94 protein-coding genes are annotated in these 94,308 nt (G+C 59.1%); 45 read left to right on the top strand and 49 right to left on the bottom strand.

Annotation, left to right across the window (positions count from 1 at the left end):
* Positions 1-423: 423 nt before the first annotated feature.
* Positions 424-747: an ArsR/SmtB family transcription factor gene (locus GH784_RS20155; protein WP_003513586.1), complete on the top strand. Its 324-nt coding sequence runs from the start codon at positions 424-426 to the stop codon at positions 745-747.
* 119 nt (positions 748-866) lie between these two features.
* On the opposite strand, the gene GH784_RS20160 is transcribed toward GH784_RS20155, so the two are convergent.
* Positions 867-2,042 carry a DUF3095 domain-containing protein gene (locus GH784_RS20160; RefSeq protein WP_065702294.1) on the bottom strand — a complete coding sequence of 392 codons (1,176 nt, stop codon included), beginning with the start codon at positions 2,040-2,042 and terminating at the stop codon, positions 867-869.
* A gap of 287 nt (positions 2,043-2,329) precedes the next feature.
* On the opposite strand from GH784_RS20160, the gene GH784_RS20165 reads away from it, so the two are divergent.
* The 4 genes from GH784_RS20165 (at position 2,330) to queF (ending at position 5,475) form a co-directional block, all read left to right on the top strand.
* Positions 2,330-3,436 carry a branched-chain amino acid ABC transporter substrate-binding protein gene (locus tag GH784_RS20165; RefSeq protein WP_003513582.1) on the top strand — a complete coding sequence of 369 codons (1,107 nt, stop codon included), beginning with the start codon at positions 2,330-2,332 and terminating at the stop codon, positions 3,434-3,436.
* 69 nt (positions 3,437-3,505) lie between these two features.
* On the top strand, positions 3,506-3,934 hold the full coding sequence (locus GH784_RS20170) for a glyoxalase superfamily protein (RefSeq protein WP_065659137.1): 429 nt from the start codon (positions 3,506-3,508) through the stop codon (positions 3,932-3,934).
* 156 nt (positions 3,935-4,090) lie between these two features.
* Positions 4,091-4,993 (top strand): cation diffusion facilitator family transporter, encoded by a 903-nt coding sequence (locus tag GH784_RS20175; protein WP_065702295.1) that lies wholly within the window; start codon positions 4,091-4,093, stop codon positions 4,991-4,993.
* Positions 4,994-5,010: 17 nt separating this feature from the next.
* The gene (queF, locus tag GH784_RS20180) at positions 5,011-5,475 is read left to right on the top strand and encodes a preQ(1) synthase (protein WP_013636627.1); all 465 of its coding nucleotides are present in this window, start codon (positions 5,011-5,013) and stop codon (positions 5,473-5,475) included.
* A gap of 25 nt (positions 5,476-5,500) precedes the next feature.
* Here queF and GH784_RS20185 read toward each other — a convergent pair whose 3' ends face one another.
* Both GH784_RS20185 and GH784_RS20190 read right to left on the bottom strand, forming a co-directional pair.
* Complete coding sequence (locus GH784_RS20185) at positions 5,501-6,256, bottom strand: DUF2076 domain-containing protein (protein ID WP_038491837.1); 756 nt, start codon at positions 6,254-6,256, stop codon at positions 5,501-5,503.
* 100 nt (positions 6,257-6,356) lie between these two features.
* Positions 6,357-6,947 (bottom strand): HupE/UreJ family protein, encoded by a 591-nt coding sequence (locus GH784_RS20190; protein WP_003513569.1) that lies wholly within the window; start codon positions 6,945-6,947, stop codon positions 6,357-6,359.
* Positions 6,948-7,180: 233 nt separating this feature from the next.
* Between GH784_RS20190 and GH784_RS20195 the strand changes: the two genes are divergently transcribed.
* Entirely contained in the window at positions 7,181-7,762 is a 582-nt protein-coding gene (locus GH784_RS20195; RefSeq protein ID WP_003513567.1) for an ATP-dependent Clp protease proteolytic subunit, read from the top strand.
* A gap of 116 nt (positions 7,763-7,878) precedes the next feature.
* Here the strand turns inward: GH784_RS20195 and GH784_RS20200 are convergent, their stop codons facing one another.
* Entirely contained in the window at positions 7,879-8,127 is a 249-nt protein-coding gene (locus GH784_RS20200; RefSeq protein WP_003513561.1) for a pentapeptide MXKDX repeat protein, read from the bottom strand.
* Positions 8,128-8,345: 218 nt separating this feature from the next.
* Here GH784_RS20200 and GH784_RS20205 point away from each other — a divergent pair, with 218 nt between their 5' ends.
* The 4 genes from GH784_RS20205 (at position 8,346) to leuA (ending at position 12,787) form a co-directional block, all read left to right on the top strand.
* The gene (locus GH784_RS20205; RefSeq protein ID WP_065702529.1) at positions 8,346-8,861 is read left to right on the top strand and encodes a sigma-70 family RNA polymerase sigma factor; all 516 of its coding nucleotides are present in this window, start codon (positions 8,346-8,348) and stop codon (positions 8,859-8,861) included.
* A complete protein-coding gene (locus GH784_RS20210) occupies positions 8,858-9,502 on the top strand; it encodes an NrsF family protein (protein ID WP_019565192.1) in 645 nt (214 codons plus the stop codon). The genes GH784_RS20205 and GH784_RS20210 overlap by 4 nt, the downstream gene beginning before the upstream one ends.
* Positions 9,503-9,590: 88 nt before the next feature.
* A complete protein-coding gene (locus GH784_RS20215) occupies positions 9,591-10,778 on the top strand; it encodes a benzoate/H(+) symporter BenE family transporter (protein ID WP_025594186.1) in 1,188 nt (395 codons plus the stop codon).
* 299 nt (positions 10,779-11,077) lie between these two features.
* Positions 11,078-12,787: a 2-isopropylmalate synthase gene (leuA, locus tag GH784_RS20220; RefSeq protein ID WP_065702296.1), complete on the top strand. Its 1,710-nt coding sequence runs from the start codon at positions 11,078-11,080 to the stop codon at positions 12,785-12,787.
* A 209-nt stretch (positions 12,788-12,996) separates the two neighbouring features.
* Here the strand turns inward: leuA and GH784_RS20225 are convergent, their stop codons facing one another.
* Entirely contained in the window at positions 12,997-13,947 is a 951-nt protein-coding gene (locus GH784_RS20225; RefSeq protein WP_013636620.1) for a metallophosphoesterase family protein, read from the bottom strand.
* Between the two features lie 66 nt (positions 13,948-14,013).
* Here GH784_RS20225 and GH784_RS20230 point away from each other — a divergent pair, with 66 nt between their 5' ends.
* Positions 14,014-14,505 carry an NUDIX domain-containing protein gene (locus GH784_RS20230; RefSeq protein WP_013636619.1) on the top strand — a complete coding sequence of 164 codons (492 nt, stop codon included), beginning with the start codon at positions 14,014-14,016 and terminating at the stop codon, positions 14,503-14,505.
* Between the two features lie 17 nt (positions 14,506-14,522).
* Here GH784_RS20230 and GH784_RS20235 read toward each other — a convergent pair whose 3' ends face one another.
* On the bottom strand, positions 14,523-15,515 hold the full coding sequence (locus GH784_RS20235; RefSeq protein WP_065702297.1) for a glutathione S-transferase family protein: 993 nt from the start codon (positions 15,513-15,515) through the stop codon (positions 14,523-14,525).
* Between the two features lie 296 nt (positions 15,516-15,811).
* Between GH784_RS20235 and GH784_RS20240 the strand changes: the two genes are divergently transcribed.
* Both GH784_RS20240 and GH784_RS20245 read left to right on the top strand, forming a co-directional pair.
* Positions 15,812-16,381 (top strand): GNAT family N-acetyltransferase, encoded by a 570-nt coding sequence (locus GH784_RS20240; protein ID WP_013636617.1) that lies wholly within the window; start codon positions 15,812-15,814, stop codon positions 16,379-16,381.
* 242 nt (positions 16,382-16,623) lie between these two features.
* Entirely contained in the window at positions 16,624-17,937 is a 1,314-nt protein-coding gene (locus GH784_RS20245) for an MFS transporter (RefSeq protein ID WP_065659143.1), read from the top strand.
* 33 nt (positions 17,938-17,970) lie between these two features.
* Here GH784_RS20245 and GH784_RS20250 read toward each other — a convergent pair whose 3' ends face one another.
* The 5 genes from GH784_RS20250 to GH784_RS20270 all read right to left on the bottom strand — a co-directional run bounded on the left by GH784_RS20250 (position 17,971) and on the right by GH784_RS20270 (position 25,404).
* Entirely contained in the window at positions 17,971-18,384 is a 414-nt protein-coding gene (locus tag GH784_RS20250; RefSeq protein WP_065702298.1) for a GNAT family N-acetyltransferase, read from the bottom strand.
* A gap of 87 nt (positions 18,385-18,471) precedes the next feature.
* Positions 18,472-20,559, bottom strand: coding sequence for a hypothetical protein (locus tag GH784_RS20255; RefSeq protein WP_065702299.1), 2,088 nt, complete (start codon positions 20,557-20,559; stop codon positions 18,472-18,474).
* A gap of 1 nt (position 20,560) precedes the next feature.
* The gene (locus GH784_RS20260) at positions 20,561-23,371 is read right to left on the bottom strand and encodes a DUF4159 domain-containing protein (protein ID WP_065702300.1); all 2,811 of its coding nucleotides are present in this window, start codon (positions 23,369-23,371) and stop codon (positions 20,561-20,563) included.
* Positions 23,368-24,282 carry a DUF58 domain-containing protein gene (locus tag GH784_RS20265; RefSeq protein ID WP_003513542.1) on the bottom strand — a complete coding sequence of 305 codons (915 nt, stop codon included), beginning with the start codon at positions 24,280-24,282 and terminating at the stop codon, positions 23,368-23,370. Before GH784_RS20265 ends, GH784_RS20260 begins: the two co-directional genes overlap by 4 nt.
* Before the next feature lie 111 nt (positions 24,283-24,393).
* Positions 24,394-25,404 carry an AAA family ATPase gene (locus GH784_RS20270; RefSeq protein WP_003513541.1) on the bottom strand — a complete coding sequence of 337 codons (1,011 nt, stop codon included), beginning with the start codon at positions 25,402-25,404 and terminating at the stop codon, positions 24,394-24,396.
* A gap of 175 nt (positions 25,405-25,579) precedes the next feature.
* Here GH784_RS20270 and GH784_RS20275 point away from each other — a divergent pair, with 175 nt between their 5' ends.
* The 3 genes from GH784_RS20275 to GH784_RS20285 are packed head-to-tail and all read left to right on the top strand — an operon-like array spanning position 25,580 to position 28,097.
* Positions 25,580-26,209 carry a DUF1285 domain-containing protein gene (locus GH784_RS20275; RefSeq protein WP_065702301.1) on the top strand — a complete coding sequence of 210 codons (630 nt, stop codon included), beginning with the start codon at positions 25,580-25,582 and terminating at the stop codon, positions 26,207-26,209.
* Positions 26,206-26,844, top strand: coding sequence for an NUDIX hydrolase (locus GH784_RS20280; RefSeq protein WP_065702302.1), 639 nt, complete (start codon positions 26,206-26,208; stop codon positions 26,842-26,844). The genes GH784_RS20275 and GH784_RS20280 overlap by 4 nt, the downstream gene beginning before the upstream one ends.
* Positions 26,841-28,097 (top strand): CCA tRNA nucleotidyltransferase, encoded by a 1,257-nt coding sequence (locus GH784_RS20285; protein ID WP_065702303.1) that lies wholly within the window; start codon positions 26,841-26,843, stop codon positions 28,095-28,097. Before GH784_RS20280 ends, GH784_RS20285 begins: the two co-directional genes overlap by 4 nt.
* 26 nt (positions 28,098-28,123) lie before the next feature.
* Here GH784_RS20285 and GH784_RS20290 read toward each other — a convergent pair whose 3' ends face one another.
* The 3 genes from GH784_RS20290 to hemF all read right to left on the bottom strand — a co-directional run bounded on the left by GH784_RS20290 (position 28,124) and on the right by hemF (position 29,730).
* On the bottom strand, positions 28,124-28,309 hold the full coding sequence (locus GH784_RS20290; protein WP_003513537.1) for a DUF1059 domain-containing protein: 186 nt from the start codon (positions 28,307-28,309) through the stop codon (positions 28,124-28,126).
* 120 nt (positions 28,310-28,429) lie between these two features.
* Positions 28,430-28,696 carry a hypothetical protein gene (locus tag GH784_RS20295; protein ID WP_003513532.1) on the bottom strand — a complete coding sequence of 89 codons (267 nt, stop codon included), beginning with the start codon at positions 28,694-28,696 and terminating at the stop codon, positions 28,430-28,432.
* A gap of 122 nt (positions 28,697-28,818) precedes the next feature.
* Complete coding sequence (hemF, locus tag GH784_RS20300; RefSeq protein ID WP_111803779.1) at positions 28,819-29,730, bottom strand: oxygen-dependent coproporphyrinogen oxidase; 912 nt, start codon at positions 29,728-29,730, stop codon at positions 28,819-28,821.
* Between the two features lie 129 nt (positions 29,731-29,859).
* On the opposite strand from hemF, the gene GH784_RS20305 reads away from it, so the two are divergent.
* Positions 29,860-30,135 carry a hypothetical protein gene (locus GH784_RS20305; protein WP_013636608.1) on the top strand — a complete coding sequence of 92 codons (276 nt, stop codon included), beginning with the start codon at positions 29,860-29,862 and terminating at the stop codon, positions 30,133-30,135.
* Positions 30,136-30,138: 3 nt separating this feature from the next.
* Here the strand turns inward: GH784_RS20305 and GH784_RS20310 are convergent, their stop codons facing one another.
* Positions 30,139-31,791: a Na/Pi cotransporter family protein gene (locus tag GH784_RS20310; protein WP_065662220.1), complete on the bottom strand. Its 1,653-nt coding sequence runs from the start codon at positions 31,789-31,791 to the stop codon at positions 30,139-30,141.
* A gap of 172 nt (positions 31,792-31,963) precedes the next feature.
* On the bottom strand, positions 31,964-32,437 hold the full coding sequence (locus GH784_RS20315) for a tRNA (cytidine(34)-2'-O)-methyltransferase (protein WP_003513525.1): 474 nt from the start codon (positions 32,435-32,437) through the stop codon (positions 31,964-31,966).
* A gap of 225 nt (positions 32,438-32,662) precedes the next feature.
* On the opposite strand from GH784_RS20315, the gene GH784_RS27205 reads away from it, so the two are divergent.
* From GH784_RS27205 to GH784_RS20325, 3 genes are all read left to right on the top strand, one after another.
* Positions 32,663-32,818, top strand: coding sequence for a hypothetical protein (locus GH784_RS27205; protein ID WP_162995199.1), 156 nt, complete (start codon positions 32,663-32,665; stop codon positions 32,816-32,818).
* 383 nt (positions 32,819-33,201) lie between these two features.
* Complete coding sequence (locus GH784_RS20320; protein WP_065702305.1) at positions 33,202-35,052, top strand: ABC transporter ATP-binding protein; 1,851 nt, start codon at positions 33,202-33,204, stop codon at positions 35,050-35,052.
* A gap of 253 nt (positions 35,053-35,305) precedes the next feature.
* Positions 35,306-37,282, top strand: coding sequence for an ABC transporter ATP-binding protein (locus GH784_RS20325; RefSeq protein WP_003513518.1), 1,977 nt, complete (start codon positions 35,306-35,308; stop codon positions 37,280-37,282).
* Between the two features lie 13 nt (positions 37,283-37,295).
* Here the strand turns inward: GH784_RS20325 and GH784_RS20330 are convergent, their stop codons facing one another.
* A complete protein-coding gene (locus tag GH784_RS20330) occupies positions 37,296-38,228 on the bottom strand; it encodes an endonuclease/exonuclease/phosphatase family protein (RefSeq protein ID WP_065702306.1) in 933 nt (310 codons plus the stop codon).
* Between the two features lie 310 nt (positions 38,229-38,538).
* Between GH784_RS20330 and petA the strand changes: the two genes are divergently transcribed.
* The 5 genes from petA to GH784_RS20355 all read left to right on the top strand — a co-directional run bounded on the left by petA (position 38,539) and on the right by GH784_RS20355 (position 42,427).
* Complete coding sequence (gene petA / locus GH784_RS20335) at positions 38,539-39,117, top strand: ubiquinol-cytochrome c reductase iron-sulfur subunit (RefSeq protein ID WP_323131484.1); 579 nt, start codon at positions 38,539-38,541, stop codon at positions 39,115-39,117.
* A gap of 14 nt (positions 39,118-39,131) precedes the next feature.
* Positions 39,132-40,415 carry a cytochrome b gene (locus GH784_RS20340; protein ID WP_019565206.1) on the top strand — a complete coding sequence of 428 codons (1,284 nt, stop codon included), beginning with the start codon at positions 39,132-39,134 and terminating at the stop codon, positions 40,413-40,415.
* Positions 40,416-40,437: 22 nt separating this feature from the next.
* A complete protein-coding gene (locus GH784_RS20345; RefSeq protein WP_153793698.1) occupies positions 40,438-41,322 on the top strand; it encodes a cytochrome c1 in 885 nt (294 codons plus the stop codon).
* Between the two features lie 79 nt (positions 41,323-41,401).
* The gene (locus GH784_RS20350) at positions 41,402-41,794 is read left to right on the top strand and encodes a GFA family protein (RefSeq protein WP_065702308.1); all 393 of its coding nucleotides are present in this window, start codon (positions 41,402-41,404) and stop codon (positions 41,792-41,794) included.
* Positions 41,795-41,884: 90 nt separating this feature from the next.
* On the top strand, positions 41,885-42,427 hold the full coding sequence (locus GH784_RS20355; RefSeq protein WP_019565208.1) for an adenine phosphoribosyltransferase: 543 nt from the start codon (positions 41,885-41,887) through the stop codon (positions 42,425-42,427).
* A gap of 13 nt (positions 42,428-42,440) precedes the next feature.
* Here GH784_RS20355 and GH784_RS20360 read toward each other — a convergent pair whose 3' ends face one another.
* The 4 genes from GH784_RS20360 to ychF all read right to left on the bottom strand — a co-directional run bounded on the left by GH784_RS20360 (position 42,441) and on the right by ychF (position 45,503).
* Positions 42,441-43,076, bottom strand: a complete 636-nt coding sequence (locus GH784_RS20360; protein ID WP_065702309.1) for a class I SAM-dependent methyltransferase — start codon at positions 43,074-43,076, stop codon at positions 42,441-42,443.
* A 63-nt stretch (positions 43,077-43,139) separates the two neighbouring features.
* Positions 43,140-43,607 (bottom strand): MaoC family dehydratase, encoded by a 468-nt coding sequence (locus tag GH784_RS20365; protein ID WP_003513502.1) that lies wholly within the window; start codon positions 43,605-43,607, stop codon positions 43,140-43,142.
* Positions 43,604-44,077, bottom strand: a complete 474-nt coding sequence (locus GH784_RS20370; protein WP_003513500.1) for a MaoC family dehydratase — start codon at positions 44,075-44,077, stop codon at positions 43,604-43,606. The genes GH784_RS20365 and GH784_RS20370 overlap by 4 nt, the downstream gene beginning before the upstream one ends.
* Before the next feature lie 322 nt (positions 44,078-44,399).
* Positions 44,400-45,503 (bottom strand): redox-regulated ATPase YchF, encoded by a 1,104-nt coding sequence (ychF, locus tag GH784_RS20375; RefSeq protein ID WP_003513497.1) that lies wholly within the window; start codon positions 45,501-45,503, stop codon positions 44,400-44,402.
* Positions 45,504-45,756: 253 nt separating this feature from the next.
* Between ychF and clpS the strand changes: the two genes are divergently transcribed.
* Positions 45,757-46,068 carry an ATP-dependent Clp protease adapter ClpS gene (clpS, locus tag GH784_RS20380; protein WP_003513495.1) on the top strand — a complete coding sequence of 104 codons (312 nt, stop codon included), beginning with the start codon at positions 45,757-45,759 and terminating at the stop codon, positions 46,066-46,068.
* An 11-nt stretch (positions 46,069-46,079) separates the two neighbouring features.
* Here the strand turns inward: clpS and GH784_RS20385 are convergent, their stop codons facing one another.
* The 5 genes from GH784_RS20385 to GH784_RS20405 all read right to left on the bottom strand — a co-directional run bounded on the left by GH784_RS20385 (position 46,080) and on the right by GH784_RS20405 (position 51,389).
* Positions 46,080-46,532: a GNAT family N-acetyltransferase gene (locus GH784_RS20385; RefSeq protein WP_065702310.1), complete on the bottom strand. Its 453-nt coding sequence runs from the start codon at positions 46,530-46,532 to the stop codon at positions 46,080-46,082.
* A 6-nt stretch (positions 46,533-46,538) separates the two neighbouring features.
* Entirely contained in the window at positions 46,539-47,255 is a 717-nt protein-coding gene (gene pth, locus GH784_RS20390; protein WP_003513491.1) for an aminoacyl-tRNA hydrolase, read from the bottom strand.
* A gap of 101 nt (positions 47,256-47,356) precedes the next feature.
* A complete protein-coding gene (locus GH784_RS20395) occupies positions 47,357-48,070 on the bottom strand; it encodes a substrate-binding periplasmic protein (RefSeq protein ID WP_065702311.1) in 714 nt (237 codons plus the stop codon).
* Between the two features lie 16 nt (positions 48,071-48,086).
* On the bottom strand, positions 48,087-50,471 hold the full coding sequence (locus tag GH784_RS20400; RefSeq protein WP_003513486.1) for a bifunctional diguanylate cyclase/phosphodiesterase: 2,385 nt from the start codon (positions 50,469-50,471) through the stop codon (positions 48,087-48,089).
* A 306-nt stretch (positions 50,472-50,777) separates the two neighbouring features.
* Complete coding sequence (locus GH784_RS20405) at positions 50,778-51,389, bottom strand: 50S ribosomal protein L25/general stress protein Ctc (protein ID WP_013636594.1); 612 nt, start codon at positions 51,387-51,389, stop codon at positions 50,778-50,780.
* A gap of 300 nt (positions 51,390-51,689) precedes the next feature.
* On the opposite strand from GH784_RS20405, the gene GH784_RS20410 reads away from it, so the two are divergent.
* From GH784_RS20410 to adh, 3 genes are all read left to right on the top strand, one after another.
* A complete protein-coding gene (locus GH784_RS20410; protein WP_026330768.1) occupies positions 51,690-53,774 on the top strand; it encodes a putative bifunctional diguanylate cyclase/phosphodiesterase in 2,085 nt (694 codons plus the stop codon).
* A gap of 107 nt (positions 53,775-53,881) precedes the next feature.
* On the top strand, positions 53,882-54,841 hold the full coding sequence (locus tag GH784_RS20415; RefSeq protein WP_013636592.1) for a helix-turn-helix domain-containing protein: 960 nt from the start codon (positions 53,882-53,884) through the stop codon (positions 54,839-54,841).
* 173 nt (positions 54,842-55,014) lie between these two features.
* The gene (gene adh, locus GH784_RS20420) at positions 55,015-56,532 is read left to right on the top strand and encodes an aldehyde dehydrogenase (RefSeq protein ID WP_003513477.1); all 1,518 of its coding nucleotides are present in this window, start codon (positions 55,015-55,017) and stop codon (positions 56,530-56,532) included.
* Positions 56,533-56,675: 143 nt separating this feature from the next.
* Here adh and GH784_RS20425 read toward each other — a convergent pair whose 3' ends face one another.
* Positions 56,676-58,943 (bottom strand): methyl-accepting chemotaxis protein, encoded by a 2,268-nt coding sequence (locus tag GH784_RS20425; RefSeq protein ID WP_065702312.1) that lies wholly within the window; start codon positions 58,941-58,943, stop codon positions 56,676-56,678.
* 190 nt (positions 58,944-59,133) lie between these two features.
* On the opposite strand from GH784_RS20425, the gene GH784_RS20430 reads away from it, so the two are divergent.
* From GH784_RS20430 to GH784_RS20445, 4 genes are read left to right on the top strand one after another with little or no spacing between them, the layout of a single operon-like run.
* Positions 59,134-59,973, top strand: coding sequence for a glycosyltransferase family 2 protein (locus tag GH784_RS20430; RefSeq protein WP_035251843.1), 840 nt, complete (start codon positions 59,134-59,136; stop codon positions 59,971-59,973).
* 20 nt (positions 59,974-59,993) lie between these two features.
* Entirely contained in the window at positions 59,994-60,281 is a 288-nt protein-coding gene (locus tag GH784_RS20435) for a lipid-A-disaccharide synthase N-terminal domain-containing protein (RefSeq protein WP_019565216.1), read from the top strand.
* On the top strand, positions 60,256-61,764 hold the full coding sequence (locus GH784_RS20440) for an ArnT family glycosyltransferase (protein ID WP_065702313.1): 1,509 nt from the start codon (positions 60,256-60,258) through the stop codon (positions 61,762-61,764). Before GH784_RS20435 ends, GH784_RS20440 begins: the two co-directional genes overlap by 26 nt.
* A complete protein-coding gene (locus tag GH784_RS20445) occupies positions 61,754-62,602 on the top strand; it encodes a phosphatase PAP2 family protein (RefSeq protein ID WP_065702314.1) in 849 nt (282 codons plus the stop codon). Before GH784_RS20440 ends, GH784_RS20445 begins: the two co-directional genes overlap by 11 nt.
* Positions 62,603-62,831: 229 nt before the next feature.
* Here GH784_RS20445 and GH784_RS20450 read toward each other — a convergent pair whose 3' ends face one another.
* From GH784_RS20450 to lgt, 6 genes are all read right to left on the bottom strand, one after another.
* Positions 62,832-63,764, bottom strand: coding sequence for a ribose-phosphate pyrophosphokinase (locus GH784_RS20450; protein ID WP_003513466.1), 933 nt, complete (start codon positions 63,762-63,764; stop codon positions 62,832-62,834).
* Positions 63,765-63,984: 220 nt separating this feature from the next.
* Positions 63,985-64,761, bottom strand: a complete 777-nt coding sequence (locus tag GH784_RS20455) for a hypothetical protein (protein ID WP_038491763.1) — start codon at positions 64,759-64,761, stop codon at positions 63,985-63,987.
* A gap of 90 nt (positions 64,762-64,851) precedes the next feature.
* Positions 64,852-66,003, bottom strand: a complete 1,152-nt coding sequence (locus GH784_RS20460; protein WP_065702315.1) for a M24 family metallopeptidase — start codon at positions 66,001-66,003, stop codon at positions 64,852-64,854.
* A complete protein-coding gene (pgeF, locus tag GH784_RS20465; protein WP_003513461.1) occupies positions 66,004-66,798 on the bottom strand; it encodes a peptidoglycan editing factor PgeF in 795 nt (264 codons plus the stop codon).
* A 160-nt stretch (positions 66,799-66,958) separates the two neighbouring features.
* On the bottom strand, positions 66,959-68,059 hold the full coding sequence (locus tag GH784_RS20470) for a class I SAM-dependent methyltransferase (protein ID WP_019565221.1): 1,101 nt from the start codon (positions 68,057-68,059) through the stop codon (positions 66,959-66,961).
* Between the two features lie 15 nt (positions 68,060-68,074).
* The gene (lgt, locus tag GH784_RS20475; protein ID WP_029658791.1) at positions 68,075-68,887 is read right to left on the bottom strand and encodes a prolipoprotein diacylglyceryl transferase; all 813 of its coding nucleotides are present in this window, start codon (positions 68,885-68,887) and stop codon (positions 68,075-68,077) included.
* 308 nt (positions 68,888-69,195) lie between these two features.
* Here lgt and GH784_RS20485 point away from each other — a divergent pair, with 308 nt between their 5' ends.
* From GH784_RS20485 to GH784_RS20500, 4 genes are all read left to right on the top strand, one after another.
* Entirely contained in the window at positions 69,196-69,459 is a 264-nt protein-coding gene (locus GH784_RS20485) for an accessory factor UbiK family protein (protein WP_013636582.1), read from the top strand.
* A 432-nt stretch (positions 69,460-69,891) separates the two neighbouring features.
* Positions 69,892-70,392, top strand: a complete 501-nt coding sequence (locus GH784_RS20490; protein WP_006311131.1) for a type III secretion system chaperone family protein — start codon at positions 69,892-69,894, stop codon at positions 70,390-70,392.
* Between the two features lie 2 nt (positions 70,393-70,394).
* Positions 70,395-71,213, top strand: coding sequence for a pyrroline-5-carboxylate reductase (gene proC, locus GH784_RS20495; RefSeq protein ID WP_013636581.1), 819 nt, complete (start codon positions 70,395-70,397; stop codon positions 71,211-71,213).
* A gap of 27 nt (positions 71,214-71,240) precedes the next feature.
* Positions 71,241-71,582, top strand: a complete 342-nt coding sequence (locus GH784_RS20500) for a tRNA-binding protein (RefSeq protein ID WP_013636580.1) — start codon at positions 71,241-71,243, stop codon at positions 71,580-71,582.
* A 121-nt stretch (positions 71,583-71,703) separates the two neighbouring features.
* Here GH784_RS20500 and GH784_RS20505 read toward each other — a convergent pair whose 3' ends face one another.
* From GH784_RS20505 to GH784_RS20525, 4 genes are all read right to left on the bottom strand, one after another.
* Positions 71,704-73,083, bottom strand: coding sequence for an ATP-binding protein (locus tag GH784_RS20505; protein WP_003513442.1), 1,380 nt, complete (start codon positions 73,081-73,083; stop codon positions 71,704-71,706).
* Between the two features lie 30 nt (positions 73,084-73,113).
* Positions 73,114-73,827, bottom strand: a complete 714-nt coding sequence (locus GH784_RS20510) for a response regulator (protein WP_003513441.1) — start codon at positions 73,825-73,827, stop codon at positions 73,114-73,116.
* 2 nt (positions 73,828-73,829) lie between these two features.
* Complete coding sequence (locus GH784_RS20515; RefSeq protein ID WP_003513440.1) at positions 73,830-74,357, bottom strand: MarR family winged helix-turn-helix transcriptional regulator; 528 nt, start codon at positions 74,355-74,357, stop codon at positions 73,830-73,832.
* Positions 74,358-74,559: 202 nt separating this feature from the next.
* Positions 74,560-75,159, bottom strand: a complete 600-nt coding sequence (locus GH784_RS20525) for a DUF1236 domain-containing protein (protein ID WP_003513439.1) — start codon at positions 75,157-75,159, stop codon at positions 74,560-74,562.
* Positions 75,160-75,393: 234 nt separating this feature from the next.
* Between GH784_RS20525 and GH784_RS20530 the strand changes: the two genes are divergently transcribed.
* Positions 75,394-76,038, top strand: coding sequence for an MBL fold metallo-hydrolase (locus tag GH784_RS20530; protein WP_041694481.1), 645 nt, complete (start codon positions 75,394-75,396; stop codon positions 76,036-76,038).
* A gap of 92 nt (positions 76,039-76,130) precedes the next feature.
* On the opposite strand, the gene GH784_RS20535 is transcribed toward GH784_RS20530, so the two are convergent.
* From GH784_RS20535 to GH784_RS20550, 4 genes are all read right to left on the bottom strand, one after another.
* The gene (locus GH784_RS20535) at positions 76,131-76,346 is read right to left on the bottom strand and encodes a cold-shock protein (RefSeq protein ID WP_003494703.1); all 216 of its coding nucleotides are present in this window, start codon (positions 76,344-76,346) and stop codon (positions 76,131-76,133) included.
* 443 nt (positions 76,347-76,789) lie between these two features.
* Positions 76,790-77,692, bottom strand: a complete 903-nt coding sequence (locus tag GH784_RS20540; RefSeq protein ID WP_065702316.1) for a DMT family transporter — start codon at positions 77,690-77,692, stop codon at positions 76,790-76,792.
* A gap of 141 nt (positions 77,693-77,833) precedes the next feature.
* Positions 77,834-78,145 carry a hypothetical protein gene (locus GH784_RS20545; RefSeq protein WP_083211489.1) on the bottom strand — a complete coding sequence of 104 codons (312 nt, stop codon included), beginning with the start codon at positions 78,143-78,145 and terminating at the stop codon, positions 77,834-77,836.
* A 145-nt stretch (positions 78,146-78,290) separates the two neighbouring features.
* Positions 78,291-79,220, bottom strand: coding sequence for an EAL domain-containing protein (locus GH784_RS20550; RefSeq protein ID WP_035198647.1), 930 nt, complete (start codon positions 79,218-79,220; stop codon positions 78,291-78,293).
* A gap of 209 nt (positions 79,221-79,429) precedes the next feature.
* Between GH784_RS20550 and GH784_RS20555 the strand changes: the two genes are divergently transcribed.
* Positions 79,430-80,632 (top strand): pyridoxal phosphate-dependent aminotransferase, encoded by a 1,203-nt coding sequence (locus GH784_RS20555; protein ID WP_003513431.1) that lies wholly within the window; start codon positions 79,430-79,432, stop codon positions 80,630-80,632.
* A gap of 59 nt (positions 80,633-80,691) precedes the next feature.
* Here GH784_RS20555 and GH784_RS20560 read toward each other — a convergent pair whose 3' ends face one another.
* Entirely contained in the window at positions 80,692-81,798 is a 1,107-nt protein-coding gene (locus GH784_RS20560; protein WP_065702318.1) for a calcium:cation antiporter, read from the bottom strand.
* Between the two features lie 197 nt (positions 81,799-81,995).
* Here GH784_RS20560 and GH784_RS20570 point away from each other — a divergent pair, with 197 nt between their 5' ends.
* Positions 81,996-82,262 (top strand): DUF2188 domain-containing protein, encoded by a 267-nt coding sequence (locus tag GH784_RS20570; protein WP_003513427.1) that lies wholly within the window; start codon positions 81,996-81,998, stop codon positions 82,260-82,262.
* Positions 82,263-82,371: 109 nt separating this feature from the next.
* Here GH784_RS20570 and GH784_RS20575 read toward each other — a convergent pair whose 3' ends face one another.
* Positions 82,372-83,343: a LysR family transcriptional regulator gene (locus GH784_RS20575; protein WP_003513416.1), complete on the bottom strand. Its 972-nt coding sequence runs from the start codon at positions 83,341-83,343 to the stop codon at positions 82,372-82,374.
* A gap of 63 nt (positions 83,344-83,406) precedes the next feature.
* On the opposite strand from GH784_RS20575, the gene GH784_RS20580 reads away from it, so the two are divergent.
* Together GH784_RS20580 and GH784_RS20585 are read left to right on the top strand one after the other, a co-directional pair.
* On the top strand, positions 83,407-84,444 hold the full coding sequence (locus tag GH784_RS20580) for an NAD-dependent epimerase/dehydratase family protein (protein WP_065702319.1): 1,038 nt from the start codon (positions 83,407-83,409) through the stop codon (positions 84,442-84,444).
* Positions 84,444-84,833, top strand: a complete 390-nt coding sequence (locus GH784_RS20585; RefSeq protein WP_025594112.1) for a DUF6220 domain-containing protein — start codon at positions 84,444-84,446, stop codon at positions 84,831-84,833. Before GH784_RS20580 ends, GH784_RS20585 begins: the two co-directional genes overlap by 1 nt.
* A gap of 56 nt (positions 84,834-84,889) precedes the next feature.
* Here GH784_RS20585 and GH784_RS20590 read toward each other — a convergent pair whose 3' ends face one another.
* The 4 genes from GH784_RS20590 to trxB form a co-directional block, all read right to left on the bottom strand.
* Positions 84,890-86,002 carry an alkene reductase gene (locus GH784_RS20590; RefSeq protein ID WP_065702320.1) on the bottom strand — a complete coding sequence of 371 codons (1,113 nt, stop codon included), beginning with the start codon at positions 86,000-86,002 and terminating at the stop codon, positions 84,890-84,892.
* A 127-nt stretch (positions 86,003-86,129) separates the two neighbouring features.
* Positions 86,130-86,420, bottom strand: coding sequence for an ArsR/SmtB family transcription factor (locus GH784_RS20595; protein ID WP_003513408.1), 291 nt, complete (start codon positions 86,418-86,420; stop codon positions 86,130-86,132).
* Positions 86,421-87,018: 598 nt separating this feature from the next.
* Entirely contained in the window at positions 87,019-87,915 is an 897-nt protein-coding gene (locus GH784_RS20600) for a LysR family transcriptional regulator VtlR (protein ID WP_003513405.1), read from the bottom strand.
* Positions 87,916-87,939: 24 nt separating this feature from the next.
* Positions 87,940-88,914 (bottom strand): thioredoxin-disulfide reductase, encoded by a 975-nt coding sequence (gene trxB / locus GH784_RS20605; RefSeq protein WP_003513403.1) that lies wholly within the window; start codon positions 88,912-88,914, stop codon positions 87,940-87,942.
* A 254-nt stretch (positions 88,915-89,168) separates the two neighbouring features.
* Between trxB and GH784_RS20610 the strand changes: the two genes are divergently transcribed.
* Positions 89,169-89,636 carry an Lrp/AsnC family transcriptional regulator gene (locus GH784_RS20610; protein WP_003513401.1) on the top strand — a complete coding sequence of 156 codons (468 nt, stop codon included), beginning with the start codon at positions 89,169-89,171 and terminating at the stop codon, positions 89,634-89,636.
* Between the two features lie 31 nt (positions 89,637-89,667).
* Here the strand turns inward: GH784_RS20610 and GH784_RS20615 are convergent, their stop codons facing one another.
* Complete coding sequence (locus GH784_RS20615) at positions 89,668-90,723, bottom strand: glycosyltransferase family 4 protein (RefSeq protein ID WP_065702321.1); 1,056 nt, start codon at positions 90,721-90,723, stop codon at positions 89,668-89,670.
* A gap of 91 nt (positions 90,724-90,814) precedes the next feature.
* On the bottom strand, positions 90,815-91,291 hold the full coding sequence (gene greA / locus GH784_RS20620; RefSeq protein WP_003513396.1) for a transcription elongation factor GreA: 477 nt from the start codon (positions 91,289-91,291) through the stop codon (positions 90,815-90,817).
* Positions 91,292-91,512: 221 nt separating this feature from the next.
* On the opposite strand from greA, the gene GH784_RS20625 reads away from it, so the two are divergent.
* Together GH784_RS20625 and GH784_RS20630 are read left to right on the top strand one after the other, a co-directional pair.
* A complete protein-coding gene (locus GH784_RS20625) occupies positions 91,513-92,745 on the top strand; it encodes a putative DNA modification/repair radical SAM protein (protein ID WP_065702322.1) in 1,233 nt (410 codons plus the stop codon).
* The gene (locus GH784_RS20630) at positions 92,745-94,190 is read left to right on the top strand and encodes a UdgX family uracil-DNA binding protein (RefSeq protein ID WP_065702323.1); all 1,446 of its coding nucleotides are present in this window, start codon (positions 92,745-92,747) and stop codon (positions 94,188-94,190) included. Before GH784_RS20625 ends, GH784_RS20630 begins: the two co-directional genes overlap by 1 nt.
* The last annotated feature ends 118 nt before the right edge of the window (positions 94,191-94,308 follow it).

Consider the following 94,308-nt stretch of genomic DNA (forward strand, 5'->3'; position numbering starts at 1 on the left):
ATTATAAGTTATGCATTAAAATAATTACGAATAAAAAGCATATTGCAAACTTTGAGAAAATTGCGCAAAGTAAAACTAGATTCTGTACCTCCTTGCTAAATTTAAGGTGGTGTAAGGTAGTGGTCACGAAGCCAGACATTGGAAGACAAGATTTGTGTGCTCAATTTTTGATTGTTTTTTGCTCCAAATACTACTGAGAATGTAGCAGTTTGTTGCTAAAATGACGAAAAACAGGCGAAAGTCTGAAAATTTGATCAAGATGTCCAGGTAAATGATCAATGAAGAATAGTCTTGGAGGGGGACACGATATAAGCAAGATTTAGGTATATACAACGTATCGACTGAATTATAAAAAACACCTTTTGGACCACCTATAATAGCCACCATGACGGTCTTCCGACTGTCATCAGGAGACTTGAGCGTATGGATAACCAATCTCTGTCGGAACATAGCATCGCCGCTGCAGACTTGCTCTCAGCGATGGCAAATCCCAAGCGCCTGATGATCTTGTGCACGCTGGTGGATACGGAAGTGCCGGTCGGTGTTCTCGCCTCCCAAGTTGGTCTCAGCCAGTCCGCGCTCTCGCAACATCTTTCGAAATTGCGTGCCCAGCGGCTGGTGAAAACAAGACGGGATGCTCAGACCATCTATTATTCCAGCAATTCCGAATCCGTCAAAAAAATCCTCGCTTCCCTCGAGGAGATTTATTGCCAGGTGCAGAAGAGCAGCAAGACTGCTGCCGCTTGATCTAACGGCCATCCCACGGCCCGGCGGTGCCATTCCGTTGAAACCGGCGCATGACGCCGGTTTTTTCTTTTTTTGGCGTCTGGCTCGCATGTAATGCGGTGAAAAGTCGCCCGCCCCACTCACGGCGAAGACGCAGCCTGTATCTGTTGCTTTAGCCGGCTTGCCGCAGCCGCATATCCACCGTCGGCACCATCGACGAAATGCATATGGTCCTTCGAAAGCGGGGAGGGCACGATACAGGTCATCAATGCGGCGTCCTGCTCGTGCAGGCCGAAATAGCAGGTGCCGGAGAGGCGCCCCAGCTCCAGCCGCGCACGGATCTTTTCGAGCCTCTCGGCGTCGATATCAACCGTCATTTTCAGGCCATCGTCGAATTTCCTGAAATCGGTGTTGCTGGCAACCGAGCGCCGATAGCGATCCGCATTAAACCGTCCGAGCGACAATCCCGTCATGCCTAGGAAATTCACGAGGAAGCTCTCGCCGAGAATGCGCAGCGAACGGCGCACCTTGCCCCAGCTATCGTGATAGGCCGCACCTGCCCTGGCTTCCAGACCGAGGCCTTCCCGCACGAAGCCCAGTTTCGGCCCATCCTCCGGCACGGGGTGGCCTTGTCTTGCGTCCTGCGTGGCCAGATCGACGAGATCGATGACCAGCTGGCGGAATGCCGGCATATCCAGTGAGGGTCCCGGCATGGCGATGATCGACACTACCTTGCCATGGGTCGCCGGAATGGGGTTCCAGCGGCATGAAAGGCCGGTCAGGTCCGGCCGACCGCCTGTCGCAACCGTAGGCAGGGCATATTGCCCCTCCTTCATCCGCGCCTCGGCCCAGCTGTTGCCGCCGCCCGAAAACATGGCGTAGGAAACATCCTCGCTTGCCTGAAAGCGCGCGACGCGCACATCGAAACCGTTGTTGCGTATGTCCTCCACCGGAACAAGCGCCACACGCATCGAAAGGTCGAGATCGTCCTTCACCCAGCGCTGCACGTTCGAAAGGGCGGTGCGCGCAAGGGGTATCCCGTTCGGTGGCACCGCAACGGCGGCTCCATCGCCACCGAACACGAAGGGCAGGTCGTGACGCCCGAGGCTGTTCGATATGCCTGAGATGACCGCAGCGCCCGCCATGTTGACGGACTTATATCTGCCGGTGCCGATCGCCCCTGTCGAATCGATGATATCGGCAATGGCCAGCGCCCATCCCGGCGGCAGGGCGCGATAAAGCGCCGGGTCGGCCACGTCCTCGAAATGTCGGAAGACGGGCAGACCCGTCAGAAATTCGTCATCTGCTGTTATCATGCCGCCATTATCCTCCTGCGGCGACCAAACGCCAAGCGTTTACGCCGTTGCGCTCGCCCGTTTCGATGACACGATCGAGGCTGGCCTGACGATAGATTTACCGCGAATAGACCTTATCCAGCAAAGGTGACTTGCATAAGCCATCAAACCTTCCGTATGAGTTGAAATGAAGGCTCGGAATTCAAAAATGGAACGGGTTTTCGCCGGGAGGCGTCCGCGAAGTTTCATTCGGTCGGCGCCCAAGGCGCTCATCGGGGCTGAGACCCCATTTCCAAGGAGACACCAGGATGAAACTGAAGACATTGACCAGCGTGACGCTTGCAGCGTCCTTCGCATTCGCACCGCTTGCCCATGCCGAAATCGTCATCGGCCTGATTGCGCCGCTTACCGGTCCCGTCGCCGCCTATGGCGACCAGGTCAAGAACGGCGCCCAGACGGCAGTCAATGAAATCAACAAGAAGGGCGGCATTCTCGGAGAGCAGGTCGTTCTGAAGCTTGCAGACGATGGCGGCGAGCCGAAGCAGGGTGTGTCGGCCGCAAACCAGCTGGTTGCCGAAGGCATCCATTTCGTCGTCGGTCCGGTCACGTCAGGCGTTGCCATTCCGGCATCGGACGTGTTTGCTGAAAACGGTGTCCTGATGATCACCCCCACGGCGACCTCGCCGGGCCTGACGAACCGTGGCCTTACCAATGTTTTCCGCACTTGCGGTCGGGACGACCAGCAGGCAGAAGTTGCGGCGAAATACGTTCTTGCCAAGCTTAAGGACAAGAAGGTCGCCATCATTCACGACAAGGGCGCTTACGGTAAGGGTCTGGCGGATGCCTTCAAGACCACGCTGAATGCCGGTGGCGTTACCGAAGTTCTCTATGACGCGCTGACACCAGGCGAAAAGGATCTCGGCGCGCTGACGGCCCGCCTGAAGTCTGAAAATGTCGATATCGTCTATTTCGGCGGTTACCATCCTGAAGCCGGTCTTCTGGTGCGCCAGTTGAACGATATCGGCGCCAAGGCTGCCGTTATCGGCGGTGACGGCCTGTCGAACAGCGAGTTCTGGAACATCGGTGCCAAGGCTGGTGAAGGCACGATCTTCACCAACGCCTCCGACGCCCTGAAGAACGAAGATTCCAAGGCTGCTGCCGAAGCTCTAAAGGCCGCCAACATTCCTGCGGAAGCCTTCACCCTTAACGCTTACGCTGCCGTCGAAGTGCTGAAGGCCGGCATCGAGAAGGCTGGAAGCGCAAAGGATTCCGAAGCGGTCATCACGGCTCTGAAGAGCGGTGACGCTTTTGCCACGGCGATCGGCAAGGTCACCTATGGCGAGAGTGGCGACCTGTCGTCGCAGGCTTTCTCGCTCTACAAGTGGCAGGACGGCAAGATCGTCGCAGCCGAATAAGGATAAGGCGTACCGGCCGCATCCGTTGCGGCCGGTACCATCTCCGTCGCCTGACAAGGGGCAAGCAGAATGGGCAGTGACGTGGACGCCCGGGATGCAAGCGCGGCGGGTGGGGAAAACCTTCCTCACATTGGCTTTGCGCGGATATTCCCGATTCTCAGAATTTTCGATGAGGCCAAGGCGCGGGAATTCTATGTTGATTTTCTCGGTTTCAAGGTCGACTGGGAACACCGCTTCGGCGAAAACTTCCCGCTCTACATGCAGGTTTCGCGGGCCGGAATGGGGCTTCACCTCAGCGGCCATCATGGCGACGCGACGCCGGGCTCCAATATCTTCGCCACCATGCACGGCGTGCATGCCTTCCAAAAAGAGCTGGTCGGCAAAGACTACCGCTTCCTGAAGCCTGGTGTCGAAGAATTGCCCTGGGGCGATGTCATGGAAGTCATCGATCCATTCGGCAACCGTATCCGTTTCTGTGAGCAGAAAAGCGAGGGGTGACGTCTTCGACGTGACCTCATGGGTCTTGACCTCGGCTGCGGTTTGAACGATAGGAAGCGCAAATAGCGAGCCGCGTGCACGGAGACCCCGTGCGCGCGGTTCGTGCGTTTTGGCGGTCAGTTCTGCAATTCGTTCGCATCCGCACGGGGGCAAAAAATGAACACTGAAGGCAATGCACTGGTAAGGAAGCTCGCATTCTGGGGCATTCCACTTTCTTTCGGCGTGCTTGGCCTCAAGCTCGTGGCGTGGTGGGTCACAGGGTCGGTAGCGCTGCTGTCGGACGGTCTGGAATCGACCGTCAACGTTGTTGCGGCCTTCATTGCCTATTTCGTCATCCGTTATGCGCAGAAGCCCGCAGATGACGATCACCAGTTCGGCCATCACAAGGCGGAATATATCTCGGCTGTCGTCGAGGGCGTGCTGATCGTCGTCGCCGCACTTCTGATCGTGCAGGAAGCCTGGGGTGGTCTCTTCAACCCGAAGCTGCCGGAAGCGCCGGTTCTCGGTCTTGCCATCAACGCGTCAGCGGGCGTCATCAACGCCGTCTGGGCGACAATCCTCATCCGCGTCGGCCGGAAATACGCTTCACCAGCCCTCAAGGCGGATGGTCATCATATCATGTCGGATGTCATAACGTCCGCAGGGGTTCTGGTCGGTCTGGTTCTGGCGCTTCTGACGGGTTACGCCATTCTCGATCCGCTGCTCGCCATTCTGGTGGCCATCAACATCCTGTTCCAGGGATCGAAGGTCATTTTGCATTCGCTCGGCGGGTTGATGGACCGGGCGGTGGAACCGGAAGAAGACGAGGCGATCAAGAAGGCGATCGCCGAAAATTCCGTCGGCATCATCGGCGTGCATGATCTTAGAACCCGCCGCGCCGGTTCGGCCGCCTTCATCGATTTCCACGTCGTTGTTCCCGCCCCGATGACGGTGCGGGAGGCGCATGATATTTGCGACCGCCTTGAAGATGCCATAAGGGAAGTCATACCGGGTGCCAGCCTTGCCATTCACGTCGAGCCGGAAGGCGAAAAGGCGCATGGCGTCAAAGTGATTGTTTGAATAAGCAGGAGTTTTCCATGTCCGTGACGGATGTTTCCAGCCTGTCGCAGCTGGGCGCGAAGGTCGATACGCCCGAGAGCCCGGAAAAGGCAATTCTCGAAAAGGTGCCGAACGGCAATGCCGGTACCGATTATGTGGTGCGGTTCACAGCACCCGAATTCACCTCGCTTTGCCCTATGACCGGACAGCCAGATTTCGCCCATATCGTCATCGACTATATTGCCGGTGATTTTCTGGTGGAATCGAAGTCGCTGAAGCTGTTCCTGCAATCCTTCCGCAACCACGGCGCATTTCACGAGGATTGCTCGGTCTATATCGCCAGGCGGCTGGTGGAGCTGTTGCAGCCGAAATGGCTGCGCATCGGCGCTTACTGGTATCCGCGCGGCGGTATTCCGATTGACGTTTTCTGGCAGACCGGACCGGTGCCTGAGGGCGTGTGGTTGCCGGATCAGGGTGTGCCGACCTATCGCGGCCGCGGCTGATCCGGCTTTTCACTGTTGAAAACGTTCAGGCGAACGACCCGTCGTCGCCTTGATCGAAATCGTCATCGGCGCTGTCGTCGTAGTCGGCCTGCTGGACATCGTTACTATTGTCCGGCTGGGAGGAACTGTCGCCGTAGTAGTTGTTGATGACGGTTTCTTCGACCGGTGCATTGTTGCCCAGCGGATTGCCGCCGCCGAATGGCGAGCCAATGCCGAGCGACGATGCGTGGTTGCCGAAAATACCGCTCAGCGAATTGGCGAGCAGCATGCCGCCGGCAACACCTGCAGCAGCGCCGAGCGCGCCTTGCAGGAAACCGCCGCCGGAGCGTCCGGCTGCTGCGGGTTGCTGGCTCCAGAGACCACCGGGCTGCTGATCAGGTGCGCGGCCGGCTGGTGAGCCCCAGGGACCGGCTGTCTGGCCTGCGGTATCGTTGCGCCATGATGTCTGGGGCGGTGGCGAGACGGGCGCCGGAGCAGTTGATTGCTGTTGGCCGGTGCCGAAGATCGAACTCAGAAAACCACCCTGTGCGGCTGCTTGCGGGGCCGCATTACCGCTTTCCAGCGCATGGATGCGGTCTTCGAGCTGTTGGATGTGTGCTGCTGCCGCTTCCAGACCCTTTTCCTGAACGATCACAGCCTGGGCGAGATAATAGGGGGCTGCGGGCTGATCGCGCACGGCATCTGCGATCAATATTTCCGCCTCGCGGTCGCGCGGGGTGGCGGATGCGGCTTTTGTCCTGTCGAACAGGGCCTTGAGAAGTTGGCTTTCTTCCGGTGACATATGATGCCTCCTTACCGTGAAGCGGAAATCAACGATAAGGAGGTAGGTCCAAATTCAGGCTTTTCAAAGCGGCCGAAACTTTAAATTTCGGTAATGATCGTCACCCGCCGAAGGCAAGCGAAAGGCCCGCTATTGCCGTCAGCGCGCCGGCGGTACGGCTTGCGGCCGAGCCGAAACGGGCAATGCGCAGGCCAAGCACGATGCCTGCGAGATGCAGGATCGCGGTTGCTATCATGAAACCGATGCCGAATTGCAGGGCGCCGGCGCTGCCGAGTTCACCGCCATGGGCATGGCCGTGGAAAAGGGCAAAAGCGCCGACCACGGCCGCAGCGGCTGCCGTCGGCAGCTTTGCCGCAATCGTGACCAGCAGGCCGAGGCCGATGACGGAGGCCAGGATGGCCGGTTCGACAAACGGAAGGCCGATGCCATAAACGGCCATCAGGAAACCAATGGCCATGGTGCCGACGAAGGCGGCAGGCACGATCCACAGGGCCTTGCGGTCATTCTGCGCCATGGCGATCTGCGATGCCCAGAGACCGACGGCAACCATTGCCAGAATATGATCCGCACCGAAGAAGGGGTGGGAGACGCCAGCCATGAAGGAGCCGTGTTCTTCCGGGTTCAAATGGGCGAAAGCGGGCAGGGCGGTGGCGCCGAGCGCTGCGGCAGCAAGGCTTAGTCTTTTCAGCATGATTCCCTCTTTTGATTATCGCCGCCAGCAAGGGGATCTTGGGGTTCCCGCAATCGGCGGCACTGCAATGAGGACCTGACGATACCGCGAACCCTGAGAGGCTGTCCATGCGTCATCTGCCGGGGGCGATGTTTATTGTTGGGGCGCAAACCTTGCCTTTTTTGCTCATTGCCTTACGTAACAAGTCGCACTATGTCCGAAGGGCATGCATGAATTACGCTGGAGAGCCGCTGATGAACGAAGACGAAGACGACAAGAGCAAGGAACTGCCGATCGGCAAGGAAACGGAAGCGAATCTTTTCAAGTCGCGTTCGATCTTCATCTATGGTGGCATCACGCAGGAACTGGCGCAGAAGGTCTGCACGCAGCTCGTGGCACTTGCCGCCGCCAGCGACGACGACATTCGCGTTTACGTCAATTCGCCGGGCGGCCATGTCGAATCGGGTGATTCGATCCATGACATGATCAAGTTCATCAAGCCGAAGGTTTATATCATCGGTACGGGCTGGGTCGCTTCCGCTGGCGCGCTGATCTATGTTTCGGTGCCGAAGGAACGTCGTCTTTGCCTGCCGAACACCCGCTTCCTGCTGCACCAGCCCTCCGGCGGCACGCGCGGCATGGCATCCGACATCGAAATCCAGGCCCGCGAAATCATCAAGATGAACCAGCGCCTGATCAAGATCTTCGCCAAGGCCACCGGCCAGAGCGAAGAAAAGATCGCCAAGGACATCGATCGCGATTACTGGCTCGGCGCTGAAGAAGCCAAGGGCTACGGCCTCGTCGGCAAGATCGTCGAGAGCCAGTCGGAAGTCTAAGGTTTTGATTTTTAGTTGAGAGAGCCCGTGCCGGTGGAAACCGGCACGGGCTTTTTTCATTCAGGCAAGATGATACGTGCCGCTCCCGGTCATGTGCATTGAATGTTCGGCCGGCATCACTTCATCGTGTTGCAGGCCTTCATCATGTCGGCTTTTTTCATCTTGTTCATTTCCATGTCAGCCTTGTGCATGCAGTCCTTTTTGGATGCCATGGACATGTCGCCTTTTTTCATCGTCTGCGTCTTCATGGTGTCGTTGTGCATTTTCGTCATATCGGTCTTCATGCCGTCGGCATGGGCGATGCCTGCGAAAGAAAGAACAGACAGCATGGAAGCGGTGGCGATGGTGGTAAAAATGCGGGTCATGAAAGATCTCCTCTGGACGTCATTAAATGTCCGCCGGCGTTGCACCGGGGCTCACGATTGTCCATTCGGTGGGGATCCGTGTGTCGTTACACGCTCACGCGTTTGTGACATCATATTCGGGCGAGATTCTTTTCACGCCATTATGTAACAATATCCCGCCGATTGCGAATAACCCGATAGTGACGATGACAGGCAGCCTTTCGGAAGAGACATTAAAAATGCTGATGCTGCGTTCCCTCGATGGGGACGAGGGCGCTTACAGGCATTTGCTCCATGCCCTACGCAGGCTGCTGACAGCCTATTTCGACCGGCGCATGAGGACCGCTTCACGGGGGGATGTGGAAGATCTCGTTCAGGAAACCCTGTTGTCGCTTCACGCCAAACGCGAGACCTATGATCGAGCAAGGCCGTTTACCGCCTGGTTCTTTTCGATAGCGCGCTACAAACTCATCGATCACTACAGGGGCAGGGGTGCGCGCCAGCTTTCGGAAGTGGAACTTGATGAGACGCTGGAAGCGGGATCGTCCGTCGATCAGGTCACGGCACGTATGGATGTGGAACGGTTGCTCGACGAGTTGCCGAAGCGGCAACGCGACCTCATTCGCAGGGTAAAACTCGAGGGTCAGTCAATCGCCGAAGCGGCCCAAAAATCCGGCCAGACCGAGCTTGCGGCGAGGGTCGGCATTCACAGGACGCTTAAAATGCTGGCGGCAAAGTTGCGAGGCGAAACGTGAGGAAGACGGAAGACATCATTGAACAACTGGCAAGCGGACTCAAGCCCGTGCCTGCCTTGTCACTGGAGCGTCGGCTGGCGCTGGCCGTCCTGCCTGGCCTTGGCGTTTCGCTGTTGCTGATGCTTGCCATTCTCGGGCCGCGGGTCGACATGCACGACGCTTTGACCGAGCTGGGTTTCTGGATCAAGTCCGCCTATAACGCCCTGCTGGCCCTGACTGCGTTTTTCGCGGTCGGCCGCCTTACCCGCCCCGAGGGGAACAGCGGCTGCCTTTTCGTTTGGCTTGCGCTAATTTTCGTTGTGATGGCGGCGATAGCGCTAGTTCAGCTGGGGTTTGCCTTTCCGGACAATTACAGGACGCTTGTTCTGGGGTCGTCCGCGCTGCATTGCCCGTTTTTGATCGTCGCTTTCGCGCTTCCGGTATTCCTGGCGAATTTTTCAGTTCTCAAACGCTCAGCCCCGGCTGATCCAGCCCTGGCAGGTTTTGTGGCGGGCATTGCGGCGGGTGCAGCCGGAGCCTGGGTTTATTCCTGGTTCTGCACCGAAAACGGCATGGCTTTCGTGCTGATCTGGTATTCGCTTGGCATTTTCATCACCGGCCTGATCGGCGCTTTTGCCGGTTCGCGTTTTCTGCGCTGGTAAAAGGCGTACCTGTTCAGCCTGCGGGCATCTTGCCAGCGGTTGGGTTTTTTGATCTTCAAGGGAAACAGAAGATCCGGGAACCGCCATGTTGATGAAAGACCTTTCCGTACAGAGCCTGTTCATGGGGTGCCTGACCGCCTTTGTCGGCTTTGCCAGTTCTTTCGCCGTGGTGTTGCAGGGCCTGAAGGCTGTCGGTGCGACGGATTTCGAGGCGGCGTCTGGGCTGATGGCGCTTTCGGTGGCGATGGGGGTTTGCGCTATAGCGCTTTCAGTCGCGACGCGGATGCCTGTCAGCATCGCATGGTCGACACCTGGTGCAGCCTTGCTGGCGACCACGGGCGTGATCGAGGGCGGTTTTCCGGCCGCCGTGGGCGGGTTCATCATCTGCGCCATATTGATCATCATTGCCGGCCTGTTCCGGCCGCTCGGAAAGGCGGTGGCCTCCATTCCAGCGCCACTTGCCAACGCCATGCTTTCCGGGGTCATCATCGGCCTGTGTTTTGCGCCGATCAAGGCGATCGGCTTTAACCCGGCGCTCGGATTGCCGATCATTCTTGCCTGGATCGTGGTGGGAGCCTTTAAACGACTTTTCGCCGTGCCTGCGGCACTTGCCGCTTTCGTACTGGTGATGATCTTCGGTGTCGATATTCCGGCGGGGGCGCTTGACCGTGTGGCGCAATCGCTGACGCCTCCGATGGAGTGGGTGACGCCCGTCTTCAGCCTGCACGCCGTCATTTCCATCGCGCTGCCGCTCTTCATAGTCACCATGGCGTCGCAGAATATTCCCGGTATCGCAGTGCTGAAGGTCAATCACTACGATCCGCAGCCCGGACCGCTTTTCGCGGCGACCGGCTTCTTCTCACTGCTTTCCGCACCCTTCGGCGGCCATGCGGTCAATCTTGCCGCGATTACGGCGGCGATGTGCGCTGGCGAGGACGCCCATCCCGATCCGAAACGGCGCTATTGGGCGGCGATCATCGGCGGTGTCGGCTACATCGTCTTCGGCCTGCTGGCGGGCGCGGTCACGGCTTTCGTGGCACTGGCGCCGCCTGTCCTCATTCAGGCGGTGGCGGGGCTTGCACTGGTGGGCGCCTTTTCCGGCTCTGCCGTTGCGGCTTTCAAGGATCCGGAAACACGCGAGGCAGCGGCGATCACCTTCCTCATCACCGCCTCCGGCCTTTCCTTCGCCGGTGTCTCCGGTGCCTTCTGGGGGCTGATCGGTGGCGGGTTGATGATGGCTTTGACTGGTTTCGTAAAAGGATTGAAGAGACAATAGCCCTTGCATCCAAATATTTCGCCGATTATAAGCTTGCCCATGAGCAACAGCATCGCAACCATTTCCGGCATGAGCGCGCAGATTTCTGCGATTGCCTCTCCGTGCGGTGCACTCTCGCTTCTTAGCCTCGACCTTACACGCGGTTGCCGGGTCCAGTGAGGAGCGCCCGGCGGCCGAAAGCCCGCTGGCGCAAACGCTCCTCATCTCGAAATCTCATTTTATACTGGATTTAGGCCCTTGAGGGCCGCGCATCCGCCGATGGCTCGAGAAGCCCGCGGAATGCGCAAGGAGGAAGCGAAATGGACGGCAAGATCACCAATATTTCCAAAGGCATGTCGGACGCGAACGTCAAGTATCGCCCTTACCCGACCATCAATATTCCTGACCGCACGTGGCCGGGCAAGACCATCACCAAGGCGCCGATCTGGTGTTCGGTGGACCTGCGTGACGGCAACCAGTCGCTGGTCAACCCCATGGGCCACGACCGCAAGGCCCGCATGTTCAAGCTGCTGCTCGAAATGGGCTTCAAGGAAATCGAGATCGGTTTCCCCTCCGCTTCGCAGACGGACTTCGATTTTGCCCGCTGGTGCGTGGAGCAGGGCAATGTGCCTGAGGATGTTTCCCTGCAGGTGCTGGTGCAGTGCCGTCCAGAACTGATCACCCGTACCTTCGAAGCGCTGGAAGGCGCCAACAAGCCGATCATCCACTTCTACAACTCCACCTCGGAATTGCAGCGCCGCGTGGTATTCGGCAAGGATGTACACGGCATCAAGCAGATTGCCGTCGATGCCGCCAAGATGATCACCGACATGGCGGCCAAGGCCGGCGGCGGTTTCCGCTTCGAATATTCTCCGGAAAGCTTTACCGGCACCGAGCTGGAAGTGGCGCTGGAAATCTGCAATGCCGTGGTCGAGGTGGTGAAGCCGACGGCGGATAACAAGCTGATCCTGAACCTGCCTTCCACAGTCGAAATGGCCACGCCGAACATCTATGCCGACCAGATCGAATGGATGTGCCGCAATATCGACAATCGCGAAAACGTCATCATTTCGCTGCATCCGCACAACGACCGCGGCACTGGCATCGCTGCGACGGAGCTGGCTCTGATGGCCGGTGCGGACCGTGTCGAGGGCACGCTGTTCGGCAATGGCGAGCGCACCGGCAATGTCGACGTCGTGACGCTGGCGCTGAACATGTATACGCAGGGCGTCGATCCTGAGCTGGATTGCCGCGATATTGAGCGCATCAAGGCGGTCTACGAATATTCGAACGAGATGACGATCCCCGAGCGCCACCCTTATGTCGGCGAACTGGTCTATACGGCGTTTTCCGGCTCGCATCAGGATGCGATCAACAAGGGTATGAAGGCGATCAAGGTTGCCAATCACCCGGTATGGGAAGTGCCCTATCTGCCGATCGATCCGAAGGATGTCGGCCGCTCCTACGAAGCGATCATCCGCATCAATTCGCAGTCCGGCAAGGGCGGAATCGCCTATATTCTCCAGCAGGATTACGGCATCAACCTGCCGCGCAACCTGCAGGTGGAGTTCCGCGAAGACATCCAGCGCATCACCGATGAAGAGGGCGTGGAACTGCCGGCCAAGCGCATCTACGAGCGCTTCTTGGAGCGTTACGTGACGCAGCCGAATGCGCGCATCAAGTTCGTCGATCACCACACCTATCCGGCGGGCGATTTCAAGGGCGTGCGCATTGTCGCCGCCGAAATCACCGATAACGGTGAGGTGAAGCGCATCGAGGGCAAGGGCACCGGTCCTATCGACGGGTTCATCAATGCGCTGTCGGTCTATCTCGGCATCGATCTGTCGGTGAATGACTATTCCGAGCATTCGCTGCAACATGGGTCCAATGCTTCCGCCATTGCCTATGTCGAGATGGAGCATCCGGGCGGAAAATTGTTCGGCGCCGGGGTGAATACGAATATTGTTGGCGCTTCGCTGGAAGCGATTGTTTCGGCGGCCAATCGGGTGCTGGAAGAGCGGGTTAAGTAAAATTGGCGTTTGGGGGTGGGGCTACCCCCTCTGTCCTGCCGGACATCTCCCCCACAAGGGGGGAGATCGACCTGAGGTACGGTCTCGCCCATCTCAACGTTCAGAATGAATTGACGAAAGAGCGTCTTGCCGATCTCCCCCTTGTGGGGGAGATGCCCGGCAGGGCAGAGGGGGGTGAGCCACAGACTCTAACCTCAACACTCCGGAGTTTATCGCCCCAGCCGCGAGAACCCCAACGGCCTACCATTCTCATAAAATACCCTGATATCTTCAAGCCCGATACCCGTTCCGGTATCGTTGAGGCTGTGGCGTTCACAGGCGACATTCCAGGTGCCGGGGCCACCGGAAATATGGAAGAGATTATAGGCCGCGCGCGGTTTTTCACCGCCCGGTCCCTGGCTGGCGGAGGCGATGCCGACGACCGGGATGTGCTCTTGCCCGTGGTGAGTATTCAGCCAGTATACGGTGTTCAAATGGGTGTGGCCATGCAGCACGAGCTCGGCGCCGCCAACGCCAAGCGCTGCCGCGAAACGGCGAATGCCGAACATGCGCTTGTGCGCAGCCGCCGCACCGCGGATCGGTGGGTGATGGATCATCACCACGCGGAACAGCCCCTGTTCACCGGCTTTTTTTAAGAGTTCCGCGGTTGCGCGTGCTTGACGGTTGCCGAAATAGCCGGTGGCCGAGAAGGGCGGCGTTGCAATCGAGGTGGAGCAGCCGATCAGTGCGACGGGACCGCGCACGCGCATATAGGGGAAAATCTTGCGGTCATCGTCCCATTCCGCCGGGTCGCCATCGCCCCGCACATAAGGATACCAGGCGCGCATGGCCTTGTCGTGCGCGCCGGAAACATAGGCGTCATGATTGCCGGGAACGACCGAGATCTTTTCAGGGTCGCCGACTTCTTCCAGCCAGTCGGCGGCGGCGCGAATTTCAATGCCTGTCGCAAGATTGACGAGATCGCCGGTAATAGCCAGATGATCCGGCGATTTGGCTTCGAGATCATCGAGCAGCTTTTCCAGCGTGTCGGTGAAAAGGTGCTTGCGGCGGTTGCGGTGCCAGTTGACGAAACCGGTGATACGCTTGGATGCAAGTTCCCGGAAAGTGAGTTTTGGCAATGGCCCGAGATGGACGTCTGAAATATGCGCAAGTTTGAACATGGCGGCAGAGATAACCTATGATATGCGGCACGTCCAATAAAAGCCTGCCGGCAAGGAGAAACCAGGGTGAATGACGAGAGAACCGAGCGGCAGGCCCGTCCGTTCCACACGCGTATCCTTATCCGCCTGCTTCATTTCGTTTTTCTGTTCACACGCGGTGCCACCCTCGGTGTGCGTGCGCTCTGCTTCGATGATGCGGGACGGATTTTTCTGGTGCGGCACACCTATCTGCCCGGCTGGTATCTGCCCGGCGGCGGGGTGGAACGCGGCGAAACGCTGCTGATGGCGCTCAACAAGGAAATCCGCGAGGAAGGCAATCTCGAGGCTACGTCGACCCCCGAGCTTGTCCATGTCTACCTTAATCTGGAAGGCAGCAACCGCGATCATGTGGCGCTCTACCGGCTTCAGGTTACCCAGACCACGCCGAAAAAACCGGATCATGAAATCACCGAAAGCGGTTTTTTCGATCTCTCGGACCTGCCGGAAAATGTGACGCCCGCCACCCGCCGCCGCCTTGCCGAACTTTCCGGCAAAGCGGCGATTGCCGACTACTGGTAGCGGCGGCGTCTCTGCCGTCAGGAAAGCGTCTCACGGCCATGGGCCATGGTAAGGTCCAGTTCCGGGCCAACGGGCACGATACCTGTCGGGTTGATGGTGAGGTGGCTGCGGTAATAATGTTCCTTGATGTGGCGGATATCGACTGTGTCCGGCACGCCTGGTGTCTGGTAGAGGTCGCGGAGGTAACCCGTGAGATGCGGGTAATCGTGAATGCGGCGGATGTTGCACTTGAAGTGGCCGACATAAACAGGGTCGAATCGCACCAGCGTGGTGAAGAGACGCCAGTCTGCTTCCGTCTGTTCTGCACCGAACAGGAAACGGCGGTCCTCCAGCCGGTCTTCCAGCATATCAAGCGTTTCAAACACCTTCACGGCATTTTGCTGATAAGCATCCTGGGTGGTGGCGAAACCGGCCTTGTAGACGCCGTTGTTGACGGTGTCGTAGATAACGTCGTTTAGCGCATCGATGTCGGCGCGCAGTGCTTCGGGATAATAATCCGCCGCCGATCCGGTGAGGTCGTTGAAGGCCACGTTGAACATGCGGGTGATTTCGGCCGATTCATTGGAGACGATGGTGCCGCGTTCTTTGTCCCACAGTACCGGCACGGTCACCCGTCCCGAATAGTTGGCATCCGCTTTGGTATAGACCTGCCACAGCGTGGAGAAGCCGAAGAGGTGGTCCTCGGTTGCACCCGGAGTGCGTTCGCCTTCCGGTCTGAACTCCCAGCCGTTTTCCAGCATCAGCGGATCGACGACAGAGACGGAAATCAGGTCTTCCAGCTTTTTTAGTTTACGGAAAATCAGGGTGCGATGCGCCCAAGGGCAGGCGAGCGACACATAGAGGTGGTAGCGATCCTTCTCGGCCTTGAAGCCACCTTCGCCGGAAGGCCCGGGCGCGCCATCCACCGTTACCCAGTTGCGAAATTGCGAGGCGCTGCGCTTGAAGTGCCCCTTGGTTTCCTTGGTGTCGTACCAGACGTCTTTCCATACGCCTTCCACCAGCATGCCCATGATGATCTCCTTGATTGTTTCCTTGACCGCAATCCTAACCGTTTAGCGCGGTGCCGCGAACCCGTGGCGCATTGAACAATGCGTTTCCGGTCTCGCATGGGCTGAATGGGATAGTGCCGAGATTTGTTCTGGACGGGTGGGAATTTTCCTGATAATTGCGATTTTCACAAATCTGAGGAAATCGTAGATTATGATCGAAACACGGATGCTCCGACGACGCTGACGCTCCTGAACGCCTTTACCGGCGCAGCCGTCATCTATTGTCGCATCCGCATTTTGGAAGTTTCGGTCTCTTCATGTCCAAGCACGATCTTGTCTACCTCACCGAGGACGCGTCGCACGACGCCATCATCGAAATCATCAACGAAGAAGCATTCGGTCCCGGTCGGCACACCCGTGCCGCCGCGCGCATTCGCGAGCAGGGTCCGCATGACCGGTCGCTGTCCTTCGTCTGCGCCGATGATGGCGAGACGATCGCTTCGGTGCGCATGACACCGGTTCTGGCCGGTGGGGTGAAAGGCCATATGCTCGGCCCGCTTGCCGTGCGGCCGTCGCACAAGAACATGGGCATCGGCCGTGAACTCGTCCGGATTGCCATCGCTGCCGCCCGGCGGAAGGGTTCGGAGGCCGTCATTCTGATCGGCGATCCGCCCTATTACATGCCGCTTGGTTTCGAAAAGGTCGCCTACGCCGCGCTTGATTTTCCGGGCCCGGTGGATCCGAACCGGGTGCTGGTCGTGCCTGTTGGTGACGACGTGCACCAGCGGCTGAAGGGCAAGATCGGCTGGCGCAAATGCGAGGCCGCCATGCCTGCAGCCCAGGCGGAAGACGACGGCTTCGAAGAGCCTCTTCGGGTTTACGGCTGACGGATTTTGTTACGTCGGATTTTCCGCCCCTCACCAGTGCGTCCTTTTCCCTCATTCCTGTGACAGGCACAGAAATGAGGGACGGAGCGTTGAGTCGCCCATACACTGGCCGGTTATTTCGCTAAAGATGACGGGATGGTGTTCTGCCTTGAAACCATGCATCGTACTTCGCAAAATTCAATTCCGTTTCTTTCCCCTATGCGATAGCACTCGATAGTCGATTTCGGCACGGGGGCGAGCATATGACGGCAATCACCATGAACGATGCGCTGGAACGCGCAGGTGCGGGCGCCTATCAGCGGCGGTTGATGGGTATTTTCGGCCTCGTCTGGGCAGCGGATGCCATGCAGGTGCTGGCGGTCGGCTTCACTGCCGCCTCGATTGCCCTAACGTTTGGCCTGACTGTTCCGCAGGCCCTTCAAACCGGGACGGCCTTCTTCTTTGGCATGCTTTTAGGCGCTGCCGGTTTCGGGCGTCTGGCGGACCGTTACGGTCGCCGCCGAGTGTTGATCGTCACCGTGGCCTGCGATGCCGTGTTCGGTGTGCTTTCCGTCTTTGCGCCGAACTTTGCCATTCTTCTTGTCCTGCGTTTTCTAACGGGTGCGGCTGTCGGCGGCACCCTGCCGGTGGATTATGCGATGATGGCGGAATTCCTGCCCGCAAAGAACCGGGGCCGCTGGCTGGTCATGCTGGAAGGCTTCTGGGCCATCGGAACCCTGATCGTGGCGCTTGCAGCGTGGGGCGCCAGCCTTGCCGGTGTTGCCGATGCCTGGCGTTATATTTTCGCGGTTACGGCTTTCCCAGCCGTTGTGGGTCTGGGTTTACGGTTCATGGTGCCCGAATCGCCGCTTTACCTCGTGCGGAGAGGCCGATCGGACGAAGCCAAGGTCATCGTCAACCGTATGCTGGTGGTAAACGGCCGCGCGCCACTTGATGCCGGGACAGGGCTTTTTCAGCCGGAGGTTTCAAAAGGGCAGGGGATATTTTCGCCGGCGCTCAGACAGCGCAGCATCATGATCCTTGCCATCTGGTTCCTTGTCTCCGTTTCCTATTATGGCGTCTTCACCTGGATGCCGGCAAAACTGGCGGGAGACGGTTTCGGCTTCGTGCGCGGTTATGGTTTCCTCGTGCTGGTGGCACTGGCGCAGATCCCCGGTTATGCGCTTGCGGCCTATGGCGTTGAAAAATGGGGCCGCAAGCCGACGCTTATCGGTTTCTGCCTGCTGTCCGCCCTCGGTTGCCTGCTCTTCACGCTCGCTACAGGCGGCGCAATGATCGCCACGTCGCTTCTGATCATGAGCTTTGCGCTGCTTGGCACCTGGGGTGCGCTTTATGCCTTCACGCCCGAATTGTACCCGACGGAATCGCGTGCGACCGGCATGGGGGCTGCGGGCGCCATGGCAAGGCTGGGCGGCCTTCTGGCGCCGTCGTTGCTGGGTTATGCCATCGCGCAGGGCTTCGGTTTCGCCATCGGCATTTTCGCCGGGCTGCTGGTGCTGGCTGCGATTGCCGCAACGATGATCAATGCGGAAACGCGGCGGGTGGCGCTCTCATGACACTGCTGCGCCAACCGCTTTCTTTCGAACGGATTAGAACCGCTTTTCAAGCCATGTGATCGCCTGGCCGCTGGAGAGCGGGGCAAGCGAGCCGATCTTGGTGAAACCGCAGCGCTCATAAAGCCTCAGCGCATCCGGGTTCATCGTGTCGATGTAAGCGCCGATGCAGCCGCGCTTTTTCGCTTCCTCTTCCGCCATGCCGAGAAGCTTCGCGCCTGTGCCCTGACCGCGTAAGGCCTCGGGGATGAAGAGAAGCTGCACATAAAGCCAGCCGCGGCCGGTATAGCCGACAAGACCGCCGGTGACGGTGTTCTCATCGTCGCGGATGGTGATGATGAGTTCGCGTTTGTCGCTTTCGCCAAAACGGGCGAGATTATAGGCCACCAGGGGATCGCGGATGGCCTTTTCAGCTTCTGCATCCGCGATGTCGCTCAAAACGAAATTCATGATTATCTTTCCCAGGTCGCCGAGCGGCGGCCGTTTCTCGTTTCCACTGCGAGACGTGAAAGCGCCTGAGCTTCCACCGGAAAGTTCCTACCGGCCCTCACGCCACCAGAGCGCGGAGAAAGCAAGGAGCAGGGCGGCAAGCCCGGCAAAACCGGCAAACAGCGGTAGGGTATTGACACCTTTCAGCACCGTCTCGTCGGTCATGCGTATCAGCATGCGATCCTCATCGGCAACCCTGATATCGCCTCTGACAGGCAGGATATCGGGCAGTGCCACGCGACCCGAATTGTCGGCGACACGGTGCACGCTGCCCTTGGTGGCGTCGGCAAGCGGCTTCAGCGTTTCGGTTGTCGAAATCATTGCCTTGAATTCCGGCGCATCCACCGCGCCGACATGGACGAGCGTAGTGAAATCGCCGTTCTTAATTTCGAACAGGCCGGTCTCGTCCATGCGACGCTCGATCTTGTAGAGACCGGGCTCGGTATTGTTGAAGGCCATGTTTTCGGTTTTGCCCGAGGGGAAATGCACGCTTGCCTGACCGGGGTCGTCGCCGATGGTCTGGCGGGTAATTTGCAATGTGCGGCCGTTGGCGCGCGCCGTCAGCGCCTCTTCCTCAAGCTCCGGTTCCTTCATCAGCCAGTGGGCGATGCGCCGGTAAAGTGCCACATGCGGGCCGCCGCCTTCGTAGCCACGCGCCCAAAGCCAGCCCTGATCGGAAAGCAGCATGGCGACACGGCCTTCACCCTGGCGGTTCAGCACCAGCAGCGGATCCTGCCCGTCACCCAGCATCACGGTCTGGCCCTGCGGCGGCTCGACGCTGACGGTGCGGAACCAGCGGCCCCAATGCGGCGGCTCATCGGCTGACCCTTCCAGCCCGCGGGTAACGGGGTGTTTCTTGCCCGCTTCCGAGAGGCGAGGATAAAAGGCGGACTGATGCACCTGGCCTGTCGGCTGGGCCGGCAGCACGGATGCAAGCGGCGTCATGGCGATCGAATCTTGACCGGCATGTTCCGGGCCGGCTGCGATCAAGAGCGCGCCGCCCTTTTCGACATATTGCGCGATGTAATCGTAATAGAGGATCGGCAGCACGCCGCGATGCTGATAGCGGTCGAAGATGATGAGGTCGAAATCCTCGATCTTTTCCACGAACAATTCGCGTGTGGGGAAGGCGATCAGCGACAGCTCGTTGATCGGCGTACCGTCCTGTTTTTCCGGCGGGCGCAGAATGGTGAAATGCACCAGATCAACCGAGGCGTCGGATTTCAGGAGGTTGCGCCAGGCGCGCTCGCCCGCATGCGGCTCGCCGGAGACCAGCAGCACGCGAAGGTTCTGGCGGATGCCTTCTATCAGGTGAACCGCACGGTTGTTCGCGGCCGTCACTTCGCCGGGAAGCTCGGCGACGGAAAATTCCATGACATTGTTGCCGCCGCGCGGAACCTTGAAAGTAAAGGGTGTCGGCTGGCCGGGTGTGGCCTGCAAGGTGGCGATTTCTTCGCCGTTCATCTTCACGGTTACTTCCGCCGAACCACCGCCTGCGGCTGCACGGCCATCATCGAAGACGCGCAGCGTCAGTTGCTGTTCCTCGTTGACGATGCCAAAGCGGGGCGCGCGGACAATCTCGATACGGCGGTCGAATTCATCGGCCTTGCCGGTGATCAGCCCGTGGAGCGGAGCGCGGAAACCAAGCGCCTGTTCGGCATTGGGCAGAGCATTCGGAATATCGTGGATCTGGCCATCGCTGAGGAAAATCGCACCGCCGACGCGGGAGGGTGAAACATCCGAGACGGCGGAGGAGAGGGCCGAGAAAAGCTGCGTCGAAGGTGAATCGCTCTCACCATCATCACGCACTTCCACGATGCGCGGTTCGATGCGCGGGAAGCGCGACAGCCGGTCTTTCAGCGCGGCAAGCGCCGTATCCGTCATCTGCGGTCGGTCCTGCACGTCCTGGCTCTGCGATCGATCGACGATAACGGGGACGATTGTGGAGAGAGGCTCGCGTTCTTCCTGGGTCAAAAGCGGATTGGCGATGGCGGCAAGCAGGGCGACAAGCGCCAGCCCGCGTAGCCATGCGCCGCGCACGCCGCGCCACAGGCCGATGAAGGAGAGAAGAAGGGCGGCGACGGCCAGAACGGCAATCACGATCCACGGCAGGAAGGGGGCGAATGTCAATGTCATGTCACTGCCCCAACCGTTCGAGAAGTGCGGGAACGTGTACCTGATCGGCCTTGTAGTTGCCGGTCAGCATATACATCATGATGTTGACGCCAGAGCGAAACGCATGTTCGCGCTGCAACTCGTCAGGCGGCACAGTGGGTAGCACCGGTGCGCCCTGCGCATCGACGGCCCATGCGCCGGCAAAGTCATTGCCTGTTATCATGATCGGCGTCACGCCATCGCCGGAGGAAGAGAGGCCGGATGTCGTCTTTGCCGCCCCCTGGCGCGATTCCACCCAGAGCGGAGAGCCGTTGTAACGGCCGGGGAAATTGGTGAGCAGGTAGAAAGACCGCGTCAGGACGTGGTCTTCCGGCACGGGCTCCAGCGGCGGAATATCGATATTGGCGAGGATCGCCTGCAAACGTTCGCCATTGGGGCTGGTCGCGCCAGTGTCGAGTGACGAAAACTGATCGCGCGTGTCGAACAAAACGGTGCCACCGGCGCGCATATAGGCATCGATGCGCGATATGGCAGCGCTCGACGGCATGGGGGCGGAGGCCGACACCGGCCAGTAGATGATCGGGTAAAAGGATAATTCATCCTTGGATATATCGAGGCCGACCGGCTGGCCGGGCTCCAGCGTCGTGCGCCATGTCAGGAATTCGCTCAATCCCTGCAAACCCTGTTCGGAAATGCGGTCGACATCGTCCTCGCCGGTGCGGACATAAGCGAGATGCGTCGTGTCCAGCCGCTCGAAAATCTGCTCGTCACCGGGTTTGGGGTCGTCGGCGCGCGCATCGCTCGGGGACATGGCTGCAAAAGCGCCAATGGCCAGCAGCACGGTGGCAGCCGTAGCGCTGCGGGCTTTCGGCAGGCGTGCGAAGGCGCCGTTCATGAAGAGCACGATGAGACTGTCGGCAATCAACATCAGGAAGGCGGCGATGAACAAGGCCGGGCGCAGCGATTTCGCTGTTTCGCCGATCAGTGCCTCGCTGGTGGTGTTGACACCGGCGAGCGAGGTATCGAGCGGGCGAAGCGTGGCGCCAGCCGGTAGAAGATTGAGAGCCACGAAACCATCCTCTGTGCCATAAAGGCCGGGGGGATTGTCGAAACCGTTGCGGGGAGCCTGACCGGGGCGCATTTCCAACGGCCGGGCGGAGCCGACATCGGCTGACAAAGCACCTTCGGCCGTCAGTAGCCGGAAGGGCGGTAATGCTGCGGCCGGGGCATTCGCGGAGGTGGAAGCACCGCCTGCCTTGGACAATTGCACGATACGGCGCAACATATCGACGAAGTGGCCTGATATCGGCAGGTCGGACCAGCTTGCCTCGGCGCTGACATGGAACAGCACGATGCGGCCCGCTTCGACATTGCGGGTGGTGACGAGTGGCGTGCCGTCGGCAAGGCTCGCCCAGGTGCGCTCGGCAAGGTCGGGTGTCGGTTCGGCAAGAACCTGCCGTTTTACGAGCACGCCATCAGCCTTCGGCATTCCGGCAAAGGCGCCGAAATTCGGGAAATCGGCAAGCGGCTGTGGCTCGGCCCATGAGAGCGCGCCGCCAAGTGCGCGTTCACCCTGCCGCAACGTCACCGGCACCAGCGGATCATTGGTGGGGGCTGCGGCAAGGCGCGGTCCGGCAAAACGGATCAGCGTGCCGCCGGCGGCAAGCCAGCGCTGCATCGGCTCATAGGTCTCCTGCGGCAGACGTCCGATATCGGCCATGACGATGACGGAAGGATTGGATTGCAGGATTTCCGGGATTGCCTGCGCAAGATCTGCCTGTCGTTGCGGGATGAGATCGACAAAAGGCTGAAGGGCGCGGCTGATGTAATAAAGCGGCTGCAGAAGCGGCTGGAAATCATTGCCGGTTTCACCGGCCAGCAGCGCCACGCGGCGGCGGCGGAAACCGTCATCCAGGAGATGCACCGCGCCCGCCGTCGAAACTGCCTCGATGGAGAGGCGGGCGAAGTCGTTGCGCAATTCGAAAGGCGCTTCCACCGTCGCCGTCGTTTCCGCTTCGCCGGGGGCGAAACTGGCGGTGCCAGTGGCAAGGATGCGGCCCTGGCTGTCCTGCGCATTGACGGTCAACCGGCTGGGGGAGGCCGTGTCGAGCCGCGATAGCGTGACGCTCATCGCATCGGCATTGTTGGCGGCGCCGGTAATGGCGGCGATGGATTTCCCATCACCCGTGACGATGCGGAACTCGGCAGCTGAGAGGCTGGCCAGCGTTTTGAGTGCGCTTTCATCCTGCGCGGTCGCAACGCCGTCGGCAATATAGGCGAGCGTGCCGGGGGAGGTGCCGTTGAGAGCCTCGGTAATGGCTTCCGCCGTGCGCACGCGGTCGGGCGCAAGCGGCTTCGGCTTGGCGGCGGCGAGCTTGTCCAGCGCCACCGCCGTGGTGGCAGGCACGGCATCGTGTTCGGCATCTGCGGTGAAGCTGATGGAAACGGGGCGATCAGCCCTTTCCGCATCGCCGATCAGGGCCTGAGCGGTTTCGACGCGTCTCTGCCAATCAGTTGCGGAGGCCCAGCTATTATCGACCACAAGCACCAGGGGACCAGTGCCGGCAATGCTGTTGTTGCGGGGGTTCACCACCGGATCGGCCAGCGCGAAAATCACGGCGGCGGCGAGCGCGATGCGCAGCAATGTCAGCCACCACGGGCTTTTCGAGGGCGTTTCCTCGCGCTTCAGCACGGTGGCCAGAATTTTCAGCGGCGGAAAAACCTCCGCCTTGGGGCGCGGCGGGGTGAGGCGCAGCAGCCACCAGATGGCTGGAAGCGCCAGAAGGCCGAAGAGAATATAGGGGCTGGTGAAGACGAAGGGCAATGCGCTCATCGGTTGCCACCGCCTTGCGCGGGCGCACCGGACAAATACATGTGAACAGCCACAAGCGCCTCGGAGGCGAGATGATCGGTGCGGTGAAACACGAAATTCCAGCCTAGACGGCGCAGCGAAGAAGACAGCGCTTCGCGGCGGGCGAGATAGGCGCGGGTATAATCCTCGCGAATGGTTTCCGCGCGGCCGGAGACGAGTTTTTCACCGGTTTCCGGGTCAGTAAATTCGGTGCGGCCCGAATAGGGGAAGGTTTCCTCGGCCGGATCGGCGATTTCCACCACATGGCCGCGCAAGCCGCGCCGCGCGAGTGGCGAAATCCGCTCCATGACGTTTTTCGCATCGTCGAGAAAATCGCCTATGAGGACGATGTCGCTTGCACCGCGGATCATGCCCGTTTCCGGCATGCCTGTGGTGAGCGGCGCGTGCATGATGGCGGCAGCCAGACGTTCGGCGGCGTTTCTGGCCGAGATGGGCTCCATGATACCGGGACAACCTATGCGCTCGCCCGAGCGCGCAAGGATTTCCGCCAGCGCCAGCATCAGCACCAAAGCGCGGCTTTCCTTGGAAACAGAGCCGAGGGTGGATTTGAACATCATCGACGGCGACATGTCGGCCCACAGCCAGATGGTGTGAGCGGCTTCCCATTCCCGATCGCGCACATAGGTGTGGTCGTCGCGGGCCGAGCGTCGCCAGTCGATGCGCGACAGGCTCTCGCCTTCGGCATAGGGGCGGAACTGCCAGAAATTCTCGCCGATGCCGCGCTTGCGGCGGCCGTGCCAGCCGGCGGTGACGGTGTTGGCGATGCGCTTGGCTTCGACCATGCAGTCCGGCACCAGTGCGGCACGCTGGCGCGCGCGCGCCAGGACTTCGCTACCCGGTGTCTTATCTACGATCTGGCCGATGGATGCCACAGGCACTCCTTTCGAGAAAGCTTAGGCAGATGTCAGAGCGGCGGGCCGCTCCGAGTTTTTGTCGAGCATCGGATTTTCCGAAAACAGCGTCACACTTTTCGGTCCGATGCCTTAGTTCTTCGCCTGCTCCACAAGGGCTGCGATGACATCGCGCACCGACATGCCTTCGGCGCGGGCGGCGAATGTCAGCGCCATGCGGTGCTCCAGCACCGGTTCGGCCAGCGCATAGACATCGTCCAGCGACGGCGCGAGCCTGCCTTCGTAAAGCGCACGGGCGCGTGCCGTCAGCATCAGGGACTGGCCGGCGCGGGGACCCGGACCCCAGACAACGTGTTTGTCGGTCAATTTGTTGCCGTGGCCGGGGCGGGCAGAGCGGACAAGCGAAAGGATCGCGTCCACAACCTTGTCGCTGACCGGCATCTGGCGGATGAGCGCCTGGATTTCCATCATGCGTTCGGCGTCGATTACCTTGCGTGCCTCGCCCGATGCGGTGCCTGTCGTGTCGAGCAATATCTGGCGTTCGGCGGCAAGCTCGGGATAGCCGACATCCACCTGCAGCAGGAAGCGGTCGAGCTGCGCTTCAGGCAGTGGATAGGTGCCTTCCTGTTCCAGCGGGTTCTGGGTTGCGAGAACGTGGAAGGGTTTCGGCAGGTCGTAACGCTGGCCGGCCATGGTGATGTGATATTCCTGCATGGCCTGCAGCAGTGCGGACTGCGTGCGCGGGCTGGCGCGGTTGATTTCATCCGCCATCAGCAATTGCGCAAACACCGGACCTTTTATGAAGCGGAAGGAGCGCCGCCCGTTTTCATCCTGATCCATGACTTCGGAGCCGAGAATATCCGACGGCATGAGGTCCGGTGTGAACTGGATGCGGTTGGCATCGAGCCCGAGAACCGTTCCGAGCGTGGTGACGAGCTTGGTCTTGGCAAGCCCGGGAACGCCGACGAGCAACGCGTGGCCACCCGAGAGTATGGCGAGAAGCGTGTTCTGCACCACTTTTTCCTGGCCGAAGATGACCTTGGATACCTCCGCGCGGATCGCGGCAATATCCGAAAGCGCCTTTTCGGCCGAGGCGACGATGGCTTTTTCGTCGAGGGTTTCGCCGGTATTCATCACGCCCATGTCGCTCTCCTCATACCTTTGCCGCCGACCCATTCCTGCCCCGATCTTGATGGCCATTGGCCGGAGCGGATTTCGCGCTGCAACTAGCTTATTGCTCTCTTGGCCGCTGACAAGCGTCATTCGAATGACTATGTCGTGACTTAGTATTTCCTTATCGGCAAAGCGAGACTCGAATATGGCAGCGGAGACGATAAATTCGGCAAGCGATGCAGCAGGGCTGGCGGCGATGATTTCACGCGCCGCCGAGCAGACCGGCGACGCCAAACGTGGACCTGCGCCGGTGGAGCGCTGGAATCCCCCCTTTTGCGGCGATCTCGACATGGAAATCCGCGCAGACGGCACCTGGTTCTATATGGGTACGCCCATTGGCCGGGCGCCGCTGGTGCGGCTGTTTTCCACGGTCCTGCGCAAGGATGACGACGGCAAGACCTATCTTGTAACTCCTGTGGAAAAAGTCGGCATCCGCGTGGTGGATGCTCCTTTCGTGGCCGTCGAGATGAAGGTGACGGCGGGCGAGAAAGATGGCGGGCCGCTGCTGACCTTCCGCACCAATGTCGGCGATGTGGTGGAGGCCGGGCCGGAGCATCCGCTACGCTTTACGATTTTCGGAGAAAACCGCGAATTGAAACCCTATATTCTGGTGCGCGGCAGGCTGGAGGCGCTCGTCTCGCGGGCGGTGATGTATGATCTCGTGGCACTCGGCGAGGTGATCGATGTGGACGATGTCGAGATGTTTGCCGTGCGCTCGGGCGGGGTTGTCTTTCCCGTGATGCCCGCCAAAGAACTGGAACGGCTTTCGCAATGACAATAACGACAACCCGCCTTGAAACTTTTACCGCCGCCGATTTCCGCCGCCGGGTGCTGGAGGAAGGCGAGGGCGTGGCGGAACGCGAGAATGGCGATCATCTGCTCAATCCGGGCGTGGTGCTTTCGGGAAACGGCATAAGGCTGAAGGACGCCGCCGTGCTGGTGCCTGTCATCGACGACGGCAACGAAGCGCGGGTGATCTTCACCCAGCGCACCGCAACCCTGCGCAAACATTCCGGCCAGATTTCCTTTCCGGGCGGTGGCATCGATGCCGGGGACCGCACACCGGAAGAGGCGGCCCTGCGCGAGACGGAAGAGGAGATCGGCCTCTCGCGATCTTTCGTGGAAACGGTCGGGCGTCTGCCGGATTATATTTCCGGTACCGGTTTTCGCATCAAGCCGGTGCTGTCGGTCGTTCGTCCCGGCTTTGACCTGACGCTCAATCCCACGGAAGTGGATGAGGTTTTCGAGGTGCCGCTGTCTTTCCTGATGGACCCAGCCAATCACGGGCGCGGCAGCCGCATCTTTCAGGGGAAGGAGCGGTTTTTCTACGAAATGCCCTATGGCGAGCGCTACATTTGGGGCATTACGGCGGGCATCGTGCGGACGATTTACGAGAGGTTTTATTCATGAGCAGCCTTGCCGGGCGGGACTGGTTTGAAAAGCCGGCGCTGAAGCGCATCTTCGCGCTGTTGAACGCCGATGGCGGCGAGGTGCGGATCGTCGGCGGCGCCGTGCGCAATGCGCTGATGGAACAACCGGTCGTCGATGTCGATATGGCGACGACGCTTACCCCCGATGTGGTGGTTGAGCGCGCCAAGGCGGTGGGCATCAAGGCGGTACCGACCGGCATAGAACACGGTACGGTGACGCTGGTGATCGACGGCGAAGGTTTCGAGGTGACGACGCTGCGCCGCGATGTCGAGACCAATGGCCGCCATGCGCAGGTCGCTTTTGGCACAGACTGGCAAACCGACGCCGAGCGGCGCGATCTCACCATCAACGCACTTTACGCTGACGAGAAGGGCGAGATCATCGACCTCATCGATGGCCTTCTCGACATTGAAACCGGCACGGTGCGTTTCATCGGCGATGCGGCAATGCGGATTTCGGAAGATTATCTGCGGATTCTTAGGTTCTTCCGCTTTTTTGCCCATTATGGTTCCGGTCGTCCTGATGCCGATGGCTTGCGCGCCAGTGCGCGGGCCAAGGACAAGCTTGGGACGCTCTCGGCCGAGCGGGTGTGGAGCGAGCTGAAAAAGCTGCTTTCCGCGCGCGATCCCTCCCGCGCCTTGCTGTGGATGCGGCAATCCGGCGTGTTGGCGGAAATTCTTCCCGAAACGGAAAAATGGGGTATCGACGCCATTCACGGGCTGGTGGCAACCGAACAGGCGCTTGGCTGGACAGTTGACCCGATGCTGCGGCTTGCTGCCATAGTGCCGCCCGACAGGGAGAGGCTAACGGCGCTTGCTGCGCGGCTGCGGCTGTCGAAGGCTGAAGCTGCATATCTCGCCCACTGGGCTTCCGCGCCGGTGATCGATCCGGAGATGAAGGAGACGGCGCTAGACCGGCTGCTTTACCGGCAGGGCGTTGACGGTGTGAAGACGCGCCTGAAACTGGCGCTTGCCTCGGCCCGCGCCGACCTTTCGGGCGGTGAGGCGGCGATGCAGAAAGTCGCGCGACTTTCGACGCTGCTGACGAGAGCGAACAAGTTCCACAAGCCCGGCTTTCCGCTGAGCGGCGCTGATGTGATGGCCGCGGGCGTGGAGTCCGGTCCGAAGGTAGGCGAGGTGCTGAAAAGCCTCGAAGAAAAGTGGATCGACGTCAATTTCTCGCTAGACCGGGCAGCGCTGACCGCCCGGCTGAAGGATATGCTGGAGAATTGAGATCGCAGTGCCGGAGGCGTTGCGGCTCAGGCCGCATTTGCCTCGTCGCGGATGCGGGATTTGATGTTTTCGATCATGTTTTCGCGGATGATGGTTTCGCCGTGGGCCGATCGCATATGTTCCACGGTGCGGCGCACGACTTCCGCGTCGTCATCCGCGCGGGTGTGCCAGGCACAGCCGGGCACGAGCGTTCCACATTCAAACAGTCTCATGGTCTTGCCTCCCTGTTTTAGACAGAGGGACAGCCTGCAAATGCCTGCTGTCCCTCTGACAAGAAACGAACGGTCGCCGCTAATGTTCCAGAGCGGCGTTCCGCTGACCCTGTTCAGGCCCTATTCGGGCATCGCCCAGCACTGGAAAACAGAGGATGTGCCGGCTGCCGGGATTTTTGTACGAGGCATTTCGTCATTGTCGGCCCGCGTCACCGCTTTTCCGGCAAGCGTGCGTTTTACCTGTTCGACATAAAAGGAATGCGGCAGTTCGCGATCGCCGGTGGCACGCATTTCCGCTGCCATGCGGTCGATCAAATCAGGGGTATCGATGGAATGCGAGGCTCCCTCAGCGGAAGCAGATATAGGCATGCTGTTCGAAGTAATCATGACGATAGCTCCTCCAGTACGTCTGCACGCAGGAGATTATCATTGCCTTTATTTTTCCATAAGTCCTAATTTGCGCGATTTGCGCCCAAATTCATGACGGGCGTCAAATTTACGTGAGTATTTCAGGGCCAGCGGACCACGGGCGGCAGGGAAGACAGAATCGATTCGACATTGCCGCCGGTCTTGAGGCCGAAGATCGTGCCGCGGTCGTAAAGCAGGTTGAATTCCACATAGCGGCCACGGCGAATGAGCTGCTCGTCGCGGTCCTCTTCCGTCCAGGGCTGGTTGAAATTGGATCGCACGATTTTTGGGTAGACCAGGTTGAAGGCGCGGCCAACATCCTGCACGAAGGCGAAATTGGCGTCCCAGCCGCCCTTTTCCTCTTCCGGGTGCAGCCAGTCGAAAAAGATGCCGCCGGTGCCGCGCGGCTCGTTGCGGTGCTTGAGGAAGAAGTACTCGTCGCACCACGACTTGTAGCGCGGATAGTCGGCCACGGGATGGCGGTTACAGGTGATCTCGAAGCCGCGGTGGAAAAGCTGGGTGTCCGGATCCTGTTCCGTCCGCCGGCGTCCAAGCACGGGCGTCAGGTCCGCGCCGCCGCCGAACCAGTGGCTGGTGGTGACGACCATGCGGGTATTCATATGAACAGCCGGCACATTGGGATTGACCGGATGGGCGATCAGCGAAATGCCCGAGGCCCAGAAGCTGGGGTCTTCTTCCGCACCCGGTATCTGCTGGCGGAATTCCGGCGAAAACTCACCATAGACGGTGGAGGTGTGGACGCCGACCTTTTCGAAGACGCGGCCCTCCATCATCGACATCTTGCCGCCGCCGCCCGCGCCATTGTCGCGCAGCCAGTCCTTCTGCACGAAGCGTCCCGGTTCCTGATCGGCGAGCGGGCCGCTCAGCTCGTCTTCAAGGGTTTCGAAGGAGGCAACGATGGTGTCGCGCAGATGCTGGAACCAGGCCTGGGCGGCGGCCTTCTTGTCTTCTATGTCCTCGGGCAAGCCCTTCGGCAAAGATGGCCGTTCCATGCATGTTCTCCTTTGGTGAAGTCGATTCCCTGTCGCATCTAGCAGGTGCTGGCCTTGCGCACAAATTCGACTCGCCAAGTTCACATGCGGGCACTATCTTTAGCGATGTAGGTGCCAGAGGTGAATATCATGACGAAATTTGCCGGACCGCCGCCCCTGGACGGGCTGAAGCGCAGGATCGCCAATCACCGCAAGGCGCGTGAAAGTGACGGCGGCGATCCGATGCGCAACGGCATGTTCGTGCGGCAGACCTTTTGTCTCGACCGTGAAGAAGCCCGTGCCAAGGCGCGCGAGTGGTTCGACAGTTTTCCGAAGGCCGCCTATTGGACCGAAGTGGAAAGCTGGCGGCAGCTGGAAGGCGACCGCATCGAATTCACCATGCGGCGGCTTCCTTCGGCAGACTAAGCTTTAAGCACGCGGTTCGGCGTAACGCAGGCGGCTTTCGATCAAAACGCCGCTTTCATCCAGAATGGGATGGGCAACAGAGACGATATGGGCGTTTATGCGCTTCAGATCGCGCAGCATGTCGAGATGCAGTGAACTCGTCTGCATGCTTTCCGTCAGCCCATCGCGCAGCCGCTCCAGATGGCGGTTGGACGACTGTTTTTCGAGGCGGCGTATATCCACCTTGCTTTCCATCAGCCGGCGGGCGAGATCGAAATCGCCGGTCACCAGAATGCTCTGGGCGGCCCGCAGATTTTCGATTGTCATGTCGAACAGCGTCTTCAGCTCCTCATAACCGTCGTCGGAAAATTTGAAGCTGTTCAGCACCTTCTTGCGGATCTGCTCGCAAATGCCTTTTTCGATGATGTCGCCGATATGTTCGAGATTGATCGCGTAATCGATGATGGCGATCGAACGGCGCGCTTCGTCGTCTGCAAGCCCTTTGCGCCCCAGTTGGGAAAGATAGACCTTCACCTCCTGCTGACGGCGATCGACCTTCTTTTCGAGCAGGGACACTTCCTGAAGGGGTGCCAGATCATTATGCTTGAAGGCGTTTTCGGCGCGGATCAGCATGCGCTCGATAGCATCGCCGACGCTCAAGACCTCACGCGTGGCATTGGCGAGCGCCACAACAGGCGTATCCAGCGCCTGCTGATCGAGGAAATTCGGGCCATCTTCGGCTTTCGGATCGCCCGGCACCAGCTTTGCCATCAGGTCGGATATGAGGGCTGAGAACGGCCAGGCAACCGCTGCCAGAATGACATTGAAGATGAGATGCGCATCAACAGGCAATTTGGCGGGCGAAAGCGGCAATTGCTGCAAAAGCGTTGCGCCATAGGATGCGAGTGGCATGGCGATGAGGCAGCCGATGGTGCGCACCACAAGGTTGCCGATAGTGATGCGCCGCGCCGAGGCCGGGCCGGAGAGCGTGGCGATGACCGGCGGAATGGCGCCGCCGAGATTGGCGCCGAGAATGAGAACGATGATGAGACCGGCGGACAGCGTGCCAGTAGCAGCAAGCGACAGGATAAGCACCACGACAGCGAGGCTGGAGGAGGAGACGAAGGCCAGCACGGCGGAGAAGATCAGCGCGACGGGCCATGCGCCATCAAGCAGACCGATGAAGACGCCAAGGGCTGGCGAGGCACGCATCGGTTCGGTCGCGCCGCTCAACAGATGCAATGACAGAAGCATCAGGCCGATGCCGATGACCGCGGTTCCGCCACCTTGTCGGGCGTTTGAGCTACCCTTTTTGAGAACGATACCGGAGAGGATCAGCAGCGGCGACAGCCACTCCACACCGGCCGCGACAATCCAGGCGGTGACGGCGGTGCCGACATTGGCGCCGAGCAGCACGACCTGCGCCATGCGCGGCTTGATGAGATCGCGTTCTGCGAAGGAGGCGACGGTAAGCGCGGTTGCCGTCGAGCTTTGCAGCGCGACAGTGGCGAAAAAGCCGGAAAAGAAGGAACGCGGGCCGCTCTGGGTGCCCGTCGCCAATACACTTCGCAGTTTCATGCCGAAGGCACGGGTAACCCCATCCTTGACCTGGGCAAGACCAAAGAGCAGCAGCGCGACTGCGCCGAGAAGGTTGACGATGACAATGGTGGATTGCATGCGACGTCTCCTCACACCCGCCGGCGGATGGCTGCGGCGAGGGCGATTTTTGTTGTCCGGCTAATAAGTATAGGAGCCTGAACGCCTTCGGTACAGGCCGGGTTGCGACAGTTTTGAAGCAAAAACGGTCAATTTTTGTATTTGCACGAAAAAATGGCGCTAAAAAAGGCGCTTAAGACCATGCAGTCTGGCGCAAAGCCTCGCCGGTGATCATCGCGGCGGACATTGCGACGTTGATGGAGCGCTGCCCCTCGACCATCGGGATGATGATTCGCTCCTGCGCCTTCTCATGCACGTGGTCCGGCACACCAGCACTTTCACGGCCGAAAAGCAGGATATCGTCGTGGCGATAGGCGATTTTCGTATAGGGCAGGGCGGCCTTGGTGGAGGCGAGAACGAGGCGGCGGCCGGTGGTTGCGCGCCACTCCTCAAACCGGTCCCAGCTGACGTGGCGCGTCAGCGCCGCCGCTGCGATATAATCCATGCCTGCCCTTTTCAGGTTGCGGTCGGAAATATCGAAACCGGCCGGCTCGATGATATCGACGCCGAGGCCGAGACAGGCCGCCAGCCGCAGGATCGTGCCGGTATTGCCGGGAATATCCGGCTGGTAGAGGGCAATCCTGATTTCGGGTCTGATATCGCTCATGGTCTTCTCACCGCGTTTGGAATGCCGGAGCGCTTATCACGGGCGGCGGGTTTGTGACAGATGCAGCCCGAGAGGACCGTTTCGAAGAGTGCCGTATTCATTCGCGTGACACACAGTCGGGCTACCCATTAACCATCGTGCCGTCAGGCCGATCCGGCATATCCGGTTGCGTCGGATCGGCGTTGTTTCGATCCGGGTTCCGCGCAGCAAAAACAGGAAGATATCATGTCCGAACGGGCGAATTTCGTCCATTTGACCGACCTGCATGTCGGCAATCTGCAGGTGCAGGACGATGATCTTTATTCCGACACCTCGGCCACGCTTGCCGATACTCTGGCGCAGATCAAGGCGCTCGGGCAGGCGCAGGACGCCGCCGAGTAAGCTGCGTATCCAGGCCTTACAACGGGCGGAGACCTTTGCCGGGTCTTCTCCGCCCGTTCGGCAGAATCGGTCGCAATCGAGAGCTTTTCTGACGCGTTCGGCATCTTTGCGGCTGGTCAACGATTAATTTTTGCGCTACAAGGCGACATCTTCAACACCAGCTAGGGAGGTTCTGATGCAAAATGACATTCGTATTCGCCTCCCGGCCCCAGTAGTGCTGCTGCTGGCCTAGGTGTTACCCCCGCGGTTCGACCGCGTTTCCCATAGTTTGACTCGTCATGTGGCTGTTGCGGCCATATCCAATACTTTTCTGTTCCGTCGTGAGCCATATTTGCGTTTGCTCACGTTTCACGATGGGGCGATTGCTTGCCGGAGCTTGGCCTATGTTTGGCTGGTTTGAAAAACGCCTTGACCCTTTTCCCTCTTCGGCGCCGTCTGTGCCGCCGAAGAAGCTTTTGCCGTTCGTGTGGCATTATGTGCAGCCCGCATGGCCGTGGCTCCTGCTGCTCGGCCTGATGTCCATGGGCATCGCCGTTGCGGAAGCCATGCTCTACAAATTCCTCGGCAGCATCGTTGACTGGCTTTCCACGGCCAATCGCGAGACGTTTTTTGCCGATGAGGGCTGGCATCTGATGGTCATGGCTGGGCTGGTGCTCTTCCTGCTGCCACTGATGGGCGCTATCCACACCATGACGATGCACCAGACGCTTGCCGGCAATTTCGGCATGATCGCGCGCTGGAAGATGCATCGTTTCCTGCTGCGCCACTCCATGAACTTTTTCGCCAACGAATTTGCAGGCCGGGTTTCGACCAAGGTGATGCAGACGGCACTGGCGATCCGCGAAGTGGCGCTGAAGGTGATCGACGTGTTCGTCTACGCTATCAGCTTCGTCGTCTCGATGCTGTTCATGGTTGCGGCCGCAGACTGGCGGCTGGTCATTCCGCTGCTGGTGTGGCTCGGCATCTATATGGGTATCCTCACCTATTTTGTGCCGAAACTCGGCCGGCTCGCGCAGGAGCAGGCAGATGCGCGCTCGATGATGACGGGGCGTATTGTCGACAGCTATACAAACATCTCGACGATCAAGCTGTTTTCGCATGCGGGCCGCGAGGAAAGATATGCGCGTGAGGGGATGAACGTGTTTCTCGGAACCGTTCACCGCCAGATGCGCAAGATTTCCGGCTTCAACATCCTGATCGACCTCAACAATGCGGTCGTGCTGTTTTCCACGGCCTCGCTCGGTCTTTATTTCTGGATGCAGGGTTCGGTCACGGCCGGCTCGGTTGCCATTGCCATAAGCCTTGCCATGCGCGTCAACGGCATGTCGCAATGGATCATGTGGGAAGTCACCTCGCTGTTCGAAAACATCGGCACCGTCTATGACGGCATGTCGATGATGACGAAGCCGCACGATATCGTCGATGCTCCGAAGGCGCCGCAGCTTGCGGCACCGCAGGGCGCGATCCGTTATGATAACGTCCGCTTCCACTACGGCAAGAACAAGGGCGTGATCGACGGGCTGACGCTGGATATCAAGTCGGGCGAGAAGGTCGGTTTGGTCGGGCGTTCCGGTGCGGGCAAGACAACGCTGATGAACCTGCTTCTGCGTTTCTACGATCTGGAAGCGGGCAAGATCACCATCGACGGGCAGGACATCTCCAAGGTGTCGCAGGACAGCCTGCGCGAGTTGATTGGTGTGGTGACGCAGGATACTTCGCTGCTGCACCGTTCGATCCGCGACAACATCGCCTATGGCCATCCCGAGGCCACCGACGAGCAGGTGATCGCGGCGGCAAAGCGGGCGAATGCCTGGGACTTTGTGGAAACGCTTGTCGATATGCATGGCCGCCAGGGCCTTGATGCCCAGGTGGGCGAACGCGGTGTAAAGCTGTCCGGTGGCCAGCGTCAGCGTATCGCCATTGCTCGCGTGTTCCTCAAGAACGCGCCGATCCTGGTGCTTGATGAAGCGACCTCGGCGCTCGACTCGGAAGTCGAGGCGGCGATTCAGGAAAACCTGTTCTCGCTGATGGAAGGCAAGACGGTTATCGCGATCGCCCACCGTCTGTCGACGCTGACCGAAATGGACCGGCTCATCATCCTCGACAAGGGCCAGATCGTGGAATCGGGCAGCCATGCGGAACTGGCGGCGATGGGAGGTATCTATGCCGATCTATGGCGGCGCCAGTCCGGCGGCTTCATCGCCGACCACGAGGCGGAAGCGGCTGCCGAGTAAGGAGAGCTCGAAGGGCGGGAAGCATGGTTTCCCGCCCTTTCGTTTGCGGTTCGCGTTTATCTATGTAGGCGAGTTAAACCTCTCCTCCGTCATGCCGGCCTTGAGCCGGTTTCCAGCCACGGCGCGTCTGCGCCGTGAAAGGGGTATCCCGCGATCAAAGACTTGAATCGCGCTTTACCCTTGATCTAGTCCTTGGTGACGGAGTGAGGATGCTGCGAGTGCGCGAAATCCAGGTGGATCTATCCAGAGCCCGGTGGAACATTCTTCGCCCTTTTTCATTTCCCGAACGTTACCGAAATATAATCTCTTCCCGAACGCTCTGCGGCTGTTCCCGCTCCGGGAATCCGCCTATATCCGGATCATGGTCATTACCCGCATCTTCGAGTTTTTCGAGAACTGGATAAAGCCCTTCGCCCGAAAGGACGATTTGCGGCCGCCGGAAAAGACGTCCGGTTTCATCTGGTTCTATATCTCGCAGGCCAAGGCGCCGTTTCTTGCCATGCTGGTGCTGGGCGGGTTGACGGCTGCCATTGAGGCTGCGCTTTTCTGGTTCGTCGGGCGGCTGGTCGACATTCTCTCGACCGTCAAGCCGGAAGAGGGCTGGGCTGGACTGCTGGCAGCCCATGGCGGCGAACTCGTCGGCATGCTGGTGTTGATCGGCATCGTGCGTTTTATCGTCACCATGGTGACCGCGCTGGTGGACCAACAGATCATCACGCCCGGCTTTTACAATTTGGTGCGCTGGCAATCCTATATGCATGTGGCGCGGCAATCGCTGACTTTTTTCCAGAACGATTTTTCCGGCCGCATCGTTACCAAGGTCTGGTCGGGCGGGCAGGCGGCAGGCGATCTTGTCACCTCGCTGATGGAAAGCGTCTGGTTCGTCGGCATCTACTCCGTCTCGATGCTGCTGCTGATCGGCGGACTGGACTGGCGGCTTGCCGTCGTCGTCCTCGTCTGGGTGCTGATCTTCTCGCTGCTGGCGCGTTATTTCGTGCCGCGCATCCGCTCCCATTCGAAAGAAACGGCGGAGGCAGCCTCCATGCTTTCCGGCCGGATGGTGGATGCATACAGCAATATCCAGACGCTCAGGCTGTTCGGGCGCGACGATGCCAACGACCGCTACATGCGGCAGGGCTTCGATATCTTCCAGAACGCCACGATGACGTTCACGCGGTTCATCACCGGTGTGCGCGCCTCGATGGCGCTGCTGTCGGGTGTGATGATCACGTCGATGGCGGCGCTGTGTATCGACCTTTGGCTGTCCGGCAAGATCAGTTCCGGCGCTGTCGCCTTCACGCTGGCACTGGTTCTGCGCCTCAACTTCCTGCTCGGGCGATTGATGACGCAGTTCAACGGCATCATGCGCAATTTCGGCACGGTGCAGAATGCGGCGGAGCTGATTTCGCAGCCGATCGGCCTTGTGGACGCGCCGGATGCGACAGTGCTGGACGTGAAAAGTCCAAGTATCCGCTTCGAAAACGTCAGCTTCCATTATGGGCGGGCGAACGGGGTCATCGACAATCTCAATCTCGATATCAAGGCGGGGGAGAAGGTCGGCATCGTCGGACGCTCCGGCGCGGGCAAATCCACCCTCGTCAATCTGCTGCTGCGGTTTTACGATGTTGAGAAAGGCCGCATCCTCATTGACGGGCAGGATATCGCCAAGGTCACCCAGGAATCACTGCGCGCCCATATCGGCATGGTCACGCAGGATACGTCGCTGCTGCACCGTTCTATCAGAGACAACATCATGTTCGGGCGCACGGATGCCACCGAAGCGCAATTGCTGGAGGCGACGCGCCGGGCCAAGGCGGATGAGTTCATTGCACGGCTGGAAGACCAGCGCGGCCGCACGGGTTTCGACGCGCATGTCGGCGAACGTGGCGTGAAATTGTCCGGAGGCCAGCGCCAGCGCATCGCCATTGCCCGCGTGATGCTGAAGGATGCGCCGATCCTCGTCCTCGACGAGGCGACGTCTGCGCTTGATTCGGAAGTAGAAGCGGCGATCCAGAGCAATCTCGATGAGTTGATGCAGGGCAAGACAGTGCTGGCCATCGCCCACCGTCTTTCAACAATTGCTGCTCTCGACCGGCTGATCGTGATGGATCAGGGCCGTATCGTCGAGCAGGGCAGCCATTCAGATCTCGTCTCGCAGGGCAGACTTTATTCGGAACTCTGGGCGCGACAGTCGGGCGGTTTCCTTGCTGTGGACGAGGCGGCCCAATAGGGTCTTTTGGCAGCTATTTCCCGATCATGAAATCCGCCATCAGGCCGAAATGATTGGAACCGAGGCTGTCGGGGAGACGGGTGGTTTTCAAGAGCGTGGCCGGTTCGCGGGCGAAGATATGGTCAATCGCGATGCCGAAGCGACCTGCCTTCGTCGGCCATGTGGCGGGTTCCCATGGCGCTTTCTTCAGGTCGTTGGCGGCGAGGAAGTCGCGCATGTCGGGAGCGATGCTGGCCGAATTGAAATCTCCGGCCAGAATGAGCGGCCCGGTGACACGAAAGAGAATTTCGCTGACTTCGTCCAGCTCGTCCCGGTGATAGTCGTCGAAATAGGGTTTGGTGATGTGACCTGCAGCGAGCGTCAGCTTCGTGCCGTCGAAATCGATGCTGGCGATGGCGAAACGGTCGCGGCGCAGATCGCTGAGGCTATGGAAACGGCCCTCCAGCAGCGGCCGCTTCGATAGGATCAAGAGATCACAGGTCGGTGTTCCCGCATAGCAGCCAAGCCTGTGGGGGTAGGTTTGCTGCAGACGCGGCAGAACCGATTCCAGCGCAGCCGCCTCAAACAGATAGACCGCATCCGCGTCTGATTCGAGAATCCTGTCGGCAACCGCATCCGCATTGGCGGCGTTATCCATCAATACGTTGAAGGACAACAGCCGGAAGGGTCTGGCGCCAGGTGCCGCATTGGCGCTTGTCGAGAATTCCATGAGCATGGCGACGGCGTGGATGGCGAGTGCAAGCGACCAGATGATGAGGAAAGCGGAAATCGCGTCACGCGTCAGCCAAAATACCAGGCATGACAGCAGGATACAGACGAAGGCGATGTGAAGCTGGAAACTGGTGACGAAGGCTAAAAGCCAGAAATCCGTCACATAACGCAGGCTGGCGATGAAAAGTACGGCAGCCACGACCGTGGAGACCATGCACGAGAGCTTCGCCGTCATCCGAATCCCTGCTTTCCAAGCTCTCCCTTGATGTCTCGTAACATGCCGCAAGGGTGGGCACAATGTTGCCCGCTTGCCGGGGCTTAGGAAAAAAACAGAAACAAATCCGCCCCTTCTGGCAGAATTACGGCAGCTTTGTGTGCTTTGCTCTTGCCAAGTCAGTCAATATTTTGCGATCAAACAGAATGACGCGGTTTCTCAAACGCCGCGAGGATGACCGAGACGGTGGGACGGAGATTGTCTTGGATCAAATCATAGCGGGAGGACTCATGCGATTTACGGCAAAAACAGCGCAGAGGATGGTGTAGCGGTGAGCGAGCACGTAACCAATCACGACGCCTCGGGTGAACCGACCCGTCGCGATTTTCTTTATCTAGTAACCGGAATGACGGGCGCCGTTGGTGCCGCCGCAGTGGCATGGCCCTTTATCGACCAGATGCGTCCAGACGCATCGACGCTGGCGCTTGCCTCCATCGAGGTGAATGTCGCGGCGGTCGAGCCGGGCATGTCGCTGACCGTGAAGTGGCGCGGCAAGCCGATTTTCATCCGTAACCGCACGGAAAAGGAAATTGGCGAAGCCAATGCTGTCGCTCTTGCCGATCTCAAGGATCCGGTGGCGCGCAACGCCAACATTGCCCCCGACGCGCAGGCGACGGGCATTGACCGTTCCGCCGGTCAGGGCAAGGAGAACTGGATCGTCATGATCGGTTCCTGCACCCATCTCGGTTGCGTTCCGCTCGGCCAGGCCGGCGATTTCGGCGGTTGGTTCTGTCCCTGCCATGGCTCGCATTACGATACGGCGGGCCGCATACGTAAGGGTCCGGCGCCGCAGAACCTCGCCATCCCGACATTTGCATTCACATCCGATACCGTGATCAAGATCGGATAAGGGGACAGATATTTATGAGTGGTCATTCCAGTTATCAGCCGTCCACCGGCATCGAGAGGTGGATCGATTCGCGGCTTCCCTTGCCGCGCATGATCTATGACAGCTTCGTTGCCTATCCTGTCCCGCGTAATCTGAACTACGCCTACACATTCGGCGCGATGCTGGCTGTCATGCTGATCGTGCAGATCCTCACTGGCGTCGTGCTTGCCATGCATTACGCCGCTGAAACGACGGTTGCCTTCAATTCCGTCGAAAAGATCATGCGCGACGTCAACCACGGCTGGCTGTTGCGCTACATGCACGCCAACGGTGCATCGTTCTTCTTCATCGCGGTTTACCTGCACATCGCCCGTGGACTTTATTACGGCTCCTATAAGGCGCCACGCGAAATCCTCTGGATTCTCGGCTGCGTGATCTACCTCCTGATGATGGCGACGGGCTTCATGGGCTACGTGCTGCCGTGGGGCCAGATGTCCTTCTGGGGCGCCACGGTCATCACCGGCTTCTTCTCGGCTTTCCCGGGCATAGGTGAGTGGATTCAGCAGTTCCTGCTCGGCGGCTTTGCGGTGGACAATCCGACGCTCAACCGCTTCTTCGCGCTCCACTACCTGCTGCCCTTCATGATCGCGGGTGTCGTCATCCTGCATATCTGGGCGCTGCATGTGACCGGCCAGACCAATCCGACCGGTGTGGAAGTGAAGAGCAAGACCGATACGGTACCCTTCACGCCCTATGCGACGTTGAAGGATGCACTCGGCGTTTCGGTGTTCCTCATCGCTTATGCGTGGTTCGTCTTCTACATGCCGAACTTCCTCGGACACCCTGATAACTACATCATGGCGGATCCGTTGAAGACACCGGCGCATATCGTGCCCGAATGGTATTATCTGCCGTTCTACGCGATGCTGCGCGCCATCACTTTCAATATCGGGCCGATCGATTCCAAGCTCGGTGGCGTTCTCGTCATGTTCGGCGCAATCATCGTGCTGTTCTTCCTGCCCTGGCTCGATACCTCGAAGGTTCGCTCCGCGGTATATCGTCCCTGGTACAAGCTGTTCTTCTGGCTGTTCGTGGTCAACGCCATCCTGCTTGGCTGGCTGGGTTCGCGTCCGGCGGAAGGCCTTTATGTCATCATGTCGCAGATCGGCACGCTTTATTACTTCGGTTTCTTCCTCGTCATCATGCCGATCCTCGGTCTGGTCGAAACGCCGCGGCGTATTCCGAATTCGATTACCGAGGCCGTTCTGGAAAAGAACGCCGCCAAGAAGACTGCCGCGCCAGCGGCCGCCCAAGTCTGAGCGCGAAGGAAGGATGACGACAATGAAGAAGCTTGTAACGAGCATCGCGCTTATCGCTGCCATCGGCTGTTCCGCCGCCGCTTTTGCGGCCGAGGAGAGCCACGATCTCGCCACCAAGACCGAGCATGCGATCGCCGGCGGTCACTTCCCGGTCATCAAGCCCGAGGAGCAGAGCTGGTCTTTTGCCGGACCTTTCGGCAAATACGACAAGGGCCAGCTGCAGCGCGGCCTGAAGGTCTACAAGGAAGTCTGCTCTGCCTGCCATTCGATGAGCCTCGTTTCCTTCCGCACGCTGGGCGATCTCGGTTATTCGGAAGAGCAGGTGAAGGCCTTTGCTGCGGAATATGAAGTGCAGGACGGGCCGAACGCCGACGGCGAAATGTATAATCGCAAGGCTGTGCCTTCCGACCATTTCCCCTCGCCATTCCCGAACCACGAAGCGGCTGCTGCTGCCAATGGCGGAGCTGCACCACCGGACATGTCGCTGCTTGCCAAGGCGCGCGGCGTGGAGCGTGGCTTTCCGCAGTTCGTCGTCGACATGATTCCGATCATCGGCGGTTATCAGGAAGGCGGCCCGGACTACATCCATGCGCTGCTGACCGGATACCAGGACGCGCCTGCCGGCGTTGAAGTGTCGGAAGGCACGCATTTCAACCCGTATTTCGCCAGCGCCGTGGCGCTGAAGATGGCGCCGCCGATCAGTGCCGATCAGGTGACCTATGACGATGGTGCGCCGCAGACGGTGGATCAATATTCCAAGGACGTGTCCGCTTTCCTGATGTGGGCCGCAGAACCGCATCTGGAAGCGCGCAAGCGCACCGGCTTCATGGTCATGGTGTTCCTGTTCATCTTCACGGCGCTGATCTATCTCACCAAGAAATCGGTCTACGCCAACAAAGAACATTGAGCGGCTTCAAATGCCTGCAATCATTGGCCCCCATGGTCTTGCCCTGGGGGCCTTTTCATGTGTCGAAGGAGGATGAGAAATGGCGAAAGTCCGGAGCGGTGGCTGCCTGTGCGGTTCCGTCCGTTTCGAGGCCACGGGTGAACCCGGCAATCCGCACAGCTGCTCCTGCGATATCTGCCAGCGGCACTCCGGCGCTTCCAGCCTTGCCTGGGTGGAGTTTGCGAGCGATGCAGTGGTCTGGACGGGAGAGCGCGGTGCGCCCATGGTTTTCCGGTCTTCAGATTATTCCAGCCGTGCGTTTTGCGCGGTCTGCGGCAGCACGCTTGGCGCCATCGACGATGCACCGACTGTCGACCTCGTTTCCGGCTCTTTTGACGACAGAAATGACGAGGCGCTACGGCCTCTGTCGCATTCCTTCGCGGATGTATGCCCAGTCTGGGCGCGGATCGAGGGAATGTCGGGGCAGGAATGAGCGGCGGTCCTTTTTAGTTGGTCCGCAGCCACCAAGTTGATAGGGTGGCCCGAACCTTCTGATCCATTTCCCAATCTAACTGGAAATACCATGACCGTTATCGCTTCGGAGCTTTCCGCTGCCATCCGCTCCATTCCCGACTATCCGAAGCCGGGCATCATCTTCAGGGACATCACGACTCTGCTTGGCAATCCGCGCGCTTTCCGCCGTGCCGTGGACGAGCTTGTGCAGCCCTATGCGGGAACGAAGATCGACAAGATCGCGGGGATGGAAGCGCGTGGCTTCATTCTGGGCGGAGCGGTGGCGCACCAGCTTTCCGCCGGTTTCGTGCCTATCCGCAAGAAAGGCAAGTTGCCGCACACCACCGTGCGCGTGGCCTACAGCCTTGAATACGGCGTTGACGAGATGGAAATGCATGTGGACGCCGTGCAGCCGGGCGAAAAGGTCATTCTGGTCGACGACCTGATCGCGACTGGCGGCACCGCCGAAGGTGCGGTGAAACTCTTGCGGCAGATGGGCGCGGAAATCGTTTCGGCCTGCTTCGTCATCGATCTGCCCGATCTCGGCGGCCGCAGGAAGCTGGAAGACCTCGGTGTGGAAGTGCGGACACTGGTGGAGTTTTCAGGCCATTGAGGCCGGTTTCCGGCTAGGAATGTTGCGACAGGCCGGTGTTTTGTCCGTTCTTTCGTAGTGCGATCCATGTCCAGTGGACGCCCATGGCGCGATTACCCGCCTGAATGGAAGCAACTTCTACCTGTCGTATCAACGTGAACCCCAGACGGGCTGCATTGCCCGTCGTTTCCGCTGGTGAAATGGGAAAAGCACGGCGGCCTTTGGGTGCGGGGCCGTGACGCAGGGACATGATCAGCAATCCGCCTTCTGCCGTCATCTCCGAGAGGCTTTCCATGGCGGTCTGCCGTGCCTCGTCATCGATATGGTGCCAGACGCCGCACAGCGTAACCAGATCGAACGGGCCGTGGCGGCGCGCTTTCATCAGATCGGGCAAACAGTCGTCAAGCCAGGTTATCTTGTGCGAGAGGTGCAATCTCTTTCCGGGTTCACGCAGTTCCTTGACCGGCTCTATCGCCAGAACATCATGGCCGCATTCGGCAAACCAGGCGGCATCGCGACCGGTGCCGCTGCCAATATCCGCCACGCGGGCCGGTGAGACCGGCAACAGATCGATGACCGGTGCGTAGATTTCCCGGCAATCCAGTCCATCGAACCTGGCAATTAGGTCCGGCGTTGCCGCTTCAGCATAACCCTGTAGGATATCGTTCATTCTTGCCTTCCCGCCGCGACGCCGATTCCGAGGGTATCGCGCGCGGGCTATCTCGGCCAGCCGCTATTCGAACTCCAGAACCCCGCTCTGGAAGGTCATCACGGTTTCTCCGGACTGGTTCACGCCCTCGTTGAAGGTGGTGTTCAGCCAAACCCCGGCTCTTGATTCCAGTGGTCGGGCATCGAGCAAGGTGACGAAATAGGTCACGTCGTCTCCGGCGAAAACCGGCTTTTTCCATTTGAGTTCACGAAAGCCGGGGGAGGGGCCGAGTTTCGGCGGTTCAAGGCCAAGTTGTTTCAGCCTCTTCACTTCCTTGCCCCAATGGGAAAGGAAACATTTCATCCAGCCAGCGCCGGTGTGCCAACCGGAAGCGCAGAGCGCTCCGAAGACGCTGTTTTTCGCCGCTTCGGCATCGAGATGAAAGGGCTGCGGATCGAAATCGCGGGCGAAACGGACAATGTCTTCGGCGGAAAAATGCAATGTGTCGAGGGTGACGCGTTCGCCGATCGGGGAAAGTTCTGCCAGTCTCATGCCGCAAGGCCTCCGTCCGCACGCATCAGGAACATCACGGTGTTTTCGCCGTGCGATACCAGAACGCCGCGCTGGTTATAAAGCTCATGGCGAAACTTCACGAGGCCGATGCCGGGGCGTGAGCTGGAGGTGCGCTGTTCCAGAACAATGGATTTTCCCGAAAGCGTATCGCCAGCCAGAACCGGCTTTTTCCAGTCGACATAATCGATGCCGGGGCTGCCTTGCGATGTCGAATCGCTGATATAGCTCTCCGCCATCATTCGCATCAGCAGGGCGCAGGTGTGCCAGCCGGATGCCGCCAGCCCGCCGAGAATGCTCTGGCGGCCAGCCTCTTCGGACAGGTGCATGGGCTGGGGGTCGAACTCGCTGGCGAATTCGATGATTTGTGCTGCAGAAATCGATTGCGGTCCCAGGGGAAATTCCCGTCCAACGGAAAAATCCTCATAGGCATATGTCGCGACCGGCGCCATGGCTTCCTCCCTTGCCTAGTCGATGTCACCGGCATCTAAAATGATTTTTCCCTTTACGTAAAGGTCAAATCGAGAGTGCGTTTGCGGTGTACGTAGATGCTATTGAGAGAGCCAGTGCGGCATGCTGCCTTCTCCCAGAGGAGGAGAAGGTCGCGATAGCGGAATGAGGGGCAAGGGTCGTGTAATTCGCCAGCCTTGCCTCCTCATCCGATCCTCCGGGCTATCTTCCCCCGCCGGGGAGAAGAAACAAGCCACGGATGTGTGTCACTTCGGTCAACGAGTCAAAAGACGCGATGTGACCGCCGCCGCGCTCAAGACCAGATCAGGTATTAAAGCGGAAGTGGATGACGTCACCGTCCTGGACGACATATTCCTTGCCTTCGTCGCGTCCCTTGCCGGCTTCCTTGGCACCAACTTCGCCCTTGTAGGCGATGTAGTCGTCATAGGCGATGGTAAAGGCGCGGATGAAGCCGCGTTCGAAATCGGTATGGATGACGCCGGCGGCAGCGGGCGCTTTGGTGCCGCGCACGATCGTCCAGGCGCGCGTTTCCTTGGGGCCGACGGTGAAATAGGTGATGAGGTCGAGCAGGTGATAGCCGGCGCGGATCAACCGGTCGAGACCGGCTTCGGTGAGCCCGAGGGCCGAGAGGAATTCTTCGGCTTCATCGGCCGGAAGCTGCGCGACTTCGGCCTCGATCGCCGCCGAGATGATCACGCATTCGGCGCCCTGTTGCTTTGCCATCTCCGCGACAGCCGCGGTGTGCTCGTTGCCGGTGGATGCGTCGGCTTCAGAGACGTTGCAGACATAAAGCACCGGGTGCGACGTCAGGAGATTGAGGCCCTTGAGGATTTCGATTTCCTCGTCCGCCAGTGTCTTCAAAAGCAGACGTGCCGGTTTTCCGTCGTTTAGCAGAGCAATTACGGCTTCCATCACCGGCAGTTGGGCCAAGGATTCCTTGTCCTTGCTGGTGGCGCGCTTGCGCGTCTGCTCGACACGGCGTTCCAGGCTTTCGAGGTCGGCGAGCATCAATTCCGTCTCGATCGTGTCGGCATCGCCAACCGGATTGATGCGGCCTTCCACATGGGTGATGTCGTCGTCCTCGAAGCAGCGAAGCACATGCACGACGGCATCGACTTCGCGGATATTAGCGAGGAACTTGTTGCCGAGACCTTCACCCTTCGATGCGCCGCGCACCAGGCCGGCAATGTCCACGAAGGAAATGCGGGTCGGAATGATTTCCTTCGATCCGGCAATGGCCGCGAGCTGCTGCATGCGGGGGTCCGGCACGGCAACTTCGCCGGTGTTGGGCTCGATGGTGCAGAAGGGATAGTTGGCGGCCTGCGCGGCCGCCGTTTTCGTCAGCGCGTTGAAGAGGGTGGACTTGCCGACATTCGGCAGCCCGACGATACCGCATTTGAAGCCCATGGCTTGAAACCTGTCCGTTTGAAAGAATTCGTTGAGGAGCCTTTTGCGGAAAGGGCAGGGCAAGGTCAAGCCCGGGGGCCGATTTGGGCGGGCAAAGCCCCGCGAATGGAGCGGAATTTTGCGCGAGTGCGGGGCCGGGGTTGTCGATGCTGCGGTTGCGGCGCAATATGCGCCGGTCGAGCAACCGATCTTTCGTCATCAACGGGGATTTTCCCCATGGGCTACAATTGAGTGACAATCACGGGCGACAATGATGAGTGACAGTCCTGTTGATCTCAAACCGAAACCGAAAGTCAAACCGAAGCTGGAGCGGCCTAAGCTCTACAAGGTCATTCTGCTGAATGACGACTATACGCCGCGCGACTTCGTCACCCTGGTATTGAAGGTCGTCTTCCACATGGGCGAGGACACCGGCCACCGGGTGATGATGACGGCGCATCGCTTCGGGAGCGCGGTCGTCGTTGTCTGCGAGCGCGACATTGCCGAGACCAAGGCCAAGGAGGCGAACGATCTTGGCAAGGAGGCCGGGTTTCCGCTGATGTTCACCACCGAGCCGGAGGAGTGACGGTTTTATGCTCAATCCCGCCGGATCTGAAAACCCGTCTTGTTCTGAATGAAACCGCAGTTTTCGTAGAAGGCATGCACCTCAGGACGCTGCCGGCCGGTCAGCAGCATCACCTTGTAGCAATTTGCGGCAAAGGCGGTCTCGATGGCTTGGCGCACGACTGCGCGGCCATATCCCCGGCCGCGACGGCTTTCCAGCGTCACCACATTTTCGATGAAGGCATAGGGACGGGCAGCGCGCGTCAGGTTCGGGATGACGAGAAGCGTGGCGGTTGCAACGGGTTCCTGGTCTTCCATGGCAAAGAACACGGTGAGGCCGGGTTGGCCGAGCATGGCGGCGAAAACCGTGCTTGCCTCTTGCGTCGTCAGTTGCGGGTCCGAAGGGTTCAGCGCCTGGTAAAGTTCGAGCAGTTTCGGCAGATCGTCCGGGCCAGCTTTGCGAAGGCTCATGGTCTCTGAAGACATCTGCGCTCAATCCTTCTTGCCGAACATCCGCTTCAGCATCTCCGCCATCGGCCCGGTTTCCGGCAGTTTTTTCGGTTGGGCGTTGTTGCGCGCCTGATGGATGTGGGATTGCGCGGCGGGCTTGGCCGCCTTGGCCGGTTTTTCCGTTTCCGGCTTGCTGCCGGTGGCAAGCGCCAGCTTGTTCATCAGCTGCGAATCCTCTGATTTCACCAGCATCGCGGCATTGTCGGCAATGGCGTCCAGCAGCGGATCGAGCCAGACCCGGTCGGTCTTGGCGAAATCACCGAGAACGTGGCCATGCACCCGCTCCTTGTCGCCGGGATGGCCGATGCCGAGACGCAGGCGGCGGTATTCCTTACCGCAATGGGCGTCGATCGATTTCAGACCATTATGGCCGCCATGGCCGCCGCCGGTCTTGATGCGCGCCCGGCCTGCAAGCAAATCGAGTTCATCATGGATGACGATAATGTCTGCCGGTGCAAGCTTGAAGAAACGCATGGCCTCGCCGACGGATTCTCCCGACAGGTTCATGTAGGTAAGGGGCTTCATCAGCAGAACTTTCTCACCGCCTATTTCGCCTTCGGAAATCTCCGCCTTGAATTTCCGCGCCCAGGGCGAGAAGGAAGGCAGGCGCTGCAGCGCATCCACGGCCATGAAGCCGATGTTGTGACGGTTTCCCGCATATTGGGCGCCGGGGTTACCAAGGCCTGCGATGATCTTCATGGGGCATGTCCGCTTTTTTGCCTGACGATGCTGTTGTCACCACCCCGAAATGTTCCGGCTGTCAATCTTTTTATGGATTTTTTGATGTCGCGAGCGGGCGCTCAAGGGCTGACGAGTTTGTAGCGGTCGAATATGCTCTGTTGCGTTCCATCGGCGATCAGTCTGTCCAGGCGCGCTTGCAATTTTGCAATGACCTCGTCTGGAACGCTTTTGTTGCAGGCAAGACCCAGCTGTTGCCGCGCCAGCGTTATCACTTCCCTGAATTTGCCTGGGGGTTGGCTTTTGAAAGTGCTTTCCGACATGGGCATCAGGTCGATGCGGCCTGCGTTCAGCTTGTGAAGCGTGATCTGGAAATCAGCACCGACATCCACATGCTCGAAACCGAGGTTGCCAAGAAGGACCTCGGTGTAGTCGCCACGCTGGGTGCCGACCCGGTATTTCCTCGCGTCTTCCAGACTGGAGACGTTGATATCCGCATTCTGGCGCGCCACGAGGATGTTGCGGTCGCTATGGATCGGTGAGACCCATTTGAAAAGCTTTTCCCGTTCGGGCGTTCTCGCCGTGGCAAAGACGCAATGCATGGCCTTCGTTGTGGCCAATGCGATTGCCCGCGCCCAGGGCATGACGGCAACCTCGTAATCGGTGCCGGTATCCTCAAGTACGATCTTGAGCTGGTCGATATAAACGCCCGCCACGCTGCCGTCGTCGTTTTGCAGATTATAAGGTGGGTAAACCTCGGTGGTCAGGAAAAGCTTGGCTGCGCTGGCCGGGCCGGCAAGAGCAAGAAAGATCAGACAAAAGCGGATCAATCCCATGGCTGCTCCCACCCGTTTACGCCTGTCGCGCCGCGGCGCGGTCTGCGCCGTTATCCGCATTCAATGCAGCGATCAGCCGTTCGATGGGCTGCGGTCGCGCGAAATAATAGCCCTGTCCGTAATCCGCGCCTATCACTGTCAGAAGCTCCTTCTGCTCTTCCGTCTCGACGCCTTCGGCGATGACGGAGCAATTCATCTTGTGTGAGATTGCGGCGATACCCTCGACCAGCATGCGGCTGCGCTGCCTTATCTCCACCGTGTCGTCGCAGATCGAGCGCGTGAAGGACTGATCGATCTTGACGATGTCGACCGGAAAACGGCTGAGATAGCTTAGCGACGAATAACCGGTGCCGAAATCGTCCAGCGCGATGCGGCAGCCCAGCTGGTGAATGGCATTGAGGATCGCCCGGATTTGCGGATCGTCCTTCATGATGACCGCCTCGGTTATCTCGATAATCAGCCGTTTAGGAAGAATGCCGTAGCGGTGAAGGACGCCGGCGATACGGGTCGGCAATCCCGGTTCGAACTGCAGCGGCGAAAAATTCACCGCCACATAGGATTGCTCCATGCCGGGCAGGTGCGACAGTCTGGCCAGATTGGCGATTGACTGGTCGAGGATGACATTGCCGATGCGATGGATGGTGCCGTTTTCTTCCGCAAGGCTGATGATCGTGGCGGGAGAAAGCAATCCCTTGTCCGGATGGTTGAGACGCAACAGTGCCTCGAAACCCGCCGTCTGGCCCGTTGCAAGATCTTGAATCGGCTGGAAATAAGCCTCGAACCAATTGTCGGAAAGCGCCTGCGCGATATCCCTTTCCAGTTCCGCATGTTCGCGCGCCCGGTCCATGATCGAGCTGTCGAAGATCTGCGAGCCGTTCTTGCCCGTTCTCTTGCGGGTATACATGGCCATGTCGGCATTCTGCAAAAGTTCGGATGCGCTTGCGGCATGCAGCGGGTAGATCGCCATGCCGATGCTGGCGCTGAGACGGATGCTGTTGCCTTCGATCTCGAAGGGCGTGTCCAGCATGGTGCAAATCCGCTCGCAGAACAGCTGGGCGCGCTCCTCCACCTTGTCGCCAGCAAGCAGGATGGCGAATTCGTCGCCGCCCAGACGCGACGCGCTGTCCAGCGGTGTCAGCAGTGGTTCGATTTTCAGCGTGAATTCCCGCAGAACCGCATCGCCCGCCGCATGGCCGAGATTGTCGTTGATGGCCTTGAACCGGTCGAGGTCTATGAAAAGGCATGCCAGTTCGCTGCCGTTCCTGTCGGCGTCACGGATCTGCACGTCGAGAATGGCCTCGAAACCCTGGCGATTGAAGAGACCGGTCAAATGGTCGGAAATAGCCTGCTGGCGGTTGCGCTTTTCCGACTGGCGCAACTCCGTCACGTCAGTCATGACGCAGAGATATGTGCCCTGATGTGCGTTGCCGGAATCAAGGGCTTTTTCAAGGATGAGGGCGTCCATAACGCTGCCATCCATGCAATGAAAACGCACCGTGATACCCGCATGTGCGGCGTCGGGCGAATGTTGCGCCGCCTTGCGCTGCAGGAAAAGGGACCGGTCATCCGGGTGGATGAGGTCGGCGAAATTCAGGCCGAGTATTCTGGCCCGATCATAACCGGTCGCCTGCACCCAATAGTCGCTGACCGCGGCAATCCGGTCGTATCTGTCAAGCGAGAACAGCATGGCGGGTGTGCGATTGTAGATTTCCGTCTTCCGCTCATGGGCATGCTTGATTTCCAGCTCTTCCTTTTCAAGCTGGGTCTGCATTTCGTTGAAGCTTTTTGCCAGCCTGCCGATCTCGTCCTTCGAGCGCCAGTCGACATGGTGGCGCGAGCCGACGCGGCGTGTCGCTTCTATCGCTGCCGCCAGCCGCATCAGCGGGCGGATGACCATGAAGCGGTTGCCGGCGATGGCCGCAAGAACGGTGGTGAGAATGGCGAGAATGAAAATTGTGATGAAGGCCAGTTCGGTGCGGCTGAGAGAGGTCAGAAGACCGATATCGTCGTAATAGACTGTCAGTTGCCCGACGGTGACGACACCGTTTGTGGTTTTGTAGGTCACTTCGCGGGTCGTGGAGGCTGCATCCTGAATGATGTCGCTGCCGGCCGTCTGGATGATGTCCAGCTGGCCAGAGGTATCCTTGACCTCGACCATGCGGATCACGGGGTCGGAAACGAGGGTGCCGGTAATCTGATTTATGGTGTCGTCGTCGAGATCCCATAGCGGGCGGGCAAGCGCCTGCGCATTGGTTGACAGCAGGATCTCGAGGTGATTGCGCTGGCTACGGATAGCCTCGTGATAGGAGAGGGTCAGCAAAAGGGTGAAAAGCGGGGCGACCACTGTGAGAAGTGCACCGGAAACAATCGCGATAAAGCGACTTTCGACGGAATGAGCCATGTTCTATTGCAGTACCCTCTACCCCAGATAACTGCGCCCCGTTTCCGCCCCGTCCGGAGAGACATCCTTGAGGTTTTCGGCAACGGCCTTGTATCCTCACTGTATTTCTTCAACCCGTCCGGTGTTTTCACGATAACGCAATGGGCATCGTTTCATGGAATTGTTAATTCACGCTGAAACGGGACCGGCATCCTGGACGCGGCGAGAGGTTTTTGCTTTTAAAGTTCATAAAAACTAAAAGGCCCGTTCCGAAAAACGGAACGGGCCTTTTAGCTCAAATCTATCTGGCCTTATGGCCGCAGATTATTATTCAGAAGCTTCGCCGGCTTCTTCTTCTTCTTCAGCAACGCCGCCAGCCGGAGCAACGATCGTTGCGATCGTGAAGTCACGGTCGGCGATTACAGGCGAGATGTTCTTCGGCAGCTTCACATTCGAAATGTGAACGCTGTCGCCGATCTTCAGACCGGAGAGATCAACCGTGATGAATTCCGGAATGTCGTTGGCCGGGCAGTGGAATTCCACCGTGTGGCGAACGATGTTCAGAACGCCGCCGATCTTGATTTCCGACTTTTCTTCGTTTTCGAAGTGAACCGGAACTTCAACGTTGACGAGCGTGTTGCCCGAAACGCGCAGGAAGTCGACGTGCATGGTGAAGTCGCGGACCGGATCAAGCTGGTAGTCCTTCGGCAGGACCTTGATCTTCTTGCCGTCGACGTCGATTACCGCCACAGTCGTCATGAAGCCGCCAGCGTGGATACGCTTGGTTACTTCGTTGGTCGACAGAGCGATGGAAATGGGGGCCTGCTTGTCACCATAGATGACAGCGGGAATCAAACCGTTGCGGCGAAGTTCACGAGAGGACCCCTTACCAACTCGTTCGCGCGCCTCGGCCTTGAGCTCATACGATTCTTTGCTCATGGCAATTCCTTTCGAGGTTATATGGAGAGTTCATGCCCGCGGGCGCTGAACTGGAGAGGCTAAAAGCCATCTCGCCCGCGTTGCCTCCAAGGGTGTCTACACGGGTGCGGGCGCTATAATACAAACGGAAGACAAAGACAAGAGCGGCCGTTTTCCACGGATGCTATGCTGTGATTTTATTAGACTTGTCTAATTCACTCGTGCATTGCAACTTTTAATATATGCTTATCCATTCATATAAACCGGCTGCAAACTTGGCAAGTGATAAGGCTGCCTGGAATTCCAATTGCGTAGATGACAATGCTTAAAGTTCTCCAGTGCCTTACCGTCGATCATGACTTCCGATACACCACAGCAGCGGTCCTCGTCTGCATGCTGGGAAGCTTCGTCACGATGCGTCTTTTCTCGAGGGCGCGTCAGGCGAGGGGTTGGCAAAAGGTCAACTGGCTGTTTCTGGCTGGTGTCAATGGTGGGTCGGCGATATGGACCACCCATTTCGTGGCGATGCTGGGTTATGTCGCTGCCGGGGAGGTGGGGTACGATCCCTATCTGACCGGGCTTTCGCTTCTTATCGCCATTGCTACAACGACAACCGGCTTTGCCATTTCCGCCTATGGCGGACGCACAGCCCTGGTGGAAGCGGGTGGTGCGACAGTCGGTCTCGGTATTGCGGCCATGCATTATACCGGCATGGCTGCCTATCAGATACAGGGCATGATTTTCTGGAACCAGACCTACGTCATCGCTTCGCTGGTGCTCGGGGCTGTATTCGGTGCGCTCGCGGTCAATCGCATCGCGCGCCCAGTCAACCGGTTTTGCCAATATAGCTCGGTTGCGTTCCTGATCCTGGCCATCGCCTCCATGCATTACACCGGCATGGCCTCGATGTTGTTCGAGTTCGATCCGCGCATCGTCATTTCGGAAAGTCTGCTGCCGCCCGCCATCATGGGTGGGGGCGCCATCGCCGTGACGCTTCTCCTGCTGGCGCTCGGGCTTTCCACCTATGTCATCGACGCCCAGTCCACCCAGCAGGCGGTCGCCCGCTATCGTCATCTTTCGTTGCACGATCCGCTGACGGGCATTCCGAACCGCGCGGCATTTATCGAACATCTCAACCGCCGCACGCGCCATCTCTCCATGGGCGCGCACACGGCGCTTTTGTCCATCGATCTCAACCGCTTCAAGGAAATCAACGACGTTCACGGCCATGCGGCGGGCGATGCCGTGCTGCGCGCCATTGCCGACCGCGCAAGTTCCGTTCTGAAAGCCGGGGAGTTTCTGGCGCGTATGGGCGGGGATGAATTCGTGGCGATGACCCATTCCTATTATACCCGCGCCGATGGTGCGGAATTCGCCCAGCGGCTGATCGAGCAGATCAGCAGGCCGGTCGAATGGAATGGGCAGACATTTTCGGTCGGCGCGAGTGTGGGCATATCGGTGCGCAATACCGGCGCCATTGACGCCGACACGCTGATGGCGCAGGCCGATGTCGCCATGTATCGGGCAAAAGGCGGGAATTCCGACACGATCTGCTTTTACGACAAGTCCATGGATGAAGCCGCACGCGAACGCAACGCGCTTGCCGTGGCCATGCGCAGCGGTCTCGCCAACAGCGAGTTCGAGCTTTATTACCAGCAGCAGAATGATACCAAGAGCGGCAGCATCGTCGGTTTCGAGGCGCTGTTGCGCTGGAAACATCCGGAACGCGGTATGATCTCGCCCGTCGAATTCATTCCGATCGCGGAGCAGACCGGCTTTATCGTCGAATTGGGCGAATGGGTTCTGCGCGAAGCCTGCGCGCAGGCGGCTCTCTGGAAAAAATCGCTTTCCATCGCCGTCAATGTCGCCCCGCAGCAGCTTGCGGACAATGATTTCCCCGAGAAGGTCGAGAAGATTCTTAGGGAGACGGCGCTTGCGCCTGAGAGGCTTGAGCTTGAAATCACCGAAGGCAGCATCATCGCCGACCACCGCCACGCGCTGATCACGATCCGCAAACTCAAGGCGCTCGGCGTCAAGATCGCCATGGACGATTACGGCACGGGCTATTCCTCCCTGTCGACCCTGCAGAGCTTTCCCTTCGACAAGATCAAGATCGACCGGGCATTTATCGATGGCCTGTCGACCAATGTGCAGTCGGAGGCGATCGTTCGCTCCACGCTCATTCTGGCGCATAGCCTCAATATTCCGGTGCTTGCGGAAGGTGTCGAGACGAAGGCCCATATCGAGTTCCTTCGCCGCGAAGGCTGCCTGCAGGTGCAGGGCTTCTTCTTCGGCAGGCCCGGTCCCTTGACCTCCATCGCCAATCTCGTCGACGACACGTTCCTCTCGACGGAGGACGAGCCGGAGGTCACCACCACCGGCCAACGCTATTTCAAGGCGGTATGATATCAGGCGCAGCCCGCGGTTGCGCTGACGGATGCAGGTCGCAAAGTTTTTAGTTGAAACGTGAACGCTTCCAGCGCACCATTGCCGAAAAGCTTTGGGAGGAGCGAATGCCGACAGACATCGCCCATGCGGACCGCGTGTATGAAACAGCGCGCCAACGTTCCGCAGCCGCAAGTTCTCCGATTATCGCCTCATGGCGCCGTTGCATGGTCACGCACCGTCTTGCGCCGGAGGAAAACCGCAAGCCGATCTTTCTCACCGATGTCGAATTCCGCCGCGCACGCGAAAGTGCGGCGGGCCTGATTGCCGAAAGCACGGATGAACTCGACCGTATTTTTCATAGTGTCGGCAAATCCGGCTGCTGCCTGCTTTTGACAGACGCCCAGGGCGTCGCGCTGGAGCGCCGGGGTGCTGCCGGCGACGATCGTGATTTCCGGGCGCTCGGTCTCTGGTCCGGCGCCGTCTGGAGCGAAGCGAGCGTCGGAACCAACGGTATTGGAACGGCACTTGCCGACGAGCGTTCGGTGGTGGTCTATCGCGATCAGCACTTCTTCACATCGAACACGGAACTCTGCTGCACCACGGCCCCGATACGCGACCATACCGGCCGGGTGACGGGCGCTCTCGATATTTCCACGTGCCGCGACGATATCAACGAAATGACGTTTTCTTTCGTCACGCAGGCGGTGCGGGATGCGGCCCAGCGTATCGAGGGCAATCTCTTCCGCCGGGCCTTTCCCGGCGCGCGCATCGTCGTGGTGCCTACGGGTTTCAGTCCGGCACTTTCATTGCTTGCCGTCGATCAGGACGATCTCGTGCTTGGGGCGACGCGCGCGGCGCGGCTTGCGCTGAAGCTCGATGACCATCGCATTGCGCAGGGGCTGCCCGCCGCCGATGTCTTGCAGGAACAGCGTCACGACGGCGGTTCCGATCTTGAGGAGGCGGAACGTTCGGCTTTGCGCCGGGTTCTGTCGCGCACCAATGGCAATGTCACGCAGGCCGCGTCCCTGCTCGGCATCAGCCGCGCCACGCTTCATCGCAAGATGAAGAAATTCGACGTGCATTGAGGCTACCCGAGACCATACCCGCTCAATTCAGCGGGATCGGAGCGGGTTTGTCGCAGATGTGAGACAATGTGCGCTGCGGAACCGCGCGGTGCCACTACCCGCCACGATCATCTAGGCCCACCTTCCTGTCATGCGGTCCGTCGCGGATCGTTTTCATCAGGGAGGATGAAATCATGAATATTCAGGTTCAGCACAAAGCTGGCGAAGCGCCCTTCAAGCTGAAATACGGAAATTTCATCGGCGGCAAATGGGTGGAGCCGAAATCCGGCCGCTACATGGACAATCTGTCGCCGGTAACGGGTCACAAGATTTGTGAGGTTCCGCGCTCCGATGCGGCCGATATCGAACTCGCACTGGATGCCGCCCACCAGGCGCGGGAGAAGTGGGGCAAGACGAGCGTTACCGAACGTTCCAACATCCTGCTCAAGATCGCCCAGCGCATCGAGGACAATCTGGATCTCATCGCACGGGCCGAAACCTGGGATAACGGCAAGCCGCTACGCGAGACCACCAATGCGGATATTCCGCTGACGATCGACCATTTCCGCTATTTCGCGGGCTGCATCCGCGCGCAGGAAGGCACGATCGGCGAAATCGACAATGACACTGTCGCTTATCATTTCCATGAGCCTCTCGGCGTCGTCGGCCAGATTATTCCGTGGAACTTCCCGATCCTTATGGCCGCATGGAAACTTGCACCGGCACTCGCCGCCGGCAACTGCGTGGTACTGAAGCCGGCGGAACAGACGCCTGCTTCTATTCTGGTGGTGATGGAGCTTATCGAAGACCTGCTGCCGCCGGGCGTGCTCAACATCGTCAACGGCACTGGTGTTGAAGCGGGCAAGCCGCTGGCGCAGAGCAAGCGCATCGCCAAGATCGCCTTCACCGGCTCCACCCCGGTCGGCAAGGAAATCATGCGTTATGCGGCCGACAATGTCACAAACATCACGCTGGAACTGGGCGGCAAGTCGCCGAACATCTTCTTTGCCGATGTGATGAATGAAGACGACGCTTTCCTTGACAAAGCGCTTGAAGGTTTCGCCTTCTTCGCGCTCAACCAGGGCGAAGTCTGCACATGCCCGTCGCGTGCGCTGGTGCATGAATCGATCTACGACCGCTTTATGGAAAAGGCGATCAAGCGCGTTCAGGCCATCAGCCAGGACGACCCGCTCAATCCGTCGACCATGCTGGGTGCGCAGGCCTCGCAGGAACAGTTCGACAAGATCATGCGCTATCTGGATATCGGCAAGAAGGAAGGCGCAAAGGTTCTGACCGGCGGTGACCGCAAGACGCTCACGGGCGATCTTAAGGACGGTTATTACATTCAGCCGACGGTCTTCGAAGGCAACAACAAGATGCGGGTTTTCCAGGAGGAAATCTTCGGTCCTGTCGTTTCGGTCACCACCTTCAAGACGGTGGAAGAAGCGCTCGAAATCGCCAATGACACGGTTTACGGTCTTGGCGCTGGCGTCTGGAGCCGCGATACCAATATCGCCTATCGCGCTGGTCGTGGCATCGAAGCGGGCCGCGTGTGGACCAATTGCTACCACGTCTATCCGGCCGGTGCCGCCTTTGGTGGTTACAAGCAGTCGGGCATTGGTCGCGAGACCCACAAGATGATGCTCGATCACTACCAGCAGACCAAGAACCTGCTCGTATCCTACAGCCCGAACAAGGTTGGCTTCTTCTGAGTTCCTCCCCGGAAGCCGGCGACGGATCATCCTGATTTCCGGCCGCCGGCGAGTTCCCAGGGGCTTCGGTCCCTGGGAACCCGGATGAAGTTCAGCAAAATAAAAGGCCGGAGGTTTTGCCTCCGGCCTTTTTTTGCTGCGGACTATGCCGCGTAACGCTGGTCGCGGTTTCGGGTGGCACCTACGGAGAACTGGCCCACCTGTTCGGTCAGGCCATCAGCTTCGCTTGCGAGCGAGAAGGCCGCAGCCGTCGTTTCCTCCACCATCGCCGCGTTCTGCTGCGTCACATGGTCAAGTTCGTTGACGGAGGCGTTGATTTCGCCGAGGCGGCCGGATTGTTCGCGCGAAGCTGTGGCGATTTCACCGATCTGTTCGTTGACCGACTGGATGCGTTTCTGGATCTGCTCGAGGCTTTCCCCGGTTTTCAGCACCAGTGCCACGCCGCTTTCCACATCGCCCGCAGAGGTGGCGATGAGCGTCGTGATATCCCGTGCGGCAGCCGCCGATTTCTGCGCGAGTTCCCGCACTTCCTGTGCCACAACCGCAAAGCCCTTTCCGGCCTCACCGGCGCGGGCAGCCTCAACCCCGGCGTTCAGCGCCAGGAGATTGGTCTGGAAGGCGATCTGGTCGATGACGTCGATGATCTGGCGGATCTTGGACGACGACGTCTCTATACGCTCCATGGCGACGATTGCTTCTTTGACGACAGCGGTGGATTTATGGGCATCCTGCATGGTTTCCGCCGTCGTTCCGACTGCGACGTCGCAGCGGGAGAGGGAAACGTTGACGGCCTGCGTCATGTCTCCAAGTGCGGCGGCTGCTTCCTCTAGGGCGGCCGCCTGGCGTTCCGTGCGCCGCGACAGATCTTCCGATGCGCTTTTCAGCTCGCCGGAGCCGGAGCGGATGGCATTGGCGCTTTCGCCGATGCTTGAGATCGTCGTATCCAGCCCCGCTATGGAGTTGTTGAAATCGACGCGCAGATGGTCGAGCGACGGCACGAAAGGTTTTTCAATGCGAAGATCGAGCCTGCCCGCAGCAAGATTGGCAAGGCCGGTCGCAAGCGCATCGACTGCTTCTTCCAGCTCCTTCGCACTTCTTGCCTTTTCCATCTCACGCTGGGCGCGTTCCTCGTCCAGTTCCTCGCTTTTGCGATGGGACTCGGTTTCCATGCGCTGCTTGTCGAGAATGCCCTGGCGGAAGGATTCCAGTGCGCGCGCCATGGTGCCGATTTCGTCGCCACGGGAAACGGCCTTGATCTCAATATTATGGTCACCACCGTTCAGACGTTCCATCAACCCGGCAAGGCCGGTCAGCGGCTTGGTCAGGCTGGCGGAAACGAAAATGCCGATGAGTGTCATGACGGCAAGCACCGCAAGTGTTGCAAGCGTTGCCCAGAAGGCGAGATCATTGGCCGCTGCCAGCACCTTGCTCTCCTGCTGGCCGATGGCCAGAAGATGCTTCTGTCCGAAAACGGAGACCGGACGATAGGCGTAGAAGATGCTGCCCGCAGGGGTCTTCGCCATGACCGTTCCGGCTTCGCTGGCACCTGTAAGTGCCGCGAGACTTTCGGAAACGGCGACTCCAGCCCCACCGGAGAGCACGCCCGCGCGAAGTTTGCCTTCAGCGCTCAGAAGAACGGCGTCGTCGATGGACTTGCCGGTTTCCTCAGGTGTTACCACCGCACCGATACGGTCTGCGGAAATGCGCATGATGACGGCGCCCTTGCGCTGCAACTGGCCCCAGTTCGAGACCGCAAGCGGCATGCCGATCAGGGCCGAGTCATTGGTGCTGTCATCGTTGAACCCAGTTGTGCTGATGACACCGTCCTTGCCGGCCTCGATGCGGTCGAACAATTCCTTGATCGTGCTGTTTTGCGGTTCCGTCACATTGGTCAGGAAGTTCTTGCCCTTGGTCACGGAATAGATAATGAGGCCTGCCTTGTCGATGACGTAGATGTCGCTGACCCGGGTGTTGCGCCAGACGCTGGCAATGGCCGCGTTGATCGTGGCGTGGCGAATGGCATAGAGCAGCCGCAAACCTTCACCGTTGAAGGAGGCGCGCTCCTCCTCGGATACGCCCTCGCGGCGGAATGCCTGAATGATCGCATCCTTTTCCGTCGGTACGACCGTGGTCATGGTTTCCAGCGCCTGAGCGATCGCAGCGTTCTGCGACAGCTCGGAAATGCTTTGTTCGACGCGCAGCGTATAGGCATCAAGCTGTTTGGACTGGTTTCCCGCAACCGTCTCGAGCCTGATCTTGCTGGCGTCGATCAGGCCGGACTTGCCCATTTCGTATGACAGCAGCCCAACGGCCAGGCACGAAACCAGCGTCGCGCCCGTGACGAGCGCTGCGAATTTGGCCTTGATTGACAATGATTTAGCTTTGACAGCAGTCGGATTTGCACCCGGCATCCTGTTTCCTCCCCCCAAAAGAACGTTGCGGTACCGTCGCAACAATTGTTTACGGTCGCGTTAAGCTTGGCGGTGAATTGTATGATTATTTCCCGCATACCGTGAAAAAATCCAAGGCCCTGGCCGGCCATTCTCCGTAATAAAACTGCAATGGAACGGGCGCATACCGTGCGAAGTTCAACGGCTGTTCATATTCATGCAAGCTTTTCGCGCTCCTGCTCTTGCCACTATCGACGATGTTTGCGGAACACCCGCGGCTGGATATGACGGAGCCCCTTTGAGATCGATCCCGGATTTCGCGGTTATCGTACCCATGCACAATGAGGAAGCGAGCGTTGAAACGCTTGTCGCTGAGATCGTTGCTGCCTGCCAGCCGGTCGGTCCGTTCGAGATTATCGTGGTGGACGACGCATCTTCCGATCGCACGGCGGATGTGGCGCTTTCGCTTGCCGGGCGTTATCCGATGCTGCGGCTGGTGCGGCATGACCGGCAGGGCGGGCAATCGGCTGCGATCCACAGCGGTGTGCAGGCAGCGCGCGCGCCGGTTGTCTGTATGCTTGACGGAGACGGGCAGAACCCGCCGGACAATCTGCCGGCGCTTCTTGCGCCGCTTCTTGCCTCGAACGCGCCGAGCCGGCTTGCGCTTGTGGCCGGGCAGCGCGTCGGCCGGCGCGATACGCTTGCAAAACGTCTTTCCTCCCGCTTCGCCAATGGCTTGCGGGCGCGGATATTGAAGGACGGCACGCGGGATACCGGCTGCGGCCTCAAGGCTTTCCGTCGCGACGCCTATCTCGCCTTGCCCTATTTCGATCACCACCACCGCTATTTTCCGGCGCTCTTCAATCGCGACGGCTGGCAGGTTGCCCATGTCGACGTCACGCACCGGGCGCGCCTGCATGGCAATTCCCATTACACCAATATCGGCCGCGCGCTTGTCGGCATCCACGACCTGATCGGCGTTGCCTGGCTGTTGCGGCGGCGCAAGCGGGCAAGTTGGGCCGAAACCTTCAAAACGGAGACATCGCCGTGAACGCACCGGCCTTATGGTCCATGCTGCATGTGAACAGCTGGAAGGAATTTCTCTGGGTCTGCACCGGCTTTATGGGCCAGATGCTGTTCACCATGCGTTTTCTGGTTCAATGGATTTCGTCGGAACGGGCGAACCGCTCGGTCATTCCGGTAGCCTTCTGGTATTTCTCCATCGTCGGCGGCCTTGTGCTGCTATTATACGCGATCTGGCGTCGCGATCCGGTTTTCATTCTGGGACAGGCCTCCGGCCTGTTCATTTATGCCCGAAATCTCTGGTTGATCCATGCAGAACGCCGCCAGCATGCATGAGGCCGCAGCTCTGCCTTACGCGCAGGCGAATGAACAGCGCCAATGGATGACGTTTGCGCTTGCGGCAATCGTGCTCGTCACCGTGCTGCGCGTCGTCGGGCTTGCTTTCAACCGCACCGATCTTTTCGTTGATGAGGCGCAATATTGGCTGTGGGGCCGGGAGATGGCGTTCGGCGCCTATTCCAAGCCACCGCTGATCGGCTGGATCATTCGCGCCGCCACCACTCTGAGCGGCGGCGAGAGCACCTTCGACGTGCGGCTCGCCGCGCCGGTCATCCATGGCATAGTGGCCGCGGCGATCCTTGCGCTCGGGCGCATGATCTATGATGCGAAGCTCGCCTCGCTGGCTGCAGTCATCTATCTGACGCTGCCCGCCGTGACGCTCGGCAGTCTGCTGATCTCGACCGATACGCCGATGATGCTGTTCATCGTGCTGTCGATGATCTGCGTGCGCAAGCTTGCGGAAGCACGCGCTGCCGGTGTGTCCGCGATGCTCTGGAGCATTGCGCTTGGTCTAAGCTTCGGCCTCGGGCTGATGTCTAAATATGCGATGATCTATTTTCTGCCCTGCTTCATCGCTGCCGGCTGGCTGTGCGTGGGCTGGCGCATCCGTTGGCGTGACGCCGGTATTGCTGTAGTTGTCTGCGCCGCCGTCGTCGCTCCCAATCTGTGGTGGAATGCCGCACATGATTTCATGACCGCGCGCCACACGGCGGACAATGCCAACTGGCATGGCGTTAAGCTGAAAATCGGTCCGGCGCTCGAGTTCTTCTTCTCGCAGGCGGGTGTTGTCGGGCCGTTCGTCTTCATCGGCATGATCGTCGCGACGTTCAGGGCGAAAACCGCTGAAACCCGGGCGCTTGTTGCCCTTTCGATACCGATCGTGCTTCTGATCACGGCACAGGGGCTGATGTCGCGGGCGCTCGCCAACTGGGCGGTGGGGGCTTATGCCGCGGGCGTGCTTCTGGCGGTGCCTGTCCTGGCATCCCGGCGCTGGCTTACCGTCTCCACCCTTGTGCTCGGCGGCATCGTTGCCATCGCACTGCCGTTGATGACGATCGCCGGAACGGAATTGCGCTTGCCGAATGGCGACCTGGCGATGAAGCGCTATCTCGGCAGCTCGGAGCTTGTGTCGACCGGCCTTTCAAGGGCGCGAGAGGCGGGGGCGGATGCAATCGTCGCTGCAGATCGCTCCATTCTGGCCGAGCTTTTTTATCAGCTGCGGGACGAAAAGCTGCTCATGCCGCGCGCTCTGCCTGAAACCGGCGTTCCTTCCAGCCACTACGCGCTTCTTTACCCGCTGAAAGCCGGAGAGGCGACAAATCCCGTCTATCTTGCGAGGGCGGACAGCCTGCCGGGCTGTCTCGATGGCCAGGCGCCGCTGTCGACCTGGGTTGCCGGGCCGGGCTCGTTCGAGGGCAAGGAAATCGGTCTCTGGCGTCTGCCGCCACAATGCATCCCGAGGGTTGCCGATGGACAATGATCTTTCGCATATGCGGATCACGATCTGGGTTACGTTCGCCACATTGGCGCTCGTCATCCTGTTCGCGACCTTCCCGTCCATCGACCTCGAGTTTTCTTCCCTGTTTTTCTCGCCCGAAGCGCGCCTGTGGGCTGGAAGCCTGCCGGTTCCGGAATGGTTTCGCGATACGTTGCGGGAGTTAACGGAACTGGCCGCACTTCTGGCCTCCATCGTTCTGGTCGGCAACATCAGGCTGGGCGCGATGCAGCGCACCGGCTGGCGCGTCTGGGCCTTTCTCTGCGGGCCTGTGGTGCTCTGCGCCGGGCTTCTGGTAAACGGGGTGCTGAAGGCCAATATCGGCCGCGCCCGCCCGTTCAGCGTCAGCGATTTCGGTGGACATCAGCTTTTTACGCCGCCTTTCCAGTTCAGCACGCAATGTTATTCAAACTGTTCGTTTTCCTCCGGGGAAACGGCGCTCATAGCGAGCTTTTTCCTGCCGCTCTGCGCGCTTGTCTGGAACCGCCTGCAATGGGGCGGGCGTCTTTTCATGGGCAGCACTGCCGCCGGCGCCATCATCCTCATGTCCGGTCTGCGTATTGCGGCTGGCGGGCATTTTCTCAGCGATGTGGTGATGTCCGTGCTGTTTTCCGCACTGACGACGCTGTTCCTTTACCGGGCGCTGGCAATTGCCCGTCATCGTCATCTATTTACCGGCGATGCCGTTACGGCCGATGCCATCAGCCTTTGGCGCAATGGCAGCCATGCTGTTCGCACCCGCGCTCGGCGCTGGTGGCCGAAAATCAAGGCCGCCGCCACACGGCTGCAACGACCGCCGGATGCGGGCACGGCATCTTCCTGAGTGGTGCAGATGGAGTGCTGCGATCTGTGCGGATGCTGAGATAGCTGGCAAAATTGATAAGCTCTCTTCTCATCATGCCAATCTTTAACCACATCCAGCAACAGAGCGGACGCGCCGTAAGAAAGGATCTTACGGATCAAAGACTTGATCGCACTGGACCCCGGACTAAATCCGGGGTGACAGTATGCGGATGCAGTGATTTTGCAGATGTACGAGAGAAAAGACTGCTTCAGTCGAACAGGCCGGAAACCGACTGTTCCTGCGCGGTGCGGTTGATCGCTTCGCCCAGAAGGCCCGCAGTGCTGATCACGCGGATATTGTGCGCGGACTGGACGCTGGTGGTCGGCTGGATGCTGTCGGTGATGACGAGTTCGCGCAGCTTCGATGAGGCCACGCGGGCAACGGCGCCGCCGGAAAGCACGCCGTGCGTGATATAGGCGGTGACGCTGGTTGCGCCCTTTTTCAACAGCGCTTCGGCAGCATTGCAGAGCGTGCCGCCGGAATCGATGATATCGTCGATCAGGATGCAGTCCTTGCCGGATACGTCGCCGATGACGTTCATGACTTCGGATTCACCCGGACGGTCACGGCGTTTGTCGACGATGGCCAGCAGACAGTCCAGACGCTTCGACAGGGCACGGGCGCGCACCACACCGCCAACGTCAGGCGAAACGACCATGACGTTGTTGGTGTCGTAGTGGTCCTTGATATCGCGGGCCAGAATGGGCGCTGCGAAGAGGTTGTCGGTCGGAATATCGAAAAAGCCCTGGATCTGGCCGGCGTGAAGATCGAGCGTCAGAACGCGGTCGGCGCCTGCTTCGGTGATCAGGTTGGCGACGAGCTTGGCGGAAATCGGTGTGCGGGGGCCGGCTTTGCGATCCTGGCGGGCGTAACCGAAATAGGGAAGTACTGCCGTGATGCGTTTTGCCGAGGAGCGGCGCATGGCATCGATCATGATGAGCAGTTCCATCAGATGATCGTTTGCCGGAAACGAAGTGGACTGGACGAGAAAAACGTCCTCCCCGCGTACGTTTTCACTGATTTCTACGAAAATTTCCTGGTCAGCAAACCGCTTTACGGTGGCATTTCCCAAGGGAACGTTGAGATACTTGCAGATCGCTTCGGCAAGGTGCCGGTTCGAATTGCCTGCGAAAACCTTCATTGCGCCCGCCTGTTTCCATGCAATCGCCTTGCGCCACGGGAAAGTGTCTGCCGTAACCAAGCGTCGTTCAAGGGGAGGAACATCCGGCTGAAAAGCCTTTGCCGGATACGCCTTGTTGCCATGCGCGCCTTAATAGCGTTGTTGCTTCCGATTGCAAGAGGACTCCGTGCTTTCGCAATGATTTTCATGAAATCTCTGTGACTTCTCCCGCCGTTTCATCTCATCCCCTTTGAGACTGCTTCCATGACGAATACTCGTTGAGCGTTTTTGCGGCGATATCCTGCATGACCCTGTCGGTCGCGGCGGCCCAGGGATCGCTGCCCTTGGCTGCCACCGTTTCCTGCCCCTGCAGGCGATGGAGCCTGACACCATTGGCATCCAGAACGTCCCAGACGTAGATGATGTTGACCTTGCTGCCATCGGCGAAGGCGGAGAAATATCCCTTGAGGATGTTCTCTGCCGAATTGTCGTTGGAGGCGCGGATTGTCAGCCCCTTTGCCCGCGCCTCGGCGCCCAGTTGCCGCGAAAGCGGCGTGACGGCCTGAACGGGCGCGCCGATGATCGGCAGGAAGCGGATGGTATTGCCGGAAGCGGCGGGGGCAAGTGCGGCCGTCTGCTGTGGAGGCGGCGGCTGGGTGCTGGCGGGTGAGTGGCCTGCAGATTGTCCGGTAGACTGGGTCTGACCAAGAGGTTCGCCGTACTCATTGCCGTTGGAAAGCGCCTGTGCCTGCGCCTGCAGGGAGTTCTGCGGTGCATAAGCGGGCACGGAAGAGGCGGTTGCCGGTGCGCCTGCGGGCGCGCGGTCGGCGGCGGCAGCCATCTGGTCGAGATCGCCCTGCGTCACCGGTGTCGATTGCGAGCTATTGTGGCCGACATTCACCTGCGGCGTCAGCGCCTCCGTGGTGTTGCAGGCCGACAGGGTCAACGCCAGCGCCGGAATGACGAGGACCGAAACGACAAACGTCTGGAAAGGGCGGGTAAACCCCGTCCGGCTCATGCGACGTTTCCTCTCATGTTCCGCTCCTTCTTGCCCAAGGTGGCGGCAATGTAGGGCCGGTTTTCCCGCTCTGTCAAACCCGGTGCAGATTTAAGCTGTGAGAAGATCGAGGCTATGGCGCGAGAGCGGTTCCGGCGCGCCTTCCGTGGTGAGGTAGGTCTGGCCGAGGGTCATGGCGGTGCCGGAATCAGAATCCATCACGATCATGTGCACGAACAGGGTCATGTCGCTGGCGATTTCCTGAGAGTTGCCGGCATGGAACATCTGATGCTCCATCCATGACGGTGAGAAACGCGCGCCCAGCGAATAACCGCAGGAGTTCAGGCGATGGCGGGTCAGTCCACGCTCGTCCATGACGCGGGCGTGCACGTCGAAGACATCGCCGAAGGTCTTGCCGGGCCGCAGCACTTCCTCGATGTCGGTGAGGTTTTGCAGGCAGGCGCTGTAAAGCTCCTTCTGGCGGAAGTCCTGTTCGCCGATCACCACCGTGCGCATCATGGCGGCGTGGTAATGGGCGCTGACACCCGCCCATTCCAACGTCAGCTGATCCTTGTCATCGAGCCTGCGGCGCCCGGCCTTGTAACGGCACAGCAGCGCGTCCGCGCCGGAGCCGATGATAAATTCATTGGCGGGATAGTCACCGCCGCCGGCCAGAACCGCTCCCTGCATTGCCGAGAGGATCGCGGCTTCGTCCGCACCGGGCTTGATGAGCTCCATTGCAGCGTCCAGAGCCTCATCCGCAAGTCTGCCTGCCTTCCTCGCATAGGCGATCTCGGCTGGGCTCTTGATGAGCCGCAAGCTGCTGACCAGATAGGAGGCGTCGATCATCTGGCAGAAGCTGGCAAGCTGGTTGTCCAGCAAGCGGGCGACGCGCCCGGTCATGCCGTGGGTGTCGTATTCCACGCCGATCTTGGCGCCAAGGAGATCGAGATCGCTGAGGAGGTTCTTAAGATCGAGCGTCGGGTCGGCATTGGGCCGGTCTACCCAGACGAGAATATTTTCGATCGTCGAAGTATTCCGGGCCTGCCGCATATCCGCCGAACGGGTCAGAAGCATCATGGAGCCGTCCGACTTGACCACCAGCGTCTGGAAGAAGCAGTAGCCGAAGGTGTCATAGCCGGTAAGCCAGTACATGCTTTCCTGGGCGAAAAGCAGAATGGCGTCCAGCTTCTCTTCCGCCATCTTCGCAATCAGCCGTTCGCGGCGGGCATCGAATTCCGAGAGCTCGAAGTGCAGGGCCATTTAGTCCTCCAGAATTGCGATTGCGGAAATCTGCCGCCCGTAGTCGGGCTCGGCACGGTGGGTCGTGCGGCGGTAGGAATAGAAGCGTTCTTCATCGGGATAGGTGCAGAGGCCGAGGTTTTCCGCTCTCACGCCCGCATTGACCAGCCGGTCCACCGTAAATTGCTTGAGGTCGAATAGCGCATGGCCGCCTTTGTCCGAAGCGGTGAAATAGGCCGCATAGGCAGGATCGAAATCGGTGAAGCGCGCCATATACTCAGGCCCGACCTCATAATTGGCCTGGCTGATGGAGGGGCCGAGGGAGGCGGAGATGCGCTCGCGGCTGGCGCCCAGCTTCCTCATGGTCTCGATCGTGTTTTCGAGCACGCCGAACAATGCGCCCTTCCAGCCGGCATGGGCGGCACCCACAACGCCCGCTTCAGCGTCAGCAAAAAGGATTGGGCCGCAATCGGCGCTCAGAACGCCGAGCACGAAACCCGGTGTCGCCGTCACCATCGCATCGGCCTGCGGGCGGCTGCCGTCATAGCTTTCATCGACCACAAGGACATCAGGAGAATGGACCTGATGCACGGTGGCGAGACGTTCCGGAGACAAGCCGAACCATTGCGTGACGCGCCGGCGGTTTTCCTGCACCAGTTCCGGCTCGTCATTCGAACCGAGGCCGACATTGAGGCCCTGATAAAGCCCCTCGGAGACACCGCCTTGCCGGGTGAAGAAACCGTGACGGACACGGTTTTCACTCAAGGCGGCAAGCAGGGGGCTCTGGATGGGGAGCGGCAGCGTTTCGTTCTGCATGGTGCGGGAGTTCCTTGGAGAATGTCGCTGTTGGCCAGTGGGATGCGTTAAGCGAGATGTTTCCTGTTGCCGCGGCGTTGCGCGGCGTTTGTCTGGTGCAGTGTGTCTGCGTTCGCTTGCTTCGTTCTGGGCCGATGTTGGCCCAGAGGTGATTGCACTGTCAATCCACCGCGCGAAACGGCATGAGATGGAGCGCGGGACTTGAAACGGCGATGACCTTGAAAAGTTCCCCCATCCTGCCAGCCCCTTCGCCAGCGAGACGGTTGACCGCTTCGGCGATTTCAAGCGTCTGGTCGGGTGTAGCTTTTGCGGCAAGGGCGGTTGCCCGTTCCTTCAGGCCAAGACCATAAAGAAAGTCGCCCTGCCTGATGCCGCCATTGACATGAACGCCGTTTGCTTCAGCCGTCCTGATAAGGCTTTCGAAATCGACATGGCTGGTCAGATCGGCTTGCCCGGGATGAGAAAGCGGCGGGTCGAAGGCATGGTTGCGCATGGCCTGCAATGTGTCGCCATATCCGGCGACCAGATGGCCGTAGTCGATCGCGAGTGCGGTGCCGCCATATGCGGACAGGCGCTGGCAGATTGCGGTCATTACGGCTTCGCGGGCGGGTGAGATCTCGAATATGCTGCCTATCGGCTGCCGTTCCGGGCCGGGCGGCAGCAGCGTCGGGTCGATGCCGGCAAGCCCAGTCGAGAAGACCAGTTCACCATCGGTACCAAGACTGACCACCCGTTCGCGGAAACCCTGCGGCGTTTTCACGAATTGCCGGATTGGGATGGCGTCGAAAAGCTCGTTGGCGACGAGGAGCAGGAAACCTTCCGGCACCGCATCGAAACTGTCATGCCATGTCAGCCGTTCGGCATGCGCAGCGAGCGTCTCTTTCTGGATGGCGCAAAGGCGAGGGCTGGTCTCCACCAGATGCACCCGCATCGTCTCGTAAAGTGGTGGGGCGATGCGGCGGATGACGCGCAGCATGTCAGACATCATGGTGCCGCGGCCGGGGCCGATTTCCACCAGACGAATATCTGCGGGTGCGCCATGGCGCTGCCACGCGTGAACCACGAAAACGCCGAGCATTTCGCCGAAAAGCTGACTGACTTCCGGAGCGGTGATGAAATCACCCGATCTGCCAAAAGGCTCGCGGCTCCGGTAATAACCGTGTTCAGGATCGGCGAGGCAAAGCGAGAAGAAATCGGTGACGCTGAGCGGGCCGTTCAGGCGGATGAGGGATTTGATGCGTTGCGCAAGCGGTGTCGTCATGGCAGGCCATTCCGCTTAAGCGCGTATTTTCGCGCGCCGCGCACGCAAGACGGCCCAGAGGCCAAGAAGGAACATCGGCGTGGAGAGTACCATGCCCATGGTCAGCCAGTTGCCCGCGAGATAACCGATCTGGGCGTCCGGCTCGCGGAAGAATTCCACGAAGATGCGCGACAGCGCGTAACCGCAAACGAAGATGCCGGTTACGATGCCAGGTGTCTTGAGCGCCCTGAAAACGTAGATGGTGACCGCCAGAATGACGAGGAGAACGAGGCCTTCGAGTCCCGCTTCGTAAAGCTGGCTGGGGTGACGCGCAAACGGCCCGCCGGTGGGGAACACGACCGCCCAGGGAACGTCGGCGATACGTCCCCACAATTCGCCATTGATGAAATTGGCGATGCGTCCGAACAGCAGGCCGACAGGTGCGACGGCTGCGATGATATCGAACATGCTCCAGACAGGGATGCCGTTCTTGCGGGCGAAGAGGATCATGGCGATGGTCGTGCCGATCAGGCCGCCATGGAACGACATGCCGCCGTTCCATATCTCAAGTGCTCTTATAGGGTTTGCGGCGACGGCGCCAAGATCGTAAAACAGGATGTAGCCGATGCGCCCGCCAAGCACGATGCCGCCGGCTGCCCACAGGATGAAGTCGTCAAGATGCTGCGCCGAGATCGGCGATGTATCGTTTGGCCACAGGCGAGGCGTAAGCGCAAGGCGGCGGGCATAAAACCAGCCGAGCATGATGCCGGCGACATAGGCAATGCCGTACCAATGGATCGCCAGAGGCCCGAGAGACAGGGCAACCGGATCGATATTCGGAAATGGCATGATGGCAAGTTGGGTGGGAGCGGCTAACAATCCGTATATTCCGTCATCGTTGCTGGGCGGACAACAGAATGACCCATTGCCTCAAGGAGCCGGGCGATGATGCTCTCCGGTCTCTTTACGCGAGGAAAATGGCGATTGCCGCAGCGCCGGTCAAGATTATTCTTCAAGGGACGCTTTGCGATGCCGAAGGCCATTGCAAGCCATGTGGATTTTTCGATTTTGCTTGCAAGGCGGCTGTCGAGTGCCTACCTGAAAGGCATCAACAGCAGGGAACGGAACGCTCCCTGAACCGACGAAGGAACAGGGCCATGACCACGACAGGCACCAATCGTTTTCTGGATGAATTCGCAAAGCTGATGACCGATGCGGCGGGCGCTGCGCAGGGAATGCGCAAGGAGGCCGAGGCTGCCTTGCACGCACAGGCGGATCGCTGGCTGAACAGCCTCGACGTGGTCAAGCGCGAGGAATTCGACGCGGTGCGCGAGATGGCGATCAAGGCGCGCGATGAAAACGATGCGTTGCGCGCTCGCATCGAGGCTCTGGAAGCAAAGCTTTCTGCTGCCAAGGATTGATTCTTTTCGCGCTTTTTCATCAAGAGGTCCCGGATCGCCTGCGATTCCGGGACTTTTTGTTTGCGGGCCATGCAACCCGAAATTATTCCCTGTCGATCCGGACCTGCCTCCATCGTTAATTTTTTGAGGCCTGTGGACACTTCCAAAAAACGCAATTGCCAGAGTCGCTTATGTATCTCGCCTGAGGTGATGGGGGAGAAGATATCCACTGTTCAAAAAGTAAAAATGCTGCCCGAGGGGTGGCAGCAGGACTCGGCCATTATACACTGATTTTAAATGATGATTCGAAACGAACCTGGTAAGCTCCACACAGGGTGAATGTGTAACTCTGTTGGTGTCGGGCAATCGTCTCAAGTGTTGAATCCGGTTTGTGTGTGCGTTTTGTGCCCGGCGTTCAAAGCAGAACATCCATACCGGATGAGAAGGTGCCGCATGAGCCTGATAGAATTTGAAATTGAGCGCCAGTCCAATCCCGTGGACATGATCGAGATTGTCGCCGCCTCGAACGACTGGTCGTTCGAACGTTCCGGCGAAGACGAGATCGCCATGACGGTGGCGGGCCACTGGGCCGATTATCACGTTTCCTTTTCCTGGATGGAAGATTTTGAGGCACTGCATCTGGCGTGCGCCTTCGACATCAAGGTGCCCGATCAGCGCGTCAACGAAGTCATTCGCCTGTTGTCTCAGGTCAACGGCCAGGTACTGATGGGTCATTTCGATCTGTGGCGGCAGGAAGATGTTGTGATCTTCCGCCAGTCGCTGCTTCTGGCTGGCGGTGCGGAGCCTAACAACCAGCAGGTGGAAGTGCTGCTTTCCAGCGCGCTTGAGGCATGCGAACAATATTATCAGGCATTCCAGTTCGTCGTATGGTCGGGGCTGGATGCGAAAAGTGCAATTGAAGCGGTCATGTTCGAGACCGTCGGAGAAGCTTGAAAATGGTCTACAGGGCTTCCGGTCCTCTCGTCCTCGTTGGGGCGGGCAATATGGGCGGCGCTTTGCTTTCGGGCTGGCTGAAAAAGGGCGTGCCGGGTTCGCAGGTTATCGTCATCGATCCGCGCCCCTCCGACGCCATGCGCACGACAATTGCGGAAGCGGGCGCCACGCATAGCGAAAGCGTGCCTGATGGCGTGAAGGCGGGCATTCTGTTTGTCGCGGTAAAACCGCAGATGATGGAAGCAGTGCTACCCTCCCTCAAGCCCTTGCTCGGACCCGAGACCGTCGTGGTTTCGATTGCGGCCGGCACCACCATCGGCACTTTCGTTTCGCATTTCGGCTCTGTCGCCGCCGTGCGGGCCATGCCGAACACGCCGGCCATGGTTGGCCGTGGCGTGACGGGCGCCTATGCCAACGAATTGGTGACGCCGGCGCTAAAGGCCGTGGTGGATGGATTGCTGAAGGTCAGCGGTCCGGTCGAATGGGTGGAAACCGAAAGCGATATCGACGCGGTTACCGCGGTTTCGGGAAGCGGTCCGGCCTATGTCTTCTATCTGGTTGAATGCATGGCGGAAGCCGGTCGCAAGGCCGGTCTGCCGGCGGATATAGCCATGCGGCTGGCGCGTGAAACCGTGGCCGGTGCGGGCGAACTCCTGCATCAGTCTTCTGACGAGGCGGCGCGCCTGCGCCAGAACGTTACCTCGCCGGGCGGTACAACGGCCGCCGCGCTTTCGGTGCTGATGGCCGAAGACGGCATGCAGCCCCTGTTTGACAAGGCGATCGCTGCGGCGAAAAATCGCGCCGAAGAACTGGCTGGTTGAAGACGAGCAAGCTGGCGGGAGCAGGGCATGAGCAGTGAAATTTCCTATGCCGATTTCGAGAAGGTCGATATCCGTGTCGGCACGATCGTTGAGGCAGAGCCTTTTCCGGAAGCACGCAAGCCGGCGATCAAGGTGAAGATCGATTTCGGCCCTGAGATCGGCATCAAGAAATCCTCGGCGCAAATCACGGTGCATTATACCCCGGAAAGTCTGATCGGCCGGCAGGTGCTGGGTGTGGTGAATTTTCCGCCGCGCCAGATTGGCCCCTTCCGCTCCGAAGTTCTGACATTGGGGTTTGCCGATGGCAACGGCGACATCGTGCTCGCCGGGGTGGAGCGGCCGGTGCCGAACGGCGAGAAAATGTGCTGAGAACGCACAACAACACGCAACCCAAAGATTGCGCAGGCTGAACACTCTTTCTCCGTCATTCCGGTTCAAGGCTGGAATGACGGAAGCGGGCGAGCCGCATCACATTTTTCTCTCCGCTGCTCTACGCCGGAATTTTGACGATTACCCGCAATCCGCCCATCGGGCTGTCGTCCAGCGATACGTCACCGCCATGGCTGCGGGCGATGTCGCGGACGATGGAGAGGCCGAGCCCGGTGCCAGAGGCGTTGAGGTTGCGTGCCTCGTCCAGCCGGAAGAATGGCTTGAAGACATCCTCCCTTGACGCTTCCGGAATACCCGGCCCGTCATCATCAAACGTCATGATGATGGAGCGTGGCGCCTTGCGGATGTCGATATGGAGCTTGCTGGCATAGCGCCGGGCATTCTCCGCGAGATTGGCGACGAGGCGGGAGAGGGCATTCGGGCGCGCGATGATCTGGTCGATATTATAAAGCTCATAGCTGAATTTTTTGCCGTGCAGCTCGAAATCATAGTCGATTTTTTCCAGAAGTGCCGGAAGCTCCAGCGTGCCGACATCCTCCTCGACATCGGTGCGGGCAAAGGTGAGGTAGGCCTCCAGCATCGACTGCATATCCTCGACATCCTTGTCCAACCCTTCCAGATCAGGATTGTCGCCGGCAAGCGCGAGTTGCAGCTTGAAACGGGTGAGGATGGTGCGCAGGTCGTGGCTGACACCGTTCAGCATGGCAGTGCGCTGTTCCATCTGCCGCTCGATGCGTTCGCGCATCAATATGAAGGCAAGTCCCGCCCGCCGCACCTCGTCTGCGCCGCGTGGGGAATAGGCGCTGATCTTCTGGCCCCTGCCGAAATTTTCGGCCGCCTTGGCAAGCGCTTCGATAGGCTTGATCTGCCCGCGCAGGAACAGGATGGAAATGGCGATCAGGACCAGCGATGCACCGACCATCCAGACAAGGAAAATATGCGTGTTGGAGGCATAAGCGGCGCTGCGACTGGTAAAGACGCGGAGCGTCTTGTCTTCGAGCTGGACACGTATTTCAACCAGGGAACCGTTGCCATAAGTATCGATCCAGAATGGCCGGCCGATTTGCTGGGTCAGCTGATTGGCGAGGATCGTATCCAGAATGGAAAACAACGGTTCTGGTCTCGGGGCCGGCAAATCGGCCTTCGGCTCGATGTAGATGCTGAGACCCAGCTTCTCGCGAGCGATGCGGATGACGCGCTGATAGTCGTCTTCTTCCTCGTCAGTTTGCAGAAGCTCGATGATCGCTGCGATATCGCGCGTTACAGCGGAGGAAAGGCGCTCGGTAACCAGCTGCCAGTGACGCTCCATGAAAACGGCCGCGACAACGCCCTGAAGCAGGATCATCGGCAGGATGATGATCAGCAGCGAGCGCGTATAAAGCCCGGTGGGCAGCCAGTGGCGAAGCCATCTGGTAAATGCGCGCCAGGTCTTCGCTACGCCGCTATTCCTGACAGTGATTAGAAAATCGAGGCTCGCCATGGCTGTGCGCCCGCCTTTCGTTTGTCCTTGTCAATCCACGCTCAGGCGGTAGCCGATGCCACGCACCGTTTGCAGATAGACCGGGTTGGCAGGGTCGTCCTCGATCTTGCGGCGAAGGCGGTTGATCTGCACATCGATTGTTCTTTCGCCCACTTCGGATTCCGCCTCGACCAGCTCGTGCCGTGGAATGGTATCGCCGGCGCGAAGCGCAAAGAGCAGCATGATCTCCTGTTCGCGATCCGTCAGGCGGATCGTTTCAGCGCCGCGCCGCAATTCCTTCCTGGGGATAGAGAAGCTGTAGGGGCCGAACATGATCTGTTCGATCTTGGGCGTATCCGGCGAAGTGTTGCGCCGCAGGATGTTGTTGATACGAAGGACAAGTTCGCGCGGATCGAAAGGCTTTGCTAGATAATCATCCGCGCCGGCTTCCAGCCCAGCAATTCGCGAATCCGCCTCCGAGCGGGCGGTCAGGAGAATGACCGGCACGGATTTGTTCTCATTCAGCGAGCGGGTGAGCGAAAGCCCGTTTTCCCCCGGCATCATCACGTCGAGAATGAGAAGGTCGAAACGGATGCCGACCATCTTGCGCCGGGCTTCTGCCGCATCGGCTGCGACGGAGATGCGGTATCCCTTGTCGCCGAGGAAACGTTGCAGAAGATTGCGAATGCGGGCGTCGTCATCGACGATCAGAAGGTGGGCCGCATCGTCATCGGCGGGAGGGAGTTTTGTCGTTGCCGTGGCCATCGTCAGTCGCCTTCCCCCGGTGTCGGGCTGCGCATCTGCGCCAGAAACTTGCGAACGCAAGCGCGGGCGTCGGGTCCAAGCCCTTCCAGCGCACGGTCGATCCGGCGCGACTGCGGCTCGCTCAGCGCCAGCGCCAGTTCGCGCCCTGTCAGCGTTGGATAGAGCCTGCGCTGGCGGCGGTCTTCCGGGCCAGCCATCTGGCGGATATAACCGTCGTCGATCAATTGCTTGAGCACGCGGGCAAGGCTCTGCTTGGTGATCTGCAGGGTGTCGAGCAGATCCGCCACCGTCATGCCGGGCTGCCTGCTGACGAAATAGACCACCCGGTGATGCGCGCGCCCATATTCCAGTTTCGAAAGAATGACATCTGGATCGGAGACGAAATCGCGATACGCGAAGAACAGCGCCTCTATCGTATCGAAGTCGATCTTGCCGTCGTCAACCTTCGGGAGTGCCGGTGTCTGCCTGGCGGCTGCGGTTTTGAGCGATTGCGGTGGCACTGCGGTTCCTTCATATTCTGCGGCTGACATGCGTCGATGCGCCAATATTCTGTAAACATAGCCGAAAATGCGTCCGCTCGGGAGGATGCCGCGATCATTTTCTGTTGCGGTGGATAATATGCTGCGGGTGCCGGTGCAACTGGAATCCTGACTGGCCTTTACCGGAAATAGAAAAGAGCGCGGAAAGCCCGCGCTCTTCATTGGTTTCATGCTGCCGGTATCGAGTTCGCGTCTACTGGTAGACGTAGACAATCCGGCGCGTCGATGGCTCTACCAGGACCGGCACGTCGTTCACCTGAACGTAGCGATACTGGTAATCAGGGATTTCCACGAGCCGGGTATCGGAGGGCAGGGTGCTGCCGACCGCTACCTCGCCATCAAAGGTGACAGTGTCCGCAGGGTGCTCGTCAATATATGAGATGACTGTTTCGGGCGGATTGACTTCACCGACGCGGCCAAGGTTCGGATCGCCGGGGTTGGGTTCTGCCTGTACGCTCGAGGTCTTCTCGTAAGTCACGACCGGCACGCTGATATCGGAGCGGCGCTGTTCGAGAATGACAGGAGAGCCCTCATACATGACATTCAGATAATCCGCATGTGCCCAGCCGCGCAGGCCGTTGACTTCGATGCGGCACCAGCTGCTGCCGTCCATGCAGCCATCAAGAACCGCATTGCTGCCACGGGTAGCAAGGCCAAGCTCGGGATAATCCTCGCCTGGGCCCGAACGAACGGAAACGTCCGATGCTGTTGTGGCGACCATGGCGGCGTTTGCGTAACCGGCCATCAGGGCGAAAGCGCCGCCAGCCATGAGCATTTTAAGCGTCTTGTCCATGTGTCTCACTCCTTTTAAGACTGGACCTACAACGTCGCAGCCTTCAGGGCGTTCCACATTTTTCACAGATACCTCCCGTCTCGGGCGGGAACATTTCCGATATCTAATTGAATTAGCTCATATTTTTTGGGAGTGGCAAGGTCACCGGAAACCGTTGCTTTTTCCTCCGCCATTGTGCCGGAACCGGCCGCAGGCTATAGGAGGCGGGATTTGTCAGACAGGGAGACACGGGATATGGGAAAGTTGCAGGCGGGCATTATTCCGGTCACGCCGTTCGAGCAGAACTGCACCATTCTCTTCGATGAGGATACGAAGGAAGGCGTTGTCGTCGATCCCGGCGGGGATGTGGATGTCATTCTTCAGGTGGTTTCCGAAAACGGCATCACGCTCAAGGAAATCTGGCTGACGCACGGCCATCTCGACCACGCCGGCGGCGCCAAGGAACTGCGCGAGAAGCTTTCCCTGCCGGTGATCGGCCCGCATGAGGACGATCGACCGCTGCTCGAGAGGATCGAGACGCAGGCCGAGAAATACGGCATAAGCGGCCTTCAGAACGTTTTGCCGGACAGGTGGCTGAATGAGGGCGACACGGTATCTTTCGGGGATCATGTCTTTGAAGTCTACCATTGCCCGGGCCACGCTCCAGGTCACGTCATCTATTATAATCGCGACCAGCAATTCGCCCATGTCGGCGATGTGCTGTTTGCGGGGTCGGTGGGGCGTACCGACCTGCCGGGCGGGAACCACGAGCAATTGATGGCGTCCATTCGCGACAAGCTGCTGCCGCTGGGTGATGATGTCGGATTTATCTGCGGCCATGGCCCCGGCGGGCGGCTTGGCGAGGAGCGGCGCACCAACCCCTATCTCAAGGGGATTTGAGTTTCCGGGCGCGTATTGGCGCCTCCGGATTGGGCATAAAAAAACCCGGCATTCCTGCCGGGCTTCAACTAGAAATGAAAGCCGTTTTAGGGTTAGCCAGCAATCTGCAGATTGACTGCCTTCGGGCCCTTGCCGCGACGATCCGGTTCCGTGTCGAAGCTCACTTTCTGATTTTCTGAAAGTCCGGACAGGCCGGAAGCCTGTACGGCAGAGATATGAACAAAGATATCAGCGCCACCATTGTCTGGCTTGATGAAGCCGAAGCCTTTGTCTGTGTTGAAGAATTTTACGGTGCCAGTTTCGGCCATGCATCAGGTCCTTTTCGCTCTGCCCGCGTTCAGCTACAGGCAGCATTACAGTTTTGCCCCGCGAGGGCGTTGGCAGGCAGCTCTTGACTATTGAGAAAAAGGACCTTCACAGCGGGAAGTAATGGCGTTCTCATCCAACGTTTTTCGTCCCACCGCCCGAGGTTTATAGCGTCCCCAGTGCGCAAATTTATAGGCCTTCCCATGCTCGCAAATTGCCCGAACCGCAGTAGATTGCTGCGTTTATGGAAAATTGGCAAGCAAAAGTTTTCACGGGCTTTTTGTCGGATAAAAACCTGCGGTAGAATTCCTGCGCGTAGTCGCACATTTTTTCCGCATATTTGATAATTGATGAAATAATTGCCGGTTGCCTTCGGTTTCCGGGCAAAATTTTGAATGCGGCGGTACGATTTTTCCTCGAAACAGAAAAATCAGTTCTTTCTGCGTCAGGCCGTTCCAACGGCGGTTTTTTGCCGTTTACGCGTCAGTTCCGGCACCAGTTCGACGATCAATATAGCGGCGAAAATGATCACGCAGCCGATATAACCGGCGCTGGAAATGGTTTCATTCAGGAAAATCGACGCCAGCAAGGCACCGAAAAGCGCCTCTGAAGACAGAAATATCGCAGCCTGCGGCGCGGTCGTATACCGCTGGGCGACAACCTGCAAAACGAAGGCGAGGCCGGAGGATACGAGGCCGACGTATAGAATTTCCGCCAGCGACCCCTCTATGGACGCCATGCTGATGGGTTCTACCGCAAGGCCGATCATGCAACTCAAGAGAGAGCAAATCGCAAACTGAGTGCATGAGAGCGCAAGCGGCCGTCCGCTTTCGGAAACGAAACGACCTGCGAGCGTAATCTGGATTGCCCAGAAGAAGGCGCAGATGATGCTGAGAATATCGCCCTGCGTCAGCGCCTCGAATGCGCCGCCCGAGAGCAGGAATATTCCGCCCAGCATCATCAGGGCGCCGGGCCAGACGATCCAGTGGGGATGGCGCCGGTAAAGAACGACGGCGATCACGGGCACGAAGATGACGTAAAGTCCCGTCAGGAAGCTGGAATTGGTGACGGTTGTAGTCAAAAGCCCGACCTGCTGCGTCGTCGCGCCGCCGAACAGGGCGAGGCCCACAAGGATGAAGCCGCCGATTTCCCTGCGACGTGGCGACGATTTTTTCGAGCGGTTTTCCATCAGGGCGAATGGCATCACGGCGATGGCGGCAATGGCGAAGCGTAAACCGACGAACCAAAATGGCCCGATCGAGGTCATGGCGGATGATTGTGCGACGAAACCGCCTCCCCAGATCGCCGCGGCGAGCAGAAGCAGCATGTTGGCCTGAATACGCGTCATTGATGGCACCAGCACAGCAGGGGCCCGAAGATCATTCCGTCGCGGCCTTGGCATTTCGGGGATTTTTGAAACGTCGTTCTGACGACTTCCCCTGTGCTTTAGCAGCAACACGCCGATGCCGCAAGTCGAGGAGAGGGCGGCTTACTTGTGGCGGCGGGCCTCGTCCTTCAGGCTTCGCCGGGTGAGCGCGAGGCCGCCTATGCCGAGGCTTATGAAGGCTGCGGCGGAGAAGATAACCAGCAACAGGTGGCCGCCCGCCCGCGCGGTTGCCGTCACCTGCGGAATAGAGGATGTCTGCAGGGTGTCGATTGCCTGAGAGGCTGCATTGGCCGAGGTTGCGATCCCGGCGGCCATGGTGACGACGACAAGAAAGGCGGCAATGGCCATCCAGAGGGAAAACAGCGTTCTCTGCGCCCTTAACCGTTCAACTGATGTCCTGTCGTTGGTAAACATGGCGATCGCCTCTTGTCCCTGTTCTCAAAGGATAAAAGAGGCTTCGAAATGGACGGCTTGGAGACCGAATTCAGGCGTTCCGCAGTATTTATTGTGGCAATATCGTGGCAAAGCCGATTTCGAGACAATTTCGCTGTCAACGGCCTCAAAGGCCGCGTTTTCCGAAGGTTCGGGTCTGGCGCAGGGTATGCGGCTCGGCGAGGCGGTCTTCACGCGGGAATGCCGGTGTCGCAGTACTTCTGTCCGACCTTGGCGAGGGTGAAAAATATCCGCTGCCGAGTTCGGGAAAGCGAGCGTCGAAACTCGTCGGCGCTAGTTCGGGTTTTGCCAACACGTATCCCTGCATCAGCAGGACGCCGAGGTCCTCGCAGATATCCACCTGCCTGCCGGTTTCCAGTCCTTCGAACACCGGCTCTATCCCATCGTCGCGAAACTGGCTGACGATGACGCGCAGAAGGGCGGCGCCTGCCGAATTCTGCATGAAATCACGCACCCAGCCTGCCTCGAATTTCACATAGTCCGGCTTGATGAGTTTCACCCGGTCAATGTCGGAATCGCCCGCGCCATAATCGTCCAGCGCCACGCGAAAACCGATGTCATGCATATGATAGGCGAAGTCGGCGACCATCTGCGTATCGGAGACTTTTTTCTCGGAGATTTCGCAGACGATGCGGTCTGCCGTCATGCCGGCCTCGTGGGCGGTAAGGCGCATGCGCTCCACTTCCTGACGCATCTTGGCCGGGGTCTGGAACAGGCCCGGATGGAAGTTGACGAAGACGCGGGCGCGCGAACGATTGAGCCTGCCGGTATTGAGAATGTGGATCGTGCGCAGAATACTGTCGATATTCTCTATATCTTCAGGCGCCACCAGCGAGAAGAATTCACCCGGTGTCACAGGTTCGCCGTTGCGATGGGGGCGCACCAGACCCTCGAAGGAATCGATGTCGAGAGCGCCGTTCATCGTTCGGCGAAAGATGGGCTGCAGGGCGGATTTCAAGTTGAAGGTGCCATAGGCCGTGGACCATGTGCCATCGACCTCGCGGACAAGACTGGAAAAGATGCTTTTGGGCGCCATTTTTCAACCAGCTACAGAGACACGACCTCTAGCCGGAGAATATAGCGCATCAAGCGTTACTTCCGGGTTAAGGAAGGTTTAAATTCTTCCCCGTGTCACATATGCTGCTTTTGACCTTGAAAGAGCGCCTGTCTTTCGACATAGAAAATGCCGCAGAAGACAGGATTTTCCGCCTCTGCCGATGTCAACCACAACAGGACCGATTAAAAATGGCCTTCCTTGCCGACATTCTCTCCCGCGTAAAGCCATCCGCCACCATCGCTGTTACCCAGAAAGCCCGTGAGCTTAAAGCGAAGGGCCGCGATGTGATCAGCCTTGGCGCCGGCGAGCCGGATTTCGATACGCCCGAAAACATCAAGGAAGCCGCCATTGACGCCATCAAGCGCGGCGAAACGAAATACACGCCCGTTTCAGGTATTCCTGAACTGCGCAAGGCGATCGCCGACAAGTTCAAGCGCGAAAACGGTCTGGACTACAAGCCGGAGCAGACCATCGTCGGCACCGGTGGCAAGCAGATCCTTTTCAACGCCTTCATGGCCACCCTCAACCCGGGTGACGAAGTCGTCATTCCTGCACCTTACTGGGTCAGCTATCCGGAAATGGTGGCGATCTGCGGCGGTACGCCTGTCTTCGTCGACACGACGCTCGAAGACAATTTCAAGCTGAAGCCGGAAGCGCTGGAAAAGGCGATCACGCCGAAGACCAAGTGGTTCGTTTTCAACTCGCCGTCCAACCCTTCGGGCGCTGCCTATTCGCATGACGAGCTGAAGGCATTGACGGACGTGCTGGTCAAGCATCCGCACGTCTGGGTGCTGACTGATGACATGTACGAACACCTGACCTATGGCGACTTCAAATTCGTCACGCCGGTTGAGGTGGAGCCTTCGCTCTATGACCGCACGCTTACGATGAACGGCGTCTCCAAGGCCTACGCCATGACCGGCTGGCGTATCGGCTATGCAGCCGGCCCGCTTCCGCTCATCAAGGCCATGGATATGATCCAGGGCCAGCAGACCTCGGGCGCCAGCTCGATTGCTCAGTGGGCGGCTGTCGAAGCGCTGAACGGCACGCAGGATTTCATTCCGGCCAACAAGAAGATTTTTGAAGGCCGCCGTGATCTCGTCGTCTCCATGCTCAACCAGGCGAAAGGCATCAATTGCCCGGCTCCGGAAGGCGCATTCTACGTCTATCCGTCCTGCGCCGGCATGATCGGCAAGACCGCGCCGTCCGGCAAGGTCATCGAATCGGATGTGGATTTCGTCTCCGAGCTTCTGGAAGCCGAAGGTGTTGCCGTCGTGCAGGGATCGGCGTTCGGCCTCGGCCCGAACTTCCGCATTTCCTACGCCACGTCGGAAGCACTGCTGGAAGAGGCCTGCAAGCGCATCCAGCGCTTCTGCGCCGATTGCCGCTGATCGGTTTGCGATCTTGAACGAAGAAGCCCGGCAGCGATGCCGGGCTTTTTTTGTTGCGGCTAAAGCCCGAGAAACAGCAGCATGATGAAGGTGGCGAAGAGGATGAAATGCGTCATTCCCTCGATCGCGTTGGTTTCACCGTCATTGAGGTTGATGGCGGCGGCGATGAGGGTGATGAAGACCATGACCGTCTGGACCGGCGTCATCGCCATGATGAACGGCTGACCGGTGTAGAGTGCGATGCCCTCCATCACAGGGACGGTGAGGATGACCGTCGAAAGCGATGCGCCCATGGCGATATTGACCACGGCCTGCATGCGGTTGCGCAATGCGGACCTGAGCGCGGTCAGGATTTCCGGTGATGCGGAGATCGTCGCGACCACGACTGCCATCAGTGCCGGTGGCGCGCTTGCGCCCTCGAGGCTCTGGCTTAGGAAGGCCGCCATGAATTCCGCCAGCACGCCGATCAGCACGACGCCCGCGATGATGAGACCGATGGAGAGGGACACGCTGCCCTCATCCTCGTCCTCCGTGTGATCGCCGGATGGATGACCGCTGGGATGAGCCTTGCGGGGATAGGCGTAGCTGAAGAAATAGCTGTGCGGACCAACCTGCATTTTCAGGAACAGCGCATAAAGCGCGATCATTGCAACGATGGTGAAGGCGGAATAGACGTGCCAGCTTTCCTTTGGGATGAATTCCGGCACGATCATCGAGATGCCCATGGCAGTCAGGATCATGACGCCGTAGGTCTTGCCGGAATCGTCATTGTAAGGCTGCTCGCCGTGGCGAAGGCCTCCCAGCAGGGCGGCCAGTCCCAGAATGCCGTTGATGTCGATCATCACGGCGGAATAGATCGTGTCACGCACGAGCGTCGGCGAGTTGGATTCGCTCATGATGATGGCAAGGATCAACACTTCCACCGCCACGGCAGACAGCGTCAGTATCATCGTGCCATAGGGGTCGCCGACCTTGGCGGCGAGGATTTCGGCGTGGTGGGCAACCCGCATCGACACCAGAACGATCATCCCGATCAGGGCGATCGCGGCAATCAGCGACGCCGTTTTGCCGGCCTCGAATATCGCATGTTCGGCCATACAGGCGACGGCTGCCACCGGTATTGCCAGCAGCAACATGCGCTCCTGCTTTAAAATAGAACCCGCCATCGATTTCCCTTCCCCTGAGAGTGTGAGGCTGTGACGTATCGTCGTTAAGATCAAGCAGGATTTGCGCTTGAGTGCTTTTGGTAGGATAGTAGTACGGTCAAGGACATGCTGCTCATGCCGTGTTGTCCCCCGTTGGGTGCAATGCTTGAAGCGCGGTTGTGGTTGCGATGTCGCCTACTGAAACAGGAGGAACATGCATGACAAAAGTGGTATATGAAGTCGTGGAACATGACGGTGGCTTCGCCTACCGCATGAACGGCGCTTATTCCGAAACATTTCCTACCTATGCCGATGCGGTCGAGGCCGCGCGCATCGTTGCTGCCGAACAGCAGGTGGGCGGCGATGATGAGGAAATCAGCTATCAGGACGAACGCGGCCAGTGGCATGAGGAATATAGCCAGGGCGGCGACCGGCCGGAGGCGGAAGTGGTCGACAAGATTTCACCGCCGGCCAGACCGTTTTGATGGAGTGCGTCAACATTTCCGGTGAGAACAGCATCACGCTCCATGCTTCGCCGGTATGTCTTGCGGATTTGCGGGCGCAAGGCCGCGCGTCATCGATGCTGTAATGGCGCTAGCGTCGTTGCGGCGGGGCGCCCGGATCGGTTTCCTTCAGGTGGGCCTTCAGGCCGTCGACAAGGGCGCTGAACACGGCACGGCATCGCGGCGAGGTCTTGAGATTTTCATGCATCGCGACCCATGCGTGCAGCGGGATGTCGGTTTTCGGAAGGACCTGGACAAGCCGCGGATCCTTGCGCGCCAGGCCGATCTGACAGACGCCGATGCCTGCGCTGGCGCGGATCATGGCAAGCTGGGCGAGGTTGCTGTCGGCGCGAATTTCGAAGGAAATTTCTTCGATATCGGGTATTTCCGGATCGAGCGAGCGCATGCGCTGGATCGCCGCCCTGATGAAAGGCGTCTTGCGGTCGAAACCGATCATACGGTGGTTGTTCAGTTCTTCCATGTTTTTCGGGGTGCCGGCTCTTGCCAGATAGTCGCGTGTGGCATGAAATCCCAGACGGAAATTGCCGATATAGCGCATGACGATGGCATCCTGCTGCGGTTCGGTCATGCGGATGGCGATATCAGCCTCGCGCCGCAAAAGGTCTTCCAACGTGTCGGAGAGTGAAAGTTCTATTTCAAGCCGGGGATGAATCTCCTGCATGGCAGCGATGATCGGCGGCAGCATTTCAACGCCGATGATATCCGATGCGCTGATACGAACGGTTCCTTCGATCTTGCCGACCTCGCCGGAGGCCGCCCGCATAAGGGCTGCGGCCGTCGCCGCCAGATTTTCCGCATAGGGCCGGAGCGCCAGCGCCGCTTCCGTCGGCATCAGCCCGTGCGGCGAGCGGATGAACAGCGGAAAGCCGATGGCCTCTTCCAGCGCTCCGATATGGCGCCCAGCTGTCGGTTGGGTAATGCCGAGTTCGCGGGCGGCGGCGGAAAGCGAGCCGTCGCGCAGCACGCTGAGGAAGGTGCGGTAAAAATCCCAGCTGACATCGCGGCTTCTGATTATAAGATTTTGTATAGCGGCTCCACTCATTTGGACAATTTCGTATATCGCCTGATAGCCCGATACTCCAGCCCAGAAGAAGGAGTAATGGCAATGATATATGAAATCCACGCAAATACAGCAGAGAATAACCGGCCTCTGGCGCTGATTGTTGGGGCGAATGGTGGCGTCGGCAGCCATGTCTCAAAGATGTTATTGCAGCGCGGCTGGCGGGTGCGGGCGATGACTCGCCGATCGGCACCAGTTGATGCCGTCGATGGCGTCGAGCGCGTGACTGGCGATGCCATGAACCGGGAGGATGTGGTGAAGGCGGCAAAAGGCGCCGGGCTCATCGTCCATGCAGTCAATCCTCCGGGATATCGCAACTGGAACAGCCAAGTGCTGCCGATGCTCGAAAATACCATAGCCGCTGCCGAGGCCTGCGGGGCAAGGATCGTGTTTCCAGGCAGCATCTATAATTTTGGCCCGGATGCCTTTCCGCTTCTGACGGAGGACAGTCCGCAAAAGCCTTTCACCCGCAAGGGCGGCTTGCGCGTTGAAATGGAGCGGCGTTTGAAAATGGCGTCGATGCGCGGCGTGCCGGTCCTGATCGTCCGCACCGGTGATTTCTTTGGTCCTGACGCGAAGAACAACTGGTTTTCGCAGATGCTGGTGCGACCGGGCAAGCCGGTTCGCAGTGTTCAGAATCCAGCAGTACCGAATGCCGGGCATCAATGGGCCTATCTGCCGGATGTTGCGGAGATAATCGGGCGGCTGCTCGATCGCTCGGACGAGCTTCAGACGTTTGCCGTCTACCACATGGAGGGTGTCTGGGATTTCGACGGGCTGCAACTGGTTGGGGCAATCGAGCGGGCCGTCGGCCATCCGGTCAAGATGCGGCGGCTTTCGTGGTTAGCCGTCGGGCTGGCTGCACCGTTCGTTCCCCTGTTCCGCGAAGTCATGGAAATGAAATATCTCTGGCAGATGCCGATCCGGATGAGCAACCGCAAGCTTGTCGAATTCCTCGGGGCGGAACCGCGAACGCCGATCGATGCGGCGGTATCGGCAACATTGGCGAGCCTTGGGTGTCTCGCCGAGGTGCAGCAACCGGCGGGCCTTCATCATGCGACCGATGCCGGGGGTAGGGTGTGATGGTCACAGTGGCTAATGGATTTTCCCGGCGGCGCCGTATGTTCGCCGTGATTTCGGCAGGCGTGCCGGTGTTGATTTTCGCGCAGGTGCTGCTGGCCGGGCTGTCGATCTATTATGACGGATCGCTGCTTGTGGTTCACAAAGGGCTTGGCATGCTGATCGCCGTTCCCATTGTATCTCTAGTCGTGCTCGCCCTTCGTCATGATGACCTCCGGCCAAACCTTGGGCGCGCGCTCGTGCTCCTCGCTCTCTACTGCCTTCAGGTGGCGTTGATGAGCATCGGTCGGGAAACGGGCAGTGGCTTTCTGCAGGCGCTGCATGTGGCCAACGCCTTCGTAATGGGCGCATTTTCAGACTTTGCTGCGCGGCAGGCGCGAGGCCTGTCCTGAAACGGCAAAACGCCGCACCGCTGTGGAGCGGTGCGGCGTTTCAAGTTTAGCACTGATCAGCCAAGAGCCGGGTAGTCGGTATAGCCTTCAGCCCCGCCACCATAGAAGGTCGGCTGGTTCGGCTCGTTCAGCGGCGCGTTGTCCTTGAGACGGCGCACCAGATCCGGGTTGGCGATGAAGGCCTTGCCGAAGGCCACGGCATCAACCCTGCCGCTTTCCACCGCCTCGATGGCGCTCTCACGGTCGTAGCCATTGTTGGCGATCCACAGGCCCTTGCCGCCCGCATTGCGATAGGCGGCCTTGAAGGCTGCGTAATCGAAGGGCTTGTCGCCCTGCTTGAAGTCGCGCGGACCACCGGTCGCACCTTCAACAACATGGATGAAGGCCAGATTGCGTTTGCCGAGTTCTTCCGCAACGTAATTATAGAGTGGCTGCGGGTCGGCCTCGAAAATGTCGTTGGCGGGTGTGACGGGTGACAGGCGAATGCCGGTGCGGCCTGCGCCAATCTCTTCCGCAACCGCATCGACGACTTCGAGAAGGAAGCGGGCGCGGTTTTCGATCGAGCCGCCATATTCGTCGGTGCGCTGGTTGGTGCTGGATTTCAGGAACTGCTCGATCAGATAACCGTTGGCGGCATGGATTTCGACACCGTCGAAACCGGCCTCAAGTGCGGCGCGCGCGCCGGTCCGGTAATCTTCAAGGATAAGACCGATATCGTCGATGGTCAGTGCGCGGGGCTCGGAGGTTTCCGCAAACGCGCCGGTGCCGTCATCATTGATGATATAGGTCTTGGACTTGGCGATAATCGCGGAAGGGGCGACCGGCTGTCCGCCATGCGGCTGGAGCGAGGTGTGGGAAATGCGTCCCACGTGCCAAATCTGCGCGACGATCTTGCCGCCGGCGACATGCACGCCATCCGTGATCTTTTTCCAGCCCTCAACCGCTTCCTTCTTGTAGAGGCCCGGAACATCCGCGTAACCCTGGCCTTGCTGGGAAATCGGCGTGCCTTCGGTCACGATCAGCCCGGCTGTTGCGCGCTGCTCGTAATAGGTGGCGTTGAGATTATTGGGAATTGCCCCCGGCGAGCGGTTGCGGGTGAGGGGAGCCATGACGATACGGTTGGCGAGAGCGATATCGCCGGCCTGTGCCGGTTCGAAAAGACTTGTCATGCGACTTCACTTTCTGGTCGGTTGGCGAAATTGCGCGGCTGGCGCGCTTTCCTAATGTATGGGCATAGGAGAGAAAACCGCCTTGCAGTTTCCGGTCCGACGCCCCGGTCTTATAAGCTTGGGAGGCTCAAAGATTGGCTTGCAGATAATTGCGGAAGGCGTCGATGGTTTCCTCGTTGCGTTCGAAAAACACCCATTGCCCAACTTTCTTTGACCTTATCAGGCCAGCTGCCTGCAAAACCGCCAGATGTGAGGAGACCGTCGATTGCGACAGGCCGCTGATCTGGAACTGATTGGCGCATACGCCCATGCTGAGCGGATGGTCCTGACAGAAGTGACTTTCAGGGCTCTTCAGCCACTCGAGGAACTTCAGCCTTGCGGGGTGTGAAAGGGCTTTGAGGATTTCCTCCGGGTTCATCTGCGTTTCTCTAATATCTGACATGTTCGATATTTATATCGATATTTTCCGATATACAATTCACGTCTCTGTGAGGTAGTCACCCGGGCCGAGAACGGCGCGCAAAAAAATGGCCGCCGGATTTCTCCGCGGCCAATGAGTTTGAAGGTTAAAACCTCCAGAGGGGAACAGCTGTCGCGTGCATAGGCAGGCGTGACAGCTGATTGAAATATGGGAGTGGCAAGAATGCAAAACAAGGTTGCATCATGCGATATTTCGCCAAATTGGAGAAAATTCTTGCGGGTAAAAAAAGAGGGCCGCCGGATAAATCCAGGGCCCTTTAAGTGTGAAGGTCAAAAACCTCCAGAGGGGAACAGCTGATGCGGTGGAACTGGGAGGAAAAGCCACCGTGTGCATCAACTGAGAGCGATATGGTGCTTTTTTGTGCACGAAACAACTCTTTTTTGTGCAGGTCAGGCATGCGTGCGATGCAGGTCTGGATATTTCCGGTATAATTTATGTGCAAAGCTGAAGCGCGGCGCGTCTGGCGCGCCGCCATCTTGGGAAGGCCAACTCCATGAATTAGTATGATATTTTGTGGCGCTGGCCTATTTAAACGTCAGAAGTTCCAGTTCCGTGCCTTGGCAACGACGAAGTCGCGGAAGGCTTTCAGTTTTGCAGCGTTTTTCATCTCGTCCGGGTAACAGAAGTAGGTGTCGAACGAGGGAATATCGGCGGCAAGCGACAACTGAATCAATCCCGGATCGCGCCCGACGATGTAATCCGGCAAACAGGCGATACCTATTCCCAGCAGGCAGGCGCGCTTGATCGAGGTCTGGCTGTTGATCTGAAGATGCGGAATGCGGGTGTTGTCCGACGAGCGTCCCGCATTTTCCAGCCAGTTGACATCAAGCAGATAGTTGGGTGCCGGTTCGCCGAAGGAGATGATGCGGTGGTTGTCTAGATCCTCGATCGACTGCGGCTCGCCGTGGCGGTTGATGTAGGACGGCGCCGCATAGACGTGCATGTGCACCGTGAACAGCTTGCGCTGGATAAGGTCGGACTGTTGCGGCTGGCGCAGGCGGATGGCACAATCGGCGTGGCGCATGTTCACATCCAGCTCCTCATTGTCGAGGATGAGCTGGATCGACATTTCCGGATAGAGCTGCAGGAATTCCTGCACCTTGTCCGTCAGCCAGCCCTGGCCGAGACCAACAGTCGTCGTCACGCGCAGCTTGCCGCTCGGCTTCTCCGTCGTTTCGGTAAGTTGCATCTTGACGGTTTCGAGCTTCAGCAACACGTCGTGGGCGGTGCGATACAGCAGTTCGCCCTGCTCGGTGAGGATAAGACCTCTGGCGTGGCGGTGAAACAGCTTCACGCCAACATCCTGTTCCAGCGCGCTGACCTGGCGGCTGATGGCCGACTGGGACAAATGCAGCTTGTCGGCAGCGTGGGTGAAAGACCCCGCTTCGGCTGCGGCATGAAAAATGCGCAGTTTATCCCAGTCCAATGGCATTGCCATGCCTATCCTGCCTTTCGGTTATTCGGCTGCTACCGCAAGCGGCTGCTGCGCGGTGAGGTACCGTTCTGCTTCAAGGGCGGCCATACAGCCCATACCGGCGGCGGTGATGGCCTGACGGTATATGTCGTCGGTAACGTCGCCGGCGGCGAAAATACCTTCCACGTCGGTAGCGGTGGAATCGGGCGCGGTCCACATGTAGCCATTGTCCTTGAGCTTCACCTTGCCCTTGAACAGTTCGACGGCCGGCGCGTGGCCGATGGCGACGAAGACGCCGTCGATGGGCGTATCGCTGATCACACCGGTCTTGGTGTCACGCAGTCGCACACCCGAAACAGAGGGTGGCATTGGTGGCTTGGCGGGAGCGCCGGTGATTTCGGCGATTTCCGTGTTCCACAGGATCTTGACGTTTTCCTTGGCGAAGAGCCGTTCCTGAAGGATTTTCTCCGAGCGGAAACTGTCGCGGCGGTGCACGACGGTTACGGACTTGGCGATATGGGCGAGATAGAGCGCTTCCTCCACGGCAGAGTTGCCGCCGCCGACCACGATCACATCCTTGTTGCGATAGAAGAAACCGTCGCAGGTGGCGCAGGCGGAAACGCCAAAGCCCTGAAAGTGCTGCTCACTCTCGATGCCGAGCCACTTGGCCTTTGCGCCTGTTGCGATGATCAGCGTGTCGGCGGTCCAGACCTGACCGGAATCGGTCTTGACCACGAAGGGGCGCGTGTTGGTTTCGACTTCGGTCACGAGGTCGCTGACGATTTCCGCACCCACATGCGTCGCCTGCTTCAGCATCTGGTCCATCAGCCAGGGGCCCTGGATCGGATCGGCAAAGCCCGGATAGTTTTCGACATCGGTGGTGATCATCAGCTGGCCACCCTGTTCCATGCCGGCAATCAGCACGGGTTTCAGCATTGCGCGGGCCGCGTAGATCGCCGCGGTATAACCGGCGGGACCAGAGCCAATGATCAATACCTTGGTATGGCGGGCAGACATGGAAACAATCCTTTTTAAAGTAGCGGGGCCTTTCGGCAGCAGAACATTCCAGCCGAAGCACGGTGGACAGGCCGCAACCCCTTCGTTGCCCGGTATTTAAGGTTGTCTAGTGCCTTTATTCAAGGGCAGCCTTGCGTTACCAACAAGGCAGTTGTGGATGCGCGCGCAATTTTGTGACCGGCCGGCGGCATATTGTTGCGAATCCTGCGCCTGGTAGTACAAGGAAGTTCTCCGGCTTAACGAGGAACCTCTCCGTGACCAGCGTCGAACTCGATGCCATCGATCTGAAAATCCTGCGCGAATTGCAGCGCGACGGGCGCATGACCAACGTGGAGCTGGCCGAACGGGTCGGTATTTCCGCGCCGCCGTGCCTCAGGCGCGTCCGCAAGCTGGAAGAAGCCGACGTGATCGAGGGTTATCACGCCATGTTGAACGCGCCGAAGCTCGGTTTCGATCTGGTTGCCTTCTGCATGGTCGGCCTCAAGCGCCAGTCGGACAGCAATCTGAAAGCCTTTGCAGCGGCGACGGCCGGATGGTCGCTGGTGCGCCAGGCCTGGATGGTATCCGGCGAAAGTGATTTCCTTCTGCATTGCATCGCCAGAAACCTGACCGAGTTTCAGGATTTCGTCATCGAGGTTCTGACAGCGGACGAAAACGTCGACACCGTGCGCACCATGCTCACCATCCGTCAGGTCAAGCGCGTCGGTCTGGTGGAAATCTGATCGGCGGACCTTTGAGTGATTGCGCCGGCGCTTACCCGCGCCGCAACGCGTCATAGATCGTGCCGAGACTGGTCGCCTCTTTTTCCAGCGGAAATGCAGTACGCACATGCGCAAGTCCGGCACGGGCATGGTCACTGGCGAGAGCAGGATCGGCAAGATAGGTTTTAATGGCATCCCGCAGGGACGCGTAGTCGCCGGCCTCAACGACCATGCCGGTCTCGCCCTTGACGATCATTTCCTCATAGGCGCCGGCATTGCTGGCAACGACAGCCGTCTCGGACGCCATGGCTTCCAGTGGTGTCAGGCCAAAGCCCTCGTTGCGTGACGGTGCGACATAGAGGGTTAGCCGCCGATACCAGGGCTTGATGTCGTCCACCTCGCCCTGAAACGCGATGCGGTCCGCAAGACCGGCTGCTGCGACATCGGCCACGAGCTTGTCGGCGAAGGCCTTGTGCTCTGCGGTCACGCGGCCGGAGATGACGGCCGTCCATTCGGGATAGTCGGGCAGAAGTTCGATCATGGCGCGCACGAAAAGGTCTGTTCCCTTCTGGTGGCGCACCCGTCCGAAACATCCGATGAGAAATTGCCCCGGCAGGCCGGTCGAAGCGATCGTATCCTCCGAGCCGGTTGCGGGATGAAACAGCTCGGTATCGACGCCATGCATGACGACGCTGTGTGGTACTTCCAAAAACGAGCCTGAGCGGCCGCTTGTCGCGACGACCGCATCCATTTTTGAAATCAGAAAGCGGGTATAGGCGGAATGTCGCCTTTGCGCCGCCGAGGTGAACATCAGCTTCACCTTCATGCGCAGCACGTCACGCATGAGAATGCCCGGCAACATTTCGAGATTGCGGCGGGCGTGCCATATGCGCGGACCGCTGAGCGGGCCGTTTTGCCAGAGCCGCCACAGATCACGGAAGCGAACATGTGGCAGATGCTGCGGCAGGCCCGGGCCGATGACGCCCACTTTCTGACCCAGCCGGTTTTGTACCGGAATAAGCTGCACGATGGTGGAGGTAACGCCGGAGAGCCTGCGCTTGAAGTTCGGCGCAAGCACCTGCACATCTTTCAGACTGGCGTGGGACAAGATGGGCTTCCGTCTTTGCGGCTAAGGCAGGATGTTCAGTTCAGGATATCAATGCAATGCGCCCGAGGGGCGCATTGCATGAAAGGGCAGATCAGCCCCACTGTACGGCGAGAATCTCGTAACCCTTGGCGCCGCCCGGTGCGTTGACTTCGATGCTGTCACCGACTTCCTTGCCGATGAGGGCGCGGGCGATGGGCGAGGAAATGGAAATGCGTCCAGCCTTCACATCGGCTTCCTGGTCGCCAACGATCTGATAGATTCTCTCCTCGTCGCTATCCTCGTCGATAAGCTTGACGGTGGCGCCGAACTTGATCTTGGAACCGGACATCTTGGAAAGGTCGATGACTTCCGCGCGTGCGGTCAAGTCTTCGAGTTCAGTGATGCGGCCTTCGTTATGGCTCTGGGCTTCCTTGGCAGCGTGGTATTCGGCATTTTCCGAAAGGTCGCCATGGGCGCGCGCCTCCGCAATTGCCTCGATGATACGGGGGCGCTCCTCCTGCTGGCGAAAGCGCAGCTCCTCCTGCAGCTTGATGAATCCACCGTGCGTCATCGGTACTTTTTCTACCATTTTTTTATCCTTCGCAGTCCTGTCGCTTTACTTGCAGACACAAAAAGAAACAGGTTCCGGAGGGGAACTCCGGAACCATGCCAAAATCATAACTAAGCCGACTATATCAGAAGACGACAACGAAATGCCAGCAAATTTGAGACGGGCATTTTCTTGCATTCGTTCAGGGCTTTAACAGATGAGATTGACATTTTCCAATAGAACATATAGTGAACATAACCATGAAGAAGTCAATCAGGCAACGGCTAGCCATTCTTTCCGATGCGGCCAAATACGATGCGTCCTGTGCCTCCAGCGGCACGACGAAACGCAGCTCTGCTGCATCCGGCGGACTTGGCTCCACGGAGGGGTCGGGCATATGCCATGCCTATGCGCCGGACGGGCGCTGCATTTCGCTCCTGAAGATTTTGCTCACCAATTTCTGTATCTATGATTGCGCCTATTGCATCAATCGTTCTTCGAGCAATGTCGAGCGGGCGCGGTTTACTGCCGAGGAGGTGGTGTGGCTGACGCTGGAGTTCTATCGGCGCAACTATATCGAGGGGCTGTTTCTCTCTTCCGGCATTATCCGCTCTTCCGATCATACGATGGAAGAGATGGTGCGGGTGGCGCGGGAACTGCGCGTCACGCATGGCTTTCGCGGCTACATACATCTGAAATCCATTCCCGAAGCATCGCCAAAGCTTATTGAGGAAGCGGGGCTTTACGCCGACCGGCTGTCGATCAACATCGAATTGCCGACTGATAGCGGCGTCAGCCGTTTTGCGCCGGAAAAGCAGCCCGCTAATATTCGCCGCTCGATGGCTGATATCCGCCTGAAGATCGAGGAGGCGGGGGAGCCGACTGTCAGGACGCGAAAGACCAAACGTTTTGCGCCTGCCGGACAGAGCACGCAGATGATCGTTGGGGCGGATGGGGCTGATGACAGCACCATTCTGTCCACCAGCGCCCGGCTTTATGGCAGCTATGGTTTGCGGCGCGTCTATTATTCGGCTTTCAGCCCCATTCCGGATTCGTCGAAGAACCTGCCGCTCATCAAGCCGCCTTTGATGCGGGAACACAGGCTTTATCAGGCCGACTGGCTTTATCGTTTTTATGGGTTCGACATTGGTGAAATAACCGCGATCGGCGGTAACGGAATGCTCGATCTAGATATAGATCCAAAGCTTGCCTGGGCGCTGAAAAATCGCGACCGTTTTCCAGTGGACGTGAACGTGGCGGATCGCGAAATATTGCTGCGCGTGCCCGGCTTCGGTACCAAGACGGTCGCCTCGATCCTGTCTTCACGCCGGTTTCGCCGATTGCGGCTGGAGGATATCGCCCGCTTCGGCGTTTCCCTGAAAAAGGTGAAGGCCTTCATCGTTGCCGACGGCTGGACGCCGGGCAAGCTGACCGAACGGCCGGATTTGCGAGCGATGTTTGCTCCGCAGCCCGAACAATTATCGCTGCTGTGATGTACGGCCCGGTTCTGGAAGGGCGGGGCGATTTCGGCGAGTGGCGTGATGCGGCGCGCGCGGCTCTCGCCGCCAATGTGCCGCCGGAGGCGATTGACTGGCGGTTGCGGGATGAGAAAGGCGGGCTTCTCGATTTTGCCGGAGAGCCTTTGCCGGCGGCCCGTGCGGATGACGTGCAGGTGTCCGTTCCAGCCTCCTTCGTGACGTTGGCGCAAGCGATTATCTGTCATAGCGATCCGGGTCGTTTCGCACTGCTTTACCGGTTGCTGTGGCGGCTGAAGCGGGATCGCGCCCTGTTGCAGTTGAAGTCCGATGCGGATGTTTCCGAAGCCCGGCAGCTTGAAAAATCGGTCCGCCGCGATTGTCACAAGATGACGGCCTTTGTTCGCTTCAAGGAATTATCCTTGCTGCAGGGGCAGGGCGGGCGGCGGCGCTTCGTTGCATGGTTCGAGCCGGATCACTTCATCGTCGAGCGCACCGCCCCGTTTTTCCAGCGGCGGTTCACGGATATGGACTGGCTGATCGCGACACCGAACGGCTCCGCGCGGTGGGACGGAAACGTGCTGGAGACATTGCGGCAGGCCGCTTCCAAGCCTGAGCTGACGGATGAAACGGACGAGCTGTGGCGAACTTATTATGCCAATATATTCAATCCGGCGCGTCTGAAGATAAAAGCGATGACGGCAGAGATGCCAAAGAAATACTGGAAAAATTTGCCGGAAGCCGAGCTTATTCCAGGTCTCGTTCTCGGTGCCGAGGCGCGGGTGCTGGAGATGGCGGCAAAGGCTGCGAGCCAGCCGCAACCATTCCATCACCGCCTGCAGGCCGCGGCCTCGGCGCGTGAAGAGCCGCCACCGGCGCCGGACGGTACGCTCGCTTCATTGGCGCGGGAGGCTGGCCAATGCACGCGCTGCGCCCTGCATTGCAAGGCAACGCAGACAGTATTCGGCATGGGACCTGAAGATGCGAAAGTGATGATCGTCGGGGAACAGCCGGGAGATCACGAGGATCTTGCCGGAAAACCTTTCGTCGGTCCCGCTGGTCAGTTGTTCGACCGGACGTTGGTTGAAGCCGGTATTGACCGCAAAAAGCTTTATGTCACCAACGCCGTCAAACACTTCAAATACGAGGCTCGCGGCAAGCGGCGCATCCACCAGCGACCGGATGCGGGCGAGGTGCAGCAATGCCGCTGGTGGCTTAACAAGGAAATCGAGCTGGTACGGCCGAAGCTTATCGTTGCCATGGGTGCAACTGCGCTTTATGCGCTGACAGGCGGCAAGGAAAAGGTCTCCGAGGTTCGGGGTCGCCCGATACCGATGCAGGAGGAGCGGACGCTTTTTGTCACGGTGCACCCTTCCTATCTTCTTCGCCTTCCCGACTCGCAGCAGAAGGAGGCGGAAATGCAGAATTTCAGGAATGAAATTGATTTTATAAGATTATTCTAATAGACTGTTTTGTGTGTTGCTATGCTATATTGGATGATCATCGATATCTTCATCGATATGATTAAATTTTTGTTTATTGGTTATTTTTATTGAAATTTTATACTTGATACCATAATTC

It is taken from the genome of Agrobacterium tumefaciens (assembly GCF_009649785.1).
Taxonomy (GTDB): Bacteria; Pseudomonadota; Alphaproteobacteria; order Rhizobiales; family Rhizobiaceae; genus Agrobacterium; species Agrobacterium tumefaciens.

Bases quoted from the DNA above. Each gene is read 5' to 3' on its own strand.
- GH784_RS20155 (WP_003513586.1), top strand. From the start codon at position 424: ATGGATAACCAATCTCTGTCGGAACATAGCATCGCCGCTGCAGACTTG.
- GH784_RS20160 (WP_065702294.1), bottom strand. From the start codon at position 2,042: ATGATAACAGCAGATGACGAATTTCTGACGGGTCTGCCCGTCTTCCGA.
- GH784_RS20165 (WP_003513582.1), top strand. From the start codon at position 2,330: ATGAAACTGAAGACATTGACCAGCGTGACGCTTGCAGCGTCCTTCGCA.
- GH784_RS20170 (WP_065659137.1), top strand. From the start codon at position 3,506: ATGGGCAGTGACGTGGACGCCCGGGATGCAAGCGCGGCGGGTGGGGAA.
- GH784_RS20175 (WP_065702295.1), top strand. From the start codon at position 4,091: ATGAACACTGAAGGCAATGCACTGGTAAGGAAGCTCGCATTCTGGGGC.
- queF (WP_013636627.1), top strand. From the start codon at position 5,011: ATGTCCGTGACGGATGTTTCCAGCCTGTCGCAGCTGGGCGCGAAGGTC.
- GH784_RS20185 (WP_038491837.1), bottom strand. From the start codon at position 6,256: ATGTCACCGGAAGAAAGCCAACTTCTCAAGGCCCTGTTCGACAGGACA.
- GH784_RS20190 (WP_003513569.1), bottom strand. From the start codon at position 6,947: ATGCTGAAAAGACTAAGCCTTGCTGCCGCAGCGCTCGGCGCCACCGCC.
- GH784_RS20195 (WP_003513567.1), top strand. From the start codon at position 7,181: ATGAACGAAGACGAAGACGACAAGAGCAAGGAACTGCCGATCGGCAAG.
- GH784_RS20200 (WP_003513561.1), bottom strand. From the start codon at position 8,127: ATGACCCGCATTTTTACCACCATCGCCACCGCTTCCATGCTGTCTGTT.
- GH784_RS20205 (WP_065702529.1), top strand. From the start codon at position 8,346: ATGCTGATGCTGCGTTCCCTCGATGGGGACGAGGGCGCTTACAGGCAT.
- leuA (WP_065702296.1), top strand. From the start codon at position 11,078: ATGGACGGCAAGATCACCAATATTTCCAAAGGCATGTCGGACGCGAAC.
- GH784_RS20225 (WP_013636620.1), bottom strand. From the start codon at position 13,947: ATGTTCAAACTTGCGCATATTTCAGACGTCCATCTCGGGCCATTGCCA.
- GH784_RS20235 (WP_065702297.1), bottom strand. From the start codon at position 15,515: ATGGGCATGCTGGTGGAAGGCGTATGGAAAGACGTCTGGTACGACACC.
- GH784_RS20240 (WP_013636617.1), top strand. From the start codon at position 15,812: ATGTCCAAGCACGATCTTGTCTACCTCACCGAGGACGCGTCGCACGAC.
- GH784_RS20245 (WP_065659143.1), top strand. From the start codon at position 16,624: ATGACGGCAATCACCATGAACGATGCGCTGGAACGCGCAGGTGCGGGC.
- GH784_RS20250 (WP_065702298.1), bottom strand. From the start codon at position 18,384: ATGAATTTCGTTTTGAGCGACATCGCGGATGCAGAAGCTGAAAAGGCC.
- GH784_RS20255 (WP_065702299.1), bottom strand. From the start codon at position 20,559: ATGACATTGACATTCGCCCCCTTCCTGCCGTGGATCGTGATTGCCGTT.
- GH784_RS20260 (WP_065702300.1), bottom strand. From the start codon at position 23,371: ATGAGCGCATTGCCCTTCGTCTTCACCAGCCCCTATATTCTCTTCGGC.
- GH784_RS20270 (WP_003513541.1), bottom strand. From the start codon at position 25,404: ATGGGCGTGATGAATACCGGCGAAACCCTCGACGAAAAAGCCATCGTC.
- GH784_RS20275 (WP_065702301.1), top strand. From the start codon at position 25,580: ATGGCAGCGGAGACGATAAATTCGGCAAGCGATGCAGCAGGGCTGGCG.
- GH784_RS20280 (WP_065702302.1), top strand. From the start codon at position 26,206: ATGACAATAACGACAACCCGCCTTGAAACTTTTACCGCCGCCGATTTC.
- GH784_RS20285 (WP_065702303.1), top strand. From the start codon at position 26,841: ATGAGCAGCCTTGCCGGGCGGGACTGGTTTGAAAAGCCGGCGCTGAAG.
- GH784_RS20290 (WP_003513537.1), bottom strand. From the start codon at position 28,309: ATGAGACTGTTTGAATGTGGAACGCTCGTGCCCGGCTGTGCCTGGCAC.
- GH784_RS20295 (WP_003513532.1), bottom strand. From the start codon at position 28,696: ATGATTACTTCGAACAGCATGCCTATATCTGCTTCCGCTGAGGGAGCC.
- hemF (WP_111803779.1), bottom strand. From the start codon at position 29,730: ATGGAACGGCCATCTTTGCCGAAGGGCTTGCCCGAGGACATAGAAGAC.
- GH784_RS20305 (WP_013636608.1), top strand. From the start codon at position 29,860: ATGACGAAATTTGCCGGACCGCCGCCCCTGGACGGGCTGAAGCGCAGG.
- GH784_RS20310 (WP_065662220.1), bottom strand. From the start codon at position 31,791: ATGCAATCCACCATTGTCATCGTCAACCTTCTCGGCGCAGTCGCGCTG.
- GH784_RS20315 (WP_003513525.1), bottom strand. From the start codon at position 32,437: ATGAGCGATATCAGACCCGAAATCAGGATTGCCCTCTACCAGCCGGAT.
- GH784_RS27205 (WP_162995199.1), top strand. From the start codon at position 32,663: ATGTCCGAACGGGCGAATTTCGTCCATTTGACCGACCTGCATGTCGGC.
- GH784_RS20320 (WP_065702305.1), top strand. From the start codon at position 33,202: ATGTTTGGCTGGTTTGAAAAACGCCTTGACCCTTTTCCCTCTTCGGCG.
- GH784_RS20330 (WP_065702306.1), bottom strand. From the start codon at position 38,228: ATGACGGCGAAGCTCTCGTGCATGGTCTCCACGGTCGTGGCTGCCGTA.
- GH784_RS20340 (WP_019565206.1), top strand. From the start codon at position 39,132: ATGAGTGGTCATTCCAGTTATCAGCCGTCCACCGGCATCGAGAGGTGG.
- GH784_RS20345 (WP_153793698.1), top strand. From the start codon at position 40,438: ATGAAGAAGCTTGTAACGAGCATCGCGCTTATCGCTGCCATCGGCTGT.
- GH784_RS20350 (WP_065702308.1), top strand. From the start codon at position 41,402: ATGGCGAAAGTCCGGAGCGGTGGCTGCCTGTGCGGTTCCGTCCGTTTC.
- GH784_RS20355 (WP_019565208.1), top strand. From the start codon at position 41,885: ATGACCGTTATCGCTTCGGAGCTTTCCGCTGCCATCCGCTCCATTCCC.
- GH784_RS20360 (WP_065702309.1), bottom strand. From the start codon at position 43,076: ATGAACGATATCCTACAGGGTTATGCTGAAGCGGCAACGCCGGACCTA.
- GH784_RS20365 (WP_003513502.1), bottom strand. From the start codon at position 43,607: ATGAGACTGGCAGAACTTTCCCCGATCGGCGAACGCGTCACCCTCGAC.
- GH784_RS20370 (WP_003513500.1), bottom strand. From the start codon at position 44,077: ATGGCGCCGGTCGCGACATATGCCTATGAGGATTTTTCCGTTGGACGG.
- ychF (WP_003513497.1), bottom strand. From the start codon at position 45,503: ATGGGCTTCAAATGCGGTATCGTCGGGCTGCCGAATGTCGGCAAGTCC.
- clpS (WP_003513495.1), top strand. From the start codon at position 45,757: ATGAGTGACAGTCCTGTTGATCTCAAACCGAAACCGAAAGTCAAACCG.
- GH784_RS20385 (WP_065702310.1), bottom strand. From the start codon at position 46,532: ATGTCTTCAGAGACCATGAGCCTTCGCAAAGCTGGCCCGGACGATCTG.
- pth (WP_003513491.1), bottom strand. From the start codon at position 47,255: ATGAAGATCATCGCAGGCCTTGGTAACCCCGGCGCCCAATATGCGGGA.
- GH784_RS20395 (WP_065702311.1), bottom strand. From the start codon at position 48,070: ATGGGATTGATCCGCTTTTGTCTGATCTTTCTTGCTCTTGCCGGCCCG.
- GH784_RS20400 (WP_003513486.1), bottom strand. From the start codon at position 50,471: ATGGCTCATTCCGTCGAAAGTCGCTTTATCGCGATTGTTTCCGGTGCA.
- GH784_RS20405 (WP_013636594.1), bottom strand. From the start codon at position 51,389: ATGAGCAAAGAATCGTATGAGCTCAAGGCCGAGGCGCGCGAACGAGTT.
- GH784_RS20410 (WP_026330768.1), top strand. From the start codon at position 51,690: ATGCTTAAAGTTCTCCAGTGCCTTACCGTCGATCATGACTTCCGATAC.
- GH784_RS20415 (WP_013636592.1), top strand. From the start codon at position 53,882: ATGCCGACAGACATCGCCCATGCGGACCGCGTGTATGAAACAGCGCGC.
- adh (WP_003513477.1), top strand. From the start codon at position 55,015: ATGAATATTCAGGTTCAGCACAAAGCTGGCGAAGCGCCCTTCAAGCTG.
- GH784_RS20425 (WP_065702312.1), bottom strand. From the start codon at position 58,943: ATGCCGGGTGCAAATCCGACTGCTGTCAAAGCTAAATCATTGTCAATC.
- GH784_RS20435 (WP_019565216.1), top strand. From the start codon at position 59,994: ATGCTGCATGTGAACAGCTGGAAGGAATTTCTCTGGGTCTGCACCGGC.
- GH784_RS20440 (WP_065702313.1), top strand. From the start codon at position 60,256: ATGCAGAACGCCGCCAGCATGCATGAGGCCGCAGCTCTGCCTTACGCG.
- GH784_RS20445 (WP_065702314.1), top strand. From the start codon at position 61,754: ATGGACAATGATCTTTCGCATATGCGGATCACGATCTGGGTTACGTTC.
- GH784_RS20450 (WP_003513466.1), bottom strand. From the start codon at position 63,764: ATGAAGGTTTTCGCAGGCAATTCGAACCGGCACCTTGCCGAAGCGATC.
- GH784_RS20455 (WP_038491763.1), bottom strand. From the start codon at position 64,761: ATGAGCCGGACGGGGTTTACCCGCCCTTTCCAGACGTTTGTCGTTTCG.
- GH784_RS20460 (WP_065702315.1), bottom strand. From the start codon at position 66,003: ATGGCCCTGCACTTCGAGCTCTCGGAATTCGATGCCCGCCGCGAACGG.
- pgeF (WP_003513461.1), bottom strand. From the start codon at position 66,798: ATGCAGAACGAAACGCTGCCGCTCCCCATCCAGAGCCCCCTGCTTGCC.
- GH784_RS20470 (WP_019565221.1), bottom strand. From the start codon at position 68,059: ATGACGACACCGCTTGCGCAACGCATCAAATCCCTCATCCGCCTGAAC.
- lgt (WP_029658791.1), bottom strand. From the start codon at position 68,887: ATGCCATTTCCGAATATCGATCCGGTTGCCCTGTCTCTCGGGCCTCTG.
- GH784_RS20485 (WP_013636582.1), top strand. From the start codon at position 69,196: ATGACCACGACAGGCACCAATCGTTTTCTGGATGAATTCGCAAAGCTG.
- GH784_RS20490 (WP_006311131.1), top strand. From the start codon at position 69,892: ATGAGCCTGATAGAATTTGAAATTGAGCGCCAGTCCAATCCCGTGGAC.
- proC (WP_013636581.1), top strand. From the start codon at position 70,395: ATGGTCTACAGGGCTTCCGGTCCTCTCGTCCTCGTTGGGGCGGGCAAT.
- GH784_RS20500 (WP_013636580.1), top strand. From the start codon at position 71,241: ATGAGCAGTGAAATTTCCTATGCCGATTTCGAGAAGGTCGATATCCGT.
- GH784_RS20505 (WP_003513442.1), bottom strand. From the start codon at position 73,083: ATGGCGAGCCTCGATTTTCTAATCACTGTCAGGAATAGCGGCGTAGCG.
- GH784_RS20510 (WP_003513441.1), bottom strand. From the start codon at position 73,827: ATGGCCACGGCAACGACAAAACTCCCTCCCGCCGATGACGATGCGGCC.
- GH784_RS20515 (WP_003513440.1), bottom strand. From the start codon at position 74,357: ATGTCAGCCGCAGAATATGAAGGAACCGCAGTGCCACCGCAATCGCTC.
- GH784_RS20525 (WP_003513439.1), bottom strand. From the start codon at position 75,159: ATGGACAAGACGCTTAAAATGCTCATGGCTGGCGGCGCTTTCGCCCTG.
- GH784_RS20530 (WP_041694481.1), top strand. From the start codon at position 75,394: ATGGGAAAGTTGCAGGCGGGCATTATTCCGGTCACGCCGTTCGAGCAG.
- GH784_RS20535 (WP_003494703.1), bottom strand. From the start codon at position 76,346: ATGGCCGAAACTGGCACCGTAAAATTCTTCAACACAGACAAAGGCTTC.
- GH784_RS20540 (WP_065702316.1), bottom strand. From the start codon at position 77,692: ATGACGCGTATTCAGGCCAACATGCTGCTTCTGCTCGCCGCGGCGATC.
- GH784_RS20545 (WP_083211489.1), bottom strand. From the start codon at position 78,145: ATGTTTACCAACGACAGGACATCAGTTGAACGGTTAAGGGCGCAGAGA.
- GH784_RS20550 (WP_035198647.1), bottom strand. From the start codon at position 79,220: ATGGCGCCCAAAAGCATCTTTTCCAGTCTTGTCCGCGAGGTCGATGGC.
- GH784_RS20555 (WP_003513431.1), top strand. From the start codon at position 79,430: ATGGCCTTCCTTGCCGACATTCTCTCCCGCGTAAAGCCATCCGCCACC.
- GH784_RS20560 (WP_065702318.1), bottom strand. From the start codon at position 81,798: ATGGCGGGTTCTATTTTAAAGCAGGAGCGCATGTTGCTGCTGGCAATA.
- GH784_RS20570 (WP_003513427.1), top strand. From the start codon at position 81,996: ATGACAAAAGTGGTATATGAAGTCGTGGAACATGACGGTGGCTTCGCC.
- GH784_RS20575 (WP_003513416.1), bottom strand. From the start codon at position 83,343: ATGAGTGGAGCCGCTATACAAAATCTTATAATCAGAAGCCGCGATGTC.
- GH784_RS20580 (WP_065702319.1), top strand. From the start codon at position 83,407: ATGATATATGAAATCCACGCAAATACAGCAGAGAATAACCGGCCTCTG.
- GH784_RS20585 (WP_025594112.1), top strand. From the start codon at position 84,444: ATGGTCACAGTGGCTAATGGATTTTCCCGGCGGCGCCGTATGTTCGCC.
- GH784_RS20590 (WP_065702320.1), bottom strand. From the start codon at position 86,002: ATGACAAGTCTTTTCGAACCGGCACAGGCCGGCGATATCGCTCTCGCC.
- GH784_RS20595 (WP_003513408.1), bottom strand. From the start codon at position 86,420: ATGAACCCGGAGGAAATCCTCAAAGCCCTTTCACACCCCGCAAGGCTG.
- GH784_RS20600 (WP_003513405.1), bottom strand. From the start codon at position 87,915: ATGCCATTGGACTGGGATAAACTGCGCATTTTTCATGCCGCAGCCGAA.
- trxB (WP_003513403.1), bottom strand. From the start codon at position 88,914: ATGTCTGCCCGCCATACCAAGGTATTGATCATTGGCTCTGGTCCCGCC.
- greA (WP_003513396.1), bottom strand. From the start codon at position 91,291: ATGGTAGAAAAAGTACCGATGACGCACGGTGGATTCATCAAGCTGCAG.
- GH784_RS20625 (WP_065702322.1), top strand. From the start codon at position 91,513: ATGAAGAAGTCAATCAGGCAACGGCTAGCCATTCTTTCCGATGCGGCC.
- GH784_RS20630 (WP_065702323.1), top strand. From the start codon at position 92,745: ATGTACGGCCCGGTTCTGGAAGGGCGGGGCGATTTCGGCGAGTGGCGT.